The sequence below is a fragment of the Szabonella alba genome (assembly GCF_016765775.1).
Classification (GTDB): Bacteria; Pseudomonadota; Alphaproteobacteria; order Rhodobacterales; family Rhodobacteraceae; genus Szabonella; species Szabonella alba.
Map to the genome: position 1 here is coordinate 338,552 of NZ_JAESVN010000004.1, position 110,348 is coordinate 448,899.

The window sequence follows — 110,348 nt, forward strand, 5'->3', positions numbered from 1 at the left end:
CATCACGCCCACATCATCGGCATAGCGCGCAACAAGCCCCAGATCATGGGTGACCAGCAGGATCGCCATGCCGCGCTTGCGCTGCATGTCCCGCAGCAGCGCAAGGATCTGTTGCTGGATCGTGACATCCAGTGCGCTTGTCGGTTCATCCGCCAGCAACACCTGCGGATCCTGCGCCAGCGCCATCGCGATGATGATGCGCTGCTTCATGCCGCCGGAAAACTGATGCGGATACATGGCAAGCCGCTTTTCCGGGTCCGAGATATTGACGTCCTCCAGCAAGGCGATGCTGCGCGACCGGATCTCGTCAGGCGACAGGCTGCTGCCGGTGCGCAAGGCCTCACCGATCTGGTCGCCGATGGTCAGAACCGGGTTCAGCGCGCTGGCCGCATCCTGAAACACGACCCCGATCTTCTGGCGCCGCAACTCGCGGATCTGGCGGGTGTTCAGTCGTTCGACCTGCTGACCGCCGACCGTCACACTGCCGCCACTGATCGCGGCACGTCCCTGCGGCAGCAGCGTGGCGATGGCCCGCAACAGGGTGCTTTTGCCCGATCCGCTTTCGCCGACGATTGCCAGCGTCCGCCCTGCCTCGATCCGCAGCGACACGCCGCGCACCACTTCCAGCGGTCCATCTTCCGTCAGATAGGCGACATGCAGATTGCGCGTCTCGACCGGGGCCGCACTGGCCGCGGCATCGGCGTCAGACAGGCGCTGCGCAATGCCCCGCGCCCCGTTCATCCATGCCCCTGCCCCGCGTTTCTGCACCTTGGGCGCGCTGGGGTCATAGACACTGCGCAGTGCCTCACCCAGCAGGTTGAAGGCCAGCGCCGACACCGCCAGAAACAACCCCGCAAAGGTCGCCAGATGCGGATGGGTGCGGATATAGGACCGGCTTTCGCCCAGCATCGTGCCCCATTCGGGATTGGGCGGCTGCGTCCCCAGCCCGAGAAAACCCAGGCCCGAAGCGGTCAGCAGCGTCGAGGCGAACAAGAGGCTGGACAGCGTCAGCAGGATGCCCGCGATATTGGGCAGAACATGGCGCAACACGACCCGGGTGGGGGAGCATCCCAGCGAAACGCTGCCCTCGATATAGGGTTCGGCCAGGGTCGACAGCGTCACCGCCCGCGCGGTCCGCGCAAAGACGGGAACGGATACCAGACCGACGGCGAAGATCACATTCTGCGTGCTGGCCCCCAGCACCGCCACCACGGCCAGTGCAAAGACGATATCGGGAAAGGACAGCATCACATCGACGGCACGCATGGTCAAAAAGTCGATCTTCCCACCGCGCCAGGCTGACAGCACCCCCAGCGGCACACCGATCACGAAGGCGACCAGCACGCCGCCGATCCCGATGCCCAGTGAGGTTCGGGCACCTGTCACGATCCGGCTGAAGACATCGCGGCCCAGTTCATCCGTGCCGAACCAATGCGTTGAGGACGGAGGTTGCAAAGTCGCGATGAAGCTTTGCGCATAAGGGTCATGCGTCGCGATCCAGGGCGCGAAAAGGGCGATCACGGCATAGAACAGCACCAGCGCAAGGCCGATCATGCCCTTGGGCTGCCGCAGGATCTGGCGCAACTGGCTCCAGCGCGGGGGGGCGGGGGCGATCTCGGGCGCCTGTGGCAGGGTGCCGGCGGTGACCTGCATCTGCGGGGCGATTGCGGGTTCGGAACGGCGCATCAGCGGGCCCTCACATTCTGACGCATGCGCGGATCCAGCCAAAGCGTGATGAGATCCGTCACAAGGTTGATGACCACGAAGAAGAAGGCGAACATCAGGATGGAATACTGGATGACCGGGTAATCGGCCCGCGACACCGCATCGACCAAGAGCCGCCCGATGCCGGGAATGCCGAACACGGTTTCGGTGATGACCGATCCGCCCAGCATCGCGCCGAACTGCACGCCCGCCACGCTGACCGCCGCCACAAGCGAATTGCGCAGCGCATGGCGCAGGATCACCTGTGCCTCCGTCAGGCCCTTGGAGCGCGCGGTATCCAGATAGTCCCGGCCCATCACCTCCAAAAGGCTTGCGGTCACCAGACGGCTGAAGGTCGCGGCGGGCCGGGTGGCCACGGCAAGGATCGGCAGGACGAAATGCCGCCAGCTTTCCGCCCCTGCCGCCGGAAGCCAGCCCAGATGCACCGCAAAAAGCCAGATGCACAAAAGGCCCAGCCAGTAGATCGGCATCGAAATGCCCCCCAGCGTCAGGATGGTGATGACGGTATCCACCCATGTGCCCTGACGCAGCGCGCAGATGATGCCGGTGGTGGTACCGAGGATCACGCCCAGCGCCAGCCCGCCGATGGCGATGATCAGCGTATTGGGCAGCCGTTCGCTGATCTCGGTCGCAACGGGGCGGCCGGTGCGCAGCGAGACAGCGATATCGGGATCGAACAGCCCCCCGACAAAGTGCAGATAACGCTGGGGGCCGGGCTCATTCAGGCCCATCCGGTCGCGGATGACCTCGACCTCGTCCTGACTGGCCATCGGCCCGGCGAGAATTCTCGCCGGGTCGCCGGGAATGAGGTCCACGAACCAGAACACCAGCAGGGACACGATGAACAGTGTTGGCAAAGCGGCTGCAAGCCGGTTCAGGACAAACATTTCCCTGTCTCCGAATAAGGGCTTCGGGATGAACGAACGATCACTCGGTCAGGCGGACCTGATCGAAATTCATCGTCTCGTTCGGCTGGACCTCAAAGCCCGACACGCTGTCGGCCACGCCCAGCGCCTGTTTCTGATACCACAGGAAGACAAAGGGCTGGGTGTCCCAGATGATGTCCTGGATCTCGCCATAGATCTCGCGCTGCTTGTCGATATCTGTGGTCGAGCGTCCGGCCAGCAGCAACTCGTCCACCTTGGGATCGCTGAACCCGGTCGTATTGGCGCTGACCCCGGTGCTGAACAGACGGAAGAGAGTGAAGTCGATCCCCGCCGTCGCCCGGCCCAGCAGTGCCATGTTGTCGGTCCGGTCGGCAGGCGGCGTGGCCGCGACATTCGACCAGGTGCCGCGATCGACGATATTGGCCTTGGCGTTCACGCCGATGGCCTGAAACTGCGCCTGTACTGCCTGACAGACCTGCACATCCTTGATGTAGCGGCCCGTCGGGCAGGTCATGGTCAGTTCGATCTGCCCGGGCTGGTATCCTGCCTCGGCGATCAGTTCCTTGGCGCGGACCGGATCGAAGGGGATGGGATCATAGGTGCGGCGGAGTTCATCCTGCGTGCCCGGTCCGACCATCCCGACCGAGACGGTGCCCAAGCCCCCCAGAATGCCCTGCACCATGCCCTCACGGTCCAGCGACAGGTTCAGCGCCTCGCGCACCTTGGGGTCTTCCAGCGGACCGCGCAGCACCAGTTCCATATTGATCGAGAACATCGAGGGCGGCTGGATCACCTCGGCCTGGGGCAAGGCGTTGATCGTCTCGACGGCCTCGGGTGGTACCCGTTCGACGATATGCACTTCGCCGGTTTCCATCAGGGCCATGCGCGATCCGTCCTCGGGCACGACCAGAAAGTCGATGGCCTCCAGCGTTGCCGGGTAATCACCCTGATAGGTCGGGTTCGGCACCAGCCGGTAGCGTTCACCGCCCACAAAACTTTCCACCAGATAGGGGCCGCTGCCGACGGGCATGCGGCTGTATTCCGCCCCCATCGTCTCAATGGCCTTGGTGTTCACGATGGTTGCCGTGGTCGAGGAAAGCAGCAGCAGGATATGGCCGTTCGGCGTGGCCATCTTGAATTCGACCGTCGTATCGTCGGTCGCCACGGCCTCACCGATGGAGGAATAAAGCCCGCGATAGATTGCCCCCACTTCCGGGTCCAGCAGGCGGTTGAACGAGGCTGCAACCGCCGCCGCATCCAGCGGATCGCCATTGCTGAACACACGGTCCGGCTTGATCTTCACGGTGAAGGTCATGCCATCGTCCGAGAACCCCCATTCCTCGGCCAGTTCGGGCAGGACGTTGTTCTGATTGTCCAGCCGGAACAAGCCTTCAAGCACCAGCTTGTCGACCGTGTTGCCGGTCGGCAAGTCGTTGAAATGCGGATCGAAGGTTTCGGGATCGGCCCCGACCGCCACGCGCAAGACCCCCTCTGGGGCAGCGAAAAGCGCGCCTGCCGATACGCTGAGGCTCAGGGCGGTGGCGGCACTGATGAAGAAACGCGTCATAGTTCCGGGCATTGGGTGTCCTCCTTGTCGAACACGGGTTTCCGAGACCGGGCCCAAGGGCCGCTCGGGTGGGTTTTGCGGTTATTCAGAGCGCGCCAGTCGGTCCGCGCACCCTGTTCCGGCTTTGCCTTTGCGGGTCTGTCATTGGTGATTCCCTGCCCGCCTCCGGAAAAGCTATCGCGCTTGCAGATGCAAATAAAATTCATAATATTGTCATGGAAATAACCTGGAGTTATGATGCTCAATCTCAGACAGATCGAGATCTTCAAGGCGATCATGGAGGCGGGGTCAATCACCCGCGCCTCGGCGCTGATGAATGTCTCGCAGCCCGCGGTCACGAAATCCCTGCAATTGCTGGAGATTGATCTGGGGCTGAAACTGTTCACCCGCACGCCCAAGGGGCTGGTGCCCAGCTATGAAGCCCGCGCCTTCTATACCGAGGTGGAGCGGTCCTTTACCGGGCTCGCCTCGCTCAACCGCTTTGCGCAGGATCTGCGGTCGATGCGGCATGAACGGCTGGTCGTGAACGTGATTCCGGCCCTGTCGCATCGCTGGATGCCCGAGATCGTGGCCGGATTCCTGCAGAAATATCCCGAGGCGTCCTTGTCCTTTCACGCCTCCTCCTCACCCCACACGGCGCAACTGGTCGGGCAGCGCCATGTCGATCTGGGCATCGCGCAATCGCGGATCGAGGATCCGTCGATTGAACGGACCCTGCTGATGCATCTGCCCGTGGTCTGCGTCATTCCCGAAAACAATCCACTGGCGCGTGAAGAGGTCATTACCCCGCAATTGCTGCGCAATCAGGATTTCATCGGCCTGTCACGGCAGGATATCGTGACCCAGCAGCTTGAGGCGCATTTTGCCGCCGCCGGGGTGGAACTGCGCATGCGGGTCGAGGCGGCACTGGCGCTTTCGGTCAAGGCGCTGGTCAACCGGGGGCTGGGCGTCGGCCTGATCGACGCCGAAAGCGCCGCCGTGCCGTCGGCCGAAGGCACGGTCATCCGGCCTTTCCGCCCGCTGGTGCAGATGCCGATCTATCTTCTGCGCCTGCGCGATCACGCGACCTCATTGCTGGAACAATGCTTCGTCCAGCATGTGATCGACCACGGTTATCCAGCGGGCAAGGACAGCTGACCGGGGTGGTTATCCGGTGCCTAGAATTCCCAGTCCAGTGCCGTGACCTCGGGCAGCGGTTCGGCCAGCGCGCCGCGCAGATAGGCCAGAAACTGGTCGCGGATCGCCGAGGCCGGGCGCAGCTTGGGGATCAGCAGGTTGGACACGGTATGGATCGGCGGGCGCAGCCGCGCCACCTTCACCCCCGCCGCAACCGGCCCGGTCGCGGTCAGCGGCCCGACCAGCGACACCCCTGCCCCGTCGCGCACGAAACCGCAGACCGCCGCCGCCAGCGCCACCCGCCCGACAATGCGCCGCGTCACCCCGGCCTTTAGGAAATATTCGTCGATCTTGTAGCTCAGCCGGTCGTCATGGCCCATCGACACGAATTCCTCCCCCTCCAGATCGCGGGGGCGCAACTCCTCGCGCCCGGCAAGGTGATGTCCGGGCGGCATCAGAACCACCAGATTCTCGCGCAGCAGCGGCACCGAGATCACATCGGGATGGTTGACCGGCAACATGCTGATGCCAAGGTCGAATTGCTGCGCAATGGCCATATCGCTGAGACGCGGCGAGGACCGGATCAGCAGGGTCGAGGCCGCGCCCGGATTCTGCCGCTGAAACCGGTTGAGAACCTGCGGCATCAGGTCGATCGCAAGTGCTGGGTAACAGGCGATGGTCAGCTTGGTATGCACCATCGCCTTGAGATCCTCGGCAAGACGGCCAAGGCGGCTGAGGTTGAGGAACAGATTCTCCGCCTCGTCCAGATACAGATGTGCCTCAGCCGTGGGCAGAACGCGCTGACGCTGCCGCTCAAACAGGCGCAATCCGCATTCCGCCTCCAGCGACTGGATCAGTTTGCTGACCGCAGGCTGGGTCAGATGCAGCGCATCCGCCGCGCGAGAGATGCTGCGGCTTTCCATAACTGCCTTGAATGCCTGTAATTGTCGCAATGTGGGCATGGCGTTCATTCCATAAAGTTATGAGAACCTGATATTTATGAATTTGACTTCATGACAATGGCAAGACCTTTCTAGGACCCAGACTGGGGCCAGCAATGCATCCGGGTTCCAGCAGCACGCCAGACAGGGAGTCAGAAAATGAAAAGACTGCTCATCGCCACCACCGTACTTGCCGGGGGGCTTGCGATTTCCGCCGATGCCGATGCCCAGACCCGCACGCTCTATCTCGGGTCCTACGGCGGTTCGACTGAAACACTGATGAAGGAACAGATCATCCCGGAATTCGAGGCCATGCATGATGTGCGCATCGAATATGTCGCGGGCAACTCGACCGAGAATCTGGCCCGCCTTCAGGCCCAGCGCGGCGCGCAGGAACTGGATGTCGTCATGCTGGATGACGGCCCGATGTATCAGGCGATGCAACTGGGCTTCTGCGGGCCGATCACCGATATTCCCAATCTCGACGATGCCTATGACATCGCGCGGATGGGCGACACGGCCCTTGGACTGGGCGTGGTCAGCACGGTCTTCGGCTACAATACCGAAGTGTTCGAGGCCAATGGCTGGGAACCGCCAACAAGCTGGAACGACCTTGCCGATGAAAAATACAAGGGGCGCCTGTCGATCCCGCCAATCTCCAACACCTATGGGCTGCACACGCTGATCATGCTGGCCCGGATGCAGGGCGGCAGTGAGGCCGATATCGACCCGGGCTTTGCCTATCTCGCCGATACGGTGGGCCCGAATGTGCTGGCCTTCGAGGCCTCGCCGGGCCGCATGTCCGAACTCTTCCAGAATGAGGAAGTGGTTCTGGCGGTCTGGGGCAGCGGTCGTCTCGTCTCCTTGCAAGACACCGGCTATCCGGTGGAGATGGCCTATCCGTCCGAGGGCGGCGTGGCGCTGATGATCGCGGGTTGCCCGATTGCCGACAGCCCGAATGCCGATCTGGCGCAGGCCTTCCTGAACTTCCTGATCGAGCCGGAAAATCAGGTCCATTTCGCCGAGACGCAGGGCTGGGGTCCGGTCAACCGCAAGGTCGAACTGACGCCTGAGACCGCCGCGCGGGTGCCTTACGGCCCCGAACAGGTGGATAACCTGATCGCCATCGACTGGGATCTGGCCAATGAAAACCGGCAGGACTGGACCCGCCGCTGGGCGCGCGAGATCGAGCGCTGACATAACGCCGGGCAAGCCCGGCCGCGAAGGTCCGACCACGCCGGGCCTTCGCAACCGTCCTGCCACCGGACCGCCCGATACCTTGGTCCGTCACGGGACCGCGCCTGCAACACGCTCAACAGAAAGCGATACGGATGGGTTTTCTTCAACTCACGTCACTGTCGAAACGCTTCGGCACCTTCACCGCTGTCGAGGATTTCAATCTCGACATTGAAAAGGGCGAATTCGTCAGCCTGCTTGGCCCCTCGGGCTGCGGCAAGACGACCACGCTCCAGATGATCGCGGGGTTTCTGGAACCAACCGCAGGCCGGATCACCGTCGAGGGCGAGGATCTCGTCGCCATCCCCTCGGCCAAACGCAATATCGGCATCGTCTTTCAGTCCTATGCGCTGTTTCCGCATCTGACGGTGGCCCAGAACATTGCCTTCGGGCTGGAGATGCGCGGCATCACCGCGATGGAGCGGTCGCAGCGGATCGCGCGGGCCATCGACATCGTGCATCTGAAAGGGTTCGAGGCGCGCTTTCCCAAACAGCTTTCGGGGGGTCAGCAACAGCGCGTGGCGCTGGCGCGGGCCATCGTGATCGAGCCGCGCATCCTGCTGCTGGATGAACCGATGTCGAACCTCGATGCGAAACTGCGCGAGGACATGCAGCTTGAACTGCGCCAGATCCAGCAGGAACTGGGCATCACCACGCTGCTTGTCACCCATGACCAGCATGAGGCGATGGCCCTGTCGGACCGGATCGCGGTCATGCAGGGGGGGCGGATCGTTCAGATCGGCGCGCCCTATGAGATTTACGAAAACCCGTCCAGCCGCTTCGTCTCAACCTTCCTTGGCAAGTCGAACCTGCTGCCCGATCCCGCGCAGATGGCGCGGCAAATCTCACTCCGGCCCGAAAAGACAAGGCTGGTCCCCGCCGGTCAGGGCAAATTGCAGGGCCGGGTGACGGCCTGCATCTTCTTCGGGGCGCATTGGCTTTATCAGGTGGACACAGATCACGGGCTGTTGCTGGCCTATGAACAGAACCTCGGTGCCGCCCGCGCCCGCAACGGCGAAACCGTCGGCATCGACTGGGATGAGGCGCATCTGCGCCATCTGGAGGGGCAGGAATGACCCCCGCCCTGTACCGCCGCACCGCCCCCTATTGGCTGAGCCTGCCGGGTTTCGTGCTGTTCGCGGTCATGCTGTTCGTGCCGCTGGTCATGACGCTGTTGCTGAGCTTTTACAGCTTCGACTATACCGCAGGCATCCAGACCGGGTTTTCATGGCACAACTATGCCGATGTGGTCTCGGACGATTATTTCCATGAAATCTTCTGGCGGACCTTCCGCTATGGGCTGATTGTCACGCTGTTCTGTATCGTGATCGGCGTGCCCGAGGCCTATATCCTGAACCGGATGCGCGCGCCCTGGCGCACGATCAGTCTGGTGGCGATCATCGGGCCGCTGTTGATCTCGGTCGTGGTGCGCACGCTGGGCTGGGTCATCCTGATGGGCAATAACGGGCTGGTCAATACAGGGCTGGAGCGGATCGGCCTTGCCAAGATCCCCTTCATCTATACCGAGACGGGCGTGATCGTGGCGCTGATCCATGTGATGATCCCCTTCATGATCATCTCGGTCTGGGCGGTCCTGCAAAAGGTCGATCCGGCAACCGAGAATGCGGCGGCCTCCCTGGGCGCCTCGCAGCCGAAGGTGTTTTTCCGCGTGGTCGTGCCGCAGGTGATCCCCGGCATCCTGTCGGGGTCGCTGATCGTCTTTTCGCTGACCACTTCGGCCTTTGCGACGCCCGCCATCATCGGGGGGCGGCGGCTGAAAGTGGCCTCGACCACAATCTATGACGAGTTTCTCAACACGCTTGAATGGCCCCTCGGGGCGGCCATCGCGATCATCCTGCTGCTGGGGATCATGGCCGTGATCCTTGGCTGGAACCGGCTGATCGAGCGGCGTTATGCACAGGTGTTCCAATGAACCAGAACGGACCTTTCGCGCTGATCTTTCACGCGCTGTTCATCCTTTTCATGATCGCGCCGCTGGCGGTGGTGGTCTGGGTGTCCTTCACGCCACTTGGCTATATCGACGCGCCGACCACGGACTGGTCGCTGCGCTGGTATCGCGAGATCTGGAACAGTTCGGGCTTTATCCAAAGCTTCTGGCTGTCGCTGGGCCTTGCCTTTGCGGCGGCAACCCTGTCGCTGGTGGCGGCGGTGCCTGCGGCGCTGGCCATCGCGCGCTATGATTTCCACGGGCGCGGCTTTCTGACGGCGATGTTCCTGTCGCCCCTGATGATCCCCTCGGTGGTTCTGGGCATCGCCTTTCTGCGCTTCATGACGGCAATCTCGATCACCGGCACTTTCTACGGCATGGTGCTGTGCCATGCGGTTTTCGTGATGCCCTTCGTGCTGCGCCTCACGCTGGCCTCGGTCACGGGGATGGACCGGCAGGCGGAAAATGCCGCGATCTCGCTGGGGGCGTCGAACATGACGACCTTCCGCCGGGTGACCTTTCCGATGATCCTGCCGGGCATGGTGGGGGGCTGGGTTCTGGCCTTCATTACCAGTTTTGATGAACTGACCGTGTCGGTCTTCATCGCGTCGCCCTCGCTGACCACGCTGCCAGTGCGGCTGTTCAACCATATCACCCAGACGACAACCCCGATCGTCGCCTCGGTCTCGGCAGTCATCATCTTCCTGTCGCTGGCGGTGATCCTGATCCTTGAACGGCTTTACGGGCTGGACCGGCTGCTGGTGGGAACGAAAAGATGACAGTGACAATCAAGGTGGATGCCGCCGTGGTGGGCGGCGGGCTGGTGGGGTCTGCGGTGGCCTTCGGCCTGATGGAACGGGGGCTGTCTGTCGCCCTCTTGGATGAGGGCGATGTCGCCTTCCGCGCCTCACGCGGGAATTTCGGGCTGGTCTGGGTGCAGGGCAAGGGTGACGGGCGCTGGCAATATGCGCATTGGTCGCGCCGCTCGGCCGATATGTGGCCCGGTTTCGCCGAGGATCTGAAGGCCGCCTGCGGCGTCGATGTCGAATATGACAAGCCCGGCGGATACTATTTCACCATGTCCGAGGACGAACACCGCACGCGCGGCGAATCGCTGGAGCGGATGCGGCGTGAGGTGCCCGGCGGCTATGATTTCGAGATGCTGCGCCGCAACCAGCTTCTGAACATCTTTCCCGGTCTGGGGGAAGAGGTCATCGGCGCCTCATGGTGTCCGCATGACGGCCATGCCAATCCGCTGTCGCTGCTGCGCGCCTTCCACGCCACGATGAAGGGTCGCGTGCGCCATCTGACCGGCGCTGGCGCGTCCAGCGTCACGCCCGAAGGGTCCGCCTTCCGCATCGAGGCTGGCAGCACCAGTGTGCTGGCTGGCAAGGTGGTTCTGGCCGCAGGGCTGGGCAACCGCGATCTGGCGCCGATGGTCGGGCTGCGGGCCGAGGTGAAACCGCTGAAAGGCCAGATCCTTGTCACCGAACGTCTGGCGCCGAAATTCGGTGGGCTGACACTGAATGTCCGCCAGACCGGCGACGGCACCGTGATGATCGGCGACAGCCATGAGGATGTCGGGTTTCAGACCGAGGCCAATGTCGGGATCGGCCGCAATATCGCGGCCCGGGCGATCCGGCAGTTCCCGGCGCTGGCGCAGGCCGGACTGGTCCGGCAATGGGCGGCGCTTCGGATCATGGCCCCGGACGGCTATCCGATCTACGAACAATCGGCCACGCATCCCGGTGCTTTCGTCGTCAACTGCCACAGCGGTGTGACGCTGGCCGCCGCCCATGCCAGATCGCTGGCCGTGCAGATCGCCGCAGGCCAGCTGGAGCCGCTGCTGGACCCTTTCCATGGTGCCCGTTTCGAGGACAAGATCGCATGAGTTTCACAAGAACCCCCACCGCCGCGCGCAGCGTGCAGTTCAGCTTTGACGGGATGCCGGTTCAGGCGCGCGAAGGCGACAGCGTGGCCGCCGCCCTGCTGGCCGCCGGGATCGACCGGTTCCGCACAACACCGAAACAGGGCAAGCCCCGCCTGCCCTATTGCATGATGGGCATCTGTTTCGACTGCCTGCTGGAGATTGACGGCGAGGCCAACCGTCAGGGCTGCATGGTCGAGGTGCGGGACGGCATGCAGGTCCGGCGTCAGGATCAAAGCCGCGAGGTGCGGCTGTGAAACAGGATCTGGTGATCGTGGGGGCTGGCCCTGCCGGAATGGGAGCAGCCATCGAGGCGCGTCGTGCCGGTCTGTCGGTGCTGGTGCTGGACGAACAATCCGCCCCGGGCGGGCAGATTTACCGGCAGGTAGAGCGCGTGACGCTGACCGAGACCGCCCGTGCCGACCGGCTGGGGCCGGATTACGCCCATGGCGCGGCCCTTGTGCGCGAATTCCGCGACAGCGGGGCCGAGTATCTGCCGGGCGCTATGGTCTGGCAGATCGAGGCGGGCAAGGTCTGGTATCTGTCGGGTGACCGCGCGGCCAGCGCCGATGCCGGACAGATCCTGATGGCGACCGGCGCGATCGAACGGCCCATGACCCGCAAGGGCTGGACCCTGCCGGGGGTGATGAGTGCGGGTGGCGTTCAGATCCTGCTGAAATCCTCGGGCATGATCCCCGGCGCCGATACGGTGCTGGCCGGTTCGGGGCCGCTGCTTTACCTGATTGCCGGGCAGATCCTTGCGGCGGGCGGCAGGCTGCAGGCGATTGTCGAGACCGTGCCATCGTCCCGCTATCTGGCCGCCGCCCGGCATCTGCCTGCCGCCCTTGGCACCGGTTATCTGTCCAAGGGGCTGGCAATGCTGATGGGGCTGCGCCGCAAGGGCGTACAGATCTATCGGGGCGTGTCGGATCTGGAAGTGACCGGCCGAGACCGCGCCGAGGCGCTGCATTTCCGTCACAAGGGACAGGCGGTGACGCTGACAACCTCGCTGGTGGTGCTGCATGAAGGGGTGATCCCCAACCAGCAGATCACGCGACTGACCGAATGCGCGCATGACTGGAACCCGGCGCAGGACTGTTTTGAACCCCGCACGGATGACTGGGGCAATGCCTCGGTCCCCGGGTTGATGATCGCGGGCGACGGGGCCGGGATCGGTGGGGCATGGGCAGCCGAGGCGGGCGGCAGGCTGGCAGGGCTTGAAGCCGCGCGGGCCGCAGGCCGCATCGACACCACCACCCGCGACGCACAGGCCGCCCCCCTGCGCGCGCGCCTCAACGCGCTGATCCGGGGGCGCGGCTTTCTGGAAGTGCTTTATGCGCCGTCGGCCCCGGTGCCCAAGGATGACGCCACCATCGTCTGCCGCTGCGAGGAAATCACCGCAGGCCAGATCCGTGAGGCCGTGGCCATAGGGGGGCTGGGCCCCAATCAGGTGAAATCCTATCTGCGTTGCGGCATGGGCCCCTGTCAGGGCCGGATGTGCGGCCCGGTGGTGACCGCGATCATCGCCGAGGAACGCGGCGTCAGCCCCGATGCGATCGGCTATTTCCGCATCCGACCGCCGCTGAAACCCATTCCGCTGGCCGCCATCGCGAATGCGGAACCGGGGGACGGCTAGTGGGCAGTCCCGATGTCGTGGTGATCGGCGGCGGGCTGCATGGCTGTGCCACCGCGCTGCATTGCGCCCGGGCGGGCCTGCAGGTCGAACTCCTGGAGCGTGAGGCCGTGGGCCGTCATGCCTCGGGCGTCAATGCCGGGGGTGTGCGGCAATTGGGGCGGCATTATTCCGAGGTGCCGCTGTCGGTGCTGGCCATGCAGATGTGGCGGTCCATCGGCGATCTGGTCGATGATGATTGCGGCTTTCAGCCCTCGGGCCAGATCAAGGTTGCGGGAACCGAGGCGCATATGGAGGCGAACCGCGCCCGCGTGGCAAGGTTGCAGACCATGGGATTCGCGCATGAAGAGGTGATCGGCGCGGATGAATTGCGCGCATTGCTGCCCGCGCTGTCCGATGGACATCCCGGCGCGCTGATCTCACGGCAGGACGGGTTCGCCAATCCCTACCGCACCACGACCGCCTTTCGCCGCAAGGCGCAATCGCTGGGTGTCCGCATCCATGAAGGGCGCGCCGCCACCGCACTGACCCGCGACGGGGCCCGCGAAGGCGGCGGCTTTCGCATCGACACGGCCCAGGGGCCGCTGCGGGCCGCGCGGGTGGTGAATTGCGCGGGCGCATGGGCCGGGACGATCTGTGCCGCGATGGGGGAACCCGTGCCGATCCGCGCCGCAGCGCCGATGATGACGATCACCGCCCCGATGGCGCCCTTCGTTTCCCCCGTCGTGGGGTTTTCCGGCGCTCCGCTGTCGTTCAAGCAATTTGCAAATGGTACGGTGATGATCGGCGGCGGCTATTCCGGTGAGGCCGATCTGGACACCGGCCTGACCCGGCTGCGTCATGACCGGCTGGCCGTCAACCTGCGCACGGCGATGGATCTTTTCCCGGTGATGGCCGGGGCGCGGATCGTGCGGCACTGGGCGGGGGTCGAGGGTGAAATGCCCGATGCGATCCCGGTGATCGGGCCAAGTTCAACGACCGAAGGCCTGTTTCACGCTTTCGGTTTTTCTGCCCATGGCTTTCAGCTTGGCCCCGTCGTGGGCCTGCTGATTGCCGATCTCATTCAGCAGGGCAGAAGCCGGCTGAACCTTGCGGATTTCGCGATCTCGCGTTTCCGCACCCAAGACGAAACCTGAAAGGACCAACAGAATGACCATCACCCGCAACCAGAAAACCCCGATCATGCACCGTTCGGTCGTCCATAATGGCGTGGCCTATTTCGGCGGGGTCGTCGGGGCCGATCTGACCGCCGGAATGGAGGCGCAGACCCGGTCCGTTACTGAACGGCTGGACGCGCTGCTGGCGGATGCGGGCACGGACCGCAGCAAGATCCTCAGCGCGATGCTCTATATCACCGACATGTCGCTGAAGGGTGAGATGAACAAGGCCTGGACCGACTGGATTGCGGGGGATGATCTGCCGACCCGCGCGACCATCGGCGTGGCCGATCTGGGGGAGGGCTGCCTGATCGAGGTGGTGATCACGGCCGCGGTAAACTAAGGCCGCACCCGGTCGGGGGGAGGCTTGAGGCCTGCCCCCCGGCCCGGATCGAGGGACGCAATCCCGCCACGCACTGCGATCCTGCCATCCGCCATCGTCCCCTTCTCGCCATTTACTGCTTTCGGGGCACTGTTCACGGCCCATGGTTCGCACAGCAGGGCGCGCCATGGGCCGGGCAAAGACCCCGGCCCCAATCCTTGACGCGCAACCGGGTGTTCCGCCTCCCGCCCTGCCCCGGACCGCGCAACTCTTGGCTTGGCGAAGCGGCGCTGTCTTGCTAACGTCACATCTGGCCGGAACCGCGTTCCGGCCTACGTGTCGTTGTCATCAACCTTCCGGCCTTTCACACTTATGCGCCACACCCTTCCCCTTGCGCCGCAATTCTATGTGACAGCCCCACAGCCCTGCCCCTATCTTGACGGGCGGATGGAGCGGAAGCTGTTCACGGCGCTGCAGGGCGAACATGCGCAGCGCCTGAACGATGCGCTGTCGAAACAGGGGTTCCGCCGCAGTCAGAACGTGCTGTACCGCCCCTCCTGCGCGGAATGTTCTGCCTGTCTGTCGGCGCGGATCCGGGTTGCCGATTTCCAGCCCAACCGCACACAGCGCCGCGTCCGGCGCCGCAACCACGATCTGATGCGCAATGCGACCAGCCCCTGGGCGACGGAAGACCAATATGCGCTGTTCCGCCGCTATCTGGACGCGCGCCATGCCACCGGCGGCATGGCCGATATGGATATCTTCGAATTTGCCGCGATGATCGAGGAAACCCCGATCCGGTCGCGCGTCATCGAATATACCAACAAGGACGCCTCGGGCGATCCCGCGCTGGCCGCCGTCTGTCTGACGGATGTGTTCGATGACGGGCTGAGCATGGTCTATTCCTTCTATGAACCCGGCCTTGCAAGCCGTTCACTGGGCACGCATCTGGTGCTGGATCATGTCGAAATCGCGCGTGAGGCGGGCCTGCCGTTTGTCTATCTCGGCTATTGGGTGCCCGGCAGCCGCAAGATGGGCTACAAGGCGGGATTCTCGGGGCTGGAAATCTACAAAGCCGGCCGCTGGCAGAAAATCGGCGACCCCGCCGATCACCGTGCAGAACTGCATCCGCTGTCGGTTGATCCGATTGCCGAACAGGTCGCCCGGATCAATCTGCCCGATGGGCGCCAGCCACGCGAAAGCGGCCCCGACCTGCCGCTGACACCCGGCTGATTGCCGCGGATTCCCGGCATTTTCCCGGCGAAACCGCATTGCTTCGGCCCCCCAAGACCCGTTAGCCTTCCCCAGAGTTTGTGTTTCGGGGAGGAGTATCGGTGATGCGCTATATACCTTGGGCCCTTTGCGGCCTGTTTGTTCCGGGGGGCTTTCTTCTGGCCTCGGTCAACGGGTTCTGGGGGGCGGTTCTGGCGCTTCTGGGGCTGGCCCTGTTCGCGCTTGGGCTGCAGGATCTGCTTCAATCGAAAAGTGCCGTTCTGAAAAACTACCCGCTGACCGCGCGTCTACGTTTCCTGCTTGAGAATTTCCGGCCCGAGATCCGGCAGTATTTCATCGAAAGCGATCAGGACAAGACACCGTTTTCGCGCGAACAGCGCGCGCTGGTCTATCGCCGCGCCAAGGGGCTGGACGGGCTGCGCCCCTTCGGCACGCTGCATGATGTCGAGGCCATCGGCCATGAATGGCTGAACCATTCGATCAGCCCCACCAAACTCGGCTCGCATGATTTCCGTGTGACCATCGGCGGGCCGGATTGCACCCAGCCCTATGAGGCCTCGGTGCTGAACATTTCGGGCATGTCCTATGGCGCGCTATCGCCCAATGCCATCGAGGCGCTGAACCGGGGCGCGAAACTGGGTGGCTTTGCCCATACGACGGGCGAAGGGTCGATCTCGCGCTTTCACCGCCTCTGGGGCGGTGATCTGGTCTGGCAGATCGGATCGGGCTATTTCGGGGCGCGCAATTCCGACGGATCCTTCAGCCCCGAGAATTTCGCGGCCAATGCGACCGGCGATCAGGTCCGCATGATCGAACTGAAGCTGAGCCAAGGGGCCAAGCCCGGCCATGGCGGCATCCTGCCGGGCAAGAAGGTGACCGAGGCGATTGCCGAGGCGCGCGGCGTTACGGTCGGACAGGACTGTATCAGCCCCTCATCCCATTCCGCCTTTTCGACCCCGATCGAGCTGTGCAATTTCATCGCTGAACTGCGTCGCCTTTCGGGGGGCAAACCGGTCGGGATCAAGTTCTGCATGGGGCATCCGTGGGAATGGTTCGCGCTGGCCAAGGCGATGAAGGAAACCGGGATCACCCCCGATTTCATCACCGTGGACGGGGCCGAGGGCGGCACCGGCGCTGCACCGGCCGAATTTGCCGACCATTACGGCGCGCCGTTGCGTGAGGGGCTGATGCTGGTGCACAACACCCTTGTCGGCCTCGATCTGCGCGACCGGATCCGGATCATCGTCGCCGGCAAGATCATTTCCGCCTTCGACATCTGCCGGATGTTCGCTCTGGGGGCCGATGCCTGCAATATGGCGCGCGGCTTCATGTTCGCCATCGGCTGTATTCAGGCACAGACCTGCCATTCCGGCAAATGCCCCACCGGCGTCACCACACAGGATCCGGGCCGCTACCGCGCGCTGGTGGTCGAGGATAAATACATGCGCACGGCCAGTTTCCACGCCAATACGCTGCATGTCCTGAAAGAGGCGGTAGAGGCCTCGGGCCTGCGCCATCCGTCCGATTTCACGCCGCATCACCTGATGATCCGGATTTCCAGCCGCGAGGTGCGGTCCGCCTCAAGCCAGTATCTGTGGGTGGAGCGCGGCGAATTGCTGGCCGGGGATCCGCAGCACCCGGCCTTTCTGAAATTCTGGGACCGCGCGCGCAGCGACAGTTTCGCCCAGGTGGTCTGAACTGGGCCTAAACTGGGACTGAACGGCGGACTGATCGGACGCCCGGCGGAAAACTCCCGCCCCGTGACAGGATGGGGCAGGTTGCGCAACACCGGGGCGTCCCGGTCGGCAGCAGACAGGCAGTCCCGGCCTAGCCTTCGCGCAGTCCCATCCGTGCCGCATGCCAAGCCGCCTCGGCCCGCGATCCGATGCCCAGCTTGCGATAGACGATCTTGATATAGCCCGCGACCGTGGTTTCGGCGATCCCCATGGTCTGGGCCACCTCGCCATTGCGCAGCCCGCGCGCGATCAGGCCCAGGACCTCGCGTTCGCGTTCGGTCAGGCTGCTTTCCGGTTCGGCGGCGGGGCCGGTATGGCGGAAATGTTCCATGATGCGCCGCGCGATGGCCGGGGACAGCGCTGGCAGTCCAAGCGAGATCTGGCCCAGTTGCCGGATCAGGACGGGGGCGGCGTTTTCCTTCAGCAGGTATCCATCCGCCCCTGCGCACAAGGCCGCCACAACGCTGGCATCATCCCCCATGACAGTGGTGACGACACAGATCGTGGGTTCCGGACCGCGCCGCAGATCGCGCAGGAAATCCAGCCCCGACCCGTCCGGCAGGCCAAGGTCGATCAGCGCCAGATCATGCGGCTGATCCAGCAGCACCCGCGCCCCGCGCAGCGTATCGGCCTCGGAAATCCGCGCCTCGGGAAAGGCACTTTGCGCAATCTCGCCCAGCCAGCGACGGGTCTCGGCGATATCCTCGACGATCAGGATACGCTTCATGCGGCCTTCTCCTTCTCGCTGGATGACAGCGGCAGTTCGGCAATAAGACTGGTGCCTTCGGGCCCTGTCCTGACCTCAAGCCGCCCGCCGCATTGTTCGATCCGGTCGCGCAGGTTTATGAACCCGTTGCCCGCCCGCAGCGCATCGGGATCGAACCCCCTGCCGTCATCGCGCAGGCACAGGTCCAGCGCCGGCGCCCCCTCGATCAAGGCCGGGGCCGCGCCGCTTCCGGGCTGTGCATCGCCAGCGCCCCCGGCGTTGCTGATCCTGCGGCCGGTGATGCGCACGGTGGCCTGCGCCGCCCCCGAATGGCGCATCAGATTGCTGATCCCTTCCCGCAGGAAGGCGCGCAGCGTATGCACCACGCGCGGTGACAGCTTCGCCTCGGGCAGGTTGCCGTCCTGCCAGTCCAGCGTCACACCCGCCACCTCCAGATGTTCGGCCACCTCACCCCGCAGATCGGCCAGCAGGCGCAGCAGATCAAGGCTTTCCATTGCCGGGTTCGAGATGATTTCCCGCAGGTCGGTCAGCGTCTGGCGGATCAGCAGATCCTTGCGCTCCAGCCCCGGGGAATGCAGCGCGCCCAGCAGCAGCACGCCGATATTGTCATGCATGTCGCGGCTGATCCGCCGGCGCTCGGCCTCGACCGCCTCACGATAGGCGCGATGCTGGTCGATGGCGCGCTGCAACAGGCTTGCCATCCGCCCGGCCATGGCCAGATCGCGTGAAGAAAACAGCCGCTCTCCGCCCTGTGCCCAGTCCAGCCGCATGGCGGAAAGCCCGGCAACCGACGGAAAGATCAGCGCCTCCCCGTCGGTGGCCAGTTGTGGCTCGGTCAGCGGCGCGGCCAGCGGGGTGATTGCCAGCGGCGCGAAACGGTCGCGCAACAGCCCCGCCAGCCTGCGGCCCTGTTCGCCCGGTTCATCGGCCTGCGCGATCTCGGCGAAACGCAGGAACAGATCCTCGGCCGACATTTCACGCTCCCGGCGAAAGCGCGTGGCCAGCCAGCCGCGCAGCGGCAGATAGGCCAGCGCCACGATCGCAATCGAGACGCCCAGCGCCGGGGCCCGGTCCAGCGCCAGCCCGAAGATCAAGAGCGCATCCAGCGCCAGCAGCAGCGCGACCCCCCCGGCATAGAACAGAAACCGGAACGACCAGTCGGCCAGATCGAACAGCCGATAGCGCAGCACGCCAAGGCAGAGCCCGACATAGATCAGCAGAAACAGCAGGAACGCCGTGCTTTGCGCCAGAACCGGCGGGCGGCCCAGCATCACAGGCAGAATGACGGTCAGAACGAAGCCCCCTGCCCCGACCGCAACCGACAGGCCGAACCAGCCCAGCATCGCCCGGGCCCGGGCATCGCGCCGGTTGGCCCAGATCTGCGCGCCAAGAGCCGCCAGCAGCGCCGCCATCGTCGCTGCGACAACCGGTTGCAGCAGCGGCGTGCGCTCGGGCCAGTTGTCGAACTGGATCCACAGGATGGTGCCGATCAGGATGAAGGCGGGTGCCACCAGCCGCAGCCCCCGGGCCAGCGGTTTGGGATAGATCAGGAACAGCGTCACCATCCCCACCCCGAAGATCAGCGTGCCGATGGAATTGCTGCGGCTCGCAATCTCGAAAACCAGCGGGTCCAGCGCGATTTCACGCGTTGAATAGAGTGCCGCCGATTGCGAGGACAGCGCCAGCCCCAGCCCCGCCAGCAACAGCATCCAGGCCGCGCGGTCCGACAGGCGCAGCGCCACCACCCAGGCCCCCAGCCACAGCCCCGCCAGCCCGACGCCGATCTGCGTCCAGAAGGCGGCGGGCAGATCGGTGACCGGGCGGCTGCTGGCCGGTTCCAGCGTCACGCTGCGCGCGCCTTCGGGCGTGGTGTAGTCGAACCGCACCGCCCCGCCCTGCAGCGCGCCATGCAGATCGCCCTGCCGGTCCAGAAAGCGCCGCATTGCAGGGGCCGAACCCAGCATGTCGGGTTCCTCGATCCGGTCGGCGGGCTCCAGCGTCAGCCCCGGGGCCGGGGCGGTGCCCAGCCCGCCGGGCGGCGCGATGCGCAACACCTGCGCGCCCTCGGGCAGCGACCGCCCCGGCCCGTCCTGCGCGCTGGATCCGACCACGATGCCGCTGTCCGAAATCCGCAGATCAACCCCCAGCCATGGCTGCTGAACCGCAGCCCAGATGACAAGCGCGGCCTGCATCAGCCCCAGCAGGATCGCGCCCGTCAGGACGGTTCCGGGGGCGATCAGCCTGATGACACGCGTTCCCATCCGTCCGGCCCTTTCCTTGCAACCAGGCCCATGACCCGAATTAACGCCGATCCGGCCTTCGGCCCTACCCCCCGAACAGGGGGGAGACGATGCGGGATCCGGCGACCATAGATTGTTCCGCCAACGGATTGGCTGCAATCGGGGAGATACTGAATATGGGTAATGTTGCAAGAATGGTGGTCGCTTTGACGGCCGTGACGGGTCTTTCGGCCTGTCTGGGCAGTGGTAGCGGCGGTGGTGGCGCTGGCGGCGGTGGCGGCGGCGGTGGTGGCGGTGGGTCCTACCAGTCGAATTTCGATGCGGTCAGCGGACAGGGACCGACGCAGAACATGCCGACCAGCCTGAATGCCGACTATTCCGGCCAGATGGAGGTTGACGTCAATGACGGCACCCAGTCCGGAACGGCCTATGCCGATCTCGACATCGCCGTGAACTGGACCGAAGGCCAGTCCAGCAATCCATTCAGCGGCACGGCATCGAACTTCACGGGCGAACTGGCCTCGGGTCAAGCCGGGGATATCACCGGGACGCTTGAAGTCGTTGATGCACCGGTCGGCACGATCAACCGGTCCACATTCGCCGTCCCGGCACCGGGCAGCGGCACGGTCAGTGTCGGAGGCGGCCAGTTCACCATGCGCGGCGATCTGGCCGTGGACGGAACCGAATATGACACGACGCTGCTGCTGGGCGGAAACTTCTTCGGCTCCGGCGCCAGTGCCATGCAGGGCGCCGTTTCCGGCGGCGTGAAGGAAAAGGGCATCGGCGGCGCATTGTTCGACGCCGCCGCCGGCGGCACCTTCTACCTGATCCAGGATTGATCCTCGACCCCAGTTATCCTGAGGATCAAAACGTCCGGTCCCTTGACCAGTCCCCTCGGGGCCGGACACCCTTTTCGCCAGTGGAGATGTGATGCGTGGCCTGATCCTTGTTCTGGCGCTTGCCCTGATGCCCTTCAGCGCCCATGCGCAGGATATCGCCGCGGCAGAGCGCGCGATTGCCGCCGGGCGGCACGCCGAAGGGCTGGCGATGGCCGAGGCGGTTCAGCCCCGCGACGAGGCCGAGACGGTCCGCAGGCTGTGGGCCATTGCTGTCGGCTACGGTCGTCAGGGGCGCCCCCGCGCGGCCATCGTCCCTTTGGAACGTCTGGTCGCCCTGCAACCCGCCGATCCGCGCTGGCGGCTGGAATTGGCCGCAGCCCTTGCCGAAACCGGGCAACAGGACCGCGCGCGCTATCACTATGAACTGGCGCGGGGGGCCGACAATCTTGCCCCGCCGATCCGCCGCGCGCTGGAACAGCGCCTTGACGCGCTGGACCGCGACAAGAACTGGTATCTCGATTTCCGCCTTGCGCTGATCCCCGAAAGCAACGCTGAAAAGCGCACGGGTGCCGAACGGGTGACCATCGGCGGACTGCAATTCGGCATCAATCCCAATGCGCGGGAACGTCCGGCCACGGGGCTTGATTTCGGGCTGGGCGTGACGCTGCTGCCGCAACTTGCCCCCGACCTGCGCGCCCGGCTGTCTGCGCAGTTCGATGCACGGCTGTTCGACGGGAATGCCTCGGACGATGTGACGCTGCGGATGGGGGCGGGGCTGTTGCGCTTTGCCGATCACGGGCAGCGCCTGTCGGCCGATCTTTTCACCACGCGCCGCTGGCTGGCAGGCCGTGCTTATACCCGCTCGGTCGGGCTGGAACTGGGCTATTCGCGCAGGATCAGCGAGCGCATGACCTTCGGCGCGACGCTGCTGCGTGACCGCACCGATTATCTGAGCACGCCCTTCCATGCAGACCGCAACGCGCTGTTTCTTCAGGCGATGCATGTCGTCTCATCCCAACTGCTGCTGCGCGGCGGGCTGCGGTTCGAGAACCGCCGCAGCGCCAATCCCGGACTGGCCGGGGATGCGGCAGGCATCAGCCTTGGCGGGCAGTATCTGTTCGCCGGGGGCTTGCGCGTCGCACTGGACCTGCATTTCGACCGCAATGATTTCGACGGGCTGCATCCGCTGTTCGGCATCCGGCGGCAGGACCGCAGGCAGCAAGCGGTGATCCAGATCACCAATGCGAACTGGAATTACAAAGGCTTCGCCCCGGTTCTGAAACTGGGATATGACCGCCAGAAATCCACGGTCATCATGAACGACTATCGCAACCTTTCGGCAGCAATCGGATTCACCCGGTCGTTCTGAAGGGGAAGACAAGACCACGGACGGTTGGAACTGTCACAAAGGTCCAACTTCACGGCGAAGAGATTTTCTTTGCAAACAGTGCGGTGAAAACCCCATCCGGCGCAGCACCTGCCTTTGTTTCAGACGGGTTTGCTGTTCACCTGAAACGCCTTGCGCGCCGGTGTCGCAGAAGCGGCCCTTGGACCGCACGCAGAGAGCGGCTGAAACGAGCCCCATTGCGGACGGTCGGGTTGTCTGAGATGAAACTTGGATGGACCCGTCACCGATTCAAATTCGAGAAGCTAACCGCAGCGACCTTTCGCGACTTCTTGCTCTTTACCAACACCTTGTGCCTGACGATGCAGTTCCCTCACGAGACGTTGCATCGAGTATTTTTGATCGCTTTCTTGGCTATGAGGGAAGCGCGATTTTTGTTGGCGAAACTTGTGGGCACTTCGTCGCTTCTTGCACCCTTGTTGTCGTGCCGAACTTGACGCGCGGAGGCAGTCCATACGGACTGATCGAAAATGTCGTGACCCACGGCGATTACAGAAAGCGAGGCTGTGGCAAGTGCATCCTAGATCACGCGACGACAGCAGCTTGGAACGCTGGCTGTTACAAAGTCATGCTGATGACAGGATCAAAACGCCCAGAAACGTTCAAATTCTACCTTGCGGCAGGGTTTGAACAGTCAAAGACTGGATTCCAAAAGCGGCGCATTCCAGTTCGGCCTGAGGGATCATAACCGTCCGCTCCGCCCCGCATTGCGCCCCCTTCCCCACACCGCGAAAGGCCGTTTTCGGAACCGATCCCGGCGGGAGAGGCAGTTTCCCTAATGATAATACCGTGCGATCCGCTGCTTTTCAGGCAGGAAATGGTGCCGGATGAGGGGATCGAACCCCCGACCTTCGGTTTACAAAACCGCTGCACTACCGCTGTGCTAATCCGGCGCACCGCCGATGTAGCAACCGGCAGGGGCTTGCGCAAGTCTGTCAGAACGCCCTTTGCCATTCCCGCTTGCGGTGACGGGGAATTCCGGGCATCGGCAGGAAAGATGCAGGGAGGCCAGCCGATGACCGGGCCGGAGGCGGAACAGGAAACCGAACTGGATGCGGCGGGGCTGCTGTGCCCCTTGCCGGTGCTGCGGGCGCGCAAGCGCCTGCTGGGCCTGCCACCCGGCGCGGTGCTGCGGCTGATCGCGACCGATCCGATGGCGGTGGTGGATGTGCCGCATTTCTGCGCGCAGGCCGGGCATGAATTGCTGTCGGTGTCTGAGGCCCCGCCCGGTCATCCGCCGGGCGCGCGCGCCTATCGCATCCGGCGCGGCTGACGGGCGGCGCGGGCACAGGCATCGGCGAAAGCGGCATCGGCCCCGCCTTCGGGCGCAAGTCCAAGAATCCAGCCCTCTTCGCGCTGCGCAGGGGCGGGCACGTTCTCCAGCAAGGCGCGCAACTGCCCTGCCCCGTCCAGATGCAGCAGCGCATCGGTCATCAGCCGGACCTGAGCGGCATCTTTGATCTCGCCTTTGCGCAGGGTCAGGGCCCCGGCAGCCAGAGACGGCCAGATTTCCACCAGCACCACCCGGGCGCTGTCCGTCACCTCAAACGGCCAGACCCGGCACAGATCCGGCAGCGCCACGCGCAGTCGCGCAAGCGCCGCGATGCCCGTCATCGCCTGTGACCCCACCGCGCCCGCGCCGCCCATCTGCCAGCAGGTGAAGGCACCTTTGGCGGCCCTTTCGGCAAGGCGTTTCTCGGGCAGGCCGTGCCCTTGCCGATCCCGACCCTTGCGCGGCAGATGCGGCAGATCCTGCGCTGTGCCGTTGAACCAGAACGGCCCCAGCCCCGGCAGCCCCGCATTGATCCGGTCGGCAAGTTCAAAGCGGTTGCTGCCCTCGGGCCCGTCCTCAAGCTGCGCGGCAAACCAGTCCCACAGCGCCAGCGGATCGGCCCGCCCCGTCAGCACCGCCGCAAAGCCCGCAGGATAGCCGAAGGGGAAATCGAACCCCAGCAGCACCCGCCGCCCTGCCCCGGTCTCAACCCGCAACCGGTCCGTCAGCCAGTCCGACGCCACCTGCCGGTTGCGCAGATAGACGGGCGGTTCCAGCCCGTCCTGCCCGCCCGCACAGGCCCAGATCGCATCCTTGACAGGGCGCAGCCCCCGGTCACCGCCGCCTGACCAGTCGATGGTCAGCACCGTGTCGAACTCCGCAGCCATGGATTGCTCCGCGCTCAGCCCCCGGTCCGGCCCGTCGCATGCCGCCGGTTGACCGAAGGCGCGCGCCCGGGCAGCGACAGCCGGGCATCATTGCGCGCGCGTTCGGCAATCACACGGCCCCGCGCCACCACGGCCAGACGGGCGGGCCGCAGGCGCAGCGCCTCGATGGTGCCGCCCGCATCCAGCACCACCAGGTCGGCCCGCGCCCCCACCCGCAGCCCGTAATCGGGCAGGTTCAGGATCTGCGCATTCACCTCGGTCACCATCTGGAAACACCGCGCCATTTCCGCCGGATGGGTCATCTGCGCGACATGCAGCCCCATGAAGGCCACATCCAGCATATCCGCCGTGCCAAGACTATACCAAGGATCCAGCACGCAATCCTGCCCCCAGCCCACGGGAATGCCCATGGCCTGCATTTCCTTCACCCGCGTCAGACCGCGCCGTTTGGGAAAAGTATCATGCCGCCCCTGCAACACGATATTGATCAACGGATTGGCAATCGCCGCCAGCCCCGCCTCGGCCATCAGCGGCAGCAGTTTCGAGACATAGTAATTGTCCATCGAATGCATCGAGGTCAGATGTGACCCTGCCGCGCGCCCGCCCAGCCCGTGACGATGCACCTCGGCGGCCAGGGTTTCGACATGGCGGCTATGGGGGTCGTCGGTCTCATCACAATGCAGATCAATCATCAACCCGCGATCCGCCGCGATGCGGCAAAGCTCAACGACCGAGGCCGCGCCCTCCTCCATCGTGCGTTCGAAATGCGGGATACCGCCCACCACATCGACGCCCATATCCAGCGCGCGCAATGTGTTGGCCCGCGCCGTGGGATCGCGATAGAATCCGTCCTGCGGAAAGGCCACCAGTTGCAGGTCGATGTAATCCTTGACCTTTTCACGCAGTTCCAGCATCGCCTGCACACCCAGCAAGCGGTCGTCGCAGGTATCGACATGGCTGCGGATCGCCAAAAGGCCCATCGAGGCCGCCCAGTCGCAATAATCCAGCCCGCGCTGCACCATTGCCTCGATGGTCACGATTTCCTTCAACTCCCCCCAAAGCGCGATGCCTTCCAGCAATGTGCCCGAGGCGTTGACGCGCGGCTGACCATAGGACAGCGTCGCATCCATATGGAAATGCGGATCGACAAAGGGCGGGCTGACCAGATCGCCGGTGGCGTCGATCACCCGGGCGGCCCCGGCCTCCAGAAGTCCCATGGCGGCAATGCGGTCGCCCCGGATGCCGATATCGGTGACGCTTCCATCGGGCAGCGTGCCGCCCTTCACGATCAGATCGAACATCACCGCTCTCCTTTCCGGTAGGGCACCATCAGCGCGGCGGGAACCTCGGCCCGCCGCGACATCACGATCAATGCAAGGATCGACAGGATATAAGGCGCCATCAGGAACATCTGATAGGGCACGACCTGTCCGATCGGCGTCTGTTGCAGGCGGATCTGCAGCGCATCGAAGGCCGCAAACAGCAGCGCCCCCAGCACCGCCTTGCCCGGACGCCACGCCCCGAACACCACCAGCGCGATGCAGATCCAGCCCCGGCCGTTGACCATTTCGAAAAAGAACGACGAAAAGGCCGAAAGCGTCAGGAAGGCGCCGCCGACCGCCATCAGCCCCGACCCGACAATCACCGCCCCCATGCGCAGCCCAGTCACCGACAGGCCCTGTGCCGCCACCGCTGCCGGGCTTTCCCCCGCCGCACGCAGGGCCAGACCCAGCGGCGTACGATAGAGCACCAGCGCCACGAGGGCCGCACAGGCAAAGGCCGCATAGGTCAGCGGCGTCTGGGAAAACAGCGCAGGCCCCAGCAGCGGGATCTCGGAAAGATAAGGGATTTCATAGGGCTGGAACGGCTCAATCCGCGGCGGGCTGGTGACTTCGGGCAGGATCAGCCGATAGGCGAAATAGCTGGTCGAGGTCGCAAGCAACGTGACCCCAAGCCCCACCACATGCTGGCTCAGCCCGAAAGGCACGGTCAGCGTGGCATGCAGAAGGCCGAACAGCATGCCCGCCAGCATGGCCGTAACCACCCCGCCCCACAGCCCCGCCCCCATATAGACCGCCATCCAGCCCGAAAAGGCGCCGATCACCATGATCCCCTCGATCCCGAGGTTCAGAACGCCCGCGCGTTCACAGATCAGTTCCCCCATCGTCGCAAAGATCAGCGGTGAGGCGATGCGGATCGCGGCAGCCCAGAAGCTTGCCGTCAGCAGGATGTCCCAAAGCGCGCTCATTTCCACACCACACGATAGCGGGTCAGGCCAATGGCCAGCACCATCAACAACAGCGCCGAGGCCAGCAGCATGTCGGCAATATAGGTCGGAACGCCTGCGGCGCGGCTCATGCTGTCAGAACCCACGAAGATGCCCGCGACAAAAATCGCCGTGAAAACAACGCCCAACGGGTGCAAAAGCGCCAGCATGGCGACGATGATGCCGGTATAGCCAAAGCCGGGCGACAGATCGAGGCTGAGATGCCCTTTCAGTCCCGCCACCTCGGAATAGCCCGCCAGTGCCGCAAGCCCGCCCGACAACAGCGCGGTGCGGACGAGCACCGGGTTGACCGGGATGCCCGCGAAAGCCGCCGCACGCGGGTTGTGGCCCACGGCGCGCATTTCATAGCCCAGCGTGGTTCTGGCCTGCAGGAACCAGACCAGCACCGCCGCGATCAGCGCCAGCGCAAAGCCCCAATGCAGCCGCAGCCCCTCGGCCAGACGCGGCAAGCGCATCGCGCGCTCCAGCGGTTCGGATTTCGGCCAGCCCATGCCCGCGGGGTCCTTCATCGGCCCTTCCAGCAGCCAGGAGACGATCAGCAACATGATGAAATTGAACAGAAGCGTGGTCACCACCTCATCCACGCCGAACCGGGTCTTGAGCATGACCGGACCCAGCAGCACCAGCGCACCCGCCAGCATCGCAAGGGCCGCCACCAGCGCCATGCCCCAAAGCCCTGTCCCTGCCAGCAGGCCAGTGGCCAGAAAGACGGTAACGATCGCACCCGCGTAAAGCTGCGCCTCGGCCCCGATATTCCACAGCTTCGCGCGGAAAGCGACGGCCACGGCAAGCCCGGTAAAAATCAGCGGTGTTGCCCGGTTCAGCGTCTCAAGGGCGGCGAATTTCGATCCCGCGGCCCCTTTGAGGATCAGCCCCAGCACGGCAAAGGGATCGGCCCCCGCCAGCGCCGACAGCAGCGACGCCACCAGCACCGTCGCGCCAAGCGCCAGCGCGGGCAGGCCCAGCCTGCGCGTCAGGGCCGGATTGGCAATCGGTTCAAGCCGCATCCGTCGCCCCTTCGTCAAATCCCTGACCGGCCATCCAGAGACCGATCTGCGCCGCCGTCATGCTGCCCCGCGCGAAGGGCGGCGAAAGACGGCCTTCGGACATGACATGAATGATATCCGACAACTCCATGATTTCATCCAGATCTTCAGAGATCAGCAAGACCGCCGCCCCGGCATCCCGCGCCGCGACCAGCTGGCCATGAACGTAGGAAATCGCGCCGATATCAAGGCCGCGCACGGGCTGATTGGCAAGGATGATGCGGGGCGCGGTATCCAAGACGCGGCCCAGAATCAGCTTTTGCATATTGCCGCCCGAAAGCAGCCGGATCACGCCGTCCGGCCCTTCGCAACGCACGTCGAAGCGCCGGATCAGATCGTCGGTGACACGCCGTGCGGCGGCCCAGTCCATCACCCCGGCCCGGGCAAAGGGGGCCTCGGCATAGCGTTCCAGAATGACATTCTCGGTCAGGGTGAATTCCGCGATGGTGCCGGTCTTGTGGCGGTCCTCGGGAATGCGGCCGATGCCTGCGGTCAGCGCCCGGCGCGGCGACCATTGACCCTGCGCCGTGCCGCCCAGATCCAGCGTTCCGGCCTGTGGTGCCAGCAGCCCCGACAAAAGATCCGACAGCGCCGCCTGCCCATTGCCTGACACACCCGCAATCCCGGTGATCTGCCCGCCCCGCAGCGCAAGGTCGATGCCGCGCAGCCCGCCGATCCGGTCATCCTTGCCAGCCGCGTCCTTGCTCGTATGCACCCCGCGCAGTTGCAGCAGAACCGGCCCGGGCGTTCCGGGCGTGACAGTGGCCTTGCGCAATTCCGCCCCCACCATCATTGCAGCCAGCGCCTCGCGCGTTGTTCCAGCCGTGGCAACCTGCCCGACAACCCGGCCATGGCGCAGCACCAAAACACGTGAGGATGCCGCCATAACCTCATGCAGTTTATGGGAAATGAAGATCACCGACAGGCCGCCCGCCACCGCGCTCCGCAACGTCGCGAACAGCGCATCGCTTTCCTGCGGCGTCAGAACGGCGGTCGGTTCATCCAGGATCAGGATGCGCACATCGCGATACAGCGCCTTGAGGATCTCGACACGCTGGCGTTCGCCCACCGACAGATCGCCCACCCGCGCCTCCGGATCGACCGCCAGCCCGAAATCGCGCGACAGGGTCAGCACCCGCGCCCGCGCCGCCGCCCGGCCAAAGCCCGCGCGCCACAAGGGCACCGTGCCCAGCAGAATATTGTCCAGCACCGTCAGATTGTCGGCCAGCGTGAAATGCTGATGCACCATGCCCAGCCCCGCCGACAGGGCAGCGGCAGGATTGCCGGGCGGCAGCGGCTTGCCGAAGACCTCGACCGTGCCGCTATCGGCTGCATACTGGCCGAACAGAATATTCATCAGCGTGGTCTTGCCCGCGCCGTTTTCCCCCAGAAGGGCCAGTACCTCCCCCCGTTTCAGGGTCAGGTCGATTGCATCATTGGCCAGCGTCGCGCCAAAGCGGCGGGTAATGCCGGTGAGGCGCAGGACCGTTTCCTGCGCCCCGTAATCTGCTGACATCACGAGGATTTCGGCTCCTCGTCATTGACCTCCACGGTGAAGGTTCCGGCCCGGATCGCGGCCTCGCGCTCGGCCACCAGCGCCATCGTCTCGCCTGAAACCTTGCCTTCGAACGTGCCCAGAGCCGAGATCGAGCAGCCGTTTTCCTTCATATAGGAATAAAGCCCATAATTCGCGGCCTTGAAGGCGCCCGATTGCACAGCCGCAATTGCCGCATCAAGGGTCGGCTCAAAATGCCACAGCGCCGAAACCACCACGGTTTCCGGGTAATCGCCCTGCGTGTCGATCACATTGCCGATGGCCAGAACGCCCTTTTCCTGCGCCGCGTCCGAAACGCCGAAGCGTTCGGCATAAAGCATATCGGCCCCGCCCTCGATCATCGCGAATGCGGTTTCCTTGGCTTTCGGCGGGTCGAACCATGAGCCGATGAAACTGACCTGAAATTTCGCCTCGGGGCTGGCTTCACGCACGCCCGCCATGAAGGCATGCATCAGGCGGTTGACCTCGGGGATCGGGAAACCGCCGACCATGCCGACATTCCCGCTGCTCAGTGATCCTGCAATAATTCCGGTCAGATAGGAGGCGTCCTGAATGTAATTGTCGAAGACCGCCAGATTGGGCAGGCTGTCATCCTCAAGGAAAGACGACCCCATGAGGAAGGCCACATCGGGGTAATCGGCCGCCACTTCGCGGGCCTCCTGTTCCACACCAAAAATCTCACCGACGATCAATTGCACACCCGCCTCGGCATATTCGCGCATGACGCGGGGATAATCGGTGTTCGAGACATTCTCGGTATAGGAATACTCCACCCGACCGGCCGCCTTGGCGGTTTCGGCGGCCAGATGGATACGGCTGACCCATTGCTGTTCAACCGGCACGGTATAAATGCCCGCAACGCGGATCGGGGTCTGCGCAAAAGCCCCGCGCGGCATAAGACCGGAGGCAAGCAGCGCCGATCCGGTCATCAGAAGGTGGCGGCGGCTGGCGGAAAAGGCTTTGGCCATGGTGTTCGTGTCCCTGTTGCTTGGCTTTGGATGCTTGGCTTGGCGTTGCGGCGTGTTTTTTCGGCGTGTTTATTCCGGATGTATGGTCCGAAGCGGGTTGCCCGGTCGATGACTTTGACCGGATGGTAAAACCGATTGACGATTCGCGGCAAGCGGTCATCCGGATTCTGCACATGTCCGGGTTTGCCACGCCCGATTGTGGAACCGACAGGCGGTTTTGCGCAGTTTGCCCTGAAAACAGGCAGCAGCGCTGCGCGGCGCCGCTGCGCAGCAGGCAGCGCGACGCAGGATGCAAGGTCCATGCGACAGCCTCTGATCAGGTACCTGTGACCTTAACCCATTCAGCCTCTGGCGGAGTTCGCCGGAAGATCACTCAATTTCTCCGGTGCTGTAGGGCCACAGTGCGGCAATTCCCCGAGATAAATGTTGCCCCTGTGCAAGTCATTGCTCTAGATTTGCCTCAATTGATCCATAAGGGCGTTTTCCGCCCTGTTTAGCCATAGGTAGTCCAGATGCTGAATTCGGTGACGCTCCTCCAGTCCACGCGCCAGCTTGGCATCCGTCAGCGCAGCCTGCGCCGCCATTGCAGGCTGGGGCGCGCGACCGAACTGGTCTTCATTCTGGCAACCGGGGCGACGCTGGTTCTGGGCGGTGCGGCGCAGGCGGATGACATTGCATGGACGGGTGATGCCGGAGTGGGCGACTGGACCACCCCCGGCAACTGGGATCTGGGCGTTCCGACGGACGCCGACGATGTGACTGTCGCGACCGGCGGCGGCGTCTTCCCCGCTTCGATCAACAGTTTCGCGGCCGAAGCCAACAGTGTCCTGCTCAATACCACTGTGTTCACCATCAACGGAACGGGATCGCTGACCGCCACGGATGGCGTCCTGATCGAGGGTGGCCTTGTCCAGATCAATGATACCGCCGTGATCGACGGGGATGTCGTGCAGGAGGCTGGCAACCTTGTGATTGCGTCCGGTGCGGGCATTACCGGAGACCTGAGCATTTCCGGAACGACATTGCTGGACGGGACAATCGGCGGAGAAGTCACCATCATCAATGGCGGAACGCTGATCGGTGGCGATACCAGTATCGGAAATCTGCTCGCTTCTGGAACTGTTACCATCGCAGCCCGGACCGGAACGACCTTCAACCAGACGGGCACCGCGTTTGTTGACAACGCAACGCTGGTCTTCGGCTCGGCGACAGAGACCGGTATTGTCAACTTTGGTGCGAATGGTGGCCTCACGAGTACAGGCACGGTCGTGCGCGTTGATGGTGGAACGCTGCGTGCCGGGGGCGGCCTTCCTACGATTACCCAGGACGCGAGCGAGACGGTCGTCGCCTCAGGGGCGATATTTGACATGAATTTGGTTGATACAGGATTTCACCGCCTTTCCGGCGGTGGCACGGTGACGACCAGCGCCGCCGGAGCGCGGACAATCACGCTTGAAGGCAATTCCACTTTCTCGGGCGTCATTCAGGACGGTGCTGGCGTGGTCAGCCTGGTCAGGGGAAATGTCGGCAGTATTGCCTCGGGTGTTGGCACGACAACCATCCTGTCGGGCGCCAACACCTATTCCGGCGGCACGACGATCAATCAGGGCATCCTGCAAATCAACAATAGCAACGCGCTCGGCTCGGGCGCGGTTGTCGTCGCAGACGGCGCCGCGCTGCATCTGGGGCATGCCGTGTTACCGGAAAATGCGATCACCATTGAAGGAACCGGTGTCGGCGGCACCGGGGCCATTCTCGGTGTGTACGAGAACCCAGGCGACAACAGCAGTTATAGGGGCACGATCACCCTGGCCGATGATGCGACCATCGGGGCGAACAGCGGTGCGACTCTGAATCTCATCGATGTCGACACAGGCGTTACCGACCATGTTCTGACCTTTGCCACAGTGGGCAGCGTGCTTGCAGGGAATATCACGGGTTCCGGCAGCGTCACGAAAAACGGGGGCGGTGACCTGCTTCTGACGGGGACCAACACCTATTCCGGTCCCACGACGGTGAATGCAGGCCGCCTGATATTGCAAAGTGGCACGGCCCTTTCCGATACCGGTTCGGTGGTGATGAATTCGGGCACACTGCTTACTGTCCTGGCGTCAGAAACCATCGGGTCGGTTCAAGGTGCTGGCAATATCACCATTTTTTCCGGACAAGTCCTGACAACCGGCGGCAATGACGCCAGCACCCTTGTGTCCGGCATTGTCGCCGGAGACGGCGGCCTGACCAAGACCGGTGACGGCACCTTCATTCTGACCGGGGCAAACAGCTATGAGGGCACCACGACCATCAGCGCAGGCGTTCTGCAAATCGGCAATGGTGGCGCAACCGGCAGCCTGGGAAGCGGCGCGGTTGACTTCACAAACGGCGCGAGGCTGGCCTTTGACCGCAGTAACACGGTGCCGGTGACCGTGTCGAATGCGATCAACGGCGTGGGGGGGGTCGATGTCAATGGCGAAACGACGCTGATCCTGACGCAGAATACCAATTATCTGGGCGGCACGATCATCGGGGCCGATGCAACGCTACAACTGGGCAATGGCGGGACGACCGGGTTCGTCAGTTCCACCATCACCAATCTCGGCACGCTGGTTTTCAACCGCAGCACCGCAGTCACGGCATCGCTGCCGATTTTCGGGGGCGGGGCGATCCGTCAGTCAGGCAGCGGCGCGATCACGATCCTGCAGGAGATCGATGCCAGCACGGTTACGGTTGACGACGGATCGACGCTGATCCTCAACAGCGGCGCGAATACCATCGGCGCAATCAATGTGGCCGGTCGGCTTGAACTGAACGCCACGGGGGCGGCGGGCGGGGCCACGATCACGACGACGGGATCGACGATTGCGCTGGCCAATGGCGTGACCAATGCCAGCCCGATCATCATCGCGAGCGACGACACGGATATCGAGGTTGCGGCGGGGACCGCAACGCAAAGCGGCGCCATATCCGAGGACGCGGCTGGCCGGCCGCTGGAAAAGACCGGTCTCGGAACCCTGATCCTGACGGGGGCGAACACCTATACGGGGGCCACGACAATCAGCGAAGGGGGGCTGGTGCTGGCGGCTTTGGGTCAGGTTTCCGATACGGCGTCGACCAATATTGCGACCGGTGCGGTGCTGCAACTGAACAAGACGGCCAGTGTCGGCATGATCGGCGGTGTCGGGATGGGCGCGGGCACCGTGAACCTTCAGGGCAATTCGATCATCCTTGGCGGATCAAATCTGTCGGGCAGTTTTTCCGGCGTGATTACCGGCGCGAACGGCAATCTGCTCAAATACGGCACCGGCACCCTGACCTTGTCGGGGGCGAATGACTATACCGGTCTGACCATTGTCGAGGGAGGCACGCTGGTTGCGGCCAGCGATCAGGCGCTTGGCACCTCGGCGGGCGGCACGGAAGTTGCGAACGGCGCGACGCTGGCGATTTCGGGCGGTGTCATCATTGCGGATGAACAGATCGATCTGGCTGGCGACGGTGTGGGCGGTGGCGGCGCGCTGCAGAACCTTGCAGGCTTCAACCAGATTACCGGCGATATCAATCTTGACGGCAACAGCCGGATCACATCGGTTGCAGATGGTCTGATTTTGTCCGGGACGGTCGCCGTCAATGGCCACACGCTGACACTGGACGGTGCCGGCGGAATGACGATCTCGGAAGTCACCGGCGCGGCGGGCAGCGAACTGGTCAAGGCCGGCACGGGTAGTACAACCCTTGTCGACAACAATCACGTCATCGAAACGATCCGGGTCAATGCGGGAACGCTGGGCACCGGGTCGGCCACGATCACGGCGGATCTGATCGACATTGCTGAGGACGGGACCTTCCAGACGGATGGCGGCGCGCTGAACAATGTCGATGCGGTCACGGTCGCGGGCACGCTGACCATCGCAAGCGGATCGGATGCAATCGGCGGCGCGCTGACCCAGACGGACGGGCTGATTAGCGCCCCCGGCGGCCTGCAGGCGCAGACCTATACCCAGACCGGCGGGGAGATGGCCGCGAACGGGCTTGAGGTCAGCGGCCTCAAGGAGCTTCAGGGCGGCACGATTTCCGGCACGCTTTCGGGCAATGGCGATACAAATGTCTCTGGCGGCACGACCACCGTTTCGGGCACGGTCGAAGGCGACGGTGCTGTGACCATTGCAAGCGGCACGCTCGACGTGACGGGAACAGGGCAGTTCGGCGGCGGCAGCATAGACGTAACCGGTGGAACCGTGAACGTGGCGGGAACGGTCTCTGCCACAAATGCCCCCATCACCATTTCCGGCGGCGTCGTCGATGTGACGACCGGCATCATCCGCACCGATGCAGGCGTCAACAGCATCGTCATCAACGGCACGGGCGAATTGCGCACCGACGGTGGGAACGGGATCGAGGTGGACGAGGTCGTGACCGTCAATGGTGACGGTCGCCTTGTCGTGACCGGCATCGAAGGGATCGGTGGACTGCAGGGCAATGGTACCGTTGAACTCAACGATTTGGGTGCCGAAATTGGCATCTATTCGGCCTCGGGCGCCAGCGATACCTTCAGCGGCGTGATCGAGGGAAGCGGCGGCGTCCTCAAGCATGCCAGTGATGCGGGCAATCCCGGCACGCTGACTCTGTCCGGAAACAACACCTATACGGGCGGCACAAGGGTCACCTTCGGCACGCTTGCCGTAACCGGTTCGCTTGTCTCGACCGATATCACCATTGACGCCGACGGTATCCTGACCTCGACCGGGGGGCTGGCGGCGGGCAGCGAGATCAGCAATGCCGGCGTCTTCACCATCACCGGCGCTGAAACCATCGCCTCGCTGAACGGCGCAGGCGCGGTCAACCTGACGGGGGCGGATCTGACGCTGACCACGGGCGCGTCCACTATTGCGGGGGCGATCAACGGCGATGGCGGGCTGGTCGTGGATGGCGCAACGGCGGCGGTCACGCTGACCGGTGCAAGCGGCTATACCGGTGCGACACTGGTATCCGAGGGCAGCCTGACACTGGACGGCGGAACGCTGGCCTCAACCGATATCGCCATCGGCGATGACGGCATCTTGGAGTCCGACGGTGGTCTGGCCGACGGCGCCACCGTCTCGAATGGCGGCAGTTTCACCGTCACCGGGGCTGAAACCGTCACCTCGCTGAACGGCGATGGCTCGGTCACGCTGAACGGGGCGGATCTGACGCTGTCGGGGGGCCTTTCGTCTATCTCCGGCGATATCGACGGCAGCGGCGGACTGAACCTTGTCAATAGTGACCTTGTGGTGCTTGGCGGCACGAACACCTATACTGGCGCCACGACGCTGACCGACAGCGAACTGCTTCTTACGGGCAGCCTTGCCTCGACCGATATCAGCATCGACGCGACCAGTATCCTGAACAGCAGCGGCGGTCTGGCGGCAGGCAGCATGATCAGCAATGACGGTGCTCTCAGCCTCACCGGGGATGAAAGCGTCGCCTCGCTGAACGGCGCGGGCGGGGTCGATCTGCTTGGCGCGGATCTGACGCTGACCTCGGGCGCATCGGCCATTTCTGGGATGATTTCCAACTCGGGCGGGCTGAATGTGGCGGGCGGCGATGTGACGCTGAGCGGCGCGAACAATTACTCGGGCGGCACCTCGGTCAGTTCGGGCAGCCTGACGGTTGCCGCAGGCGGAACGCTGGGCAGTCCCATCACCGGCGAAACCGAAGTCAGCGGCACCGGCGCGCTGGTCGTCAATACCGATGTGACGCAGGCCAGCGTGTCGCTGGCCGATGACGGTTCGGTTACGGGCACCGGCACCCTGTCGACCGGAACCTTCACCCAGACCGGCGGCACGATGAGCGGTCTTGTCGATGCGGGCGATTACGACCTGTCGGACGGCAATGTCGCTCTGGCAGGTGATATCACCGCCGATACCATGACCCAGTCGGGCGGCAGCATGGCCGGGAACGTCACCGCGAATGTCAGCTATGACCTGTCGGACGGCGATGTGACAAGCGATGCGACCATCGGGACTGCCGGTTTCACCCAATCGGGCGGTGACATGGGCGGAACGGTCATTGCGACCGACAGCTATGCCCTCTCGGGCACGGGTGAGGTGACGGCAGATGGCGACATTACCACCGCAGATTTCACCCAATCGGGCGGCACAATGGGCGGCACCGTCAACGCAACCGGCAGCTATGACCTGTCGGACGGCGATGTGACCGCCAGCGGCGATATCACCACTGCGGATTTCACCCAGTCCGGCGGCACGATGGGCGGCACCGTCAACGCAACCGGCAGCTATGACCTTTCGGCGGGCGATGTGACCGCCAGCGGCGATATCACAGCCGCCGATGTCACCCAGTCGGGCGGTACGATGGGCGGCACCGTCACCTCGGATGACTACGCTCTCTCGGGCGGCGATCTGACCGGAACGGTGGGCACCACCACCTATACCCAGTCTGGCGGCACGATGTCGGGCGATGTCACCGCCAGCGGCGCACAGGTGCTGGAGGGCGGCACGATCTCGGGCAGTCTTTCGGGCGCAGGCGCGGTGACGGTCCAGACCGGGGAAACCACACTGACCGGCACCATTGGCTCGGAAACCATCGGGATTGACGGCAACGGCACCCTGACCACCGATGGCGGCGGTCTGGCAGCCACGGCCGATGTGACGATCGGCGGCACAGGCGCGCTGAACGTCAATGGCGATGAGACGATTGCGACGCTGGACAATGAGGGCGATGTCGCCATCGCGGCCGGCACCACGCTGGACGCAAGCAGTGTCAGCAATGATGCGGGCGGCAACATCGGCATCGGCGCAGGCGGCAGCCTTACGGCGGGCGCGCTGGACAACCAGTCCGGCACGATCACCGTGGGGGCCGGGGCGACCCTGGAAGCCGCGGCGGGCAACCTGACCAATGCCGACCAGATTGCGGTCGGCATGGATGGCACGGTTTCGGCCTCGGGCGATCTGGTGAACAGCGGCGCGATCACCGTCAACGGCCCCGGCGGCACGGCGACGATTGCGGCAGGCGGCACAATCGACAATCAGGGCGATATCACGCTGGCGGCGGGCGATCTGGACATCACGGGCGATCTGGACAACAGCGGCAGCTTCACCGTCACCGCCGACAATGCCACGGTTACCCAGACCGGCAATCTGACCAATACGGGCGATTTCGTGCTTGCAGGCGACGGCGTCACGGTTGAGGTCAGCGGTGATCTGGCCCAGAACAGCGGCACGCTGGTCCTGAATGATGGCACCGTCGCGGCCGAGACTGTCACCGTCAATGGTGGCGCGGTCAGCGGTAATGGCGGCATCTTGGCCTCCGCACAGGACATGGTTGTCAATGACGGCAATCTGGACGGCGAGTTCACGCTGAATGTCGGCGGCAGTTACACCCATAACGGCGGCACCATCGCCAATACGGTCACCATCGCGGCAAATGGCTATATCTTCGAAGAGGATGCGCCGGATGAAACCGTGGTTGACGGTGTTCTGGGCGATGGCAGCAATCCGCCCTCGGACCTGACGCAGAACGGCAGCGGCACCACGACACTGAACAATGACAACACCTATACCGGTGTCACCACGGTCAATGACGGTATTCTGGTGGTCGGGGCGACGGGTTCCATCCTCGAATCCAGCGGTGTCGTGGTCAATGGTGGCCAGTTCGTCACCAATGGCGGCGCGCTTGGCGCCACCGCGACGGTTGAACTGACCGATCTGGGCCCCGGCCCTGCCGCGAATGTCACCGTTCTGGGCGATGAGACGATCGGACAGCTCAGCGGGGCTGCGGGCACCAGTGTCACCATCGACAATGGTGCGACGCTGACCAGCGGCGGCAATGGCGTGGCTGCGGACTATGCGGGCTCCATGGGTGGTGACGGCACCTACAGCAAGGCTGGCGGCGGCACGATGACGCTGTCGGGCAACAATACCGTCGACACGCTGGCAGTGGTCGAGGGCACGCTGGTCCTGTCGGGTGACAATACCGGGGTCAGCAATGTCATCGTCGGCGGCGGCAGCGATCCGGATGCGACGCTGCGGCTGGAAAGCGATCTGGCGGCGGGCGGCGCAGGCGGTCTGATCACCACGCTGGGCTCGGTCATCGACTATGCTGACGGGGTGAACAACGCCACCGAGATCAATCTCAACAGCAATGACACGCAATTGCAGGTCAGTGCGGGAACGGCGACGCAATCCGGGGTGATTTCGGAAACCGGTGGTCCGCGCGATCTGGAAAAGATCGGCGTGGGGGAACTGATCCTGACCGCTGCGAACACCTATAGCGGCGAAACCACGATCAGCGCAGGCACCCTGACCGTTGCGGCGGGTGGCTCCATCGCACAATCCAGCGGTGTAACAATTGCTGGCGACAGCACGCTGAACGTCAATGGCGGCGCGCTTGGCAATACCGCGACGGTCGATCTGGCCGCTGCGGGTGCCGCCCTGAATGTCAACGGGGATGAGACGATCGGCAATCTGTCGGGCGTGGCCGATACCACCATCGACATCGCGGCTGCCACTACACTGACCAGCGGCGATGCGGCGGGCAGCACGGTCTTTGCAGGCTCGGTTTCCGGTGATGGCACCTTTGCCAAGGCGGGCGACAGCACTCTGACCCTGACCGGCAATAACAGTGTGGCCGACCTGCTGGTGCAGGCGGGCACTCTGGCGAATGAGGGAACCTATACCGGCTTCACCACCATCACCGGCGGTGAGGTGCTGAACTCCGGCACGCTGGCCGATGTCGACAACCAGGCCGGCACCTTCACCAATGAAGGGGGCGGGATCGCAGGTGCTGTGACCAATGCGGGCACGGGGTCGAATGCGGGCACGATTGCCAGCCTCGACAACTCCGGCAGCTTCACCAACACCAATGTGATCACCGGGGATGCCGCGAACAGCGGCACGCTGGACACCAGCGGCAGCATCGGCGGCGATCTGGCGAACACCGCCGGGACCACGACCAATACCGGCAGCATTGCCGGGGCGGCCAATGTCTCGGGCGGCACGCTGGACAACAATACCGGCGGGTCGGTTGCGGGCACGACCACGATCACCGGTGCGGGCAGCGTGACGAATGCAGGCACGCTGGCGGCGGTCGACAACCAGACCGGCACTTTCACCAATGAGGTGGGCGGGGTTGCTGGTGCTGTCACCAATGCGGGCACGGGGTCGAATGCTGGCACCATTGCAAGCCTCGACAATTCCGGAACGTTCACCAACACCAACGCGATCACCGGGGATGCCACGAACAGCGGCACGCTGGACAACAGCGGCAGCATCGGCGGCGATCTGGCGAATACCGCCGGGACCACGACCAATACCGGCACGGTTGCCGGGGCGGCCAATGTCTCGGGCGGCACGCTGGACAACAATACCGGCGGGTCGGTTGCGGACACCACCACGATCACCGGTGCGGGCAGCGTGACGAATGCAGGCACGCTGGCCGATATCGACAATCAGACCGGCACCTTCACCAATGAGGTGGGCGGGGTTGCTGGTGCTGTCACCAACGCAGGCACGGGGTCGAATGCAGGCACCATTGCAAGCCTCGACAACTCCGGAACCTTCACCAACACCAACGCGATCACCGGGGCGGCCACGAACAGCGGCACCTTGGGCAACAGCGGCAGCATCGGCGGCGATCTGGCGAATACCGCTGGAACCACGACCAATACTGGCAGCATTGCCGGGGCGGCCAATGTCTCGGGCGGCACGCTGGACAACAATACCGGCGGGTCGGTTGCGGACACCACCACGATCACCGGTGCGGGCAGCGTGACGAATGCAGGCACGCTGGCCGATATCGACAATCAGACCGGCACCTTCACCAATGAGGTGGGCGGGGTTGCTGGTGCTGTCACCAACGCAGGCACGGGGTCGAATGCAGGCACCATTGCAAGCCTCGACAACTCCGGAACCTTCACCAACACCAACGCGATCACCGGGGCGGCCACGAACAGCGGCACCTTGGGCAACAGCGGCAGCATCGGCGGCGATCTGGCGAATACCGCTGGAACCACGACCAATACTGGCAGCATTGCCGGGGCGGCCAATGTCTCGGGCGGCACGCTGGACAACAATACCGGCGGGTCGGTTGCGGGCACCACCACGATCACCGGTGCGGGCAGCGTTCTGAACGCAGGCACGCTGGCGGCGGTCGATAACCAGACCGGCACCTTCACCAATGAGGTGGGCGGGGTTTCTGGTGCTGTCACCAACGCAGGCACGGGGTCGAATGCAGGCACCATTGCAAGCCTCGACAACTCCGGAACCTTCACCAACACCAATGCGATCACCGGGGCGGCCACGAACAGCGGCACGCTGGGCAACAGCGGCAGCATCGGCGGCGATCTGGCGAACACCGCCGGGACCACCGATCACAGCGGTTCGGTCGGGGGCGATGTTCTGGTCAGCGATGGCACGGTGAATGTCAACGGCGGCAGCGTTGCCGGCACGACCACCAATGACGGCGGCGCGCTGAATATCGACGGCGGCACCTTCACCGGCGCGGTGACCAATGCCGACGGCACCCTGACGGCGGATGGCACGGTCACGGCGGAAATCACCAATGAAGACGAGATGACCGTGACCGCCCCTGCCGATCTGGCCCTGACCGGCTCGATCACCAATGCGGCAGGCGCGGTGCTGACCTCAACCGGCACGATCAGCACTTCGGGCGGTATCGTGAATGACGGCACGGTGAATGCAGAAGGCGCGCTGAACAGCAATGTCACCAACAGGCTGACCTTCAACGTGACCGGCCCGCTGACCGCCAGCGGCCAGAGCTTTGCCAATGACGGGGCGGCTTCGGTGCTCAATCTGGGTGGCAACAGCTATACCGGGCTGGGCAGCCTGACCAATTCGGGCCTTGTCAATGGCAATGGCGCGACCCTGTCGGCAGGCACGATCACCAATGACGGCACCTTCAACGGGGCGAATGCCACAATCTCAGGCGCCTTCACCAATACCAGCCTTGCCAATCTGGCGGGCGCCTCGATCACCGGAAGCTTTGCCAACAGCGGCACGGCGGATCTGTCGAACGGATCGGTCACCGGTCCGGTGACCAACAGTTCCGGCCTGACGCTGTCCAATGGCTCGGTCAGCGGTACGCTGACCAACAGCGGAACCGTCACTGCCTTCGGCACGACCAGCCTTGGCGCGCTGAACAACAGCGGGACGGTCGATCTGACCGGCACGGATACCAGCGACCGGCTGAACGTTGCGGGCAATCTGTCGGGTGGCGGCATCTATGCGATGACCAGCGACCTGACCAATGGCGCGGCGGACCTTGTCACCGTCAATGGCACGACCAGCGGCCCGCTGACCTTCAACTTCAGCAATAGCGGGCAGACCTCGCTGGCCGCCATTCCGGTCATGACCGGTGTGGCTGCGGGCACACAGCTCAGCTTCTCGGGCCTGCCGGACAGCGGGGTGTTTGTTTACGGCCTGCAACAGGTTGGGGACACTGTCCAGATCCAGGGCCAGCTCAGCCCCGGCTTCGGCGGGATCGCGGCCAATGCCTCACAGGTGCAGTCGCTGATCTCGACCGTCATCAACCGTCCGACCAGCCCCTTCGTCTCGGGTCTGGCGGCGGAAGAGGGGTGTTCGCGCGGCGGCTATCTGCGCGGCACCTACGGGCGCGCGTCGATCTCGGGCACCAGCAACAACTCCTTCTCGGACCAGACCACCAGTCTTGATGCCACCTATGCAGGCGCGCAGGGCGGCTATGACTTCGGCTGTAATGACGGGCGTTACTTCAACGGCTGGGACGGATCCTTCGGGGCCATGGTCGGCTATAATGCCGGCACGTCAAAGCAGGACGTGAACCCCAGCGGCATGCAGGTCACCTCGCAGACCAAGACCGAATTCGACCAGAAATATGTCGGCCTCTATGCGGCCTTCAGCAAGGACCGGATCACCACCGATGCGCAGCTCCGCTTTGAAAGCACCACCTTCAAGCTGAGCGAGACGGTCGTTCCAGGCTTCGTGGGTCTGGGTCTCGATGGAGACACAACGAAGTTCAAGACAAACTCGGTGAACTTCACCGGTCGTCTGAGCTATCGGATGGACATGGCGCAGGAAGGCATGAGCTTCGTGCCCACGGTGGGTCTGTCCTACACCCGCACCGGCAGCGCGCGGCTGACCTTCACGGGCGGCCAGACGCTGGACATCGCGTCCTTCGACTCGGTCACCGGGTTTGTCGGGGGCACGATCGCCAAGACCACGATCGCACCCACGGGGGATGCCGGAACGACCTATTTCGCAAGCGCGAACTACTATCATGACTTCGCGGGCGACCGGGATTCGGTCTTCACCTATGTCGATCCGGGTGATGGGCTGACCAAGACGCAGAACATCAGCAGCGAGAATATCGGCGGCTTTGGTGAAATCAGCGTCGGTGTCAATTATGTCCGGATCCTTGAAAACGGGCCGGCCGGTGCCAAACAGCTGAACGCGAACCTGCGCCTCGACGGCCGGTTCGGCAAGAATGTGAAGAACGCGGCCAGCCTGACCGCACAGGTCCGCCTGTCCTTCTGATGCGTTCCACAAGGGGCCCGGTCGAAAGATCGGGCCTCTTCGCCCCCTCTCCCTCCCCTTTCGCGCTTGGGTGCAGGACTGACCGCCATGTCTGGTATCCCTGTGTCGCAAGAGCTTCGCTCAAGCCACGCTTCAACCTTTGCGTTCAAAAGTTTTCCGCCTATTCTGCACCGGCAGATGATTTTCTGACGCCGCAGGGCGGGACCTATATTTTTCAGGAGGAGTGGGTATGCATCCGGTGAAATTCCTGTTCGATACCGGTGCCGCAACCCATGCCGGTTGCGTTCGCGATCATAATGAAGACAGTTTTCTGGCCCGCCCCGCATCGGGCCTCTGGCTTGTCGCGGACGGAATGGGCGGCCATCGGGCGGGGGATTTCGCCAGCCGCACCATCGCGGAAAGCGCGCAATGGACGGGTATTCCAAACTCTGCCCATGATCTGAAATCGCGTTTCGTCGACCGGCTGGTGATTGCGCATGACGATATCCGGCGCCAGTCCGAGCGGCTGAACGGCGCCACGGTTGGGGCGACAGTCGTCGCCCTTCTGGCCTATGAGCAGCATTTTGCCTGCATCTGGTCGGGCGACAGCCGCATCTATCTGTTGCGCAACGATATGCTGCAGCAACTGACCACCGACCATACCGAGGCACAGGAGTTATTCAGCAGCGGCGCCATCACTGCCGAAGAGGCCGCGCATTGGCCGCGCAAGAATGTCATCACCCGGGCCATCGGCGTCACGGAAATGCCGATGACCGACGAAAATTATGGGGTTTTGCAGGTCGGTGATGTTTTCCTGTTGTGTTCGGATGGTTTGACAGGCCATGTGACAGATGAGGAAATCGCCGAAATGTTGCAGCGTCAGGGCGCCCAGCAGACCTGTGACCGGTTGATCGACCTTACCCTGTCCCGGGGTGCCAAGGACAATGTAACCGTGCTCGTTGTCAGATGTCTGCCGAATGAGGTTCTGTCAGAGGCTGACATGAAGACAAACCCCGGATATGGTCCACCCATCAGTGTGGATGACTGGAAAGCGGAAGACTGAGACGAATGGCCGAAGAAAAGACCCCTCCGCCGGAAAACGGTCAGTCGGATAGCGGCGGTTCCGGGCGCCCCAGTCAAAGCAGCCCGCCGCAGGGAACCACCCCGCCGGTCACGGTGACAAGCGGTATGCTTGTCGCGGGCACTTATGAGATCGAACAACTGATCAACCGGGGCGGCATGGGCGAGGTTTACCGCGGCCGCAATGTCCATACCGGTGATCCCGTCGCGATGAAGATCGTGCTGCCCGCGCTGGCGCATGACCCGATGATCGAGGCGCTGTTCCAGAAAGAGGCGAAGGTTCTGGGTCGCCTCGCCCATGACGCCATCGTGCGCTACCACACCTATATGAACCCGCCAGAAATCGGGCGACCCAGCCTGATCATGGAGTTCGTCGAGGGCAAATCGCTTTCCGACCGGATCAAGGAAGAACCCCTGTCCGAGGCCGAGGTGCGGATCCTGCTGCGGCGTCTGGCCTCGGGGCTCGACCGGGCGCATGGTGCCGGCGTCGTGCATCGCGACCTGTCGCCGGACAATGTGCTGCTTGAAGGGCAGAAGGTCGAGAATGCCAAGCTGATCGACTTCGGCATCGCGAAATCCTCGATGAAGGGTGACCGGACGCTGTTGCAGGGCCAGTTCGCGGGCAAGTTCAGCTTTGTCGCGCCCGAACAGCTTGGTGCCTTTGACGGCGCGATTGACGGGCGCACCGATGTCTACAGCCTTGCGCTGATGATGGTGGCGGCCTGCCGGGGCAAGAACCTGAATATGGGCGGCTCGATCATCGAGGCCGTGCGCAGCCGGTCCTCGGTGCCCGATCTGGACGATGTCTATGCCGGTCTGCGCCCTTTGCTGCAACATATGCTGCAACCCGATCCGGCGAACCGCCCCGCCAGCATGGCGCGGGTTATCGAACTTCTGGACGATCCGTCACAGATTCCGGTGATTGCGCCCGATGCGGGGTCGATCGACCCTGACCGGACGGTGATTGCGGGCGGCCTGCCACGCGTGACAGGCGGTGCGGCCCCCGCCATGGGGGGCACGGCCTCACCCGAGGCGCAGGCGCAGTTCGTCGGGATTCCGGGCAGCAAGGGAAGCGGTGCCCCTGCCCCGGCCAAGAAATCCGGCAAGGGCGGCCTGATCGCGGCGGGTCTTGTCATGCTTCTGGCCCTTGGCGGCGGCGCGGCATGGATGACCGGCACTTTCGACCCCGAACCCGCCGAGCCCGAGGCCACCGCACAAGACGAGGGCGGCAGCGGCGCGACAGGCGATGGCGGCACGCAACCCCCGGCCGACACGGCAGAGGGCGGAACGCAAACGCCCGAGGATGGCAGCCAGTCCGCCGCCAATGAGACCGACACGACCAACCCGGAAACCGACGCGGAGTCGGCTGCCGAAACCGAAGGGGCAGAGACCCAGCCCGAAGGCGGCGAAACCGGCAGCTCGGCGGAAACCGAAACCGCCGAACCGGCCCCGCCGCTGGATGCCTTGGGGCGGCAGCTTGCCTGGCTGGACAATTATGATGCGGGCAATTGCGTCTATCTGTCCCGACTGGATGGCGATGGCAGCCGGATCAATCTTGAAGGCTTCGGCACCAGCGTCGACCCCTTCACCCGTCTTCTGGCCGATTTCCGGGCGGCGCATGGCGTCGAGCCCGATATCGGTGTGCGGCTGATCAATGACACGCAATGCCCGGTGCTGGATTTCCTGAACGGCATCCGCGCGAACCGGGGCATCCCGCCCAGCCTTGTGCTGGACAATGCCAGCGATGTGCTGAAAAGCGGCGAAACCGTTTCGGGCCGGGTCGAGGGGCTGGCGGGCCGCGCGGTGTCGCTGTTTCTGGTCAATGGTGCGGGCGGGGCGACCAATCTCAAGCCCTGGCTCAGCCGGGCCTCGGATGGCACGCTGGGCTTCAGCTTCACCGTCAATCTGGCCGCTGGCGCGGAACCGACGCCCCAGATGATTCTTGCGGTGGTGACCGAACGGTCGGTGGACAAGCTGGATGCGGTGCCGAACGGGGTAACGGCGCGTGCGCTGGTGCCCTTCATGCGGTCAGAACTGGAACGCGAACGCCAGTCGCCCATCGGCGCGCTGCGCTTCTTCCGGCTGGAAAACTGATCAGCGCACGCTGAAGGCGACGATCGCGGCATCCTCGGTCTGGCCGCGTTCGCGCAATTCGGCGGCCAGCATCGGAAAGAAGCTTTCGGCCTTGCCACCGTTCTGCGCCTCGACCGTGCGCAGGCGGGCGGGTGTCGACAGCACCATCAGCAGTTGCTGCGTCTCCACGGGCCCCGCCGTCAGCGACAACGGCACCGAGAACTGCGCCCCGCCCGGCACGAATTTCAGGAAAGTGGCCAGATCCTGCACCGTCCCCTCGTCATCAATGACAAGAAAGGTGACGAACCCGCCCGAAGTATTGCCGATCCGCCCTTCCAGCGCCGCACCGCTGGCGATCACCCGCTGCGGCAGATCGAAGAACAGCCGGAAGCGCGGATAGGACGGGCCTTCGGTCAGAAAGGCCAGCACCGCGCATTGATCGGCGCTGATTGCCTTCATCGTGGTATTGGGCATCCTTTGCCCCAGCCGCGCTTCCAGCCGGTTGCGGAACAGATCCAGATCCGCAGCATCGCGCGCGAACACCTCAAGCTGAAACGCGCCCTCATCCGACAGGCTGGGCATGGCCGCGAAACAGGCGGGCTGCTCAACCTCGGCCAGATGGTCCAGAACGGAATCATAGGTGTCTTCATTCGCCGGGGCCACGGGGGCGTTTTCCGGCAAGGGGGCGGCGACGCCCTCTTGCGCAGGGCTGGACGCGGGGGGCGGCAGTGACGGCACCGGCGTCAGGGCCGGGGCCGGGGCTGCAGCGGCGGTTGATGCGGCGGATGCAGGCGCGCTGGCCGATGGGGTGGCCGGTCTTACAGCCGGGGCAAGACTGGCCGCCGGGGCGACCGAAGCGACCCGCGCCGCGCCACTGGGCGCCGCTGCCGGTGGTGTGGCGGCGGGGGCAGCGGCCCCCGGAGCGACTGCCACAGGGCCCGAGACGGGATTTGTCGTCACGGGGTTGACCGTCACGGGGGCAGAGGGCGCAGGACTTTGCGCCGCAGCGGCAACCGGCGCGGGCGGGCGGGCGGCCACCGTGGCGGTGCTGCCGGGGCTGCTTGCGACCGGGCGCAATCCGGGCTGACGCGGCGCCGGGGCCGCCGGGCGCGCAACGGTTGCCGTGCTGACCGAAGGGGCCAGTCGCGTGGCCCCTGCTGCCGGGGCGGTGGGGGCCGGGCTGGGGCGCGCGACGGGCGATGCCGCCTCGGGCCGCGCGGGCGAAGCTGCAATCCCCTGCGCCGCGCCCGATGGGCTGAGGGCGGCCAGTTTCGGCGGGGCCGCCGGGGCTGCGGCCTGCGCGGCAGCGGCGGTGGCAGCCGTAGCGCCTTGCACCCGTTCCGCCGCAGGGCCGGCCGCGTTCAGCCGTTCGGCGCCGGTTTGCGGGCGCAGCGCCTCGGACGCAACCGGGCGAGCGGTCTCGATCGGCTGATCCTCCCCCTGCAGGGTGGTGGCGACGGCCATGACCTCGATCACCGGCATTTCGGGCGGCAGGGTGTCGCGGGCCTTGCCCATCGCCGCCAGCCCTTGTTGCACCAGCAGCAGATGCAGCACGCCCGCCACCATCCCGGCCCCGCCCCAAAGCGCCAGCCCGGTCAGGCGATCCGTGCCCTGCCCGCTCTCCCCCGGTCCGGTCATGACCCGCCCCCATCCGGCGCATCCCCATCCGGTGCGGGCCGCATATGCAGCGTGACCAACCGCAGCGAGATGCCCGCCAGATCGGGCCGCGTTGTCAGGGCCAGCAGACGGTCGGCGGGCAGGCCGGCATCAGCCAGAAGATACAGCGCCTCGGGCCGGTCCGGCCCCAAAGCGGCGGCCAGACCCTCGGCACGCACCCCCTGCCCGTCCAGCGCCATCGCCCCTGCGGCATCAATCAGCAGCAAGGGACGCGGCAGGCGTTCCAGCGGCAGGGCCGAGGTTTCAGCCAGATCGACCTCGGTTTCACCCTGCTGCACCAGTGACCCGGTAATCAGGAAGAAAAACACCAGCAGCAGCACGATATTCACAATGGCCAGTGAAAAATCCGGCTGGCGGCGGGGCGCGGGGGGCAAAAGGCGGGCCTTGTGCATGGCTCAGCCCCCCTCCACGCGCGACCCGCCGATCAGCCGCACCTTGGTGATGCCCTGACTGCCCAGAAGTTCCAGCACCGTGGCGATATCCTGCACGCGGGCAGACCGGGTGGGGAAAATCAGCACTTCCTCGATCCGTTCTTCGCGCAGGACTGGCAGCACGCCGCGTAGATCCTCCAGCGGCATGACCTGTTGGCCCGCACGGATCTGCCCGCGCGACAATTGCCATGTCACGCTGCGCGCCGCCTCGACGGGCGCCTCGGCCTGCATATCGGCAGGGCCTTCCTGCGCCGATTGCCCGGCGGGCGCCCCCCCGGTCAGCGCGATCAGCGAATAGGGCGAAAGTGTTGAGGACAGCATGAAGAAGATCAGCAACTGGAACATCGCATCGGCCAGCGGTGTCAGCGCGAACCCATAGCGCCGCTTGCGCCCCGCATCGGGGATCAGGGTCAGCCCGCCGCCCTGCCCCGCCATCTTCTCAGCCCGCCGGGGCGGTGGCACCAGCCCCGGCAACCGCCCCGGCGCGGCCATGCAGCGCGGCCGAAAGCAATCGCTCCATCTGCTGGCGCTCGGTCTCGATCCGGCCTTCCAGCCACAGGGCGATGAAATAAAAGATCAGCGCAATGGACAGGCCAAGCGCGGTCGTGGTCAGCGCGGTCCAGATCCCCCCCGCCAGCAGCGCCGGATCGACCCCGCCGGTGCTTTGCGCCAGCGTGCCGAAGGCGTCGATCATGCCGACCACCGTGCCCAGAAGGCCCAGCATCGGGGCCGCTTGCACCACCGCCTCAAGCGCGCGCATCCATTTCGACAGGCGTGCCAGCTCGGCAAGGGCTGTCTGACGGCCCATCTCTTCGGCCAGCGCCAGATCCTGCGGGCGGGAGGTCAGCGACTGGAACACCGCCTGCAGCACCCGCGCCAGAACCCCGCCCCGGGGGGCGGTCACCGATGCCAGCGCCCCGTCCCGCTGGCCGCGATGCCAGTCGGTCAGCGCCGTTTCGGCCAGCCGGACGCGCCCCAGCCCCAGCATCGCGAATTGCCCGATCTTGAACAGGCTGATCGTCGTGGCAAAGGCCGAAAGCGCGATCAGCGCCGCAAAAACCGTCAGGGTAACGGCATCGAAACCCGCAAGATCCGGCATTGACCTGTCCTTGGCTCGGGGGCGGGGCGCGGCGGGGCAGAGGCCCGGCCAGCCCTGCCGCCGGGAATGTAGGTGTCAGTTGAACTGGATGGTCGGCACCCGCGAGGACAGGATCTGATTGTCGCGGCAGACGGTCTGTTCGCCCTCGGACGAGGCACATTCAACCGGCCCATTCACCGAGATGCGCGAAATGTCGGTGCAGCTTTGTTCCGGAAGATCGAACTGCACGACGCGGGTCTTGCCGACCGGCAGCCAGCCGAATTCCAGCACCAAGAGGCGCTGCACGATGCCGTCATTGTTGTAAACCGCCACCTCATAGCTGGAGCGTTCCAGCGCGACGGAGGTGTTGTTGGTCGCGACATAGGTCAGGCGGCAGCCGGTCTCGGCATCATTGGCGGTGTTGAGTTCCAGTTCAATCGTGCCCGTCTGCGCGGCCAGAGGCACCGGCGCGGTCAGGGCAAGCGTGGCGGCAAGGGCGGCGCATGCGGCCCGGATGGAATGACGAGCGGCAATCACGGTGCAAGAACTCCCTCGGTCAGAATGTCGAACCGGGCGGATCCAAGCCGCCCCCCGGCGACAGTGTAGCGGAAAAGCATGACCGTCTGTCAACAGAAACCCCGGTAAACGGAAACTTCCCCCGTCGAGCAGTCTTTCGGCGAGGCTATCAGGGGGGCTATCGGGGGAGTTCGGGCAGCAGCAGACAAGCCCGCGAAAATGCAAAACCCGCCCGGTCAGGGGCAGGTCATCCGGGCCATCCGCGACGGTCAGGCCCGCCGGGCAGGCCCTCCTGCAGTCGGATCGGCATTTACTGGAAAATTCCGGTCTGCCAGGGCATCTTGAATTCGCGCTTGCGGGTCTGATTGGCCGCCCGCTGCGCGCGCAGTTCCTCGGCGCTGCTACGGTCGGCCGAAACAACAACGCGCGGACGGATCACGGTCTGCGTGGCCGGGCGCGCGGCGGGCCGTTCGGTCACCACGGCCAAATCAAGCTCGGGCATCGCATCGGGACCGGGCGCTTCGGGCAGGCGGTCGGTACCGGAAAAGGGGCTTTGTCCCAACGTCGCGGGGCCTTCACCGTTCCCCGGGGCCAGCATCCCGGCCAGATCTGGCTGATCGGCCATGACCGCAGATGCCTGCGGTGACTCGGCGGCGGGGGCGATGTCCCAACTTCCGGCTGTGGCCAGAACGAAGTCTCGGGCAGCCTCGGACGGGCGTGCGGGCACGCTGTCGGTCGTGATGACCGGGCTGCCAACCGTCCTGAAACTTTGTGAAATCTGGCTGACCGAACCATAGGCAACCGCGCCGCCCACGGCAGCAAGCGGAAGGCCGAGCCCCAGCAGAGCAAGAATGCGCATCAAACGTCTCCTGTCACTTAGCAGCCATGGGCAAGGCCCGGGCTACCATCGCCCCGGCGACACAGTATCATTCTTGCCCCTACGGTTCAAGAATCGCGCCTTACCGGCAAATATTCCCGCAATGTGTTGCCCTCACGTCATTGGGACTCGCCCCAAGAGGGCATTTCCGCTATGGTTGTGCGCATTGGACCGACAAATTGGACATGCGATGAAACGCCTTCGACTGCCCTTCGGATTGCGGGCCCGCAGCGCCTTGGCTGTGCCGGCCCTGACCCTTGTTTTTCTGTCCGCCGGACTTTCGGCAGCCGAGGCGCAGCGCCTTGCGCTGGTGGTCGGCAATTCGGATTATAGCGGTGTTTCGCCTTTGAAAAACGCCTCCCGCGATGCGCGGGACGTGGCTGATTCGCTGACCCGTCTGGGGTTTGAGGTGACGCTGCTGACCGATGTGCAGACCGCCGATTTCTGGGATCGGGTGGATGCGTTCAGCAAGGCCGCCGAAACCGCCGAAAGCGCTGTCTTCTTCTATTCCGGCCATGCCTTCCAGATGAATGGCGCGAATTATCTTGTGCCGGTTGACGCGAAATTGTCCAGCCGCGATGCGATCCGTGACGAGACGTGGAATCTGGACGGAATCATTGCCCGGCTGCAGGACCGCAAGCGCCAGACGCTGATTTTCCTGGATGCCTGCCGCAACGATCCCCTGCCGCAAGCGGTGCGCGGCTCGGGTGCTGCGGATGGTCTGGCACGGCTGCAGACCGGTGTGGGCACGTTCGTCGCCTTTGCGACCGAACCGGGTGCGGTCACCTATGACGGGGCGGGCGATGCGCCCAACAGCCCCTTCACCACCGCCCTTCTGGAACATATCGAAACGCCCGGCATTTCGGTTTCCGACATGATGATCCGGGTCCGCAATGAGGTTGAGGAACGCACCCTGCGCCGTCAGACGCCCTGGGACCAGTCCTCACTGCGCGAACAGTTCTATTTCAAACCTTCCGTCGAGACACGGCAGGAGCTGAGCGAGGCGGATTTCGAGCTTCTGGCGCAGCTTCCGACCGAGGACCGCCGCAAGTTTCTGGACCTGCTGCGCGCCTCGGGCTTTTCCGAGGAAAGCCTGCGCGCGGCGGATGTCGCGATCGAGGTGGCAAGTCTCAATCTGGAAATCGCGGCCTCGGATGGCGGCGTTTCCATCGGATCCGGGGAAGGTGAGGCTTCGGCCAGCAGTTCCGAGGTGACGCTGACCGATTCGGCCGGCACAGAAATCGCCGCAGCCCCTGCCCCGGAACCCGAGCCGGAGTTTGAATTCGAGATCGTCGAGGGTGGCGTGACCATCGGGGACGCCCCTGCAGCACCCGATGCGCCGTTTGCACTGGCCGAGGCCGACCCGGCGCCAGCAGGCGAACCGGCAGCGACCGGAGAATTGGCCGTTGCCGCGCTGGACCCGGCGGTAACGCCGCCGTCCGCGCCCGACAGCGGGGCCAGTGCCCCGTCCAACCGCGTCGGCGCCATTGAGGATACGCCGATCGACCTGCTGCCGCAGCCCGATGTCACCCTCGCCATGGCCAACCCGGATGAGCAACCGCCGATCCGTCTGGCCGCCCTGACCTGGGAAACGCGCGGCATCATCGGGATCAATGCCCTGACGGTCGACCGGCTGCGCGTCGCCGGAAATGAGGTGACCCCCGACAATGAGGCCAATCGCGACCTGCTGGCCCGGATCGACCCGCGGCTGCTGAACCCGGCCGAGGAACAGGCCGCTCAAAGCCCTGCCGATGCGCGGGAACTGGCGCGCATGGCCCAGACCGAACTGCGCCGCCTTGGCTGCTATCATATGGGGATCGACGGGGCATGGGGTCCGGGATCGCGCACCGCGCTGACCAGTTATTACCTTGCCAAACGCAGCGTGCCCGACACGCTGGAACCCACGGACGAGCTGATCGAGGCGCTGAAGGGCGAGACCAAGGTCGTCTGTGAGGTCCGCGTCGCCAAGGCGGTCGTCAAAGGCAAGACCAAGGCGATCCTGCCCGTCAAGGCCGAAGTGCGCGACACCCGCCGTGTGAACAAGCAGACCGGCCGCGTGGTCGTCACCCAGACCGAGCGTAAATCGAATATCAAGAAGGGCCTGCTGAACCCCGGATCTTTCTAAGGGTTCGTTCTGGAAGGGGCTGCAAAGAAGCCGCAGGACAATCGCAATGTCCCGCGGCCTTTTGTTCCGCCGCTTCCCCTTGCGGTCACGGTGAAGACGAGATGATCCTCAGAACAGAAAAAGCGCCCGGCTTCGGGGCGCTTTTTTTATCCAGTTTGTGGCGGTAATATAGCCGTCAGCGCAGATCTACACGCAACTCTACGCGGCGGTTCTCGGGATCAAACTCATCGCCGGTGCGCGGCTGCGTCTTGCCCAGTCCGACCGCCGTCAGACGTTCCGGCGCCACCCCCAGATCAGCAAGGAAATCACGCACCGCCCTGGCCCGTGCCTCGGACAGGTCAAGATTGTAGTCATCGGTGCCGATTGCATCGGTATGGCCCTCGACCACGAACCGCGCGATCTCAAGCCGTTCATCCTGCATCATCTGCGCAAAGACCCCAAGGCTTTGCTGCGCCTCGGGCGTCAATTGTGCCGAATCAAGTTCAAACGTCACCAGCATGTCCAACCCCATCGGAGCAGCCGGTTGCTCACATTCCTGGGGCGTGCCGATGCAGATGCCCCTTGTGGCGCCCATATCGATGGAATTGATGAAGAATTCAACGAGTTCATCGGTCGTGTACTGGTCCTGAGCCATCACGCCAACGGGCGCGGCAAGGCTGGCGGCAAGGATCGAAGACAACAGAACAGGGCGCATGAAATTCTCCTTATCAATGCTGGTGATCATAGCCGGAAAGGCACTTCCGGTCAATGAAAGCAGAACCTATCGCGCCAACGCCAGCAGCCCCGAAACATCAAGATGCGCCTCAGGATGCCGGGCCAGCCGGTCCAGCACCGCATCGACCTCGGCCCCGTAATCCAGAGCTTATCCGCTGCCGCCCAGTCCTGCAGAAAGGCCCGGCGAAATGCGTCCGAGCCGAAAATGCCACGCAGGTAGCTGCCCATCACCCGCCCGTCTGTGGAAACCGCGCCTTCGGGCTGCCCGGTCACCATGGCAAAGGGCCGTGCGCGGCCCGGCCCGCTGCTGCGGCCGATATGGATCTCATAGCCCTGCATATCGGTGCCGCTGGCCAGATGCCGGGCGCGCACCCGCTCCAGCCGCTTGTCGGGCGTCATTTCGGTCTCGATCTCCGGCATCCCCAGACCCGCCACCGTGCCGGGCGGGCCCTCGATCCCGCCGGGGTCGCGGATCACGCGGCTCAGCGTCTGATAGCCGCCGCACAGCCCCAGAATCGCGCGCCCCCGCCGGTGATGCGCCACCAGATCCACATCCCGGCCCTGCGCGCGCAGAAAGGCCAGATCACCACAGGTCGATTTTGTGCCCGGCAGGATCACCAGATCGGTATCGCCCGGCAGCGCCTCACCCGGTTGCAGAATGGTCAGGCTGACGCCGGGTTCCTGCGCCAGCGGGTCCAGATCGTCGAAATTGGCAATCCGCGACAGGCCCAGACAGACGATCCGCAACGCCCCCGTCCCGTGACGGCGCGGAAGGTCCAGCGCATCCTCGGCCGGAAGACGGGCCGCCTCGGGAAAATAGGGCAGGACACCGAAACCCTGCCAGCCGCTGCGCGCCGCAATCAGCCGATAGCCTTCATCAAACAGCGTAACATCGCCCCGGAACTTGTTGATGATGAAGCCTTTCACCATGGCAGCATCCGTAGGGCCCAGCACCGCCTGCGTGCCGATCACCTGCGCGATCACGCCGCCCCGGTCGATATCCCCCACCAGCACCATCGGCACCGACGCCGCCCGGGCAAAGCCCATATTCGCGACATCCCGCGCCCGCAGATTGACCTCGGCAGGGCTGCCCGCGCCTTCGACGATCACCAGATCCGCCGCCGCCGCAAGCCGGTGGAAACTGTCCGGAACCGGCGCCATCAGTCCGGCCTTCAATGCGCTTTAATCGCGCGCACGGGTCGTGGTCAGCCGCCGCGCCTGCACGATGACCTGCGCGCCGGTTTCCGATTCGGGCTTCAGCAGGACAGGATTCATATCCGTCACCGGCTCCACCCCGCAGGCCAGCGCCTGCGCCCGCCCGATCTCAACGCCATCGGCGGTGACGGCGGCATTGTTCGACATGTTCTGCGGCTTGAAGGGCAAAACCGTAAGGCCCCGATTGCGAGCGGCCCGGCACAGGCCCGCAACCAGCAGCGACTTGCCGACATTCGACCCCGCCCCCTGGATCATCAGTGCAGGCATGGCAGATCCCCGAACGCAGCGCGGCGGATGCTGCGGGAGCCTCCGGCGGAGGTATTTTCCGCCAAGATGAACGCCGCAGCAAAAGGCAGGGGGCGCCGCGCCCCCGTCCACTGGAACAAAGAGGGCGCGGCGCTTTCACCTTGGGCGGTCATCGGGACCTCTCCCTGTGCCGCAGATTCAGAATTGCCCGAACCGGTTACCATTCGGTTGCTTTCATCATGGCCCAAATACCTCGGGGGTGAGCGCGCCAGCGCGAGGGGGCAGCGCCCCCTTGCCTGCTTCAGAACTCGACGCCCTTCCGGGCCTTGATGCCCGCGCGGAACGGATGTTTCACCAGCATCATCTCGGTCACCAGATCGGCAGCCTCGATCAGGTCGGGTTTCGCGTTGCGCCCGGTCAGCACGACATGGGTCAAGGGCGGTTTTTCGGTCGCCAGAAAAACCAGCACCTAGGCGACATCCAGATAATCATAGCGCAGCGCGATATTGATCTCATCCAGCAACACCAGCCGGATCGCCGGATCGCGGATCAGATCCTTGGCCTTTTCCCAGCCCGCCCTTGCGGCGGCGATATCGCGTTCGCGGTCTTGGGTTTCCCGGGTAAAGCCCACTCCCATCGCGTGAAACTGGCACAGATGCGGGAAATGCGTCTCGATCAGGCGCCGTTCGCCGGTGTCCTGATCCAGAGCTCGGGCCTTGCCTTGCCGAAACCGCTGTTGAAGGCGTTTGACTGGCCCGCAATCCGCTCGCGCATCACCGTTGACGGCGTTGTGGTGCGGCCCGCCACCGCGATCCGCGCACATCTGCGGCAGGCGAGAGGCGCCGATCTGGTGATCGCCGAAGGGTCGATGGGCCTTTTCGACGGCGTGGCCCACCGGGGCGAGACCGGAAACGGCGCCAGTGCCGATATCGCGGCTCTGGCGGGCTGGCCGGTGATTCTGGTGCTGGACATCTCGGGGCAGGTGCAATCGGCGGCGGCGGTGGCGCTTGGCTTTGTACGGCTGTGCCCGGGACTGCGGCTGGCCGGGGTGATCCTGAACCGCGCCGCCTCATCCCGGCATGAGGCGCTGGCCCGGGCGGGCATGGCCGAGGCCCGGATTCCGGTGTTTGGCACCCTGCCCAAAAACGGCGATGTCACCCTGCCCGAACGGCATCTGGGCCTTGTGCAGGCCTTTGAAAGTGCCGGCCTGGCTGACCGGCTGGCCGGGCTTGCGTCCTTCGCCGAACGCCATCTGGACCTTGACGCGATCCGCGCCGCCGCCGCCCCGGACACGCCCAGGGATGAGGCTGCGCTGCCCGCAAGGCCACCCCTGCCGCCCCCCGGCCAGCGCATCGCGCTGGCGCAGGACGCGGCGTTCAGCTTTCTCTATCCGCATCAGCTGGCAGGCTGGCGCGCCGCCGGGGCAGAGATCCTGCCCTTTTCGCCGCTGGCTGACACACCCCCACCCGATGCCGCCAATTGCTGCTGGCTGCCGGGCGGCTATCCCGAGCTTCATGCCGGGGCTCTGTCCGGGGCCGCGCGTTTTCTGACGGGTCTGCGGCAGTTCGCCGATACCCGTCCCGTCCATGGTGAATGCGGCGGCTTCATGGTTCTGGGGCAAAGCCTGACCGACAAGGACGGGATCACGCATCCGATGGCCGGGCTGCTTGGGCATGCAACCTCCTATGCCAGCCGCCGGATGCATCTGGGCTATCGCGCGGCGCGGCTGTTGCAGCCGATGCCGGGGCTTGCGGCGGGACAGGTGCTGCGCGGGCATGAGTTTCACTATTCGACGCAAGGCACGCACCCGAACGGCAGTGCCGATCAGCCGCTTTCCGAAATCCGCGACGCCAATGACAGCCCCCTGCCCGAGGGTGGCGGCTTTCGCCGGATGGCGGGTGGCGGATCGGTCAGCGGCAACGGAGGGCATCCCGTTGACCCGCCGCCTGACGGCGCGCCGCGTGCAATTCGTGACCGGCGCCGATGTGACCGGCGATCTGCCCGAGGGGCTGAACTGGGCGGCGCTGGCCGATCCGGAGGCGACCACAGTGGTCTATATGGGAAAGCGCACCTGCGCTGCCCTCGCCACCGCCCTGATCGCAGAGGGCCTGCCCGGCGAAACGCCCGTGCTGCTGGCCGAAGGTGTCTCGCCCCCCGGTCAGCGCCTGACGCGCGGCAGGCTGGCGGGGCTTGAGACACTGGCGGCGGACGCAGGGGAGGGTCCGGTGCTGATCCTCATCGGGCCTTTGGCCGGGGCCAACCCTTGACGCCGGGCGCGGCGCGGGCTGAAGGGTTCGGGCCTTGTGACGCCGCGCGTGCGCAACCCGGCCTCATCGGGCATCCCCGCGACGGGGGGCAGGCCCGCCCTGCCCCCTTTTTATCCCGATTTCCCTTACCGATCACCGGACCGCACCATGCCCTCCCCATTTGATCTGACGCTGATCGGCATCGGTACCGGGGATCCCGGGCATCTGACGCTGCAGGCGATCCGCGCGATCAACCGCGACGATCTGGTGCTGATCCCGCGCAAGGGGGCGGCGAAATCCGATCTGGCCGAACTGCGCCATGCGATCCTGACCGAAGTGCTGACCCGCCCCGTTCCGGTCGCCGAGTTCGACCTGCCCGAGCGCGACCCCGCCATCCCGGATTACCGCAGGCGGGTCGAGGCCTAGCATGACACGATTGCCGAAGTCTGGGCCAGCACCATCGCGGCCCGCCTGCCAGAGGCCGCCCGTGCGCACGCCCCGGCCCGCGTTGCCCTGCTGGTCTGGGGGGATCCGTCGCTTTACGACAGCACGCTGCGCATCGCGGCCCGGCTGTCACCCGCGCCCGCAATCACCGTCATTCCGGGCCTGACCTCGCTGCAGATCCTGACTGCCGCGCATCGGATCCCACTCCATGATCTGGCGGGCGCGGTCACGATCACCACGGGCCGCAACCTGCGCGATCACGGCTGGCCCGCCGGATCAAGCCGGATTGCCGTCATGCTGGATGGCGGTTGCGCCTTTGGCGGACTGCCGCCCAAGGGGGTTCATATCTGGTGGGGCGGCTATGTCGGGATGGCGGAGGAATGCCTGATCGCAGGGCCGCTGGCCGTGGCCGCCGCGCGGATCATCGAAACCCGCGCCCGGCTGCGCGCCCGCCATGGCTGGATCATGGATATCTCTATCCTGTCGCGCGACTGACCGGCGCGCCCATCCTGCCGCCAAAGGCCAGCAGTCACAGAACGCCCGCGCGGCTTGCCCTTTCATCTTGGCGAAAATACCTAACTCCTGCAGGCAGCCCCCGGAACGCCGTCACAGTAAAGGGCACCCAAAAACCCGGCACCCGCCATCAGCGGATCAGGATAGCCCGGAAATCATTGACATTCGTGCCGGTCGGCCCCGGCACGAACAGATCACCCGAGGCCTCAAAGGCCGAATAGGCGTCATTGCCCGCCAGATCCGCCGCAGGGTCGCGCCCCGCCGCACGCAGCCGCGCGGCGGTGCCGCCATCGGCAAAGGCCCCGGCATTGTCTTCCGACCCGTCAATCCCGTCGGTATCGGCGGCAAGGGCCGTCATCGGCAGCCCCTCACCCGCCAGCGCCAGCGCCAGCAGGAATTCACTGTTGCGCCCGCCGCGTCCCATGCCGCGCCCCCGATCACGCAGCGTCACGGTGGTCTCTCCCCCCGACAGGATCACGACAGGGCGCTTGAAGGGTCGGTCGCGCAACGCCACTTCGCGCGCGATGGCGGCATGGACGCGGGCCACGTCGCGCGCCTCGCCCTCAATCGCATCCGACAGAATCACCGCCGGAACCCCCACCGCTTCGGCCTTCGCCGCCGCCGCCTCAAGCGAGATCCGGGCCGAGGCCATGACCCGCACCTCTTGCCCGGCAAAGACCGGATCATCAGGCATGGGGGCGGTGCCCTCCTCCCCCGCCAGCCAATCGGCAATCCGGGGCGGCAGGTCGATCCGCCAGCTTTGCACCAGCGCGCGCGCTTCGGCGCGCCCCTTGGCATCGGGCACGGTCGGCCCCGAGGCAACCTGCGCCGGATCATCGCCCGGCACATCCGACACCACCAGCGAGACCAGCCGCGCCGGATGGCAAGCCGCCGCCAGCCGCCCGCCCTTGATGCCGGAAACCTGCTTGCGGATCGCGTTCATGACCGAGATCGGCGCGCCAGAGGCCAGCAGGGCGCGGTTGAGTGCCGCCTCGTCCTCCAGCCCCATATCTCCGGGCGGCATGGGCAGAAGCGCGGAACCGCCGCCGCAGATCAGGGCGACGACCAGATCATCGGGCGTCAGATCCGCAACCGCCGCGAACAGGGCGCGGGCGGCCTCCATCCCCGCCGCATCGGGCACGGGATGGGCGGCCTCCATCACCCGGATGGTGCGGGTCGGGCAGCCATAGCCATGGCGCGTAACAACCACCCCGTCCAGCGGCGCGGGCCAGAGCCGTTCAAAGGCGGCGGCAAGCTGCGCCGCACCCTTGCCCGCGCCGATCACCACCGTCCGCCCCTTGGGCGGGTCGGGCAGATGGGGCCGCAAGGCGGTTTCGGGATCGGCGGCCCGGACGGCAGCATCGAAAAGCGAGGCAAGAAAAGTGCGGTCATCCTGTGTCATGGCGCGGAGATCAGCATGGATGCGCCAGACCCGCAAGGGTTGATCGGCAGGGATTTTCGGCGCGGGAAAGCCCTGATGCCTCTCACACCGATCATCATTAACCGGGCAGTAACCGAATCGCCCTAGCACTGATGGGGCCGGGTGATCCGGCCGCTGCTTGCACAGCGACCCATAAGCACCCCCCAGCCCGCCCCGCCGGATCACCCGGCGGGGCAACTGGCCTTGCCGGGCGGGATCGCGCAGGGTCGTCCAGGCGTATCGTTGCCCTCCCGACACAGCTGATGTGAGAATGATACTGTCTGCACCCTTCCCCCTGGCGGGCATCCTCCCCCGACGCATATCACGCCTCAGTTCACGACACGGATCGGCAGGGGCTATGCCTCCGATAGAAATCCCTTATCATTACTCAGGGTTCCATTCGGGAAGGGCGATCGTGCTCAACAAACTGGAAATGTTTCTGGCCCTTGCCAAAGAGGGCCATTTCGGCCGCGCCGCGACCAAGATGGGTATTGCACAGCCAACGCTTTCAACCGGGATCCGGCAGTTGGAGGATCAGCTGGGCGTGCAGCTTGTGATCCGGGGCTCGCATTACGGCGGGCTGACGCCCGAGGGACAGCGCGCCCTGCACTGGGCACGTCAGATCGTCGGCGATGCGCGGCAATTGCGCGAAGAAATGCGCCATGCGCGGGAAGGGCTTTCGGGCGCGATCCGTCTGGCGGTGATCCCGACCGCGCTGACATGGGCGGCACGTCTGACCGCGCGTTTCAGCGCGGCCCATCCGAATGTGCGCTTCACCGTGCTGTCGCGCACCTCGGTCGAGATCCTGTCGATGCTGGAAAATCTCGATATCGACGCGGGAATTTCCTATCTCGACAATGAACCCACGGGCCGGGTCAGCACCGAACCGCTTTACAATGAACGCTATATGCTGGTCTGCCGCGAGGACGCGGAGCTTGCGGGGCGCGCCTCGGTCGGCTGGGGGGATCTGGCGGGGCTGCGGCTATGCCTGCTGACCCCGGACATGCAGAACCGCCGGATCGTGAATCGTCGCTTTGCCGAGGCGGGCATCGCCCCCGAGGCACGGATCGAGGCCAATTCGACGGTGGTTCTGGTCGCCAATGTGCTGGAGGGCGGATGGGCAACGATCCTGCCCTCGGACATGGCGGCCTTTCTGACCGTCGGAAAACCCCTGCGCGCGATCCCGCTGGGGGATGCCGGGTGGAGCCATCGGGTCGGGCTGGTCGCGCCTTATCGCGAACCGCATACGCCGGTCTTGCAGGAGTTGCTGACCACGGCGCGGCGGCTTTCGGAACTGGCGGATTGATAGTCAAATCCTATCACTTGACGGAAAAGCGTTATTGATTTTACGATTGATCCGCGCCAGACCAGCCCCGACAGGACCGGAATTTTCCGGACAGGAAGGAGCAGAGCCATGCCGCAGCTTTTGGCAGAGCCAACCGAAGCGCAGATCCGGGATGTGATCGCACCTTTGCAGGGGCTGGAAGGTCCATTGCTGCCGATGCTGCATGCGCTGCAGGAGCATTGGGGATATGTGCCGCAGGCGGCGGCGCCGGTGATCTGCGCCGCGCTGAACATCTCGCGCGCCGAATTTCACGGCGTGGTCAGCTTTTACCATGATTTCCGTGAGGCCCCTGCCGGGCGGCATGTGCTGAAGATCTGCCGGGCCGAGGCCTGTCAGGCCATGGGCGGCACCGAACTGGCCGGGGTGGCGCTGGACCGGCTGGGCGTGGACTGGCATGGCACGACCGCCAATGGCGCGGTGACGGTGGAACCGGTTTATTGCCTGGGCCTGTGCGCCTGTGCGCCTGCGGCGATGATCGACGGGCGCGTGGTCGGGCGGCTGGATGCCGAGGGCATGACAAAGCTGTGCGCGGAGGCCGGGGCATGAAGATCTATGTTCCGCAGGACAGCGCCGCCAAAGCTGTGGGTGCCGATGCCGTGGCCGGGGCCATTCAGGACGAGGCCGCACGGCGCGGGCTTGAGATTACCCTGATCCGCAACGGATCGCGCGGGATGTGCTGGCTGGAACCGCTGGTCGAGATTGACAGCGGTTCGGGGCGGCAGGCCTTCGGCCCGGTGACAGTGGCCGATGTGCCTGCACTGCTGGATGGCACGCTGGCCGGTCACGGCGCGGTCGAGGAAATTCCCTTCTTCGCGCGCCAGACGCGGCTGACCTTCGCGCGTTGCGGGCTGATCGACCCGCTGGATCTGGACGATTACCGCGCCCATGGCGGGCTGGCTGGTCTAGTCCGCGCGGCGGCAATGACCGGGGCCGAGATCGTGGCCGAGGTGACCGCCAGCGGGCTGCGCGGACGTGGCGGCGCGGGCTTTCCGACCGGCATCAAGTGGAAAACCGTGCATGATGCGCCCGGGCCGCAGAAATATATCGTCTGCAATGCAGATGAAGGCGACAGCGGCACCTTTGCCGACCGCATGATCATGGAAGGCGACCCTTTCAGCCTGATCGAGGGGATGGCGATTGCCGGGCTCGGGGTCGGGGCGACCAAGGGCTATGTCTATCTGCGGTCGGAATATCCCGATGCAATCCGGATGATGGAGGCCGCCCTGCGCATCGCGCGTCAGGCCGGCATACTGGGCGCCGATGTCATGGGGTCGGGCCGCGCCTTCGACATGGAGATCCGCATGGGCGCAGGCGCCTATGTCTGTGGTGAGGAAACCAGCCTGCTGAACTCGCTGGAGGGCAAGCGCGGCGTTGTGCGGGCCAAGCCCCCCCTGCCCGCACTGGAAGGTTTCCTTGGCCGCCCGACGGTGGTGAACAATGTCATCTCGCTGGCCTCGGTGCCGGTGATCTTTGAAAAAGGGGCCGCGCATTATGCGGCCTTCGGCACGGGCCGGTCGCGCGGCACGGTGACGCTGCAGATCGCGGGCAATGTGGCGCGCGGCGGGCTCTTTGAAACCGCCTTCGGCCTCAGCCTTGGTGAGGTGGTGAACGATATCGCGGGCGGCACGGCGACGGGGCGTCCGGTCAAGGCGGTGCAGGTGGGCGGCCCGCTGGGGGCCTATATGCCGGTGTCGAAATTCGACACGGCCCTGGGATATGAGGATTTCGACGCGGCAGGCGGGTTGATCGGCCATGCCGGGCTGGTGGTCTTCGATGACCGGGCCGATATGCTGGGGATGGCGCGGTTCGCAATGGAATTCTGCGCGGTGGAATCCTGCGGCAAATGCACGCCCTGCCGCATCGGCGCGGTGCGCGGCGTGGAAACCATCGACCGGATCGCGGCAGGCGACAGCGCGGCAATCCCGGTGCTGACCGATCTGTGCGAGACCATGAAGGACGGATCGCTGTGTGCGCTTGGCGGCTTCACGCCCTTCCCGGTGATGTCAGCGCTGACGCATTTCCCGGATGATTTCGTGCGCCACAAGGAGGCCGCGGAATGAGTGACAAGGTAAAGGGCCCGGCCTCTTACTTTCCGTCCATCGAAAAGTCCTATGGGCAACCGGTCGCCCATTGGCTTGATCTGATCGCCGCGCGCTCCGATCTTAAACATATGGAACTGGTGGCCCTGCTGAAAGCCGAACACGGGCTTGGCCATGGCCATGCCAATGCGCTTGTCGCCCATGCCAAAAGCCTCAAGGAGTGACCCGATGAAGGATTTCATCATTCCGACCGATGATCGCGATCTTGGCACCCCCGCCCGCGACGGTGCCCCCGTAACCCTGTCCATCGACGGGGTCGAGGTGACGGTGCCCGGCGGCACAAGCGTGATGCGCGCGGCCGCACTGGCGGGGCTGACCATCCCGAAACTGTGCGCCACCGACAATGTCGAGGCCTTTGGCTCCTGCCGGCTTTGCGTCGTGGAAATCGAGGGGCGGCGCGGCACGCCCGCCAGCTGCACCACACCGGTCGCGCCGGGAATGGTTGTGCAGACCCAGAATGACAAACTGCGCAAGCTGCGGCGCGGGGTGATGGAACTTTACATCTCGGACCATCCGCTGGACTGCCTGACCTGTTCGGCCAATGGCGATTGCGAATTGCAGGACATGGCGGGGGCCGTGGGCCTGCGCGATGTGCGTTATTCGACCGGGGCGAACCATTATTCCGCAGCCGGAAACGGGATGCTGACGCCGCGCGATGCGCGTGCAACACGCACCGCCCCGGCGGGAGATCTGGGCAATCCGAACTATATCCCCAAGGATGAAAGCAATCCCTATTTCACCTATGACCCGGCGAAATGCATCGTCTGTTCGCGCTGCGTGCGCGCCTGCGAAGAGGTGCAGGGCACGTTCGCGCTGACGATCGAAGGGCGCGGCTTTGACAGCCGGGTATCCTTCGGCGCGAAAACCGATGATGCACTGGCCTCCGATTGCGTGTCCTGCGGCGCCTGCGTGCAGGCCTGCCCGACCGCGACGCTGCAGGAAAAATCAGTGGTCGAACTGGGCACGCCCACGCGGTCGGTCATCACGACCTGCGCCTATTGCGGGGTCGGTTGCAGCTTCAAGGCGGAACTGAACGGCGATCAGCTTGTGCGCATGGTGCCGTGGAAGCACGGCAAGGCCAATCGCGGCCATTCCTGCGTCAAGGGGCGCTTCGCCTATGGCTATGCCAGCCACAAGGACCGCATCCTGAACCCGATGATCCGCGACAGCATCGACCAGCCCTGGCGTGAGGTCAGCTGGGACGAGGCGCTGGGTTTTGCCGCCTCACGCATGCGGGGGTTGCAGGAAAAATACGGCCGCAAATCCATCGGCGTCATCACCTCCAGCCGCTGCACGAATGAAGAAACCTATTTGGTGCAGAAACTGGCCCGGGCGGTGTTCGGCAACAACAATACCGATACCTGCGCGCGGGTCTGCCATTCGCCCACGGGTTACGGGCTGGGCCAGACCTTCGGCACCTCGGCGGGAACGCAGGATTTCGACAGCGTCGAACAGTCCGATGTGATCATGGTGATCGGCGCGAACCCCCATGCGGGCCATCCGGTTTTCGCCAGCCGCATGAAAAAGCGCCTTCGCGCCGGTGCCAAGCTGATCGTGATCGACCCGCGCCGCACCGAAACGGTTGAGGGGCCGCATTACCGCGCCGCCCATCACCTTCCCCTGCGTCCGGGCACCAATGTCGCCGTGGTGACCGCCATGGCCCATGTGATCGTGACCGAAGGGCTGATGAATGAGTCCTTCATCCGCGAACGCTGTGACTGGGACGAGTTCCAGCATTATGCCGAATTCGTGGGCCAGCCCAAGAACAGCCCCGAGGCGACCGAGATGCTGACCGGGGTTCCGGCGGCGGATCTGCGCGCGGCGGCGCGGCTTTATGCGACGGGCGGCAATGGCGCGATCTATTACGGGCTGGGTGTGACCGAACACAGCCAGGGATCGACCACCGTCATGGGCATCGCGAACCTTGCCATGCTGACCGGCAATATCGGGCGGCAGGGCGTGGGCGTGAACCCGCTGCGCGGCCAGAACAATGTGCAGGGTGCCTGCGACATGGGGTCCTTCCCGCATGAACTGCCCGGATATCGTCATGTGAAGGGTGCCGAGGTGCGTGCGGTGTTCGAAAGCCTTTGGGGGGTGGAGCTTGACCCCGAGCCGGGCCTGCGCATCCCCAACATGCTGGATGCCGCCGTTTCGGGCAACTTCAAGGGGCTGTACTGTCAGGGGGAGGATATCCTGCAATCGGACCCCGACACCAAACATGTCGCGGCGGGTCTGGCGGCGATGGAATGCGTGATCGTGCATGATCTCTTTCTGAACGAGACCGCGAATTACGCCCATGTCTTCCTGCCGGGATCGACCTTCCTTGAAAAGGACGGCACCTTCACCAATGCCGAACGCCGCATCAACCGCGTGCGCCGGGTGATGGCGCCCCGCAACGGCTATGAGGACTGGGAGATCACCCAGTTGCTGGCCCGCGCGATGGGGGCCAACTGGGGCTATACCCATCCTGCCCAGATCATGGATGAAATCGCGGCCACGACCCCCAGTTTCGCGGGCGTCGATTACGCGATGCTTGAGGAAAAAGGCTCGGTCCAGTGGCCCTGCAACGAGAAATCACCCGAAGGCACGCCCTTGATGCATGTCGACGGTTTCGTGCGCGGCAAGGGGCGGTTCATCGTCACCGAATATGTCGCGACCGATGAACGCAGCGGCCCGCGCTATCCGCTGCTGCTGACGACGGGGCGGATCCTGTCGCAATACAATGTCGGCGCGCAGACCCGGCGGACGGCGAATGTGGTCTGGCACGATCAGGACGTGCTGGAGGTCCATCCCCATGACGCCGAACAGCGCGGCATCAATGAAGGCGACTGGGTGAAACTGGCCTCGCGGTCCGGTGAGACGACGCTGCGCGCGACGATCACCGACAAGGTCAGCCCCGGTGTGGTCTATACGACCTTCCACCACCCGACGACGCAGGCCAATGTCATCACTACCGATTTTTCGGACTGGGCAACGAACTGCCCGGAATACAAGGTGACGGCGGTGCAGGTCAGCCCTTCGAACGGTCCCAGCGAATGGCAGGAGGATTACGCCGCACAGGCAGCCCTGGCGCGCCGCATCCTGCCCGCTGCGGAATGACGATGCAGCGCCCGCCGCTTTACACCTCGGTGCCGGGCCGGGCGGTCCGGCCCGAGGGCGGCGGCGCGATCCATCGCGCCCTGCCCGCCGAGGTGGCGGTGGCGCTGGTCTTTGACGGCTCCACCCAGGCCGTGATGATGGCAACGCCGGGCGATATCCGCGATTTCGTCACCGGTTTTGCGCTGTCCGAAGGCATCATCGCCAGCCCGGATGAGATCGAGAGTTTCGAGGAGGTCGCGCAACCGGGCGGGATCGAGGCGCGGGTCTGGCTGCGCGGTGACCGGGGCGCTGACCTGACCGCGCGGCGGCGCGCCATGACCGGGCCGGTCGGCTGCGGGCTGTGCGGCATCGACAGTCTGGCCGAGGCGAACCGCCCCCTGCCCGTCCTGCCCGAAACCGGTCTGCGGCTGTCTGCCAGCGATATCCTGCGCGCAGGTGCGGATCTGCGGCAGCATCAACCACTGCATGCCCGCACCCGCGCAACCCATGCGGCCGCCTTCCTGCGCCCCAATGAAGGGATAGTTCTGCTGCGCGAGGATGTCGGCCGCCACAATGCGCTGGACAAATTGCTGGGCGCGCTGGCCCTTGCCGGAACCGATCCCGGCACGGGCGCGATTTACATGACCAGCCGGTTGTCGATGGAACTGGTGCAGAAGGCCGCGATTGCGGGCTGCCCGGTGCTGATCGCCGTTTCGGCCCCGACCGCCCATGCCCTGCAACTGGCCGAGGCCACGGGCATGACCCTTGCCGCCTTCGCGCGGGAGGATGGGTTTGACCTATACTCCCGCCCCGACCGTATATTGACCGAGGTTTCCGATGTCGCCTGACAAACTTGTCCGCATGGCCAATCAGATCGCCACCTTCTTTCGCAGCCAGCCCGGAACCGATCAGGCGGACCGCGTGGCCGCCCATCTGCGCGATTTCTGGGATCCGTCGATGCGCGCGGCCCTTGCCGCCCATCTGGCGAAGGGCGGCGAAGGTCTGGATGATCTGGCGCGTGAGGCAGCGCAGAAGGTCTGACGCGGATCTGCGCCCCCGGTCGGTCGGCCCCCGCCGTAAACCCGTCCGCTCAGACCCCGGTGCCGTTCTGGCCCGGCTCGTCCTCGTCATGCGGCGCATCGCCATGCTCCGCCATCAGCCGACCCTGCGCCATGAAAAACACAAACAGCGCCGCCGTCAGACCGAAAGTCTTGAAATTCACCCAGATCTCGGTGGAAAAACTCCGCCAGACCACTTCATTCGCGATGGCAAGAAAGGCGAAGAACAGCGCCAGCCGCTTGGTCAGGATCATCCAGCCTGCGGGTTTCATCGGCAGCGCCTCACCCATGACCAGTTGCAGCCAGCTTTGGCCCCGGGCAAGGCCGATACCAAGCGCCACCGCGAACAGCGCATAGATCATCGTCGGCTTCATCTTGAAGAAGCGTTCATCGTTCAGCCAGACCGAAAGCCCGCCAAAGACGACGACCAGAATGACGGTCGCGATCTGCATCCGCGACAGTTTTCCGGTCAGTTTCCACAGGATCGCCGTGGTCAGGATCATCAGCGGGATGAAGGCGGCGGTGACGATGATGAAGCCGTCATAATTGGTGCCGCCAATGGAAAAGACCCGATCCTTCAGCATCACATAGCCGATGAAGAAGGCCGCGATCGGCCCCATTTCCAGCGCGAGTTTCAGACCCGTTCCGATTTTCTGTTCCGCCATGGCGCCCTTGCCCCTTCCCTGTCTCTTGCCGTCACCCGGCCATCACCGCCACCGCACCCAACGCGATCAGCGTCATCAACGCAAGCTGCGCCCGTGTCACCCGTTCCTTCAGCACCAGCCAGCCGATGAGCGCTGCAAAGACGGTCGAGGTTTCGCGCAGCACCGCCGCCTCACCGACCTTGTCGATGCGCGTGGCCAGCATGATGCCGCCAAAACTGAAATAGGCCACGACGGCGCCAAGGATCCCCCGCTTCCATAAAGGCACGAGATCGGCCCAGGGCAAGGCCCGCAGGCGCCGCTGCATCACCAGCGGCATGAAGATCCCGTCCAGCATGAAGAACCATGCAAGAAAGGTGAAGGGATCGGCGGTGGCGCGGATGCCATAGGCGTCATAGGTCGTGTAAAGCGCCACGAAAAACCCGGTGCCGACCGCCAGCCAGAGTGCGGCCGCCAATGTATCGCGCGAGACGGTGACATGGCGTAGATTGTAGACCGCAAGGCCAAGGATTCCCGCCACCAGTGTCAAAAGCCCCGCCCATTGGCCCGGTGCGAAATATTCCCCGAAGATCAGCCCCGCCCCAAGCACCGAAAAGATCGGCCCCGTGCCGCGCACCACCGGATAGACCACCGTATAGGCGCCGCGCGAATAGGTCATCGCCTGCAGGATCTTGTATCCGATATGGATCGCCACCGCGCCCGCGAAGATCGGCCACATATGCGGCTCGGGCCAGGGCACGACGAAGAAGGCAAAGGGGGCCGCGATCAGCCCGTAACTGGCATCAATCGCGGCGCGCGACAGCCAAGGATCGTGCCGCCCCTTCTGCAAGGCGCCAAACAGCGCATGCAGCAAGGCCGCCATCAGCGCCAGCGCCAGCGCGACGCGGCTGCCTGCCGCCGTGCCCTCAAGCGAAATCAGCCATTCGGTCATCAGGGGTGATCCTTACCGCAGGAATCGGCGGGGGCCAGCCCCCGCACCCCCGAGGTATTTGTGCCGGGATGAAAGGGGATGTTCAGCGGTCGAGCCCCACCAGCGCGCGGGCGAAATCATCGGGGTCGAAAGGCGAAAGGTCGTCGATCTGCTCCCCCACCCCGATGGCATGGATCGGCAGGCCGAAGCGGTCGGCCAGAGCGACCAAAACGCCGCCCTTGGCGGTGCCGTCGAGTTTCGTCATCACAAGACCCGAGACATCGGCCAGTTTGCGGAAGATCTCGACCTGCGCCAGCGCGTTCTGGCCCGTGGTCGCATCGAGGACCAGCAGCGTGTTATGCGGCGCCTCGGGATCCTTCTTGCGGATGACGCGGACGATCTTGGTCAATTCCTCCATCAGATCGGCCCGGTTCTGCAGCCGCCCCGCCGTGTCGATCAGCAGAAGATCGGCACCGCTGTCCTGTGCACGCCCCATCGCATCGAAGGCAAGGCTGGCGGGGTCGGAGCCTTCGGGCGCGGTCAGCACCGGCACACCCGCGCGGCTACCCCAGACCTGCAGCTGTTCAACGGCGGCGGCGCGGAACGTGTCACCCGCCGCGATGACGACCGATTTTCCGGCGGCCTTGAACTGGCTGGCCAGTTTGCCGATCGTCGTGGTCTTGCCCGACCCGTTCACCCCCACGACAAGCACGACCTGCGGGCGTTTTGGATACAGCGGCATCGGGCGGGCGACCGGCTCCATGATGCGCGCGACCTCGGCGGCAAGTGCCTCGCGGATCTCGGTGGCGGTGACGCGGCGGCCCATGCGGCCCTCGGCGATATTGGCGGCGACGCGCAGGGCGGTTTCCACCCCCATATCGGCGGCGATCAGCACCTCTTCGAGGCTTTCGAGCATCGCATCATCGAATTCGCGCCGGGCCTCGGGCGCGGTCTGGCCCAGCAGGCGGCCAAGAATGCCGGGTTTCGCTGCGGGCTGCGGCGCGGTCGGAGGGGCCGCGGGCGGGGCCACTGGGGAGACCATCGGGGGCACGACCGGTTCGGGAATGGCCGCGACAGGAGGGATGACCGGCGGGGCGACAGCAGGCAGGGCGGCGGGGGGCGTCGTGGTGGGGGGGGGATTTTCGGCAGCGTCTGATGCGGGAGCGTCATTCACCAGCGCCTCCAGCCCCTCACCGAGCTTGTCGGAGGAGCGGAACATCCGGTCCTTGAGTTTCTTGAAGAAGGACATTGGCAATGGCTCCGCAGCTGTGCTGAGTTCCCACCTAATCAATCAGGGCGCGGGATGGAAGGGCAGGATGCCGCCGGGAAGCGCGCCAAACACGGCCCCTGCAAGGATCAGCGCCTGTCCCAGCCAATAGGCGGGCCAGAGCGCCAGCGACAGGCTGCGCCGCCGCGCAGGCGTCACCGGACGGAACAGGGCCAGCGCCAGCAGCAGATCCGACAGGATGAACAGCGCCGCGCCCGCCAGCGCCGGGATATTCGGTGAGGCAAGTGCGGCAAGACCCATGGCGCAGATCACGGCGACATAGGCCGCGACGGCCGGTCGCAACGCGCCGGTATGCGGCAAAAGCCAGCCTTGGGTCGACAGCGACAGCGCCAGCAACCCTGCCATAGCGGCCAGACGCAGCGCGTCGGGGGGTGCTGCCTGTCCCAGAAACCACTGCGCATAGGCCAGATGACCCAGCGCGAAGGCCGCCATCCCCGCCAGAAAGGCGCGATTGCCCGGGCGCGACAGGGCCAGATCGCCCAGCGCCCCCAAGGCAAGCCCCGCCGTTATAGGCCATGGCGCAACCAGCAGGGCCGCCAGCACCGCCAGTCCGCCCACCGCCGCCGTCTTGACCGCCGAGCGGACTGGGCCGTGGCCTTCCCGCGGGGCATATGCGATCCAGTAGATCAGTGCCGCAAGACCTGCGGTTGCGGCGGCAAGCGGCAGCATGACCGGCAGATCCTCCATCACGCTTTGCAGTCCCGTCCCTGTGATCTGTCGCCGTTTCCCGTCATCTGCCTGCCCTGTTTCGCGGGCCGCGTTTCCGGCTGTTACACCCGCCGCATCATGCTAGATTGCGCGCCGATGCGAGACAAGTTGCCCCTGCCCGCGATGGCGCTTTTTGCGCTAGCCTCCGGTCTTCCGGCGGGGCTGATCGCGCTTGCCGCCTTGCTGGGCGGCGGCTGGGTCTGGCTGCCCTTCCTCTATATGGCCTTTCTGACGGTGATGCTGGACCAGATCATCCCGCTGGTCGCGCCCGAGGCGCCCGAGGGGGCGGAATTTCCGGCAGCCGATGCGCTGCTGGTGGCTTTGGGCCTTGCGCATCTGTGCCTGTTGCCGCTGGTTGTTCACGCCGTTGCAGGGCAGAACGGGCTGAGCATGGGGCAACGGGTGCTTCTGTTCTTCGGGGCGGGGTTGTGGTTCGGGCAGGTGGCCAACCCGGCCGCGCATGAGCTGATCCATCGCGGCAATCGCTGGATGTTCCGGCTGGGGGTGGCGGTCTATGGCTCGGTGCTGTTCGGGCATCACGCCTCGGCGCATCGGCTGGTACATCATGTCCATGCCGCAACTGCCACCGATCCCAATACCGCGCGGGCGGGTGAGGGGTTCTGGCGTTTCGCCCCGCGCGCATGGACGGGATCGTTCCGCGCAGGCTGGCAGGCCGAAAGCGCAAGGCAGGCGCGGCGGGGCGGCTTGCATCCCTATGCCACCTATCTGGGGCTGGGCCTTGGCAGTCTGATTGCAGGGGCGATGATTGCGGGCCTGCCGGGGGTGCTGGTCTGGGCGGGGCTTGCGGCCCATGTGCAGCTTCAGCTTCTGCTGGCCGATTATGTGCAGCATTACGGGTTGACGCGCGCGACCCTGCCCGACGGGCGGCTGGAACCGGTCTCGGACCGGCACAGCTGGAATGCGCCGCAATGGTATTCCTCGGCGCTGATGCTGAACGCGCCGCGCCATTCGGACCATCACGCCCATCCTGCCCGCCCCTATCCGGCCTTGCGCCTGCCGGGGCGCGATCAGGCCCCGCGCCTGCCCTATCCGCTGCCGGTCTGCGCGACGCTGGCCCTGTCGCCCCGGCTGTGGCGCCGGGTGATGGGGCCGCGTCTGGCCGAATGGCAGCGCCAGAGCGGCACGGATCGGGGGTAAACCCGCCAGCTTTGTCTTGTCTGACGGGGCTGTGACTGGCCTTTGGCGCGGCCTTCCGGCAAATTGGTGGCAACCGACCCATCCGGAAAGACCGACCATGCGCGCCCTTCCCGTTTCCGCCCGTTCCCCCGCCCCTGTGCTGGCCGCCCTGCTGGCACTGGCCACCCTGCTGGCCCTCCCCGCCCATTCCGAAACCCGCATGACGGCCGATGAATTCGAGGCCTATGCCACCGGCAAGACCCTGACCTATGGTGAGAATGGCCGCGTCTACGGGGTGGAGCAATATCTGCCCAACCGCCGCGTCCGCTGGGCCTTTGTCGATGACACCTGTCGTCTGGGCCATTGGTATGACAATGGGGGGGATGAGATTTGTTTCGTCTATGAACATGACGCGACGCCGCAATGCTGGACCTTCCACAAGGGGCCGGGCGGGTTGCGGGCGCGGTTCACCAATATCCCGGACAGCACCGAACTTTCGGAAGTGCAGCAGACCGATGAACCGCTGGCCTGCACCGGCCCCGATGTCGGGGTCTGAGTGGGTTCTGCGCACCCTCGTTTCGGGCCGGGATCGGCGCTAGAACAGGCTTCCCTGTGATCCGGCTTCGGGATCCGGACCGGCGCCCGAGCCCGAACGGGTGCTGCGGGCGGGTTTGGGGGGCGCGGGTTTCGGGGGCGCAGGTTTGATGGGGGATGGTTTGACCGGGGACGGGGGCGCGCCGCCGCCCCCTCCACTTCCCCCCGCGACCACCGCCAGCCGCCCGTCATGAAACTCGATCTCCAGCGCGCCCGCCCCTGCGGCCTGCGCGCGGGAGGTCACGACCGCATCGCCGAAGCGCACGACAGCAAAGCCGCGTCTGAGCGTTTCGGTATGACCGAGCGTTTGGCGCATCCGGTCGAGCGTATCCAGCCGTTGCGACAACAGCGCCAGCCGGTCCTGCGGGGCGCGGTCCAACCTTGCGCCGAAGTCCTGAAGCCTTATGCGATCCTCACGAAGGCGCATGTCCATCTGGCGGAAAAGCCCCGCAAATCCGGTTTCCAGCCGGGCCGACAGCACGCCCAGACGCTCCGCCTGCCGTTCCCGGCGCCGCGCCTGCGCCTGATCCAGCGCGCGACCCCGCTCGGCCAGCCGTTCGCCCCGCCGGGCGACCATGTCCAGCAAAAGGCGCGGGCGCATCGGCGCGGCCACGCGGTCCAATGCCGCGCGCTTGGCCGAGGCTGCAAGCGCCAGCGCGCCCCCCAGCCGTCCGGTCCAGAGGTCATACCGCTGCGCAGCCCCTTGCGTCAGCGCCTCGGGACGCGGCAGCGCCCGGGCCAGATCGCGCAGCCTCTGGCCGCGCAGCGCCATGCCCTGCACCACCGCGCGGCTCAACCGTGCGCCCTGCCCGTCCAGCGTGGCCAGCAATTCGATCCGCACCGGCACGGCCATTTCCGCCGCCGCCGTGGGGGTTGGCGCGCGCCGGTCTGCGGCATGGTCGATCAGGGTTGTGTCGGTTTCATGGCCCACGGCTGAAATCAGCGGGATGGCGCTTTCTGCCGCCGCGCGCACGACGATTTCCTCATTGAAACCCCAGAGGTCTTCCAGACTGCCACCGCCCCGCGCCACGATCAGCAGATCCGGGCGTGGCACTGGCCCACCGGGGGCAATCGCGTTGAAACCCCGGATCGCGGCGGCCACCTCGGCGGCGCATTTCTCCCCCTGCACCGCCACCGGCCAGATCAGCACATGGCGCGGGAAACGGTCACGCAGCCGGTGAAGGATATCACGGATCACGGCGCCCGAGGGTGAAGTGACCACCCCGATCACCGCAGGAAGATAGGGGATCGCGCGCTTGCGGTCGGCATCGAACAGCCCCTCGGCCTGCAGGGCGGCGCGGCGGCGTTCCAGCATCGCCATCAGCGCGCCTGCGCCTGCCGGTGCGATATCCTCGACGATCAGCTGATATTTCGACTGTCCCGGAAAGGTGGTCATCCGGCCCGTGGCCACGACCTCCATCCCCTCCTCGGGGCGGACCTGCAGGCGTGCTGCCTGTCCTTTCCACGAAATCGCGGCGATGACCGAGCGGTCATCCTTCAGATCGAAATAAAGATGCCCAGACGCGGGGCGCGAGACGCGACCCACCTCACCCCGGACCCGGACAAGGCCGAATTCGCCCTCGATCACCCGTTTGACCGCGCCCGAAAGCTCGGACACGGTAAACTCGGGGCGGTTGCCCTGCGGGCCCCCGGTATTAGCCGGCTCCGCATCCTCGAAAAGCTCCGACATGGTGCGCCTTCTTGTGATCTGCTCCCCCTGACCTTAAGACGCAAGGCGACGAAGGCCAAGCGGGGGCGATGATGAATATCCTGATCCTGGGAAGCGGCGGGCGCGAACATGCGCTGGCATGGGCGGTCAAGCAGAACCCGAAATGCGACCGGCTGATCGTGGCACCGGGCAATGCGGGCATCGCGGATCTGGCCGAATGTGCGCCGCTGGACATCATGGATGGCAAGGCGGTCACAGGGTTCTGCGCTGAAAACGGCGTGGATTTCGTGATCGTGGGCCCCGAGGCCCCGCTGGCTGCAGGGGTTGCCGACGATCTGCGCGCGGCCGGCATCCTGACCTTCGGCCCCTCGGCGGCGGCAGCGCGGCTGGAGGCGTCGAAAGCCTTCACCAAGGAAATCTGCGACGCCTGCGCCGCCCCCACCGCAGGCTATGCCCGCTTCACCGGGGCCGAAGCTGCGAAGGATTACGTCCGCCGGACCGGCGCGCCGCTGGTCATCAAGGCCGACGGGCTGGCGGCGGGCAAAGGCGTCATCATGGGCATGACCGAGGCCGAGGCGCTGGACGGGATCGACGAGATCTTCGGCGGGGCCTTTGGGGCGGCGGGTGCCGAGGTGGTGATCGAGGAGTTCATGGAAGGCGAGGAAGCCAGCCTTTTCATCCTGTCGGACGGCAAGGACGTGCTGGCCATCGGTTCGGCACAGGATCACAAGCGCGTGGGTGACGGCGATACCGGCCCCAATACCGGCGGGATGGGTGCCTATTCCCCCGCCCCGGTCTTGACCGGGGCGATCACGGAACAGGCCATGGAGGAGATCATCCGCCCGACCATCGCCGAGATGGCCCGGCGCGGCACGCCCTTTCAGGGGGTGCTTTATGCCGGGCTGATGATCGCCGATGGGCATGCGCGGCTGGTGGAATACAATGTCCGCTTCGGCGATCCCGAATGTCAGGTTCTGATGCTGCGGCTGGGAGCGCAGGCGCTGGACCTGCTGCTGGCCTGCGCTGAGGAGCGTCTGGCGGCCATCGCGGCGCATTGGGCCGAGGATCATGCCCTGACCGTGGTTCTGGCAGCAAAGGGCTATCCGGGCGATTACACCAAAGGCAGCGTGATCGCGGGGCTTGAGGCGCTGCCCCGGGACAGTTCGCATATGGTGTTTCATGCCGGAACCGCGCGGCGCGATGGCAAGATCACCGCCAATGGCGGCCGGGTGCTGAATGTGACGGCGCGCGGGGCGTCCCTGGCCGAGGCGCGCGACCGGGCCTATGCGATGGTGGATGGTATCGACTGGCCCGAAGGCTTCTGCCGCCGCGATATCGGCTGGCGCGCGCTCTGACATCGGCGGGGCAAGAGGGGGCGCTGCCCCCGTCGCGTTCCGCGACTCCCCCGGGATATTTGAGGACAGAAAAAACAGCAGCCCCCGCTTGAGGAAAGCGGGGTCCATTTCCTGTCACGGCCATCGGCGTCCCCGCCTGTTCCGCCATCCCATCCTCCCAGCGCAAGGTTAACGCCAGATTAACGCGCTTTTTTCTGTCTGGAAATATCCTCAGGGGTGAGCCGCCTCTGGGCGGCGAGGGGGCGGAAGGCCCCCTTTCCCCCGCAGATCCCCGCCACGCCAGCGCCCGCTTGCGCATGGCCGCGCGTCTGCTATGAAGCAGGCGCTTTTTCGGGCGGGGATGGATGATGCCGCTACTGGTCATGAAATTCGGGGGAACCTCGGTCGCGGATCTCGCGCGGATCGAGAATGCCGCGAAGAAGGTTCAGCGCGAGGTAGAGCGCGGTTACGATGTGATCGTGATCGTCTCGGCCATGTCGGGCAAGACCAATGAGCTTGTGGGCTGGGTCGAAACCACCTCAAAGCTGTATGACGCGCGGGAATATGATGCGGTCGTGTCCAGCGGTGAGAATGTGACGGCGGGGCTGATGGCGCTGCGCTTGCAGGAAATGGGCGTGCCCGCACGCAGTTGGCAAGGCTGGCAGGTACCGATCAACACGACCTCCGCCCATTCGGCGGCGCGGTTCGTGGACATTCCCCGCGCCAATATCGACGCGAAATTCGCCGAAGGCTTCAAGGTCGCGGTGGTGGCGGGGTTTCAGGGCGTTTCCCCCGAGGGCCGGATCACCACACTGGGGCGCGGCGGATCGGACACCACGGCGGTCGCCTTTGCCGCCGCCTTCGGCGCAGAGCGCTGCGATATCTATACCGATGTTGACGGGATCTACACGACCGATCCGCGCATCACGTCTAAGGCGCGCAAGCTGAAGAAGATCGCCTTTGAGGAGATGCTGGAACTGGCCTCGCTGGGCGCCAAGGTGCTGCAGACGCGGTCGGTCGAACTGGCAATGCGCTACAAGGTGCGGCTGCGGGTGCTGTCCTCCTTTGAAGATACCGACGAAAACTCCGGCACGCTTGTCTGCGACGAGGATGAAATCATGGAATCGAAAGTTGTCTCGGGCATCGCCTATTCGCGGGATGAGGCGAAGATCACCCTTGTCACCGTCGAGGACCGTCCCGGCATTGCCGCTGCGATCTTCGGCCCGCTGGCCGAGGCGGGGGTGAATGTCGACATGATCGTGCAGAACATTTCCGAAAAGGATTACGACGACCATCCCGGCGCCGTGACCGACATGACCTTTTCCTGCCCGATCAATCAGGTCGCCCGCGCCCGCAAGGCGATGGAGGATGCCAAGGCCGCAGGGCTGATCAATTACGACGATCTGGCGGTGGATGAGGATGTCGCCAAGGTTTCGGTCGTGGGGATCGGCATGCGCAGCCATGCCGGGGTGGCGGCCAAGATGTTCCGCGCGCTGTCAGCCGAGAACGTCAATATCAAGGTCATCGCGACCTCGGAAATCAAGATCTCGGTGCTGATCGACCGCAAATACATGGAGCTTGCCGTGCAGGCGCTGCATGATGCCTTTGATCTGCACAAGGCGGGCTGAGCCGGGATCCGTTGACGCGGCCCTGCCGTTTTGCGCGGCACAACCGGCGGCGGGTCGCCCGTCAAAGCGGCAAAAGGGGCGCCATACCAGCCCCTTGCCGCGATGCGGCGACGAAACCCTATGGCGCTTGACCGGGCAAGCCTTCACAATACGGTCCTGACGACAGGGCGGATCAACCGCCGATTGAACGACCGGGACGGATATGCCTGAACGCAGCGAAAGCGACAGCCGCAAGCTTCTCAGACGCTTGCGCGACTCTCTGGCCGAGCCGGGCCGGGGACAGGACCGGCTGGACCGCATTACCCATCTGATCGCCGATTCAATGGGGTCCGAGGTCTGTTCGATTTATCTGTTCCGCGATCCCGAGACGCTGGAGCTTTGCGCGACCGAGGGCTTGCGCGCGGAATCCGTGCACCAGACCCGCCTGCGTCTGGGTGAGGGGCTGGTGGGCCGGGTCGCCCGCACTGCGACACCGATCAACACCGCCGATGCGCCGACCGAAAAGGGCTTCCGCTTCATGCCCGAGACCGGGGAGGAAATCTATTCCTCATTCCTCGGGGTGCCGATCCAGCGGGTGGGCGAAAAACTGGGCGTGCTGGTGGTGCAGTCCAAGACCGCGCGGCTGTTCTCGGATGACGAGGTTTATGCGCTGGAAGTCGTGGCCATGGTGCTGGCCGAAATGACCGAACTGGGGGCCTTCATCGGTGAGGGGGAGGCAATGTCGGGTCTGCACAAGCAGCCCGTCATGCTGCGCGGCACCAGCGGGCAGGAGGGCGCTGCCGAGGGCCGGGTCTGGCTGCATGAACCGCGCGTCCTTGTGACCAATCCGGTGGCCGACGACCCGCAGGTCGAGACCGAGCGCATCCGCGCCGCCGTGGGCCAGTTGCGGGTTTCGGTCGATGATCTTCTGGCGGCGGAAAGCCTCGACAAGGATCAGCGGCAAGTGCTGGAGGCATACCGCATGTTCGCCCATTCGCGCGGCTGGCTGCGCCGGATGGAAGAGGATATCGCGCGCGGTCTTTCGGCCGAGGCTGCGGTGGAGAAGGAACAATCCGCCGCAAGGGCGCGGCTGGATCAGGTACCCGATGCCTATCTGCGCGAACGGCTGCAGGATCTGGACGACCTGTCAAACCGGTTGCTGCGGATCCTGACCGGACAGGGTTCGGACACGGGCGCGGAAATGCCCGACGATCCGGTGCTGGTTGCGCGCAATATCGGGCCTGCGGAACTGCTGGAATACGGCCGGAAACTGCGCGGTGTGGTGCTGGAGGAAGGATCCGTCGGCAGCCATGCCGCCATTGTCGCCCGGGCGCTGACCATCCCGCTGGTGATCCATGCCGCAGGCGTCACCAAGGAGGCGCTGAACGGTGACCGTATCCTTGTGGACGGTGATCAGGGCATCGCCCATCTGCGGCCAGAGGACAGCGTGACCTCGGCCTTCCGTGACAAGATGGCGATGCAAGCCAAGGCCCAGCAACGCTATGCCGATCTGCGCGACCTTCCGGCGCTGACACTGTGCGGAGAGCAGATCTCACTGCAGATGAATGCGGGGCTGATGGCGGATCTGCCCAGTCTGGAAGGCTCGGGCGCCGAGGGGGTCGGGCTGTTCCGCACCGAATTGCAGTTCCTGATCCGCAACCAGATGCCGAAGCGGGCCGAGCTTGCGACGCTTTACGCACGGGTGATGGAGGCCGCGCGCGGCCGCCGCGTGGCCTTCCGCACGCTGGATATCGGGTCGGACAAGGTGCTGCCCTATATGAAACCCAATGACGAGCCCAACCCCGCCATGGGCTGGCGCGCAATCCGGGTCGGGCTGGACAAGCCCGGGGTGCTGCGGATGCAGGCGCAGGCGCTGATCCGGGCGGCGCGGGGGCGTCCGCTGGTCATCATGTTCCCCTTCATCGCCGAGACCAGCGAATTCATCGCGGCGCGGAAACTGGTGATGGAGCAATTGGAGCGCGAGCGCAGCCTTGGCATTCCGCTGCCCGAGCGGCTGGAGATCGGGGCGATGCTGGAAACCCCGTCACTGGCCTATGCGCCGCGCAGTTTCTTTGAGATGGTCGATTTCATCTCGATCGGGGGCAATGACCTGCGGCAGTTCTTCTTTGCCGCCGACCGCGAAAATGAACGCGTGCGGCGGCGCTATGACATGCTCAATACCTCATTCCTGAATTTCCTTGGCCATATCGTCGGGCGTTGCGCAGAAACCGCAACGCCGCTGTCCTTTTGCGGTGAGGATGCGGGCCGCCCGGTCGAGGCCGCCTGTCTGGCGGCAATGGGGCTGCGCACCTTGTCGATGCGTCCGGCCTCGATCGGGCCGGTGAAAAGCCTGCTGCGGCGCACCGATCTGCAGGGATTGCGCGCGGTGATCGACGCGGCCTGCGAGGAAGGCCGGGAAAACGCGCGGCCCGTGGTGATGGACTGGCTGGCGCGGCAATCGAACTGAAGCGCGGCGGGAGAGGCGGCGCGGTGGCCAGCCGGGGCCAACCGGGGGCGGTAAACTTGACACCGGCCCCTGCGGGGCACATATCCATGGGGAACCGTCGGAGAAATAACATGTTCATCCAGACCGAATCGACGCCGAATCCGGCGACGCTGAAATTCCTGCCGGGGCAGACGGTGCTTGAGATGGGCACCGCCGATTTCCCCAGCGCCGAGGCTGCTGCCAGTTCCCCGCTTGCGCGGCGCATCTATGCATCGGGCGATGTGGCGGGCGTGTTTTTCGGCACGGATTTCATTACCGTAACCAAGGCCGACAGCGCGGTCTGGGACCATATCAAGCCTGCGATCCTTGGCGCGATCATGGAACATTACCAGTCCGGTGCCCCGGTGATCGAGGGCGAGCAGGCCGCGTCCGGCCATGCCGAACATACCGGTGAAGACGGCGATATCGTGCGCCAGATCAAGGAGTTGCTGGACACGCGCGTGCGGCCCGCCGTTGCACAGGATGGGGGCGACATCACCTTTCACGGGTTTGAACGCGGCGTGGTCTATCTGCATATGCAGGGCGCCTGCGCGGGCTGCCCCTCCTCGACGCTGACGCTGAAAATGGGCATCGAGAACCTGCTGCGCCATTACATCCCCGAGGTGACCGAGGTGCGTCCGGTTGCGGCCTGACACGATCCTTGCCTTTGACACATCGGCCGCGCATTGCGCGGCCGCTTTGCTGTCGGGGGAGCAGATTGTCGCCGCCCGGCTGGAGCCCATGGAGAAGGGACAGGCCGAACGGCTGATGCTGCTGTTGCAGGACCTGCTGGCCGGGGCGGGCCTTGGCTGGGGCGATCTGACGGCGCTCGCCGTCGGCACCGGACCGGGCAATTTCACCGGCATCCGCATTTCTGTCGCTGCCGCGCGGGGGCTGGCGCTGGGTCTGGGCATCCCCGCGCTGGGTGTCACCCGGCTTGAGGCGCTGGCCCATGGCCTGCCCCGCCCCTTGCTGGTGGCCGAGGATGCGCGGCGTGGTGCGATTTATGTGCAGGGTTTCGGGCAAGAGCCCCGAAAACCCTGTCTGCTGACGGTTGATGAGGCCGCAACGCTTCCGCCCGGTGCGGTCACCGGCTCGGGTGCCGCGCTGCTGAACCGGAAGGCGCTGGATCCGATGCCGCTGGCCGAGGCGATTGCGCATGTCGCCGCCGCGCGCTTGGGCGATTCCCCGGGCGCGGATCTGCCCCGTCCGGCGCCGTTCTATCTGCGTGGCGCGGATGCCGCCCCCCCCTCGGATCCGCCACCGGTGATTCTGGACACGGTGACGTGAGCCTGCCTGACATCCCGACCGACAGCGCCGATGCCATGGCGGCGCTGCATGCACGCTGCTTCACCCTGCCCCGGCCGTGGTCGGCAGCGGAATTTTCCGATCTTCTTGCTGACCGTTCGGTGTTCGCGCTGACCCTGCCGGGGGCCTTCCTGCTGGGCCGCAGCGTGCTGGACGAGGCCGAGATCCTGACCCTTGCCGTGGCGCCCGAGGCGCGACGGCAAGGGCTGGCGCGGCAGTTGCTGTCGCAGTTCCACAGCGCCGCCATGGGGCGGGGTGCCGCCCGCGCCTTTCTGGAAGTGGCCGAGACCAATGCCCCGGCCATCGCGCTTTACCAGAATGTGGGCTGGCAGCAGGCCGGGCGGCGGCGGGCCTATTTCACCGCGCCCGGACAGGTGCCACAGGATGCGCTTGTCATGACAATTTCACTTGACGCTTCGGCAACTAATGGCGCCTGACACGGTGGATGCCCGGGCCAGTGCGAAATCTGACGGCGCTGCCCAAAGTCGCCCGGCTGCCCACCAGATAGCTATTGACCGCTCCCCGCAAACCCGCCCTAATTCAGGTGTGACCGGCCCTGTCAGGCACCGCGCAGTCGCGCGGAATCCGGTGGGTCAGGCAGATAAAAAACAATCGGGAGACGACGATGACCCTCAAGACATCCCTCGCGGCGGCAACGGCCATGATCGCGCTGACAACCGGCATGGCCGCGGCCGAGCCTGCGCTGATCTTCGATCTGGGCGGCAAATTCGACAAAAGCTTCAACGAGGCCGCCTTCAACGGTGCGCAACGCTGGGCCGAGGAGACCGGCGGCAGCTACAAGGAACTTGAGATGCAGTCCGAGGCGCAACGCGAACAGGCGCTGCGCCGTCTGGCCGAGGCGGGTGCCAATCCCGTTGTCATGACCGGCTTTGCCTTTGGCGATGTGCTGGGCCAGGTCGCCCCCGATTTCCCCGACACCAAATTCGCGATCATCGACATGGTCGTGGACCTGCCCAACGTCAAATCCGTGGTCTTCACCGAAGAACAGGGGTCTTATCTGGTTGGCATGATGGCCGCGATGGCGTCAAAAACCGGCACGGTCGGCTTCATCGGTGGCATGGATATTCCGCTGATCCGCAAGTTTGCCTGCGGCTATGCGCAGGGCGTCAAGGCCGCCAATCCCGATGCGACCATCGTGGCCAACATGACCGGCACCACCCCCGCCGCATGGAACGACCCCGTGAAAGGCGGCGAACTGACCCGCGCGCAGAAATCGCAGGGCGCGGACGTGATCTATGCCGCAGCGGGCGGCACCGGGATCGGCGTGCTGCAGACGGCGGCGGATGAGGGGATCCTGTCCATCGGCGTCGACAGCAACCAGAACCACCTGCATCCGGGCAAGGTGCTGACCTCGATGCTCAAGCGCGTCGACAATGCCGTCTATTCCGCCTTTACCGAAGGCACTGATCTGCAGCCCGGCATCAATGTCATGGATCTGGCCGCAGGCGGCGTCGGCTATGCGCTGGATGACAACAATGCCGAGCTTGTGACCGAAGAGATGAAGGCGGCGGTCGATGCGGCGTCGGAACAGATCGCCTCGGGCGCGCTGGCAGTGCATGACTACATGACCGACGAAACCTGCCCGGCCCTGACCTTCTGATCGGGCATGACGGTTCAGGCAAATGCGGGGCGGCCGGATTCGGCCGCCCCTCCTGCCCCGCCCGCAATTGAATTGCGCGGGATTTCCAAGGCATTCGGGCCGGTTCAGGCCAATAAGGACATCTCGATCCGCGTCGCGCGCGGGTCGATCCATGGCATCATCGGCGAAAATGGCGCGGGGAAATCCACGCTGATGTCGATCCTTTACGGATTCTACCGCGCCGATAGCGGTGAGATCCTGATCGGCGGCCAGCCCACCGCCATACCCGACAGTCAGGCCGCGATCCGCGCGGGCATCGGTATGGTGTTCCAGCATTTCAAGCTGGTGCAGAATTTCACCGTGCTGGAAAATGTCATTCTGGGCGCCGAAGGCGGGGCGATGCTGCGCGGCGCGATGACGCGCGCCCGGCAATCACTGCTGGATCTGGCCCGGGATTATGAACTGGACGTGAACCCCGATGCGGTGGTCGAGGATCTGTCGGTCGGCCATCAGCAGCGCGTCGAGATCCTGAAAGCACTGTACCGGCAGGCCGATATCCTGATTCTGGATGAGCCGACCGGCGTTCTGACCCCGCCCGAGGCGGATCAGCTGTTCCGCATCCTGCGCGGGCTGAAGGATCAGGGCAAGACCGTGATCCTGATCACCCACAAGCTGCGCGAGATCATGGAGATCACCGATACGGTCAGCGTCATGCGACGCGGTGAGATGGTGGCAACGGTCAAGACCGCCGAGACCGGGCCGGAACAGCTTGCCGAACTGATGGTGGGCCGCAAGGTTTTGCTGCGGGTCGAGAAACGCCCCGCGACACCGGGCCGCCCGGTGCTGGAGGTCGAGAACCTGACCCTGCGGGACGGACAGGGGGTGGAACGCCTGCGCGGCATCAGCCTGTCGATCCGCGCGGGTGAGATACTGGGGATTGCCGGCGTCGCGGGCAATGGTCAGTCCGAACTGCTGGAGGTTCTGGGCGGCTATGCCCGCGCCAGCGGCAGCGTGCGGCTGAACGGTCAGCCGCTGGACCTTTCAGGGCGTGAAGATGCCGCCACGCGGCGCGCCCAGGGCATCGGCCATGTGCCCGAAGACCGGCAGGCCCGGGGCCTCATCATGGATTTCAGCGCATGGGAAAACGCCGCCTTTGGCTATCACAACGCGCCGGAATTTCAAAAATCGAACATTCTGATGGATAATGATGCAATCCGTGCCGATACGGTTTCCAAAATGGAACGATACGACGTTCGCCCGCCGATCCCGACCCTTGCGGCCAAGAATTTCTCGGGCGGCAATCAGCAAAAGATCGTCGTGGCGCGGGAAATGGACCGCAATCCCGACCTTCTGCTGATCGGCCAGCCCACGCGCGGCGTGGATATCGGCGCGATCGAGTTTATCCACAAGCAGATCGTGGCCCTGCGCGATGCGGGCAAGGCGGTCTTGCTGGTCAGTGTCGAACTGGATGAGATCATGTCGCTGTCGGACCGGATTGCCGTCATGTTCGATGGCCGCATCATGGGCGAACGCGATCCGGCCACAACCGATGAACGCGATCTGGGGCTCTTGATGGCGGGGGTCGTGCAATGACCGCGATGCCGAAATGGGCCGATGCGGTGCTGGTGCCGCTGATCTCGCTGCTGATCGCCTTCGTGATTTCCGGGCTCGTGATCCTTGCCATCGGGGAAAACCCGATGGAGGCGATGCGGATCATGGTTTCAGGTGCGCTCGGCTCCACCTATGGCTGGGGCTATACGCTGTATTACGCGACGAATTTCATCTTTACCGGGCTTGCGGTCTCGGTCGCCTTTCATGCCGGGCTGTTCAATATCGGCGGTGAGGGACAGGCGGGTGTCGGGGGCCTGGGCGTGGCGCTGGCCTGTCTTTACATCCCCTGGCCGCATTGGTCGCTGGCGCTGGCGGCGGCGCTTGTCGCCTCGGCGGTCTTCGGGGCGGCCTGGGCGGCGATTCCGGCATGGCTGCAGGCGAAACGCGGCAGCCATATCGTCATCACCACGATCATGTTCAACTTCATCGCCTCGGCGCTGCTGGTCTATGTGCTGGTCAATATCCTGCGGCCTACGGGGTCAATGGATGCCTCCTCGGCCCGCTTTGCCGAACATCTGCGCCTGCCGCGCCTGAATGAGATCCTGGCGCTGGTCGGGATCCCATTCAACAACCGCAACCCGGCAAATATCAGCTTCCTTCTGGGGCTGGTGGCCTGTGTCGCGGTCTGGGTGCTGATGTGGCGCACAAGGCTGGGATATGAATTGCGCGCCTTCGGAAAATCCGAAAAGGCCGCCGTCTATGCCGGGATCAGCCCGGTGAAGATCACAATGGCGGCGATGCTGATTTCCGGCGCGCTTGCGGGCATGATGGCGGTGAATACCGTGATGGGCGAGGCGCAGCGCCTGATCCTCAATTCGGTCGAGGGCGCGGGCTTCATCGGCATCGCCGTGGCGCTGATGGGGCGCTCGCATCCATTCGGTGTGCTGCTGGCGGCGCTTCTGTTCGGGTTTCTCTATCAGGGCGGGGCGGAACTGGCACTCTGGACCAAGATTCCGCGTGAGTTGATCGTGGTCATTCAGGCGCTGGTGATCCTGTTCACCGGGGCGCTGGACAATATGGTGCGCCGCCCGGTTGAGACGTTGTTCCTGATGGCACGGAAGGGGCGCTGAGATGGATTTCGCAACGCTGATCCAGATCCTCGATTCCACGGTGCGGCTGGCCACGCCCTTGCTGTTTGCCTGTCTTGCGGGGCTTTTTTCGGAACGCGCGGGCGTCTTCGATATCGGGCTTGAGGGCAAGATGCTGGCGGCGGCCTTCCTGTCGGGCGCGGTGGCGGCGGTGACGGGCAATGTCTGGCTGGGCATGTTTGCGGGCATCGGGGCCTCGCTGCTGATGGCGGCGATCCACGGGCTGGCCTCGATCACCTTCCGCGGCAATCAGCTGATTTCCGGGGTGGCGATCAATTTCCTGGCCGCCGGTCTGACGGTGCTGCTGGGGCAGAACTGGTTCGGCCTTGGCGGTCGCACCCCGGCGCTGACCAGTGGCGGACGGTTTGAGCCGATCATCCTGCCCTTTGCCGAGGCGATGGCGCCGGTCCCGGTGCTGGGACCGATCTATTCCGAGCTGATTTCGGGGCACAGTTTCCCGGTCTATCTGGCCTGGGCCATGGTGCCCGCGACCGCCTGGCTGCTTTACCGCACGCGGTTCGGCCTGCGGCTGCGCGCGGTGGGCGAAAACCCGGCGGCGGTGGATACGGCGGGCGTCTCGGTGACCGCAATCCGCTATGCCGCTGTCGCGATCTGCGGCGTTCTGTGCGGGCTGGCGGGCGCTTATCTCGCCACCGGGCTTGCGGCGGGGTTCGGCAAGGACATGACGGCGGGGCGCGGCTTCATCGCGCTGGCCGCCCTGATCTTTGCGAAATGGCGGCCCTGGTATGCGCTTGGGGCCTGCCTTCTGTTCGGGTTTCTTGAGGCCGTGGGCAACCGCTTTCCCAATATCGACCTTGGGCTGATCGTGCTGCCCGCGCAATTCATGCAGGCGCTGCCCTATATCCTGACGGTGGTGATCCTTGCGGGCTTTGTCGGCAAGGCCATTCCGCCGCGCGCCGGGGGCGAACCCTATGTGAAGGAGCGTTAGGCCATGTCCGCCGAAGACCTTGCCCGACTGATCCGCGAACGCGCCGGGATGGAACCGGTGGAATTCGGCCTGATCCTTGGGTCCGGCCTTGGCCATCTTGCAGGCGCGGTTGACGGCGTTGCGATCCCCTATGCCGATCTGCCGGGGTTTCCCCATGCCGGTGTCTCTGGCCACAATCCCCATCTGGTGGTGGGCACGCTGGAAGGCCGCCGCGTCGCCGTCTTCGGCGGGCGGGCGCATTACTACGAAACGGGCAATCCGGCGGTGATGCGCCTGCCGCTGGAGGTGTTGCGCGTGCTGGGTGCGGAACGGCTGATCCTGACCAATGCCGCCGGATCCTTGCGCGCCGACATCGCACCGGGTGACCTGATGCTGCTGTCGGACCATATCAATTTCTCGGGCCTCAACCCCCTTATCGGTGAGCCAACGGATGCGCGCTTTGTCCCGATGACCGCCGCGCATGACCCGGATCTGCGCGCGGCCCTGCGCCGGGCGGCGGCGGCCGAGGGCGTGGCCCTGCCCGAAGGCGTCTATGCCTGGTATTCCGGCCCCTCTTTCGAGACGCCCGCCGAGATCCGCGCCATCGGACGGCTGGGGGCGGATGCGGTGGGCATGTCGACCGTGCCCGAGGTGATCCTGGCCCGTTTCCTCGGATTGCGCGTCGCGGCGATTTCCACCATCACCAATATGGCGGCGGGTCTTTCGGAGGAAAGCATCAGTCATGACCATACCAAGGCCATGGCCCCGCTGGGCGCTGCGAAACTGGAAAAACTGCTGCGCCGGATGCTCGCCGATCACGGAAAATCCGAAAGGTGACACAGCCGTAACCGCGCGTGAGCCTGCACCGCCCTGAAAGCGACGGAAAGGCCCCGAAAGCCTTGGCAGGGTTTGACAAGCGCCACCAAGCGGCGCAAGTCTGGACCTGCTGCCACCCCGCCCGCCCCGGCGTTCCCGACGCCCAGATTTCCGTTTCAAACCCGCGTCGCATTCCCCATGCAGCTTTACCTGCCGATTGCCGAACTTTCCGTCAATGCCGTGGCCCTGCTTGGCCTCGGCGGGATCGTCGGTGTGCTGTCGGGCATGTTCGGGGTGGGCGGCGGCTTCATCATCACGCCACTTCTGTTCTTTCTGGGCATCCCGCCTGCGGTGGCGGTGGCGACGGGGGCCAATCTGGTTGTGGCCTCCTCGGTTTCCGGGGTTCTGGCGCAGCTCAAGCGCAAGGCGGTGGATTTCCGCATGGGCGGCGTTCTGCTGGCCGGGGGCCTGATAGGCTCGGCGGCGGGGATCTGGGTGTTCTCGCTGCTGACCAAGCTTGGTCAGGTCGATCTTTTCGTGCAGCTTTCCTATGTCGTGTTTCTGGGCCTGATCGGCGCGATGATGCTGAAGGAAAGCCTTGGCGCCCTGCGCCGCGCCCGTACCCCCGGCGCCCCGATCCGGCGTGCGCATGTGCATTACTGGGTCCACAAACTGCCGCTAAAGATGAAATTCCGCGCCTCGGGCCTTTATATCTCGGTGATCCCGCCGATGCTGGTCGGGGCAAGCGTGGGCTTTCTTGCGGCCATCATGGGGGTCGGGGGCGGGTTCATCATGGTGCCCGCGATGATCTATCTGCTTGGCATGCCCACCAAGGTGGTGATCGGCACGTCGCTGTTCCAGATCATCTTTGTCACCGCCTTCACCACGGTCATGCATGCCGTGACCAGCCAGACCGTCGATATCGTGCTGGCGCTCCTGCTCATCCTCGGAGGGGTTGTGGGCGCGCAGATCGGCGCGAGGATCGGCGTGCGTCTGCGGGCTGAACAACTGCGCATCCTGCTGGCGCTGATGGTGCTGGCTGTCTGTCTGCGCATCGCGCTTGATCTGCTGCTGACGCCGGATGAACTCTATTCCCTTGCGCCGGGGGTGTTGCCATGATCCTGCGCGCGGGCCTCTTTCTGGCGCTGACCGCCCTGCCTCTGCATGCCGAAACCATTGTCGCGGGGCTGAGCCAGAACATCGTCTCGATCACCTCGGATTTCACCGGGTCGGAAATCCTTGTCTATGGCGCCGTGAAACGCGACCGGCCCAGCCCGGGGGATGCACCGCTTGAGGTGGTCATCACCGTACAGGGCCCCTCGACCCCGGTCGTGGTGCGCAAGAAGGAACGCCGGTTCGGCATCTGGATGAATACCGAAAGCGCGCGGATCAGTTCGGCGCCCAGTTTCTATGCCATCGCGTCATCCGCGCCACTGACCGAGGCGATGTCGGAAACCGAAAACCTGCGCCATGAGGTGACGATCCCCCGCGCGATCCGCGCGGTGGGCATTGCCGCCAGCGTAACGGATGCGCCGCGTTTCCTGGATGCGCTGATGCGCCTGCGCACCGCCGAGGAACGCTACAGCCTGCAGGAGGATACTGTCGATCTGATCGAGGAGACGCTGTTTCGCACCGATATCCGCCTGCCTGCCAATCTGACGGCCGGAAATTACCGCGTGCGCTTCTTCATCACCCGTGAGGGTCAGATCATCGACGCGCATGAACAGGTGATCTATGTGGAAAAGGCAGGGCTGGAGCGCTGGCTTTACAATCTGGCGCATCAGCAACCGCTGATCTATGGCCTTCTGGCGCTGTTTCTGGCCGTTGCAGCCGGATGGGGCGCCTCGGCCGCCTTCTCGCTCTTGCGGCGCTGATGCCCCCCCTGCGGGGCTGACTGCGCCATCTTCTCAGTCTTCTCTTCAGAAATATCCCATTGGGGTGCGGGGTGTAAAACCTCCGCCGCGTTCATCGGGCGCGCGGGCTGTGCCTCCGCCCCTGCCCCATGAAGCACTGCGGGGGGCACATGGTCCCCCCGCAGCTTTGGTTCAGGTCTTCGGCTCGTTCATCAGCCCGCGCACGATGGCATAGCAGGCCGCCAGCAGCACGAAGGTGAAGGGCAGGCCCGTTGAGACCGCCATGGCCTGAAGTGCCGCAAGACCACCGCCCAGCAGCAGCGCAATGGCCACCAGACCCTCGAACGAGGCCCAGAAGACACGCTGCGCGACCGGCGCGTTGACCTTGCCGCCCGCCGCGATCGTGTCGATCACAAGGCTGCCGCTGTCCGATGAGGTGATGAAGAACACCACCACCAGAACGATCCCCACGAAAGAGGTGACCGCCGTCAGCGGAAGTTGCGTCAGCATCTGGAACAGTTTCAGTTCCAGCGCCGCATCCTGCACACCGGTGAAGCCGTCGGTGACCAGCTGCGAGATGGCCGTGCCGCCAAGGGCCGTCATCCACAGAACAGATACCACGGTCGGAACGATCAGCACCGCAATCAGGAATTCCCGGACCGTGCGGCCCCGGCTGACGCGGGCGATGAACATGCCGACGAAGGGCGACCAGCTGATCCACCAGGCCCAGTAGAAGGCCGTCCAGCCGCTGGCGAAATTGGCATCTTCGCGTCCGAACGGATTGGACAGTGCCGGCAGGTATTGCCCGTAAGCGCCAAGATTCTTGAAGAACCCGGTCAGGATGTCACCGGTCGGTCCGAAGACGATCACGAAAGCCAGCAGCAGCAACGCCAAGGCGATGTTGATTTCCGACAGCACCTTAACCCCGCCATCCAGACCGCGCAGGATCGACACAATCGCGATCAGCGTGATGAAGATGATCAGGAAGATCAGCATCGAATTGGACGTGCCCAAGCCGAAGAGGAAATCAAGTCCCCCCGCCGCCTGCTGCGCCCCGATCCCCAGCGAGGTTGCCAGACCGAAGATGGTCGCGAAAACCGCAAGGATATCGACGATATGCCCCGGCCAGCCCCAGATCTTTTCGCCAAAGATCGGGTAGAAGCAGGAGCGCAGCGTCAGCGGCAGACCCTTGTTATAGGAGAACAGCGCCAGTGCCAGTGCGACAACGGCATAGATCGCCCAGGGGTGCAGACCCCAGTGGAAGATCGTGGCCGCCATGCCCAGACGCCGGGATTCCTCGACATTGCCCTCGGCCCCGCCCAGCGGTGCCCAGTCGGTGCGCATGCCGTCCTCACCGATGCTGATGCCACCGAACGCGGCAGAGTAATGGCCCATCGGTTCGCTGACGCCGTAAAACATCAGCCCGATGCCCATACCGGCGGCAAACAGCATCGAGAACCAGCCGACATAACCGTAATCAGGCGTCGCCTTGGGCCCGCCCAGACGCACCTTGCCCAGCGGCGAGACGATCAGGAACAGGCAAAGCAGCACGAAGATGTTGCCCGCGATCAGGAAGAACCAGTTCAGATTGTAGGTCAGCGCATCCCGCAGGGCGCCGAACATCGGTTCAAGCTGGGCCTGAAAGGCCATGGTCGCGAAGGTGAAGCCGATAATCGCGATGGCCGAGGCCGGAAACACTGGATTGTGGATGTCGAAATCGAAAATCAGCTTGGTCGAGATATTGTCCTGGCCGATCTGGTAATCGGTCTCGATGATCTCGGTCTTTCCCTCCGGTTCCGGGATGGGTTCGATATCGGGTGGCGCGTCGCCATCCCTCTGGTCGTCGGTCATTCTGTCCCCTTTCCTTGTTCCCTGGCCGGACCGAATGGGGTGAGTGTCCGCAATGCGGTCCCGCCGGGACAGTTTCGGATTTTTTTTACGCGGTGGCGGGTCCAAAACGACCCTCATCATCCATCCACGACACGCCGTTCCAGCGCTGGCCATTGGCGCGCAAGCGTCAGGCCTCGGGACAGGTTAAGCAAGGTAACCGCTGCCCACAACCCGTGATTTGCCCAGATTGCCGGAAGAATCAGCAGACAGGGCAGATAGATCGCCACCGACAGAATCATGGCGCGGCGCAATTCGCGGGTCATCGTCGCGCCGATGAAAATGCCGTCCAGCATCCATGCGGCGATGCCGGTCACGGGGGCGGCCACCAGCCAGGGCAGATAGCGCCGCGCCTCGGTCCGCACCTCGGGCGCGGTCGCCATCGCGTCGATCAGGGCAGGCCCAGCAAGCAGGACGAAGGCCGACATGCCCAGCACACAGATCCCGCCCCAGACCGAGGCCACCAGCGAGGCGCGGCGCACCGCCACCAGCGACCGCGCCCCAACCGCCTGCCCCACCATCGCCTCGGCGGCAAAGGCGAACCCGTCCAGGACATTCGCCGTGATGATCAGAAACTGCCAGAGTACCTGATTGGCGGCCAGCACCGCATCGCCCTCTCCGGCCGAGAAGAACAGAAAGGCGGTGAGGCTGAATTGCAGCAGCAGGGACCGGATCAGGATATCGCGGTTCACGGTGACCATGCGGCGCAGGGCTATACGGTCGCGCAACCGCGCCATGGCCGGTGCCAGCGCCGCGCCAAAGGCGTCGCGACAAAACCACAGGGCCAGCGCAAGCCCGGCCAGTTCCGCAATCAGCGTGGCAACCGCCACCCCCTGCACCCCCCAGCCAAGGCCGAGGACGAACCACAGGTCCAGACCAATATTCAGCCCGTTCATGCACAGCTGGATCGCAAGGATCGCCCGCGTCCGCCCCGCCGCGACCAGCCAGCCGGTCAGCGCATATTGCGCAATCGCCGCCGGCGCGCCCCACAGCCGGATCGCGAGATACGAGGCCGCCATCGTTTCGACCCCGGGGCTGCCGGGTGCCAGCCACAGCGCAAGCGCGATCAGCGGCACCTGCAGCAGGGTCAGCGTGATCCCTGCTGCCCCCCCGATCATCAGCGCGCGCAGCAAAACGGCAGTGCTTTCCGCCCCGTCGCCCGCACCGATGGCCTGTGCCGCCAGCCCCGTCGTGCCCATGCGCAGAAAGCCGAAGATCCAGAACAGGGTGGTGACGATCACCGCGCCCAGCCCGACCGCGCCGATGGGTGCCGCCTCTCCCAACTGCCCGACCACGGCGGTATCGACCATGCCCAGCAAGGGCACGGTCGCATTGGCCAGCACGATGGGCAGCGCGAAACGCGCAACGCCGCCATAGGTCACGATCCGGCCCCCCGGACCGCTTGACAGGCCGGGCGGCATACCAGTCGGCACTCCGGTCATTCTGCGGCCCGGATCATCCGCCCTGTTCCGCCGCTCATCCGGCAGATCCGGCGCGCAGCGGCATCAGGAAATGCCCGCTCGCCTGTGCAAACAGACGCGACCGGTTGTCCTGCCATGCCTCGACATGGACGCTGGCATAGCGTCGCCCCGACCGGTTGACGCGTGCGCGTGCATAGGCATCGCGCGGCAGGCCCGAACGCAGATAATCCACCGTAAAATCAATTGTCTTGGGCAGGCGCAGCCCGGGCGCGACCCCGTCGTCACCGCCCCGCCCTGCCCCTGCCGGATCCGGTCCGCCCTTTTCCATCTCTTCCCACATCAGCGACCAACTGAGTTCAATGATCGCCGTCACCTCCAGAAAGGCCGCCGTCACCCCGCCATGCAATGCCGGCAGCAGGGGGTTCCCGATCAGTTTTTCATCAAAGGGCAGGACGGCGGTCAGTTCATCGCCGCGCCGGTCGAACCGGATACCCAGAAACCCGATATAGGGCACCCCCCCCACCAGCGCGCCCAGCGCCGCATCGCGCCGTTGCTTGATGACCTGCACGGGTTCGGGTTGCGGACGGCTCATGCGCGGGCTCCTTTCGCACGTTCGAAGGTGAAGGTGCCGGTTGCGGCTGCGACGGGGCGGCTTGCATCCTCATCCACCGCCGTCACCCGCACGAAAGCGACCGAGCGCGTGACGTGATAGCATTCCGCCCGCGCCGTGATGCGCTGCCCCGGAGTTGCCGGGCGCATGTAGTCGATGCGCAATCCCAGCGTCGCGGTCGAGGCCGGGGCCTCGGGATGGCACATCACCGCCGCCCCCGAGGCCGTATCCATCAGCGCTGAAACCGCGCCGCCGTGAATCACCCCCGTCGCCGGGTCGCCCACGAAACGCGCGTCCCATGGCATAGAAATCTGTGCAATTCCACCCTCCAGCCGGTCCAGCGACATGGACAGCGCCTGCGAATGCGGAATCGCCTCCATGAATTGCCGCGCGATCCGTTCGATATCGGTCATCCCATGCTCCGCTTTCCGCCAACCGCCCCAGCAAAGCGTTTGCGCGAAGATTGCACAAGCCCCGGCTTGCCCCTAACCTGACCGACAAGGGAGAGACCGCCATGGCCGATACACGTCTGAGCTTCAAGGAAATGTGCGCAAAGTTCGACGTGACGCCGCGCACCCTGCGCTATTACGAATATATCGAGCTTCTGTCCCCCGAAAAGGATGGCCGCGCCCGCTGGTATGGCCCGCGAGAGGTGGCGCGGATGACGCTGATCCTGCGGGGCCGCCGCTTTGGGTTCAGCCTTGAGGAAATCCGCCAGTGGCTGCTGATCTACCGCCAGAAGGGCACGGGACCGCAGCTTGAAACCTGGATCGCGCTGGCCGAACGCCAATTGGGCGAGCTGGAACGCCAGCGCGCCGAACTGGACGGCACCATCGCCGATCTGCGCGCCCTGCGCGATACCGCGGCGCGCGAACTCTCGGGTGAAGGCGGCAGCGGCACCTGACATCACGTCAGGTTTTTTCTGACGTGACGTTACATTTACGTTCACGTCAATTGCTCTGGTAATGTCCGGACAAGGCGCACATCTGCCCTAGCGTAACGCTGGCCCCCTGCGGCCGGCCCAAAGCTTGTGCGAGACCGAGACGATGACAGACACGAATGACCTGATGACCATCCGCGAGATGTGCGACGCCTTCGAGGTGACACCGCGCACCCTGCGTTTCTATGAGGCGAAGGAACTGATCTTTCCGAAACGGGAAGGCACCCGCCGCCTGTTCACCCGGCGCGACCGCGCGCGTCTGAAACTGATCCTGCGCGGCAAGCGTTTTGGCATCAGCCTTGAGAATATCCGGCAGTTGCTGGACCTCTATGACCACGAAGGCTCGGGCCGGTCGCAATATCTGCGCTCGTACCGGCTGGGGCAGGAACGGCTGACCGAGATGGAATCTCAACGCGCCGAACTGGATGAGGCGATCCGGGACCTGCGCGAGGAACTCGCCAAGGGGGCCGGACTGTTCGCCCGCTATCTGGACGAGATGAAGGACAAGTCCGCGGCCTGACCCGCCGCGCAAGTTGACAGGGAGAGAGACGATGCCAAGCTATACCGCCCCCGTGAAGGACATGCAGTTTCTGCTGCATGACCTGCTGAACGTGACCGCGACCGGGGTTGCGGGATATGAGGATCTGGACGAAGGCTTCACTGGTGCCGTGCTGGAAGAGGCGGGCAAGGTTGCCTCGGCGGTTCTGGCCCCGCTCAATGCCAGCGGCGACCGTGAGGGCTGCGTGCTGGAAAACGGCGTCGTGCGCACGCCCAAGGGCTTCAAGGAAGCCTTCGAGGCGATGAAGGACGGCGGCTGGACCGCGCTCGATTGCGATCCCGACTATGGCGGACAGGGCCTGCCCTATCTGATGGGCACGGCGGTGGGTGAGATTTTCGTGTCCGCCAACATGGCCTTCAACATGTATCAGGGCCTGACCCATGGCGCCTATTCGGCGATCCATACCCATGGCACGGATGCGCAGAAGGTGATGTATCTGCCGAAACTGGTCAATTGCGACTGGACCGGCACCATGAACCTGACCGAACCCCATTGCGGCACCGATCTGGGCATGATGCGCACCAAGGCCGAACCGCAGGCGGATGGCAGCTATCTGATCACCGGGCAGAAGATCTTCATCTCGGCCGGTGAGCATGATCTGGCCGAGAACATCATCCATCTGGTGCTGGCCAAGGCCCCCGGCGGCGGCGAAGGGACCAAGGGGATCAGCCTGTTTATCGTGCCGAAATTCCTTGTGAAGGAAGACGGCAATCCCGGCGCGCGCAACGCGGTCAGCTGCGGCAAGATCGAAGAGAAAATGGGCATCCACGGCAATGCCACCTGCGTCATGAATTACGATGGCGCGACGGGCTGGCTGCTGGGCGATCTGCACAAGGGCATGCGCGCCATGTTCACCATGATGAACGAGGCGCGGATGGGCGTCGGCCTGCAGGGTTACGCCGTGGCCGAGGCCGCCTATCAGAACGCGGTCGCCTATGCCAAGGACCGGCTGCAGGGCCGCGCGGTGACCGGGGCGCAGAACGCGGACGGCCCCGCCGATCCGCTGATCGTGCATCCCGATATCCGCCGCAACCTGATGGATCAGAAAAGCTTTGTCGAAGGGGCGCGCGCGCTGACCTTCTGGGGCGCGCATATGATCGACCGGTCGCATCGCGAGGGGGATGCGGCGGCCGAAGGGCTGATCTCGCTGATGACACCGGTCATCAAGGGCTTCCAGACCGACAAGGGGTTCGAGATGGCCGTGGCCGCGCAGCAGGTCTATGGCGGACATGGCTATATCGAGGAATGGGGCATGTCGCAATTCGCCCGCGATGCCCGCATCACCCAGATCTATGAAGGCGCCAACGGCATTCAGGCGCTGGATCTGGTGGGCCGCAAGCTGGCGCAGGATGGCGGCAAGCATGTCATGGCCTTTTTCGAGATGGTGAAAGCCGAGTGCAAGGCCCATGACGGCGACGACCGGATGACCGGATTTGTCGAGCCGCTGAAGGCGGCCTCGAAACAGCTGCAGGCGGCGGGAATGTATTTCATGCAGCATGGCATGAAGAACCCCAATGCGGCACTGTCGGGCAGCTATGACTTCATGCATCTGATGGGCCATGTCTGCCTTGGCCTGATGTGGACCCGCATGGCCAAGGCCGCGCATCTGGCGCTTGAGGCTGGCAAGGGCGACAAGGCCTTCTATGAAACCAAGATCGCGACGGGGCGTTATTATATGGCGCGCCACCTGCCCGCCTGTGCCATGCATCTGGCGCGGATCGAGACCGGGGCGGAAACGGTGATGGCCCTTCCGGCAGAGGCGTTCTAGGCTGGCGCGCAACACCGAGGAACTCCGATGCCGAAACGCTTTCGCCTGACCCGCCGCTTTCCGGTCGCGATGACCGAGGATGGCTATCGCCGGCTCAAGCGCTTCGCGACCGAGGCGGGGCTGGATGAGGGCGAGGCGCTGTCCTTTCTGTTCGAGAATTTCGACAGCGTCACGCATCAGGACAATCTCACGCATCGGTTGCGGCTGTTCAATGCCGAGCTGGAGGCGCGCAAGAAATGAACCCTTCGCCCGACTACGGGCGCGGGAGCCTCCGGCGGAGGTATTTGGACCAGGATGAAACACCGGGCGCAAGGTGCCTGCCGTGGCTTTCACCTTGGTTCAAATACCGCGCGGGGGTCCGGGGGCGCGAAGCCCCCGGCGACCGGTCGAAACCTGAAGGGAAGAACAGATCATGACGACACAGCTCTATTGCTTCGGCGAAAGCGGAAATGCCTATAAATGCGCGCTGGCGCTGACCTTCGCGGATCTGGACTGGGAAGCGGTCTATGTCGATTTCTTCAATGGCGAGGCGCGTGGCGAGGAATTCCGCAAGCTCAACCCGATGGGAGAGGTTCCGGTGCTCGTGGATGGCGAGACGGTGCTGACGCAGTCAGGCGTGATCCTCGACTATATCAGCTCAAAGACCGGTCAGCTGGGCGGGCGTTCGGCGGCGGAACGGCGCGACATCCTGCGCTGGATGTTCTGGGACAATCACAAATTCTCGGGCCAGATCGGCACGACGCGCTTTCTGAACAATTTCCTGCCCGAGGCCAAGCGCCCTGAAGGCGTGATCCCGTTCCAGCAGGGCCGCCTGAAGGCCGCCTATCGCGTGCTGGAGGATCATCTTGCGACCCGGGACTGGGTGGTGGGCGGGGCGGTGACCATCGCCGACCTCTCGCTATGCGGCTATCTGTATTACCCTGAACCCTTCGGCTTTTCGCGCGCCGACTGGCCCCATATCGACCGTTGGCTTGACCGTATCGCGGCGCTGCCCGGCTGGAAACACCCCTATGACATGATGCCCGGCAATCCTTCCGACCGGGCATGAGGAGGACAAGATGACCGAAGCCTATATCTATGACGCCGTCCGCACACCGCGCGGCAAGGGGCGGCCCGATGGTGCGCTGCATGAACTGACCTCGGTTGCGCTGTCGGCAAACATCCTGAACGCGGTGAAAGACCGTAACGGGCTGCAGGGCCATGCGGTCGAGGATGTGATCTGGGGCAATGTCACGCAAGTCGGCGAACAGGGCGGCTGCCTTGCGCGGTCGGCGGTGCTGCTGTCGGAACTGGATCAGTCCATTCCCGGCCTTGCGATCAACCGCTTCTGCGCATCCGGGATGGAGGCTGTGAACCTTGCCGCCAATCAGATCAGGGGTGGCGCGGGCCATGCCTATATCGCGGGCGGGGTCGAGATGATGGGCCGCGTAGCGATGGGGTCGGACGGGGCGGCGATTGCCGTTGATCCCAGCCTTGCGATGAAGACCTATTTCGTGCCGCAGGGTATTTCCGCCGATATCATCGCCACGCAATACGGTTTCACCCGCGATCAGGCCGATGCGCTGGCGGTGGAAAGCCAGCGCCGCGCCGCCGAGGCCTGGGCTGCGGGGCGCTTTGCGAATTCCGTCGTGCCGGTGCGCGACCGCAACGGGCTGACCATTCTGGACCATGACGAATACATGCGCCCCGGCACCGATATGCAGGCGCTTGGCGCGCTGAAAGCGTCCTTCAAGGACATGGGTGAGGTGATGCCCGGTTTCGACAAGATCGCGCTGATGAAATATCCGCATCTGGAACGGATCGAGCATATCCACCATGCGGGCAATTCCAGCGGCATTGTGGACGGGGCGGCGGCGGTGCTGATCGGCAATGCCGAGTTTGGCCGCGCCCATGGCCTGAAACCCCGCGCCCGCATCCGCGCCACGGCCAAGATCGGGACCGATCCGACGATCATGCTGACCGGCCCGGTGCCGGTGACCGAAAAGATCCTGAAAGACAGCGGCATGTCGATTTCCGATATCGACCTTTTCGAGGTGAACGAGGCTTTCGCCAGTGTCGTTCTGCGCTTTATGCAGGCCTTTGACGTGGACCCCGCGAAGGTGAACCCGAATGGAGGCTCCATCGCCATGGGCCACCCGCTGGGCGCGACCGGGGCCATCATCATCGGCACCCTGCTGGATGAGTTGGAGCGGACCGGCAAGGGCACGGGCCTTGCCACGCTTTGCATCGCCTCGGGCATGGGGGCGGCCACGATCATTGAACGGGTCTGACCCCGTGACCGGGCTGCGGGAAACACTTCCGCAGCCCCGCCCCAGATTTCCCGCCCAAGATTTCCCGCAGGGACGCCGGCACATCCAGATCCGCCCCCCTGCCGACCGGAGGAAGACATGACCGATTTCACGATGACCACCGATACCGACGGCATTGCCACCATCACCTGGGATGTGCCGGAAAAATCCATGAATGTGATGTCCCTTGTCGGTTTCGCCGAACTGGACGGGCTGATTGACGCCGCCCTTGCCGATGCGGGTGTGAAGGGCATCATCCTGACCTCGGGCAAGAAGGACTTTGCCGGGGGGATGGATCTGAACGTCATCGCGCGGATGCGCGAGGAAGGCGGGGCCGAGGGGATCTTTGACGGGGTGATGCGGATGCACCAGATCCTGCGCAAGATCGAGCGCGCGGGCATGGACCCCAAGACCCTGAAAGGCGGCAAACCCATTGTCGCGGCCCTTCCCGGCACGGCGCTTGGCATCGGGCTGGAACTGCCTTTGTCCTGCCACCGCATCATCGCCGCCGACAACGCCCGCGCCAAGATCGGCCTGCCCGAAATCATGGTCGGCATCTTCCCCGGCGCGGGCGGCACCACACGGCTGGTGCGCAAGCTGGGCGCGATGATGGCGGCCCCCTTCCTGCTGGAAGGCAAGCTGTCGGACCCCAAGGGTGCCAAGGCAGGCGGGATCATCGACGAGGTGGTGCCTGCCGGTGAACTTCTGGCCCGGGCGAAGGAATGGGTGCTGAACGCGAAAGACGCCGATCTGGTGAAGCCCTGGGATGCCAAGGGCTACAAGATGCCCGGTGGTGCCCCCTATCATCCGGCGGGTTTCATGACCTTTGTCGGTGCCTCGGCCATGGTGCATGGCAAGACGATGGGCGTCTATCCGGCGGCCAAGGCGCTGTTGTCGGCGGTTTATGAGGGCGCGCTGGTGCCTTTCGATACCGCGCTGAAGATCGAGGCGCGCTGGTTCACCTCGGTGCTGATGAACCCGTCATCCACCGCGATGATCCGCAGCCTGTTCATCAACAAGGAGGCGCTTGAGAAAGGCGCCAACCGGCCCGAAGCGCCCGATCAGACCGTCAGGAAGGTCGGGATCATCGGGGCGGGCATGATGGGGGCAGGCATCGCCTATGTCAGCGCCAATGCCGGGATCGAGGTGGTGCTGATCGACGCCGCACAGGACGCTGCCGACCGGGGCAAGGCCTATAGCGAAAGCATCCTCGACAAAGGCATCAGCCGCCGCAAGGTGACGCCCGAGAAGAAGGCCGAAGTGCTGGGCCGCATCACTGCCACCACCGACTACACGGCCCTTGCAGGCTGTGATCTGATCGTGGAAGCCGTGTTCGAGGATATGAAGGTCAAGGCCGATGTGACCGCCAAGGTCGAGGCCGTGGTGGGCCCCGATTGCATCTTTGCCACCAATACATCGACCCTGCCAATCTCGGATCTGGCCAAGGCCAGTGCGCGGCCCGATCAGTTCATCGGGATCCATTTCTTTTCCCCGGTGGACAAGATGCTGCTGGTGGAGATCATCCGGGGCAAGGAAACCGGCGACCGCGCCGTGGCCAAGGCGCTGGATTACGTCCGCCAGATCCGCAAGACGCCCATCGTGGTGAATGACGCGCGTTTCTTCTACGCCAATCGCTGCATCATTCCCTATATCAACGAAGGCATCCGTATGGTGGCCGAGGGCGTGGCCCCGGCGCTGGTGGAGAATGCGGCGAAACTGGTCGGCATGCCGCTGGGACCGCTGCAACTGGTCGATGAAACCTCGATCGACCTTGGCGTGAAGATCGCCAAGGCCACGAAACTGGCGATGGGCGATACCTATCCCGATGGCGCGGTGGATACGGTTCTGTTCGCGATGGCCGATCAGGGCCGTCTGGGCAAGAAGGCGAATGCAGGCTTTTACAGCTATGACGAGGCAGGCAAGCGTCAGGGCCTTTGGGAGGGGCTGGAGGCCCAGTATCCTGCAGCCGATGTCCAGCCTGATCTGAGTTCGGTGCAGCAGCGCCTGTTGATGGCGCAAGTGCTGGAGGCGGTGCGCGCGCTGGAGGAAGGCGTGCTGACGGATATCCGCGAGGGCGATGTCGGCGCGGTTCTGGGCTGGGGCTTTGCGCCCTGGTCGGGTGGCCCCTTCGGCTGGCTCGATATCATCGGGGCGGCCCGGGCCGTGGAAATCTGCGATGCCTTGGCTGCATCCCACGGCGCACGCTTTGCCGCGCCCGCGTTGCTGCGGGACATGGCGGCCAAGGGGCAGCAATTCTACACCCGGTTTGCCCAGCAGCCAAAGGCCGCCTGAAACTCTGGTGACAGAGGCCTGTCCAGCGCGGCGGGCCTTTTTTTCCAAATAAAGGTATCCTTGGGTCCGGGGCAAAGCCCCGGGTGCTTGCAACTGGTGCCCGGTCCATCAGATCCGCACAATGGCCGCATCATCGAACCCATAGCCAAACCGCGCGACATCCTCCGCGCAGATCTCGCCCAGCAGGGCCGCATCGGCGTCGGAATAATAGCCGCGCCAATCGGCCGCACGGGCCGATGCATTGACCCGCGCCACAGGTGGCAGACGAAAGCCCAGATGCGCCTCGAACGGAGCCAGATCCTCGACCAGATGCTCCAGCCGCAGGAACAGGCTGGCGCGTTCTGCCCCGTGGCGGTCGCGCAGATAGGCAGAGGCGGGCCACAGCCGCAGCGAGGTCTGCGTCTGCGGGTGATTCAGAAAGCCTGAAAAACCCTGTGATTTGGCCAGCGCCACCGCCGGATGCGCGAATCCCTGCGCGCGCAGCCAGTGGTAATAGCTGACCGCGCGGTCCCAAGGGTTGCGCACCAGCGCCAGGGTGAAAAAACCGGCCACTTCGGCATCGCTGACCAGCCCGGCGATGTCGGCCAGTGTCGAATGCTTCCACAACCGCCCCTGCGCCTTGACCCCTTGCAGCCGCCGGCGCCGGGCCCGGGCCTTGGGCGTGTCACCGATCAGGATGTCATCCTTCATCGCCCGCGCCTCCAGCGCAAGGCTCAGCGCCGTGCCCCCGGTCTTGGGGATATGCACAAAGATGAACCGCCGCCCGCGCGAGATGATCATAGGCGGCTCCGTTCATTCTGGCGGGACTGCCCGATCCAGCGCCACGCAACGCGGCTCCCGAGGCCTCCGACGGGGATATCTGCGGTCGGGATGAGGGCCATGCCGTCAGACCGGATTGGGCACCGGCGCGCCGTCGAAAAACGCCTTGAGATTGTCGACCGCCATCAGGCCCATCGTCTCCCGCACATCCAGCGCCGCCGTGCCCAGATGCGGCAGCAGCGTCACATTCTCCATCTGCAAGAGTTCGGGCGAGACTTTGGGTTCGAATTCATAGACATCCAGCCCCGCCCCCGCGATCCGGCGTTCCGTCAGGGCCGCAACCAATGCAGCCTCATCTACGATATCGCCGCGTGCAATATTGATGAGGATGGCGTGGGGCTGCATCTTCGCCAGTTCTGCCGAGCCGATCAGGTGATGGGTCGAGGGGTTCGCAGGGGCGGCGATGACCACGATATCGGAGGTCTCCAGAACCTCGTCCAGCCCGACCTGGACCGCCGGCATTCCCGGATCGGCGAGGGTGGAGCGGTTGTGAAAACGGACCTCCATATCGAAACCGAAATGCGCCCGTTTGGCGATGGCCTTGCCGATCCGTCCGAAACCGATCACCCCCAGCCGCTTGCCGGTCAGATGCATGCCCAGCATCTGCGTCGGGTGCCAGCCTTCCCAGAGGCCCGAGCGGACCAGCCGTTCGCCCTCCCCTGCCCGTCTTGCGGTCATCAGCATCAGCGTCAGCGCGATATCCGACGTGGCATCGGTGACGGCACCGGGGGTGTTGGTCACCTCCACCCCCGCCGCGCGGGCCGCCGCGACGTCGATATGGTTGTAGCCCACGCCGAAATTGGCCAGAAGCCGGCAGCGCGGCGCATGGGCGGCCGCAAACACATCCGCGGCGAAGGGGTCGCCCAATGTCATCAGCACCGCATCATAGGTCTGCAGCGCCTCGATGCATTGCGCCTTGGTCATCGGGGTCGTGTCCTCCCGCAGGGTCAGCGCGAATCGCGTCAGCGCCTCAGAGATGACACGGTCGGGAAGCGGACGGGTGATCAGGACAGACGGGGTCAAAACAGCTTTCCTCCAAGTGGGACGTCATGGCCGGGGCCGATCAGCACGACCTCCCCGCTTTCATCGGGCAGGCCGAGGACCAGAACCTCGGACATGACCTTGCCGATCTGGCGCGGCGGGAAATTGACCACCGCCAGCACCTGCCGCCCGATCAGGGTGTCGGGCGTATAATGCGCAGTGATCTGGGCCGAGGATCGTTTTTCGCCAATCGCCGGCCCGAAATCGACCCACAGCTTCAGCGCGGGCTTGCGCGCCTCGGGGAAAGGCTCGGCCCGGGTGATGCGTCCGACCCGTATATCGACCTTTGCGAAATCGTCATAGGAAATCATTGGCCCAGTTCCCGCCCGCGTTCAGTTGCCGCCGCCACCGCGCGGCGAAGAAGGTCGGGAAAGCCAGATTTGGGATCCATCAGCACTGACAGGCCCGCCGCCGTGGTGCCGCCGGGTGAGGTGACATTGATGCGAAGCTGCGCCGCCGAGGTTTCGGGCGTCTGATGGGCAAGCTCCCCTGCACCGCAGACCGTGGCGCGGGCCAGCCGCATGGCGAGGTCCGGGGCAAGGCCCTGCGCCTCGCCGGCCGCTGCCATCGCCTCGATCAGGTGAAAGACATAGGCGGGGCCCGAGCCGGAAAGCCCGGTCACGGCATCCATCTGAGATTCGCTTTGCAGCCGCACGACCTCCCCCACCGCCGAAAGCAGGGATTCGGCCAGTGCCAGATCGGCCTCACCGGCGCGGGCATTTCCGACGATGGCGGTGATGCCGCGTCCGACAGCGGCGGGGGTGTTGGGCATGGCGCGCACCAGCACGGCCTGCGGCCCGAACACCGTTTCAAACCGCGCCAAGGTGGTGCCCGCTGCCACAGAAAGGATCAGCGCATCGGTCTGCCCCAGCGGAGCCAGCAGCGGCAGCGCCTCGCCCATCATCTGCGGTTTGACGGCCAGAACCACCACGGCAGGACGCGCGGGAACCGGGCCGTTGACACGGATCCCCTGCGCCTGCAACCAGTCCGATGGGTTGGGGTCAAGAACGGTGACCGTCTGATGCTTCAGCCCGCGGGCAAGCCAGCCGGCCAGAAGTGCCGAGCCCATCTTGCCGCAACCAAGCAGGACCAGCCCCCGCGCGTTCACCCGTTCCATATCCATAGATCATCCCCTGCCGTTTCCGGCGGCAGGTTAGGCGCGACCGTAGGCCTCTGCAATGGCGACCTTCACCGCCTCGGCCGGGCTGTGATCGCCCCATGTGGTCAGTTGGAATGCCGGGTAAAAGCGTTCCGCCGCCATGATGGCCCCGGCGATCAGGCGGTCGATCTGCTCGGGTCCGACGGTCTGCCCGCCTGCAAGACACAGCCCGTAGCGCCAGACCATCAGCTTCTGTTCCGCCCACCATGTAAAGCCGCCGGTCCAGACCATGTCATTGCAACGGTTGAGCAAATCATAAAGCTGCGGCAGGCGTTCCTCGGGCGGCTCCATCTCGAACGTGCACAGCAAGCGCAGGGTTTCATCCCTGTCCGACCAGGCCAGCGTCAGGGTATAGGTGCGCCACTGCCCTTCGACCGCCATGGCGATCCGGTCATCGCCCATCCGGTCGAAATCCCATGCGTGATGCTCGGCCAGCGTCTCGACAATGTCGATCGGATGGATGTCATCGCCAAGATAATCTTCCGAAAGCGACATGCCCTGCCTCGTTCTTGCGCCCCTGTAGATTTTCGCCACAAGGAACTGGGTGTCCGACAAAGGTCAGTAGACCCAGCGCTGGTTCTTACCAGATATAGTGTGGGAAGGCGCGGACACTGTAAAGGGGATTCGCGGTGTAGCTCGCCACGGATTCTTGCAGTGATTGACACCGAATGTTGCAGCAGAACGGTTTTTGAACGGACGGGCTGCAAGGGGTGTTGAACGACAGGTTGAGGGGGGGCTGAAAGGGGCGTTGAAGGGGTGTTTAAATCTCGTCTGCCGGGGGCGCATCTGACTCTGCAGGACCATCGCTGCGAAGCTTCTCGGCAAGATGGGTCATGAAGGACTTTGTGCTGGCGAAGATGTCCCGAGCCTCCCGGGCATCATAGCGTGACACTGAATGCATCGACTGGTTCCGCCAAGCGTTCTTCACAAAGCGCAGATAGGTGCCCGCCTCCGAAGCCCATTCTTCAGCCTCGGCTCCATCGCGTGAACGTCTGACTTCGCGCAATCTGGCCTCGATCTCGTTCAGGACACGATTCCAGTTGTCGCTCCACTCCACTCCGACATACCGCGCCAATGCCTTCAGACCGATCTCCTGCGCCCGCATCGTATGCATGACGGCCGCCGTCCACAGATTGAAACTCAGGCATCGGCCTGCCTCGGCAATGTCGAAGGCGGCATCCGGGAAAGCATCGACGACGCGCGGGCCGAACAATCCGTCCGCATCCTGCTGGCCGATCTCGGCCCCCTGATCGAGGGCGTAGAACATCCGGTTTCGGCTTTCGTCAACGACCGTCTGGACGAGGGATGAGATAGCGAAGATCAGTTGATTGATCCCCGCAGGCGGGATCGTCTGGGATGAGGATAGTATTTCGAAACTGCTGTCATGACACCGACAGGCGTTGGTATGCGAAACCTTCAAGCCATGCTGTTCGCTGGTTTCCCTAATTGTGCGGATCGCCTTCACAATCGAGGCGCGGTGTTCGAGCGACATAGGTCCGCTCGATCCCACGCCTGAAATCGTAATTTCCTGAGCCATCCGCAATTCACCAACAGCGCAGGCCAAAAGTGTCAATGCGGATAGAAATGAACTGGCCTGCAGCTGAAGCATATCCCAAAAGCTCACGAATCGGATCTTATCAGTCAAAGCGTAATCAGCAGATGGATCCGGATATACAGGATTTGCAAAAAACGCCTCCCAGCCCCGCATATGGTCCGTCGATCCGGTTGAACAAGCGTCGTCCCTCACCCCTACACCTCCCCCCTCGCCGCCGCCCTTGCCTCGGCCACATCCTCGGGCATCGCCTTTCCGGTCTCGGCCGCGCGGATCACCATCCAGTCGGTTGAGGCCAGATAGGCCAGTGCCTCAGCGCGGGCGGTGGCGGCGGTGGCCTCTGCATCGGCGGTGGCGCGATCCTCGGCCGTGATGGTCTTGCTCCAGTCGATCATTCCGCGTCCTCCTCGATTTGCGGGGCCTCGTAATGCGGCAGGGCCACTGGTCCATCGCCCACCTCCATCGGTTCGGGATGGGTGACCGCCTGCGCCTCGGGCGGGGCGGGCCATGGGATGGGACCATGCGGCAGGATCAGCGGCACGCTCAGAACGCCCGCCTCATCGCGCGTCACATCGCCCGCGATCCAGTCGCACCCGATGGCGGCACATGGGAGGGTGGCACCGGGCGGCAGCGGGCTGAAATCCAGCGCCGAGCCGTTCAGGGTCAGCACGTCACCCGCGACCGAGGCGGTCAGGGTGGCATCCATGCGGGTGGGTGAAAATGTCAGTTTCATGGGGATCCTCCTCAGAACCAGCGGCCAATGGCCGTCAAACGCACTGGGTATTCAGTCGAGTCTGAAACGGCTGACTGCACGCGATATGCCACGCCGCCGATGCCAGGGGCGCCAGGACATACCCAGCGGTCAGACCGATCAGCCGCGCCACCAATGACAGGGGGATTGGTGAAGCCTGCCGGATAGGTCCATGTGGGGGTGCTGCTGTTCCTGAACACAGCTCCATAGGCGCTGTTCGCGGCCAGCCCCGGCCCTGTGAAGGTGCAGATCTGGGTGCCATCGGCGAAGCGCACATACTCGCCATTGGCATTGCTGCCACGTTCGATCACCGCGCCGGTCGGGATACCGCCAGATTGGCTGACAGTGCCGAGGATATTGCGGGCGTGGAATATCTCACTCCAGACAATGTCGTCACCGGCATTACTGTTCGAGCCAAACCAAAGTCGCGCGGCCCCACCACCCGCTGTCCGCATGTCAAGAAGCGCCTGTCGGCCCTGTCCAAGCTTGGCGGCAAATATGGCATGGAGCCAAGCAGAGCTCTCAGGTCCACCCGCTGTCACATTCGCGGAATAATTGTAGAACCCTCCAAAGAGATTGCGATCTTTGAGGTTCTCAGCGCCAGCAAGAGAGACAGTCGGGCCGCCTGCACCCATCCAGCCCGTAGTCGGAAGCCTTCCTGCGGTCGTGTCGGTATTGGATTGCACGACCGCCGTTCCGCTCAGCAGCCCAGTCAGGATTGCACCGGCATTGTTGACCTCCAGCCGGTCTAGCGCGTTGGTGACAAACGCCATACGATTGGCGCCGGGGCGGCGCAGGCCGGTATCGAGATCCGTCAGAAAGGCCAGCCCCGGCAGCGCGGCCGTGCCGTCCCCGAACCGCCCGGCCAGCGGCCCATCCAGATAGCCCTGCTGCAAGGCGATCCAGGCCGCGACCTGCTGATTGACCCGCTGCGCCCAGCCTTGGGTCGGCTGCACGGCATAGGCTTGCCCTGACACGGTGGCGCCGAGGTAAGCGCTGCCAAGCGTCAGTTGCGTGTCCGAGACGATGTTGGCGACTTCATAGGCGCGGCCATCCGGCAGGTGGATCGCGCTGCCGATCAGGATCTGACCCACCCATGCTGTGCCGGTCCCGACCACATTGGTGCTGCCATTGGTGACGGCAATGGTGCCGGTGCGATACCAGCTCATTCCGCTGCCTCCCCGGCATCAGGCCCGGCATCAGGGCTGACAGGCAGCGCCGCGCGCTCCTGCAGCTGTTGCGTCTCGATCTGACGGGCCAGCGCCAGCTGCGCCAGCGCGCGGTTGCGTTCCCGCAGCCGTGCATTCTCGGCGGTCAGTTCCTGCACATGGGCGGCGAGGGCGAATGGTTTTTCAGCGGACATATCTCAAAGCTCCTCATAAGGCGGTGCCGGGATGGAAATGGATGGAAAGCCGTCCGTGATCAGGGCGACCTGGGCGCGCAGATTGTCCCGGTAGGTGACCATTTCCGCGACCTCGCCCGGCGTCAGATCGGCATCCGGCAACATGGCCCAATCGGTTGCCCGCAGCGCCTCGCGGATGCGCGGCAGGTAGTAATCCAGATTGTCCTGCAAATCCGGGAGCGGGGGCGGGGCAACAATCGCAAAAACCGTCCCTGTCGACGGAGTGTAGTAATATCCTGCAGGGGTGCTGCCCGTCGGGAAATCCCAGGATGCCGGTGCCTCGAATGCAACCTCGCCGTCACCTGCTTGCAGGGCGATCTGGTCCTCGGGTGCGATCCCCCAGCGCAGGATCTGATACAGGTCCGGGCTGGATTCGACACAGACAATGTAGCGCATTTTGGCTCCTTTTTGTCGCCCATACCGGTGAGCAGAGAGATAGAGGACGATCAGGGCGACAAGCCCTGCGGTCATGACGATGCTCATCTGGCTATGATCCATGGCTCACCTCTTGGTTTGCGTCAGGCGCATTGAGCGGCGCGATATGATCGGAGAGGGGAAGCCGCGATTGACCGCACTCACGCCGTGGACTGCGCTGACGGTGTAGGCCACGGATCCGGTGCCCGGATCGGCATCGACAAACTCGGTGAACACGCTCTGGGATGCGCCCAGCGGGCCGGTGCCTGCTGCCAGCGAATGGATGATCGTGCCATTCCGGCGCAGGTAAAATTCCGCCTCGGAATAACCGGAGCCGCCCATCTGACAACCGAAGGAAATGACCGTTGGATATCCTTCGGACAGGATCCGCGCGCCGACCATGTATGTTCCATCGCCTGTCGCGGGACGAAAAGAACCCGGCTGGTAGACAGCGACCGGGATGGTCACTGATTGACCCGCGAGTTTCAGCGTGTCGATATCGGCTTCCTTGATCATCGCCTTGCGCAGATGGACCTCACCGCCCGTGACGATGAAGGGCGCCTCGGCCCCGCCCGCACCATTGAGGATCGCGACCAGATCCCCGTCCAGCAGGATCCGGCTGCGACCGCCGCTGATCGCCTCGATGAAGAGCGACGCCTCGGAAGCCGCCGCAGCGGCGGCCGTCGCCGCAACCGACAGGCCGATCCGCGTATGGGCACCCGCAGGGCCTGCCTCTGCCGTGATCCGGAACTGACCCCGCGCCGCCGAGCCATCGTAGCTGGCATCAAGCCGCGTCAGGGCATCAGCAATCGCCGCATTGACCGCGACCGTCGTGCTGTAATTGGTGCTCAGATTGGCGGCGAGCGACCCGACTGATCCGCCTGGCCCCTCCATCGTCGTCTTCAGCAACAGTGTCGCCGCCGCAATCGCCGCATCCGTATCGCTGCGGCTGTAATATTCGGTGGCAACCAGACTGGCCAGATTGCCCAGGGCGGTATCAACCGCGATCCGGGCCGAGGCCTCGGCCGCCAACGCCTCATCGACGCTGGATTTCAGCTGGATCTGCGCCGAGGCCGTCGCCTCACGGATCGCCTGCCGGTCGGCATAGCCGGTCAGCAGATCCTCCAGCGTCACCAGTGCGGCATCGTCAAGATCGGCGGTCTGGCGGCGGGTCTGCTGGACCGTGAAGGTGATCGACGGCACATCAAGGGCGGAAAGCTGCACCTCGGCAGTATTGACCCGGTCGCCCAGCAGGTCGAAATCGGCGCTGGTGACCCGCAGCGCGATCTCTGCCTCCAGAGCATCGATATCCAGTTCCGCCTGGCTGACACTCGCCACCAGCCCCTCGACCACCAGAGCCGAGGCCTTGGCCGCGATCTCGGCAGTCTGCGCATCCAGCAGGAGCAGCGCATCGCTGACCTGCAATTGCAGACCCTCGACAATCGGGATCTGCGAGGGGTCCAGCAGCGCATCGGTGATCGCCTGATTGACGTAGGAAAAGGTCGCGCGCAGCTCGATCTCGGCGGCGATTCCGTCCACCCGGATTTCCGCCGCGCTCTGGCGGTTTTCCAGCGTCTCGATCCCGGCGATCCGGACCTGACCCGATTCCGGATCGACATAGATCCCGGCATCCACCCCGCGTTGCGCGAGAAAATCCACCTCGATCCGCGCGCCCAGAAGCTCCAGCGCGATATCCTCGATCACCTGCTCGGCCGAGGTGACGCGCGGGATGGTCTGGCCCAGCCGGTCCAGCAGGTCTGTCAGGGCGGAGGGCAGATCGGTCACCCCCCCGTCGATCCAGTCCCGCAGCAGCGTCAGGGAGGCCGCGATCTCTGTCTGCACATCCGGGAATCCCAGCCGCACATCGGGCACCGTCACCGGCTCCCATGCCGATGCCTGCACCCGCATTGCAGGCGCGACCGGCGTCAGGCGGGCCTCATAGCTGGCCCCGGGCAGAATCCCGGCGCTGATCTCGGCGCGACCGGCCGCGACGGTCTGGATCGAGCCATGCAGGATGACGTCGGTCTCGCCTGCCAGCCGGATCTGCCATTCCATGCCGGTTGCCAATGAGGCCAGCGCGGGCGACCAGCTGGCGATGATCACCGGGCGGCGCGCTTCTCCCTCGGCATCGAGCAGCGCCGCACCTTCGAAGAAGGGCCCCGACCAGCTGCCGCTCTCTGTCATGGGCCGCAGCAGCGGGGCCTCGGCCGGGGCGGCAGGAGGCGCGGGCATCGGCTGTTCCAGCGCGGGCGTCCAGTCGTAATCGGCGGGATCGACCTCGCGGATCGACAGCGAGACCTGACCGCCCATCAGGTCATGCGCGACCTCCTGCACTGTTGATTTTCACCCAGAACTGACCCGGGTTTTTCATCGAGAATTGACCCGGCTTTGAGTATGGATTTCGGGTCAGGCAGGGGTCAAGATCTGTGTTGTCTCCTTCTTTTTCTTTGCTGCGGATGC

At 64.8% G+C, this 110,348-nt stretch carries 91 protein-coding genes, 1 tRNA gene and 5 pseudogenes (1 of these 97 cut by a window edge); 52 read left to right on the top strand and 45 right to left on the bottom strand.

All coding sequences use genetic code 11. The features are described from left to right. The 3 genes in view from JL811_RS11805 to JL811_RS11815 are tightly spaced (at most 40 nt apart) and all read right to left on the bottom strand, a layout consistent with a single transcriptional unit that may run on beyond the window. Window positions 1-1,686: the 5' portion of a dipeptide/oligopeptide/nickel ABC transporter permease/ATP-binding protein gene (locus JL811_RS11805; protein WP_202688817.1), read on the bottom strand. The gene continues 300 nt to the left of window position 1, outside the view; the window shows 1,686 of its 1,986 coding nt (coding positions 1-1,686); its start codon is at window positions 1,684-1,686; its stop codon lies off the left edge, out of view. After that, the gene (locus tag JL811_RS11810) at window positions 1,686-2,612 is read right to left on the bottom strand and encodes an ABC transporter permease (protein WP_202688818.1); all 927 of its coding nucleotides are present in this window, start codon (window positions 2,610-2,612) and stop codon (window positions 1,686-1,688) included. The genes JL811_RS11805 and JL811_RS11810 overlap by 1 nt, the downstream gene beginning before the upstream one ends. Window positions 2,613-2,652: 40 nt before the next feature. Beyond that, a complete protein-coding gene (locus tag JL811_RS11815; RefSeq protein ID WP_202688819.1) occupies window positions 2,653-4,191 on the bottom strand; it encodes an ABC transporter substrate-binding protein in 1,539 nt (512 codons plus the stop codon). Window positions 4,192-4,416: 225 nt separating this feature from the next. On the opposite strand from JL811_RS11815, the gene JL811_RS11820 reads away from it, so the two are divergent. After that, window positions 4,417-5,316 carry a LysR substrate-binding domain-containing protein gene (locus JL811_RS11820; RefSeq protein WP_202688820.1) on the top strand — a complete coding sequence of 300 codons (900 nt, stop codon included), beginning with the start codon at window positions 4,417-4,419 and terminating at the stop codon, window positions 5,314-5,316. A gap of 20 nt (window positions 5,317-5,336) precedes the next feature. Here the strand turns inward: JL811_RS11820 and JL811_RS11825 are convergent, their stop codons facing one another. Further along, complete coding sequence (locus JL811_RS11825) at window positions 5,337-6,266, bottom strand: LysR substrate-binding domain-containing protein (RefSeq protein ID WP_337924744.1); 930 nt, start codon at window positions 6,264-6,266, stop codon at window positions 5,337-5,339. A gap of 129 nt (window positions 6,267-6,395) precedes the next feature. Here JL811_RS11825 and JL811_RS11830 point away from each other — a divergent pair, with 129 nt between their 5' ends. From JL811_RS11830 to JL811_RS11880, 11 genes are all read left to right on the top strand, one after another. Beyond that, window positions 6,396-7,433, top strand: coding sequence for an ABC transporter substrate-binding protein (locus tag JL811_RS11830; protein WP_202688822.1), 1,038 nt, complete (start codon window positions 6,396-6,398; stop codon window positions 7,431-7,433). A gap of 134 nt (window positions 7,434-7,567) precedes the next feature. After that, window positions 7,568-8,548 (top strand): ABC transporter ATP-binding protein, encoded by a 981-nt coding sequence (locus JL811_RS11835; protein ID WP_202688823.1) that lies wholly within the window; start codon window positions 7,568-7,570, stop codon window positions 8,546-8,548. Continuing rightward, window positions 8,545-9,405: an ABC transporter permease gene (locus JL811_RS11840; RefSeq protein WP_202688824.1), complete on the top strand. Its 861-nt coding sequence runs from the start codon at window positions 8,545-8,547 to the stop codon at window positions 9,403-9,405. Before JL811_RS11835 ends, JL811_RS11840 begins: the two co-directional genes overlap by 4 nt. Further along, window positions 9,402-10,199: an ABC transporter permease gene (locus tag JL811_RS11845; RefSeq protein WP_202688825.1), complete on the top strand. Its 798-nt coding sequence runs from the start codon at window positions 9,402-9,404 to the stop codon at window positions 10,197-10,199. The genes JL811_RS11840 and JL811_RS11845 overlap by 4 nt, the downstream gene beginning before the upstream one ends. Beyond that, a complete protein-coding gene (locus JL811_RS11850; protein ID WP_202688826.1) occupies window positions 10,196-11,311 on the top strand; it encodes an NAD(P)/FAD-dependent oxidoreductase in 1,116 nt (371 codons plus the stop codon). Before JL811_RS11845 ends, JL811_RS11850 begins: the two co-directional genes overlap by 4 nt. Beyond that, window positions 11,308-11,604: a (2Fe-2S)-binding protein gene (locus tag JL811_RS11855; protein ID WP_202688827.1), complete on the top strand. Its 297-nt coding sequence runs from the start codon at window positions 11,308-11,310 to the stop codon at window positions 11,602-11,604. Before JL811_RS11850 ends, JL811_RS11855 begins: the two co-directional genes overlap by 4 nt. Further along, window positions 11,601-12,983: an FAD-dependent oxidoreductase gene (locus JL811_RS11860; protein WP_202688828.1), complete on the top strand. Its 1,383-nt coding sequence runs from the start codon at window positions 11,601-11,603 to the stop codon at window positions 12,981-12,983. The genes JL811_RS11855 and JL811_RS11860 overlap by 4 nt, the downstream gene beginning before the upstream one ends. Beyond that, window positions 12,983-14,116: an FAD-dependent oxidoreductase gene (locus JL811_RS11865; protein WP_202688829.1), complete on the top strand. Its 1,134-nt coding sequence runs from the start codon at window positions 12,983-12,985 to the stop codon at window positions 14,114-14,116. The genes JL811_RS11860 and JL811_RS11865 overlap by 1 nt, the downstream gene beginning before the upstream one ends. Window positions 14,117-14,129: 13 nt before the next feature. After that, window positions 14,130-14,480 carry a RidA family protein gene (locus JL811_RS11870; RefSeq protein ID WP_202688830.1) on the top strand — a complete coding sequence of 117 codons (351 nt, stop codon included), beginning with the start codon at window positions 14,130-14,132 and terminating at the stop codon, window positions 14,478-14,480. Between the two features lie 351 nt (window positions 14,481-14,831). Beyond that, the gene (locus JL811_RS11875; RefSeq protein ID WP_202688831.1) at window positions 14,832-15,692 is read left to right on the top strand and encodes an arginyltransferase; all 861 of its coding nucleotides are present in this window, start codon (window positions 14,832-14,834) and stop codon (window positions 15,690-15,692) included. Window positions 15,693-15,796: 104 nt separating this feature from the next. Then, window positions 15,797-17,389 carry an FMN-binding glutamate synthase family protein gene (locus JL811_RS11880; protein WP_202688832.1) on the top strand — a complete coding sequence of 531 codons (1,593 nt, stop codon included), beginning with the start codon at window positions 15,797-15,799 and terminating at the stop codon, window positions 17,387-17,389. Window positions 17,390-17,519: 130 nt separating this feature from the next. On the opposite strand, the gene JL811_RS11885 is transcribed toward JL811_RS11880, so the two are convergent. Together JL811_RS11885 and JL811_RS11890 are read right to left on the bottom strand one after the other, a co-directional pair. Then, complete coding sequence (locus JL811_RS11885) at window positions 17,520-18,155, bottom strand: response regulator transcription factor (protein ID WP_202688833.1); 636 nt, start codon at window positions 18,153-18,155, stop codon at window positions 17,520-17,522. Then, complete coding sequence (locus JL811_RS11890) at window positions 18,152-20,416, bottom strand: sensor histidine kinase (RefSeq protein ID WP_202688834.1); 2,265 nt, start codon at window positions 20,414-20,416, stop codon at window positions 18,152-18,154. Before JL811_RS11890 ends, JL811_RS11885 begins: the two co-directional genes overlap by 4 nt. Before the next feature lie 173 nt (window positions 20,417-20,589). On the opposite strand from JL811_RS11890, the gene JL811_RS11895 reads away from it, so the two are divergent. The 3 genes from JL811_RS11895 (at window position 20,590) to JL811_RS11905 (ending at window position 23,327) form a co-directional block, all read left to right on the top strand. Beyond that, on the top strand, window positions 20,590-21,234 hold the full coding sequence (locus tag JL811_RS11895; RefSeq protein WP_202688835.1) for a hypothetical protein: 645 nt from the start codon (window positions 20,590-20,592) through the stop codon (window positions 21,232-21,234). Window positions 21,235-21,325: 91 nt separating this feature from the next. After that, window positions 21,326-22,603 carry a surface lipoprotein assembly modifier gene (locus JL811_RS11900; protein WP_202688836.1) on the top strand — a complete coding sequence of 426 codons (1,278 nt, stop codon included), beginning with the start codon at window positions 21,326-21,328 and terminating at the stop codon, window positions 22,601-22,603. A 250-nt stretch (window positions 22,604-22,853) separates the two neighbouring features. Continuing rightward, window positions 22,854-23,327, top strand: a complete 474-nt coding sequence (locus tag JL811_RS11905; RefSeq protein ID WP_202688837.1) for a GNAT family N-acetyltransferase — start codon at window positions 22,854-22,856, stop codon at window positions 23,325-23,327. Window positions 23,328-23,457: 130 nt separating this feature from the next. On the opposite strand, the gene JL811_RS11910 is transcribed toward JL811_RS11905, so the two are convergent. Then, window positions 23,458-23,532: transfer RNA gene (locus tag JL811_RS11910), tRNA-Thr, on the bottom strand. A 122-nt stretch (window positions 23,533-23,654) separates the two neighbouring features. On the opposite strand from JL811_RS11910, the gene JL811_RS11915 reads away from it, so the two are divergent. Further along, window positions 23,655-23,912, top strand: a complete 258-nt coding sequence (locus tag JL811_RS11915) for a sulfurtransferase TusA family protein (protein ID WP_202688838.1) — start codon at window positions 23,655-23,657, stop codon at window positions 23,910-23,912. Here JL811_RS11915 and JL811_RS11920 read toward each other — a convergent pair. From JL811_RS11920 to JL811_RS11950, 7 genes are read right to left on the bottom strand one after another with little or no spacing between them, the layout of a single operon-like run. Beyond that, on the bottom strand, window positions 23,891-24,799 hold the full coding sequence (locus JL811_RS11920) for a molybdopterin guanine dinucleotide synthesis (protein WP_237684933.1): 909 nt from the start codon (window positions 24,797-24,799) through the stop codon (window positions 23,891-23,893). The genes JL811_RS11915 and JL811_RS11920 overlap by 22 nt on opposite strands. 14 nt (window positions 24,800-24,813) lie before the next feature. Beyond that, entirely contained in the window at window positions 24,814-26,100 is a 1,287-nt protein-coding gene (locus JL811_RS11925; RefSeq protein ID WP_202688839.1) for an amidohydrolase family protein, read from the bottom strand. After that, window positions 26,100-27,047, bottom strand: a complete 948-nt coding sequence (locus tag JL811_RS11930; RefSeq protein WP_202688840.1) for an ABC transporter permease — start codon at window positions 27,045-27,047, stop codon at window positions 26,100-26,102. Before JL811_RS11930 ends, JL811_RS11925 begins: the two co-directional genes overlap by 1 nt. Next, window positions 27,044-28,093, bottom strand: a complete 1,050-nt coding sequence (locus JL811_RS11935) for an ABC transporter permease (protein ID WP_202688841.1) — start codon at window positions 28,091-28,093, stop codon at window positions 27,044-27,046. Before JL811_RS11935 ends, JL811_RS11930 begins: the two co-directional genes overlap by 4 nt. Next, window positions 28,083-29,648 (bottom strand): ABC transporter ATP-binding protein, encoded by a 1,566-nt coding sequence (locus tag JL811_RS11940; RefSeq protein ID WP_202688842.1) that lies wholly within the window; start codon window positions 29,646-29,648, stop codon window positions 28,083-28,085. The genes JL811_RS11935 and JL811_RS11940 overlap by 11 nt, the downstream gene beginning before the upstream one ends. After that, a complete protein-coding gene (locus tag JL811_RS11945; protein WP_202688843.1) occupies window positions 29,648-30,655 on the bottom strand; it encodes a BMP family protein in 1,008 nt (335 codons plus the stop codon). Before JL811_RS11945 ends, JL811_RS11940 begins: the two co-directional genes overlap by 1 nt. Further along, window positions 30,616-30,957, bottom strand: a complete 342-nt coding sequence (locus tag JL811_RS11950; RefSeq protein WP_202688844.1) for a hypothetical protein — start codon at window positions 30,955-30,957, stop codon at window positions 30,616-30,618. The genes JL811_RS11945 and JL811_RS11950 overlap by 40 nt, the downstream gene beginning before the upstream one ends. Window positions 30,958-31,167: 210 nt before the next feature. Between JL811_RS11950 and JL811_RS11955 the strand changes: the two genes are divergently transcribed. The 3 genes from JL811_RS11955 (at window position 31,168) to JL811_RS11965 (ending at window position 46,326) form a co-directional block, all read left to right on the top strand. Further along, window positions 31,168-43,173, top strand: coding sequence for an autotransporter-associated beta strand repeat-containing protein (locus tag JL811_RS11955; protein ID WP_202688845.1), 12,006 nt, complete (start codon window positions 31,168-31,170; stop codon window positions 43,171-43,173). Between the two features lie 229 nt (window positions 43,174-43,402). Continuing rightward, window positions 43,403-44,215 carry a PP2C family protein-serine/threonine phosphatase gene (locus JL811_RS11960; RefSeq protein ID WP_202688846.1) on the top strand — a complete coding sequence of 271 codons (813 nt, stop codon included), beginning with the start codon at window positions 43,403-43,405 and terminating at the stop codon, window positions 44,213-44,215. Window positions 44,216-44,220: 5 nt separating this feature from the next. Then, entirely contained in the window at window positions 44,221-46,326 is a 2,106-nt protein-coding gene (locus JL811_RS11965; protein ID WP_202688847.1) for a serine/threonine-protein kinase, read from the top strand. On the opposite strand, the gene JL811_RS11970 is transcribed toward JL811_RS11965, so the two are convergent. The 6 genes from JL811_RS11970 to JL811_RS11995 form a co-directional block, all read right to left on the bottom strand. After that, window positions 46,327-47,943 (bottom strand): hypothetical protein, encoded by a 1,617-nt coding sequence (locus tag JL811_RS11970; protein ID WP_202688848.1) that lies wholly within the window; start codon window positions 47,941-47,943, stop codon window positions 46,327-46,329. After that, entirely contained in the window at window positions 47,940-48,374 is a 435-nt protein-coding gene (locus JL811_RS11975; RefSeq protein WP_202688849.1) for an ExbD/TolR family protein, read from the bottom strand. Before JL811_RS11975 ends, JL811_RS11970 begins: the two co-directional genes overlap by 4 nt. 3 nt (window positions 48,375-48,377) lie before the next feature. After that, window positions 48,378-48,848, bottom strand: a complete 471-nt coding sequence (locus JL811_RS11980) for an ExbD/TolR family protein (RefSeq protein WP_202688850.1) — start codon at window positions 48,846-48,848, stop codon at window positions 48,378-48,380. A gap of 4 nt (window positions 48,849-48,852) precedes the next feature. Further along, a complete protein-coding gene (locus JL811_RS11985; protein ID WP_202688851.1) occupies window positions 48,853-49,512 on the bottom strand; it encodes a MotA/TolQ/ExbB proton channel family protein in 660 nt (219 codons plus the stop codon). Window positions 49,513-49,587: 75 nt separating this feature from the next. Further along, on the bottom strand, window positions 49,588-50,028 hold the full coding sequence (locus tag JL811_RS11990; RefSeq protein WP_202688852.1) for a hypothetical protein: 441 nt from the start codon (window positions 50,026-50,028) through the stop codon (window positions 49,588-49,590). A 289-nt stretch (window positions 50,029-50,317) separates the two neighbouring features. Next, entirely contained in the window at window positions 50,318-50,866 is a 549-nt protein-coding gene (locus JL811_RS11995; protein ID WP_202688853.1) for a hypothetical protein, read from the bottom strand. A gap of 208 nt (window positions 50,867-51,074) precedes the next feature. Here JL811_RS11995 and JL811_RS12000 point away from each other — a divergent pair, with 208 nt between their 5' ends. Beyond that, complete coding sequence (locus JL811_RS12000; protein WP_202688854.1) at window positions 51,075-53,009, top strand: caspase family protein; 1,935 nt, start codon at window positions 51,075-51,077, stop codon at window positions 53,007-53,009. A 175-nt stretch (window positions 53,010-53,184) separates the two neighbouring features. Here the strand turns inward: JL811_RS12000 and JL811_RS12005 are convergent, their stop codons facing one another. From JL811_RS12005 to JL811_RS12015, 3 genes and pseudogenes are all read right to left on the bottom strand, one after another. After that, a complete protein-coding gene (locus tag JL811_RS12005; RefSeq protein ID WP_202688855.1) occupies window positions 53,185-53,703 on the bottom strand; it encodes an OmpA family protein in 519 nt (172 codons plus the stop codon). Window positions 53,704-53,769: 66 nt separating this feature from the next. Further along, a pseudogene (locus tag JL811_RS12010) lies at window positions 53,770-55,205 on the bottom strand (cobyric acid synthase). Between the two features lie 280 nt (window positions 55,206-55,485). Next, window positions 55,486-55,881 (bottom strand): annotated as a pseudogene (locus tag JL811_RS12015) (cob(I)yrinic acid a,c-diamide adenosyltransferase); the annotation flags it as partial. Here JL811_RS12015 and JL811_RS12020 point away from each other — a divergent pair. The 3 pseudogenes from JL811_RS12020 to cobF all read left to right on the top strand — a co-directional run. Next, window positions 55,849-56,988, top strand: a pseudogene (locus tag JL811_RS12020) (cobyrinate a,c-diamide synthase); the annotation flags it as partial. The pseudogenes JL811_RS12015 and JL811_RS12020 sit on opposite strands and share 33 nt — an antisense overlap. Before the next feature lie 106 nt (window positions 56,989-57,094). Continuing rightward, window positions 57,095-57,451, top strand: a pseudogene (locus JL811_RS19975) (SAM-dependent methyltransferase); the annotation flags it as partial. Between the two features lie 147 nt (window positions 57,452-57,598). Then, window positions 57,599-58,369: pseudogene (cobF, locus tag JL811_RS12025) on the top strand (precorrin-6A synthase (deacetylating)). 148 nt (window positions 58,370-58,517) lie between these two features. On the opposite strand, the gene JL811_RS12030 reads toward cobF, so the two are convergent. Next, complete coding sequence (locus JL811_RS12030) at window positions 58,518-59,789, bottom strand: glycerate kinase type-2 family protein (RefSeq protein ID WP_202688857.1); 1,272 nt, start codon at window positions 59,787-59,789, stop codon at window positions 58,518-58,520. Window positions 59,790-60,222: 433 nt separating this feature from the next. Between JL811_RS12030 and JL811_RS12035 the strand changes: the two genes are divergently transcribed. The 7 genes from JL811_RS12035 to JL811_RS12065 all read left to right on the top strand — a co-directional run bounded on the left by JL811_RS12035 (window position 60,223) and on the right by JL811_RS12065 (window position 67,370). Continuing rightward, on the top strand, window positions 60,223-61,113 hold the full coding sequence (locus tag JL811_RS12035) for a LysR substrate-binding domain-containing protein (protein ID WP_202688858.1): 891 nt from the start codon (window positions 60,223-60,225) through the stop codon (window positions 61,111-61,113). 108 nt (window positions 61,114-61,221) lie between these two features. Next, window positions 61,222-61,698 (top strand): formate dehydrogenase subunit gamma, encoded by a 477-nt coding sequence (locus JL811_RS12040; protein WP_202688859.1) that lies wholly within the window; start codon window positions 61,222-61,224, stop codon window positions 61,696-61,698. After that, window positions 61,695-63,212: a formate dehydrogenase beta subunit gene (locus tag JL811_RS12045; protein ID WP_202688860.1), complete on the top strand. Its 1,518-nt coding sequence runs from the start codon at window positions 61,695-61,697 to the stop codon at window positions 63,210-63,212. Before JL811_RS12040 ends, JL811_RS12045 begins: the two co-directional genes overlap by 4 nt. Continuing rightward, entirely contained in the window at window positions 63,209-63,415 is a 207-nt protein-coding gene (locus JL811_RS12050) for a DUF4287 domain-containing protein (protein ID WP_202688861.1), read from the top strand. Before JL811_RS12045 ends, JL811_RS12050 begins: the two co-directional genes overlap by 4 nt. 4 nt (window positions 63,416-63,419) lie before the next feature. Continuing rightward, complete coding sequence (gene fdhF / locus JL811_RS12055; protein WP_202688862.1) at window positions 63,420-66,350, top strand: formate dehydrogenase subunit alpha; 2,931 nt, start codon at window positions 63,420-63,422, stop codon at window positions 66,348-66,350. Window positions 66,351-66,352: 2 nt separating this feature from the next. After that, the gene (gene fdhD, locus JL811_RS12060; RefSeq protein ID WP_202688863.1) at window positions 66,353-67,177 is read left to right on the top strand and encodes a formate dehydrogenase accessory sulfurtransferase FdhD; all 825 of its coding nucleotides are present in this window, start codon (window positions 66,353-66,355) and stop codon (window positions 67,175-67,177) included. Then, window positions 67,167-67,370: a formate dehydrogenase subunit delta gene (locus tag JL811_RS12065; protein ID WP_202688864.1), complete on the top strand. Its 204-nt coding sequence runs from the start codon at window positions 67,167-67,169 to the stop codon at window positions 67,368-67,370. The genes fdhD and JL811_RS12065 overlap by 11 nt, the downstream gene beginning before the upstream one ends. Window positions 67,371-67,419: 49 nt before the next feature. On the opposite strand, the gene JL811_RS12070 is transcribed toward JL811_RS12065, so the two are convergent. The 4 genes from JL811_RS12070 to JL811_RS12085 form a co-directional block, all read right to left on the bottom strand. Beyond that, complete coding sequence (locus JL811_RS12070) at window positions 67,420-68,052, bottom strand: inner membrane-spanning protein YciB (RefSeq protein WP_202688865.1); 633 nt, start codon at window positions 68,050-68,052, stop codon at window positions 67,420-67,422. A 31-nt stretch (window positions 68,053-68,083) separates the two neighbouring features. Next, the gene (locus JL811_RS12075) at window positions 68,084-68,980 is read right to left on the bottom strand and encodes an EamA family transporter (protein ID WP_202688866.1); all 897 of its coding nucleotides are present in this window, start codon (window positions 68,978-68,980) and stop codon (window positions 68,084-68,086) included. 82 nt (window positions 68,981-69,062) lie between these two features. Then, window positions 69,063-70,208, bottom strand: a complete 1,146-nt coding sequence (gene ftsY / locus JL811_RS12080; RefSeq protein ID WP_202688867.1) for a signal recognition particle-docking protein FtsY — start codon at window positions 70,206-70,208, stop codon at window positions 69,063-69,065. Window positions 70,209-70,250: 42 nt separating this feature from the next. Continuing rightward, window positions 70,251-70,934: a lysoplasmalogenase family protein gene (locus JL811_RS12085; protein ID WP_237684953.1), complete on the bottom strand. Its 684-nt coding sequence runs from the start codon at window positions 70,932-70,934 to the stop codon at window positions 70,251-70,253. 117 nt (window positions 70,935-71,051) lie between these two features. Here JL811_RS12085 and JL811_RS12090 point away from each other — a divergent pair, with 117 nt between their 5' ends. After that, entirely contained in the window at window positions 71,052-72,113 is a 1,062-nt protein-coding gene (locus JL811_RS12090) for an alkane 1-monooxygenase (RefSeq protein ID WP_237684934.1), read from the top strand. A 97-nt stretch (window positions 72,114-72,210) separates the two neighbouring features. Then, window positions 72,211-72,648 (top strand): hypothetical protein, encoded by a 438-nt coding sequence (locus tag JL811_RS12095; RefSeq protein ID WP_202688869.1) that lies wholly within the window; start codon window positions 72,211-72,213, stop codon window positions 72,646-72,648. A 39-nt stretch (window positions 72,649-72,687) separates the two neighbouring features. On the opposite strand, the gene xseA is transcribed toward JL811_RS12095, so the two are convergent. Next, window positions 72,688-74,376, bottom strand: coding sequence for an exodeoxyribonuclease VII large subunit (gene xseA, locus JL811_RS12100; protein WP_202688870.1), 1,689 nt, complete (start codon window positions 74,374-74,376; stop codon window positions 72,688-72,690). Between the two features lie 71 nt (window positions 74,377-74,447). Between xseA and purD the strand changes: the two genes are divergently transcribed. From purD to JL811_RS12165, 13 genes are all read left to right on the top strand, one after another. After that, the gene (purD, locus tag JL811_RS12105; protein ID WP_202688983.1) at window positions 74,448-75,710 is read left to right on the top strand and encodes a phosphoribosylamine--glycine ligase; all 1,263 of its coding nucleotides are present in this window, start codon (window positions 74,448-74,450) and stop codon (window positions 75,708-75,710) included. 347 nt (window positions 75,711-76,057) lie between these two features. Further along, entirely contained in the window at window positions 76,058-77,317 is a 1,260-nt protein-coding gene (locus JL811_RS12110) for an aspartate kinase (protein WP_202688984.1), read from the top strand. Window positions 77,318-77,519: 202 nt separating this feature from the next. Beyond that, window positions 77,520-79,763: a phosphoenolpyruvate--protein phosphotransferase gene (gene ptsP, locus JL811_RS12115; RefSeq protein ID WP_202688871.1), complete on the top strand. Its 2,244-nt coding sequence runs from the start codon at window positions 77,520-77,522 to the stop codon at window positions 79,761-79,763. 110 nt (window positions 79,764-79,873) lie between these two features. Next, window positions 79,874-80,434 (top strand): NifU family protein, encoded by a 561-nt coding sequence (locus JL811_RS12120; RefSeq protein WP_202688872.1) that lies wholly within the window; start codon window positions 79,874-79,876, stop codon window positions 80,432-80,434. Beyond that, window positions 80,424-81,071 carry a tRNA (adenosine(37)-N6)-threonylcarbamoyltransferase complex dimerization subunit type 1 TsaB gene (gene tsaB / locus JL811_RS12125; RefSeq protein WP_202688873.1) on the top strand — a complete coding sequence of 216 codons (648 nt, stop codon included), beginning with the start codon at window positions 80,424-80,426 and terminating at the stop codon, window positions 81,069-81,071. Before JL811_RS12120 ends, tsaB begins: the two co-directional genes overlap by 11 nt. Further along, complete coding sequence (gene rimI, locus JL811_RS12130; RefSeq protein ID WP_420496780.1) at window positions 81,068-81,526, top strand: ribosomal protein S18-alanine N-acetyltransferase; 459 nt, start codon at window positions 81,068-81,070, stop codon at window positions 81,524-81,526. Before tsaB ends, rimI begins: the two co-directional genes overlap by 4 nt. 188 nt (window positions 81,527-81,714) lie before the next feature. Then, complete coding sequence (locus tag JL811_RS12135; RefSeq protein WP_202688874.1) at window positions 81,715-82,710, top strand: BMP family lipoprotein; 996 nt, start codon at window positions 81,715-81,717, stop codon at window positions 82,708-82,710. Between the two features lie 6 nt (window positions 82,711-82,716). Further along, a complete protein-coding gene (locus JL811_RS12140) occupies window positions 82,717-84,282 on the top strand; it encodes an ABC transporter ATP-binding protein (RefSeq protein WP_202688875.1) in 1,566 nt (521 codons plus the stop codon). Next, window positions 84,279-85,370, top strand: a complete 1,092-nt coding sequence (locus tag JL811_RS12145; protein ID WP_202688876.1) for an ABC transporter permease — start codon at window positions 84,279-84,281, stop codon at window positions 85,368-85,370. The genes JL811_RS12140 and JL811_RS12145 overlap by 4 nt, the downstream gene beginning before the upstream one ends. Window position 85,371: 1 nt before the next feature. Further along, complete coding sequence (locus JL811_RS12150) at window positions 85,372-86,337, top strand: ABC transporter permease (RefSeq protein ID WP_202688877.1); 966 nt, start codon at window positions 85,372-85,374, stop codon at window positions 86,335-86,337. Between the two features lie 3 nt (window positions 86,338-86,340). Continuing rightward, entirely contained in the window at window positions 86,341-87,153 is an 813-nt protein-coding gene (locus JL811_RS12155; protein ID WP_202688878.1) for a purine-nucleoside phosphorylase, read from the top strand. A gap of 177 nt (window positions 87,154-87,330) precedes the next feature. After that, entirely contained in the window at window positions 87,331-88,251 is a 921-nt protein-coding gene (locus JL811_RS12160) for a sulfite exporter TauE/SafE family protein (RefSeq protein ID WP_202688879.1), read from the top strand. After that, window positions 88,248-89,006 (top strand): TIGR02186 family protein, encoded by a 759-nt coding sequence (locus tag JL811_RS12165; protein WP_202688880.1) that lies wholly within the window; start codon window positions 88,248-88,250, stop codon window positions 89,004-89,006. The genes JL811_RS12160 and JL811_RS12165 overlap by 4 nt, the downstream gene beginning before the upstream one ends. Before the next feature lie 171 nt (window positions 89,007-89,177). Here the strand turns inward: JL811_RS12165 and JL811_RS12170 are convergent, their stop codons facing one another. From JL811_RS12170 to JL811_RS12185, 4 genes are all read right to left on the bottom strand, one after another. After that, window positions 89,178-90,836: a BCCT family transporter gene (locus JL811_RS12170; RefSeq protein ID WP_202688881.1), complete on the bottom strand. Its 1,659-nt coding sequence runs from the start codon at window positions 90,834-90,836 to the stop codon at window positions 89,178-89,180. A 116-nt stretch (window positions 90,837-90,952) separates the two neighbouring features. Next, window positions 90,953-92,314, bottom strand: coding sequence for an MATE family efflux transporter (locus JL811_RS12175; protein WP_237684935.1), 1,362 nt, complete (start codon window positions 92,312-92,314; stop codon window positions 90,953-90,955). A 34-nt stretch (window positions 92,315-92,348) separates the two neighbouring features. Continuing rightward, window positions 92,349-92,885: a PaaI family thioesterase gene (locus JL811_RS12180; RefSeq protein ID WP_202688882.1), complete on the bottom strand. Its 537-nt coding sequence runs from the start codon at window positions 92,883-92,885 to the stop codon at window positions 92,349-92,351. Continuing rightward, window positions 92,882-93,316 (bottom strand): PaaI family thioesterase, encoded by a 435-nt coding sequence (locus JL811_RS12185; protein ID WP_202688883.1) that lies wholly within the window; start codon window positions 93,314-93,316, stop codon window positions 92,882-92,884. The genes JL811_RS12180 and JL811_RS12185 overlap by 4 nt, the downstream gene beginning before the upstream one ends. Before the next feature lie 101 nt (window positions 93,317-93,417). Here JL811_RS12185 and JL811_RS12190 point away from each other — a divergent pair, with 101 nt between their 5' ends. From JL811_RS12190 to JL811_RS12220, 7 genes are all read left to right on the top strand, one after another. Beyond that, window positions 93,418-93,807: a MerR family transcriptional regulator gene (locus JL811_RS12190; RefSeq protein WP_202688884.1), complete on the top strand. Its 390-nt coding sequence runs from the start codon at window positions 93,418-93,420 to the stop codon at window positions 93,805-93,807. A 142-nt stretch (window positions 93,808-93,949) separates the two neighbouring features. Continuing rightward, on the top strand, window positions 93,950-94,363 hold the full coding sequence (locus JL811_RS12195) for a MerR family transcriptional regulator (protein WP_202688886.1): 414 nt from the start codon (window positions 93,950-93,952) through the stop codon (window positions 94,361-94,363). Between the two features lie 31 nt (window positions 94,364-94,394). Beyond that, the gene (locus JL811_RS12200; RefSeq protein ID WP_202688887.1) at window positions 94,395-96,170 is read left to right on the top strand and encodes an acyl-CoA dehydrogenase C-terminal domain-containing protein; all 1,776 of its coding nucleotides are present in this window, start codon (window positions 94,395-94,397) and stop codon (window positions 96,168-96,170) included. Window positions 96,171-96,197: 27 nt separating this feature from the next. Beyond that, window positions 96,198-96,410, top strand: a complete 213-nt coding sequence (locus JL811_RS12205) for a hypothetical protein (RefSeq protein ID WP_202688889.1) — start codon at window positions 96,198-96,200, stop codon at window positions 96,408-96,410. Between the two features lie 172 nt (window positions 96,411-96,582). Beyond that, complete coding sequence (locus tag JL811_RS12210; protein WP_202688891.1) at window positions 96,583-97,218, top strand: glutathione S-transferase family protein; 636 nt, start codon at window positions 96,583-96,585, stop codon at window positions 97,216-97,218. A gap of 10 nt (window positions 97,219-97,228) precedes the next feature. Then, window positions 97,229-98,440, top strand: coding sequence for an acetyl-CoA C-acetyltransferase (locus JL811_RS12215; protein WP_202688893.1), 1,212 nt, complete (start codon window positions 97,229-97,231; stop codon window positions 98,438-98,440). A 117-nt stretch (window positions 98,441-98,557) separates the two neighbouring features. Next, complete coding sequence (locus JL811_RS12220; protein ID WP_202688895.1) at window positions 98,558-100,750, top strand: 3-hydroxyacyl-CoA dehydrogenase NAD-binding domain-containing protein; 2,193 nt, start codon at window positions 98,558-98,560, stop codon at window positions 100,748-100,750. A 108-nt stretch (window positions 100,751-100,858) separates the two neighbouring features. Here the strand turns inward: JL811_RS12220 and JL811_RS12225 are convergent, their stop codons facing one another. The 12 genes from JL811_RS12225 to JL811_RS12280 all read right to left on the bottom strand — a co-directional run bounded on the left by JL811_RS12225 (window position 100,859) and on the right by JL811_RS12280 (window position 110,222). Further along, window positions 100,859-101,530 carry a sulfotransferase family protein gene (locus JL811_RS12225; protein WP_202688898.1) on the bottom strand — a complete coding sequence of 224 codons (672 nt, stop codon included), beginning with the start codon at window positions 101,528-101,530 and terminating at the stop codon, window positions 100,859-100,861. A gap of 105 nt (window positions 101,531-101,635) precedes the next feature. Beyond that, entirely contained in the window at window positions 101,636-102,592 is a 957-nt protein-coding gene (locus tag JL811_RS12230; protein WP_202688900.1) for a 2-hydroxyacid dehydrogenase, read from the bottom strand. Continuing rightward, window positions 102,589-102,921: a tRNA-binding protein gene (locus tag JL811_RS12235; protein WP_202688902.1), complete on the bottom strand. Its 333-nt coding sequence runs from the start codon at window positions 102,919-102,921 to the stop codon at window positions 102,589-102,591. The genes JL811_RS12230 and JL811_RS12235 overlap by 4 nt, the downstream gene beginning before the upstream one ends. Then, window positions 102,918-103,733, bottom strand: a complete 816-nt coding sequence (gene proC / locus JL811_RS12240; protein WP_202688904.1) for a pyrroline-5-carboxylate reductase — start codon at window positions 103,731-103,733, stop codon at window positions 102,918-102,920. Before proC ends, JL811_RS12235 begins: the two co-directional genes overlap by 4 nt. 30 nt (window positions 103,734-103,763) lie before the next feature. Further along, window positions 103,764-104,264 (bottom strand): type III secretion system chaperone family protein, encoded by a 501-nt coding sequence (locus tag JL811_RS12245; RefSeq protein ID WP_202688906.1) that lies wholly within the window; start codon window positions 104,262-104,264, stop codon window positions 103,764-103,766. Between the two features lie 265 nt (window positions 104,265-104,529). Beyond that, window positions 104,530-105,477 (bottom strand): hypothetical protein, encoded by a 948-nt coding sequence (locus JL811_RS12250; protein WP_202688907.1) that lies wholly within the window; start codon window positions 105,475-105,477, stop codon window positions 104,530-104,532. Window positions 105,478-105,518: 41 nt separating this feature from the next. Continuing rightward, complete coding sequence (locus tag JL811_RS12255) at window positions 105,519-105,716, bottom strand: hypothetical protein (protein ID WP_202688908.1); 198 nt, start codon at window positions 105,714-105,716, stop codon at window positions 105,519-105,521. After that, window positions 105,713-106,054 (bottom strand): hypothetical protein, encoded by a 342-nt coding sequence (locus JL811_RS12260; RefSeq protein WP_202688909.1) that lies wholly within the window; start codon window positions 106,052-106,054, stop codon window positions 105,713-105,715. Before JL811_RS12260 ends, JL811_RS12255 begins: the two co-directional genes overlap by 4 nt. An 11-nt stretch (window positions 106,055-106,065) precedes the next feature. Next, entirely contained in the window at window positions 106,066-107,241 is a 1,176-nt protein-coding gene (locus JL811_RS12265) for a hypothetical protein (RefSeq protein WP_202688910.1), read from the bottom strand. Further along, window positions 107,238-107,435: a hypothetical protein gene (locus JL811_RS12270; RefSeq protein WP_202688911.1), complete on the bottom strand. Its 198-nt coding sequence runs from the start codon at window positions 107,433-107,435 to the stop codon at window positions 107,238-107,240. The genes JL811_RS12265 and JL811_RS12270 overlap by 4 nt, the downstream gene beginning before the upstream one ends. Window positions 107,436-107,438: 3 nt before the next feature. After that, complete coding sequence (locus JL811_RS12275; RefSeq protein ID WP_202688912.1) at window positions 107,439-107,957, bottom strand: tail fiber assembly protein; 519 nt, start codon at window positions 107,955-107,957, stop codon at window positions 107,439-107,441. Between the two features lie 18 nt (window positions 107,958-107,975). After that, on the bottom strand, window positions 107,976-110,222 hold the full coding sequence (locus JL811_RS12280; protein WP_202688913.1) for a hypothetical protein: 2,247 nt from the start codon (window positions 110,220-110,222) through the stop codon (window positions 107,976-107,978). Between the last annotated feature and the right edge of the window lie 126 nt (window positions 110,223-110,348).

Bases quoted from the DNA above. Each gene is read 5' to 3' on its own strand.
- JL811_RS11985 (WP_202688851.1), bottom strand. From the start codon at position 49,512: ATGCCGGATCTTGCGGGTTTCGATGCCGTTACCCTGACGGTTTTTGCG.
- fdhF (WP_202688862.1), top strand. From the start codon at position 63,420: ATGAAGGATTTCATCATTCCGACCGATGATCGCGATCTTGGCACCCCC.
- JL811_RS12235 (WP_202688902.1), bottom strand. From the start codon at position 102,921: ATGATTTCCTATGACGATTTCGCAAAGGTCGATATACGGGTCGGACGC.
- JL811_RS12185 (WP_202688883.1), bottom strand. From the start codon at position 93,316: ATGACCGATATCGAACGGATCGCGCGGCAATTCATGGAGGCGATTCCG.
- JL811_RS12140 (WP_202688875.1), top strand. From the start codon at position 82,717: ATGACGGTTCAGGCAAATGCGGGGCGGCCGGATTCGGCCGCCCCTCCT.
- JL811_RS12270 (WP_202688911.1), bottom strand. From the start codon at position 107,435: ATGTCCGCTGAAAAACCATTCGCCCTCGCCGCCCATGTGCAGGAACTG.
- JL811_RS12205 (WP_202688889.1), top strand. From the start codon at position 96,198: ATGCCGAAACGCTTTCGCCTGACCCGCCGCTTTCCGGTCGCGATGACC.
- JL811_RS12065 (WP_202688864.1), top strand. From the start codon at position 67,167: ATGTCGCCTGACAAACTTGTCCGCATGGCCAATCAGATCGCCACCTTC.
- JL811_RS11810 (WP_202688818.1), bottom strand. From the start codon at position 2,612: ATGTTTGTCCTGAACCGGCTTGCAGCCGCTTTGCCAACACTGTTCATC.
- JL811_RS12085 (WP_237684953.1), bottom strand. From the start codon at position 70,934: ATGGAGGATCTGCCGGTCATGCTGCCGCTTGCCGCCGCAACCGCAGGT.
- JL811_RS12175 (WP_237684935.1), bottom strand. From the start codon at position 92,314: ATGACCGGAGTGCCGACTGGTATGCCGCCCGGCCTGTCAAGCGGTCCG.
- JL811_RS11920 (WP_237684933.1), bottom strand. From the start codon at position 24,799: ATGGCTGCGGAGTTCGACACGGTGCTGACCATCGACTGGTCAGGCGGC.
- JL811_RS11930 (WP_202688840.1), bottom strand. From the start codon at position 27,047: ATGAGCGCGCTTTGGGACATCCTGCTGACGGCAAGCTTCTGGGCTGCC.
- JL811_RS12165 (WP_202688880.1), top strand. From the start codon at position 88,248: ATGATCCTGCGCGCGGGCCTCTTTCTGGCGCTGACCGCCCTGCCTCTG.
- xseA (WP_202688870.1), bottom strand. From the start codon at position 74,376: ATGTCGGAGCTTTTCGAGGATGCGGAGCCGGCTAATACCGGGGGCCCG.
- JL811_RS12075 (WP_202688866.1), bottom strand. From the start codon at position 68,980: ATGACCGAATGGCTGATTTCGCTTGAGGGCACGGCGGCAGGCAGCCGC.
- JL811_RS12040 (WP_202688859.1), top strand. From the start codon at position 61,222: ATGCCGCAGCTTTTGGCAGAGCCAACCGAAGCGCAGATCCGGGATGTG.
- JL811_RS11815 (WP_202688819.1), bottom strand. From the start codon at position 4,191: ATGCCCGGAACTATGACGCGTTTCTTCATCAGTGCCGCCACCGCCCTG.
- JL811_RS12250 (WP_202688907.1), bottom strand. From the start codon at position 105,477: ATGCGGGGCTGGGAGGCGTTTTTTGCAAATCCTGTATATCCGGATCCA.
- JL811_RS12275 (WP_202688912.1), bottom strand. From the start codon at position 107,957: ATGAGCATCGTCATGACCGCAGGGCTTGTCGCCCTGATCGTCCTCTAT.
- JL811_RS12245 (WP_202688906.1), bottom strand. From the start codon at position 104,264: ATGTCGCTTTCGGAAGATTATCTTGGCGATGACATCCATCCGATCGAC.
- JL811_RS11875 (WP_202688831.1), top strand. From the start codon at position 14,832: ATGCGCCACACCCTTCCCCTTGCGCCGCAATTCTATGTGACAGCCCCA.
- JL811_RS12000 (WP_202688854.1), top strand. From the start codon at position 51,075: ATGAAACGCCTTCGACTGCCCTTCGGATTGCGGGCCCGCAGCGCCTTG.
- JL811_RS11855 (WP_202688827.1), top strand. From the start codon at position 11,308: ATGAGTTTCACAAGAACCCCCACCGCCGCGCGCAGCGTGCAGTTCAGC.
- JL811_RS12120 (WP_202688872.1), top strand. From the start codon at position 79,874: ATGTTCATCCAGACCGAATCGACGCCGAATCCGGCGACGCTGAAATTC.
- JL811_RS12160 (WP_202688879.1), top strand. From the start codon at position 87,331: ATGCAGCTTTACCTGCCGATTGCCGAACTTTCCGTCAATGCCGTGGCC.
- JL811_RS11940 (WP_202688842.1), bottom strand. From the start codon at position 29,648: ATGTCAGCAGATTACGGGGCGCAGGAAACGGTCCTGCGCCTCACCGGC.
- JL811_RS12030 (WP_202688857.1), bottom strand. From the start codon at position 59,789: ATGACACAGGATGACCGCACTTTTCTTGCCTCGCTTTTCGATGCTGCC.
- JL811_RS12155 (WP_202688878.1), top strand. From the start codon at position 86,341: ATGTCCGCCGAAGACCTTGCCCGACTGATCCGCGAACGCGCCGGGATG.
- JL811_RS11965 (WP_202688847.1), top strand. From the start codon at position 44,221: ATGGCCGAAGAAAAGACCCCTCCGCCGGAAAACGGTCAGTCGGATAGC.
- JL811_RS12255 (WP_202688908.1), bottom strand. From the start codon at position 105,716: ATGATCGACTGGAGCAAGACCATCACGGCCGAGGATCGCGCCACCGCC.
- JL811_RS12050 (WP_202688861.1), top strand. From the start codon at position 63,209: ATGAGTGACAAGGTAAAGGGCCCGGCCTCTTACTTTCCGTCCATCGAA.
- JL811_RS11850 (WP_202688826.1), top strand. From the start codon at position 10,196: ATGACAGTGACAATCAAGGTGGATGCCGCCGTGGTGGGCGGCGGGCTG.
- JL811_RS11890 (WP_202688834.1), bottom strand. From the start codon at position 20,416: ATGGGAACGCGTGTCATCAGGCTGATCGCCCCCGGAACCGTCCTGACG.
- JL811_RS12215 (WP_202688893.1), top strand. From the start codon at position 97,229: ATGACCGAAGCCTATATCTATGACGCCGTCCGCACACCGCGCGGCAAG.
- JL811_RS12045 (WP_202688860.1), top strand. From the start codon at position 61,695: ATGAAGATCTATGTTCCGCAGGACAGCGCCGCCAAAGCTGTGGGTGCC.
- JL811_RS11960 (WP_202688846.1), top strand. From the start codon at position 43,403: ATGCATCCGGTGAAATTCCTGTTCGATACCGGTGCCGCAACCCATGCC.
- JL811_RS12170 (WP_202688881.1), bottom strand. From the start codon at position 90,836: ATGACCGACGACCAGAGGGATGGCGACGCGCCACCCGATATCGAACCC.
- JL811_RS11830 (WP_202688822.1), top strand. From the start codon at position 6,396: ATGAAAAGACTGCTCATCGCCACCACCGTACTTGCCGGGGGGCTTGCG.
- JL811_RS11880 (WP_202688832.1), top strand. From the start codon at position 15,797: ATGCGCTATATACCTTGGGCCCTTTGCGGCCTGTTTGTTCCGGGGGGC.
- JL811_RS11885 (WP_202688833.1), bottom strand. From the start codon at position 18,155: ATGAAGCGTATCCTGATCGTCGAGGATATCGCCGAGACCCGTCGCTGG.
- JL811_RS12110 (WP_202688984.1), top strand. From the start codon at position 76,058: ATGCCGCTACTGGTCATGAAATTCGGGGGAACCTCGGTCGCGGATCTC.
- JL811_RS12195 (WP_202688886.1), top strand. From the start codon at position 93,950: ATGACAGACACGAATGACCTGATGACCATCCGCGAGATGTGCGACGCC.
- JL811_RS11840 (WP_202688824.1), top strand. From the start codon at position 8,545: ATGACCCCCGCCCTGTACCGCCGCACCGCCCCCTATTGGCTGAGCCTG.
- JL811_RS11845 (WP_202688825.1), top strand. From the start codon at position 9,402: ATGAACCAGAACGGACCTTTCGCGCTGATCTTTCACGCGCTGTTCATC.
- JL811_RS12180 (WP_202688882.1), bottom strand. From the start codon at position 92,885: ATGAGCCGTCCGCAACCCGAACCCGTGCAGGTCATCAAGCAACGGCGC.
- JL811_RS12150 (WP_202688877.1), top strand. From the start codon at position 85,372: ATGGATTTCGCAACGCTGATCCAGATCCTCGATTCCACGGTGCGGCTG.
- JL811_RS11870 (WP_202688830.1), top strand. From the start codon at position 14,130: ATGACCATCACCCGCAACCAGAAAACCCCGATCATGCACCGTTCGGTC.
- JL811_RS11820 (WP_202688820.1), top strand. From the start codon at position 4,417: ATGCTCAATCTCAGACAGATCGAGATCTTCAAGGCGATCATGGAGGCG.
- JL811_RS11895 (WP_202688835.1), top strand. From the start codon at position 20,590: ATGGTGGTCGCTTTGACGGCCGTGACGGGTCTTTCGGCCTGTCTGGGC.
- JL811_RS11925 (WP_202688839.1), bottom strand. From the start codon at position 26,100: ATGTTCGATCTGATCGTGAAGGGCGGCACGCTGCCCGATGGAAGCGTC.
- JL811_RS11900 (WP_202688836.1), top strand. From the start codon at position 21,326: ATGCGTGGCCTGATCCTTGTTCTGGCGCTTGCCCTGATGCCCTTCAGC.
- JL811_RS12210 (WP_202688891.1), top strand. From the start codon at position 96,583: ATGACGACACAGCTCTATTGCTTCGGCGAAAGCGGAAATGCCTATAAA.
- JL811_RS12070 (WP_202688865.1), bottom strand. From the start codon at position 68,052: ATGGCGGAACAGAAAATCGGAACGGGTCTGAAACTCGCGCTGGAAATG.
- JL811_RS12200 (WP_202688887.1), top strand. From the start codon at position 94,395: ATGCCAAGCTATACCGCCCCCGTGAAGGACATGCAGTTTCTGCTGCAT.
- JL811_RS12260 (WP_202688909.1), bottom strand. From the start codon at position 106,054: ATGAAACTGACATTTTCACCCACCCGCATGGATGCCACCCTGACCGCC.
- JL811_RS11995 (WP_202688853.1), bottom strand. From the start codon at position 50,866: ATGCGCATTCTTGCTCTGCTGGGGCTCGGCCTTCCGCTTGCTGCCGTG.
- JL811_RS12135 (WP_202688874.1), top strand. From the start codon at position 81,715: ATGACCCTCAAGACATCCCTCGCGGCGGCAACGGCCATGATCGCGCTG.
- JL811_RS11975 (WP_202688849.1), bottom strand. From the start codon at position 48,374: ATGCACAAGGCCCGCCTTTTGCCCCCCGCGCCCCGCCGCCAGCCGGAT.
- JL811_RS12190 (WP_202688884.1), top strand. From the start codon at position 93,418: ATGGCCGATACACGTCTGAGCTTCAAGGAAATGTGCGCAAAGTTCGAC.
- JL811_RS12145 (WP_202688876.1), top strand. From the start codon at position 84,279: ATGACCGCGATGCCGAAATGGGCCGATGCGGTGCTGGTGCCGCTGATC.
- JL811_RS11955 (WP_202688845.1), top strand. From the start codon at position 31,168: ATGCTGAATTCGGTGACGCTCCTCCAGTCCACGCGCCAGCTTGGCATC.
- JL811_RS11970 (WP_202688848.1), bottom strand. From the start codon at position 47,943: ATGACCGGACCGGGGGAGAGCGGGCAGGGCACGGATCGCCTGACCGGG.
- ptsP (WP_202688871.1), top strand. From the start codon at position 77,520: ATGCCTGAACGCAGCGAAAGCGACAGCCGCAAGCTTCTCAGACGCTTG.
- proC (WP_202688904.1), bottom strand. From the start codon at position 103,733: ATGGATATGGAACGGGTGAACGCGCGGGGGCTGGTCCTGCTTGGTTGC.
- JL811_RS12220 (WP_202688895.1), top strand. From the start codon at position 98,558: ATGACCGATTTCACGATGACCACCGATACCGACGGCATTGCCACCATC.
- JL811_RS12005 (WP_202688855.1), bottom strand. From the start codon at position 53,703: ATGCGCCCTGTTCTGTTGTCTTCGATCCTTGCCGCCAGCCTTGCCGCG.
- JL811_RS11905 (WP_202688837.1), top strand. From the start codon at position 22,854: ATGGACCCGTCACCGATTCAAATTCGAGAAGCTAACCGCAGCGACCTT.
- fdhD (WP_202688863.1), top strand. From the start codon at position 66,353: ATGCAGCGCCCGCCGCTTTACACCTCGGTGCCGGGCCGGGCGGTCCGG.
- JL811_RS12090 (WP_237684934.1), top strand. From the start codon at position 71,052: ATGCGAGACAAGTTGCCCCTGCCCGCGATGGCGCTTTTTGCGCTAGCC.
- JL811_RS12225 (WP_202688898.1), bottom strand. From the start codon at position 101,530: ATGATCATCTCGCGCGGGCGGCGGTTCATCTTTGTGCATATCCCCAAG.
- JL811_RS12265 (WP_202688910.1), bottom strand. From the start codon at position 107,241: ATGAGCTGGTATCGCACCGGCACCATTGCCGTCACCAATGGCAGCACC.
- ftsY (WP_202688867.1), bottom strand. From the start codon at position 70,208: ATGTCCTTCTTCAAGAAACTCAAGGACCGGATGTTCCGCTCCTCCGAC.
- JL811_RS12095 (WP_202688869.1), top strand. From the start codon at position 72,211: ATGCGCGCCCTTCCCGTTTCCGCCCGTTCCCCCGCCCCTGTGCTGGCC.
- JL811_RS11825 (WP_337924744.1), bottom strand. From the start codon at position 6,266: ATGAACGCCATGCCCACATTGCGACAATTACAGGCATTCAAGGCAGTT.
- JL811_RS11935 (WP_202688841.1), bottom strand. From the start codon at position 28,093: ATGCGGCTTGAACCGATTGCCAATCCGGCCCTGACGCGCAGGCTGGGC.
- purD (WP_202688983.1), top strand. From the start codon at position 74,448: ATGAATATCCTGATCCTGGGAAGCGGCGGGCGCGAACATGCGCTGGCA.
- JL811_RS11950 (WP_202688844.1), bottom strand. From the start codon at position 30,957: ATGGACCTTGCATCCTGCGTCGCGCTGCCTGCTGCGCAGCGGCGCCGC.
- JL811_RS11915 (WP_202688838.1), top strand. From the start codon at position 23,655: ATGACCGGGCCGGAGGCGGAACAGGAAACCGAACTGGATGCGGCGGGG.
- JL811_RS11945 (WP_202688843.1), bottom strand. From the start codon at position 30,655: ATGGCCAAAGCCTTTTCCGCCAGCCGCCGCCACCTTCTGATGACCGGA.
- JL811_RS11835 (WP_202688823.1), top strand. From the start codon at position 7,568: ATGGGTTTTCTTCAACTCACGTCACTGTCGAAACGCTTCGGCACCTTC.
- JL811_RS11980 (WP_202688850.1), bottom strand. From the start codon at position 48,848: ATGGCGGGGCAGGGCGGCGGGCTGACCCTGATCCCCGATGCGGGGCGC.